We start from the raw sequence: 112566 nt of genomic DNA, 5'->3' as shown, positions 1-112566 counted from the left end.
ACCAGGAAGAACTCCCCGGGTTGCTTGTCGGCCAGGGAGGCGGCGATCCGCTCCGCATCGAGCGCGGGCCCACCCTCGCTGTCGAGTGCGCCGATCTTGATGGAGTGGCCGCGGTATCCCTTGGCACGGTGATCGGCGACGCGGCGGCGCATTTCCTCCGGTTCACCGGCGTAGATCGAGGAGATCATCGACATGGGAACACCGGTCGAACCGCCGAGGAGTTCGGCGACCGGAAGTCCGACGGACTTGCCGAAGACGTCCCAGCACGCGACGTCGAGGGCGGTCTTGGCGTGGTTGTGGCCGACGAGTGCCTCGTCCATCGCGTCGTTGATCCGGTCGACCTGACGTGGGTCCCGGCCGAGCAGGTGGGGTGCGATCTCCGCGATCCCGGCGCGAGTGCCGAGAGCATGGGAGGCGATGTAGGTGGAGCCGAACGGTGTGCTCTCGCCCCAACCCTGCTGGCCGTCATCGGTGGTGATGCGGACGATGGAGGCATCGAACGAGGTGTACGAACGGCCGCCCGAGAGTAGATAGACACCGCCCGAGTACGGCAAGTCCACCTGGAAGAGTTCGATCTGCGCGATCTTCACCTGTTCTCCTTCGTTCATCTGTTCTCGTGTGTGCCGGGCCGAGGTTCCACAGGACTATTGATGTTCATATCTTGAACACTGTGATCGAAATTTTGACATTGGCCCTCAATGGCGGTCAACACGGCCCGACGTCACGCCTTGCCGTCGCAGTTCCGCCCGCGCCCGGATCCAGTCCGCGCACGGAATACCCTGTTGAACAACACCACGACAGGTCATCTGCACGAAGAGACAGTCGCCCGACCGGTGACCCCGAAACGCTTGACAGGGTGTGATCCAGGACGCAATACTAACATCAGTTTGAACATCCCGTTCATAAATTGAACGTCAATGACCTCAGTTAGACCGGCACCCGCGCCGCGCCGCGACCCCGAATAGGAGCCACCATGCTTACCTCCACCATCGACCAGGCCCACTACCGCACCGTCATGGGACACCTGCCCACCGGCGTCGTCGCCCTCTCCGGCATCACCCCCGACGCCGAACACCCCTGCGGCCTCGTCGTCGGCACCTTCCAATCACTGTCCCTGGACCCACCCCTGGTCAGCTTCAGCGTCGCCCACACCTCCACCAGCTGGCCCAAGGTCCGCGCCGCCGGCCGACTCTGCGCCAGCATCCTCGCCGCCGGCCAGGAACCGATCTGCCGCGCCCTCTCCAGCAAACAACCCAACAAATTCGCCGACATCGACTGGACCCTGTCCCAGACCGGATCACCCCGAATCACCGGCGCCCACGCCTACGTCGACTGCGACATCACCCACGAACTCGACGGCGGCGACCACACCATCGTCATCGCCCGCATCCTGCACATGGACACCGGACACGGCGAACCCCTCGTCTTCCACCAAGGCAAACTCGGCGGAATCCGGCAACTCACCGCCGCCTGACCCACAACTGGGACACACGAAAGGATCGGGGGCGCAAATGAACGAGCCGAGGACGGCCACAGTGATCGCAGTGAATCCCAGCGAGCCGGCGGAGATTGCCAACAAGTCGGTGACCAAGGCTGTCCGTCTTCTGCGCGAACTTGCATCCCGGCCCAGGACCGGTGCGACGGTGAGCACCCTCGCCAAAGCCGTCGGCATCTCCCGTCCCACCGCATTTCGTCTGCTCCACAGCCTCGAGCGGACCGGCCTGGTGGATCGCATCGACAACAACTACATCCTCGGCTCGGAGATGTCCCGACTCGGACGGCACGCCGACCCCTATGCCGGTCTGGCCGCCCGCGCTCGGCCGTTGCTGCAGGAGCTGGCCGACACGTTCGACGAAACGGTTACCTTGTCGGTGCCGAATGCAAAGGACGAGCTCGACCTCATCGCCGAGGCGGCCGGCTCACACGTCGTGGGCACGACATCCCGGATGTCCCCTCACATGATCGGCAAGCAGTATCCCCTCCACGCCAGCTCCAGCGGCAAGGTTCTCTTGGCCGAGTGGCCGATCAAGAAGGTTCTCGGCCGCCTGCCCGAAAGACTCGAGGCATACACCGCGCACACCGTCACCGACCGCGCGGCCCTGCTGGCCGAACTCGATCGGATCCGCGAAAACGGCTTCGCTCTCATCGACAACGAGCTCGAGGAAGAGTTGATCTCCCTGTCGCGTCCCGTCAGGGATTCGTCCGGAAACCTGGTGGCGATCGTGTCCCTCAACGGTCCCCGGTACCGGTTCGGCCCCGACCGCATTCCCGAAGGCCTGCAACAGATGCAGCGGCTGGTCGAGCGTCTCGCCGATGTGTTCTGGCGGGATTCGGAATAGATCCGCACTGAACGGGAGCGTAGCGCGCCCGGAGTAGCCGGGTCTATCCGCCGACCACCGACTTCGGCCGGTGGGCACCCAGTACCGCATCCGTGTCGGCGCCGAGTACCGGCGGCGCGGACGTCAGGTGCGGGCGTTCGCCCGCGAAGCTGACCGGGAACGCGATCTGCCGCAGGCTGCCGATCGTCGGGTGGTCGACCGTTCCGATCATGCCGAGCGCAGCGGTGTGCGGGTCGGCGTAGATCTCGTCGAGGTGCCGGATCGGCGACACGGGCACGGCGTGCGCGGTGAGCGTGTCGCACCACTGCTCGACGGTGCCCGACGCGAAGGCCGTCGACAGTTCCCGCTCGAGATCGCCGCGATTCGCCACCCGGTCCCGGTTGCGCTCGAATCGCGGATCGGCCGTCAGATCGTCGCGTGCGATCGCCGAGCACAGGCTCGCCCACTGCGTGTCGTTGCCGACCGCGACGACGAAGTATCCGTCGCTCGCGGGGAACGCTTGATAGGGAGCGAGATTCGGATGACCGGAACCCAGCGCGCCGGGACGCTCCCCGGTGGCGAAATAGTTTGTCGCCCAGTTCACGTGCAGCGCGAGCTGGCACTCGAACAGCGACGTCGTCACGTACTGCCCCCGGCCGGTCCGCGACCGCTCCACGAGGGCAGCGAGCACGCCGACCAGTCCGAACAGCGCCGCCCCCAGATCGCCCATCGCGAATCCGGCCTTCATCGGCGCCCCGCCCGGTTCACCGGTCAGCGACATGAGGCCACCGGCGGCCTGCGCGATCATGTCGTAGCCGGGTTCGTCGCGCAGCGGACCTTCCTCCCCGAACGCGGAGATGTGCAGCACGACCAGATGCGGGTACCGCTCGGACAGCGTCCGGTAGTCGAAGATCCGCTGCAACCCGCTGCCGGGTTTGAAGTTCTCGACGACGACGTCGGTGTCCTCCAGGATGCGGTGGATGAGGTCCTGTCCCTCTTCGGATTTGAGGTCGACGGTCACCGATTTCTTGCCCCGGTTGATCGCGAGGTAGTACGTGGCGTCGACGCCGACGAACGGCGGCCCCCACGACCGTGTCGGGTCGCCGCCGTCGGGGTGTTCGACCTTGGTGACGTCGGCGCCGAGGTCCGCGAGCGACATGGTGGCGTACGGTCCGGCGAGGATCTTGGAGAGGTCCAGCACCCGCACCCCCGCGAGGGGTGCCGGTCCGGTGTGGGTGGTGTTCACAGGAGAACCCCTGTCGCAGAGTCGGTTCGGGGTGCGGCGGCGTGCGCGACGTCCTCGGCGACGTCGGTGCCGTCGACGACGGCCGCGAGGTTGCGGAGGGCGGCCTCGGGAATGTCTCCGGACTCGCCGGCGAGGTAGGCGTTCGCGACGAGCAGCGACCGGTAGCCCCTGCCCGACGTGACGGCGGAATCGGCGAGGTCGTAGAGCAGGGTGGCCATCGCCGCACGGGCCAGCGCGTTGGCGTAGCGCGCGCACCCGGCCTGCGCGGTGTCGTCGTCCCCGGCGACCAGCAGGTCGCCTTCCGCGACGAGGTCGTCCCACCGCCGGCGGAGAATCTCGGCGCCGCTGCCACAGTCCGGTCCGAGGCCGCCGAGGATGCCCCGCATCGTGTCCGCCAGACCACGATGCGCACCGAACTTGCGCATGCACCGCAGCACGTCCAGGGCGATGACGTTGCTCGACCCCTCCCAGATCGACCCCAGGTGGGCGTCGCGGACCAGCCGGGCGTGTGCCCATTCCTCGATGTAGCCGTTGCCCCCGCGGATCTCCATGGCCTCGCCGGTGACCACCCGGGCCCGCTTGCACACGTAATGCTTCGCGAGCGGGGTGAGGACCCGGATCAACCCACGGGCGGAGTCGTCGCCGGCGTCCGCCGACTGCAGGCACTGCGCGCTGTACGCCACCAGCGCGAGCGCCGCCTCGGCGTCGAGCGCGAGCGGCAGCAGGGTGGCGCGCATCAGGGGCTGGTCGAACAGGTTCTTGCCGAACACGACCCGCACCCGGGCGTGGTCGACGGCGTCGCGCACGGCCCGCCGCATCAGGGCGCTCGACCGCATCGCGTTCGACAGCCGCGACGTGTTCACCATCTCGGCCATCTGCCGGAACCCGCGGTCGAGTTCGCCCACCTGCAGGGCGCACGCCCCGGTCAGCGACACCTCACCGCTGGGCATCGAGCGGGTACCGAGCTTGTCCTTCAGCCGGTCGATCGTGTAGCTGTTGCGCTCGCCGTTCGCGAGAACCTTGGGGACCAAGAACATTCCGACGCCGCGGGTGGAGCCGTCGTCGCCGCCGGGGAACCGGGCGAGCGTCACGATGACGTCGGCGTCGGGATTGGACGCGAACCACTTCTTCCCGGTCAGCCGCCACGCGTCGCCGTCGCGTTCGGCCCGGGTCTCCGTGCGGGCGATGTCCGTGCCGGCCTGCGGTTCGGTCATGAACATCGCGCCGGTCATCGCGCCGTCGAAGTCCGTCGAGGTCAGCGCGTCGATCCACGGCCCGAACACCTCGGGGTCACCGAACATGCGGAGCGTGCGGGCGGCGGCGTCCGTCATCGACACGGGGCACGCCAGCCCGAACTCGGCCTGCACGAAGACGTACGACGCGAGGTACTTCACCAGGTGCGGCGGGACGGCGTCCCAGCCGTGCAGGCCGCCGCGGTGCGACAGTGCGGACAGTCCGTATTCGCTGTAGGCGGCGCGGCACAGTTCCTGGTAGGCCGGGTGGTACGAGATCCGGTCGATGCGTTCGCCGTCCCGGTCGAACTGCTGCAGCACCGGCGGATTCTTGTCCGCGGTGACAGCGAGGGCGTCGAGTCGGCCGGCGGCGTCCGCGCCCAGCCGGTCGAGCAGGGCGTTCAGCGTGTCGCGGTCCGACGGTGTGGTCCACCGGTCGACGACGGCGCGCAGGGCGGGATCGGTGTGAGCGAAATTCATGAGTGGGCAACATCTTTCCGGGTCGAGGTGTGTTCGGGACGGGGCTCGGTGTCGGCTCCGCCCGAGCGAGCTTTGCCGCGGCGGAGCAGCAGCGTCATGCAGACGAGCGAGAGCACGACGTAGCCGAGTCCGAGGGCGACCACCGGCCAGATCGAGTCGGTACGGGTGAGCAGGAACTGGCAGAGCATCGGGGCGGTTCCGGCGAAGATCGCCGTGGACAGCTGATACGACAGCGAGATTCCGGTGTAGCGGACGTTGGTCGGGAAGACCTGGGCGAGGATGCCGGCGAGCGCGGCGTAGTACATCGCGTGCGGCGCGGTGGCCAGCACCATGCCGAGCATGGCCAGGGGCACGGACCCGGTCTGGACGAGGAGGAACATCAGGGGCAGCAGGATCAGTTCGGGCAGCAGCATCCACCGGATAGCCCGCGACGGATCGATTTTCGTGGCGAGTACGGCGCCGAACGGCTGCACGAGAACCTGTGCGACGAGCGCCATGGTGATCACGAGGAGGAAGTCCCCACGGTCGAATCCGAGGTCGGCGGTGGCCCAGGCGAGTGCAAATGTCGTCTTGACGTAGGTGATGGCGACGCCCGCGACCACCGCGCCGACGCCGAGGACGAGTTCCATGGGGTGCGAACGCAGGACCTCGACGAGCGGCATCCGGGTGCGCTCCTGCGCGACGACGGCCTTCTTCATCTCCGGGGTCTCCGAGATGCGCAGCCGGATGTACAGCGCGACGACGACGAGGGCGGCGGATGCGAGGAACGGCAGACGCCAGCCCCAGGATTCGAACACACTGTCCGACAACAACGTCAGCGCGAGGAACGCCAGGGTGGCGAGCAGATTGCCGACGGGCGATCCCTGCTGCGCGAACGCGCCGTACAGCACCTTCTTGTTCGGTGGCGCGAATTCGGTGGCGATGAGGACGGCGCCACCCCACTCTCCGCCCATGGCGACGCCCTGGACCACGCGGAGCGCGACGAGGAGCACCGGCGCCCAGATCCCGATCTGCGAGTAGGTGGGGAGGCAGCCTACGCCGACCGTTCCGATCCCCATCAGGATCAGCGTGATGATGACGGCGTTCTTGCGTCCGAACTTGTCGCCGAAGTGACCGAACACGATTCCGCCGAGTGGGCGGGCCACGAACCCGATCGCGAACGTCGCGAAGGCGGCGAGAGTGCCCACCGCGGGCGAGGCGTCGGGGAAGAACAGCCGGCCCAGCACCAGCGCGGAGGCGGTGCCGTAGATGTAGAAATCGAACCACTCGATGGTGGTGCCAACGAAGGCGGTGACACCCGCCTTGCGGGCCTGCCGGGTGCTGTATTCGGGTGGTGCCGCGTCGCGGCCGGGATTCGGATTCACGGTTCTCCCTGACTTTCGTGCTCGGGGCGTCACACCGATGTGAGGTGGTGTGCATCACTATGGCCGGGATTCCGTGTAGAGTCCAAGACTTAATTCAGCTTGTTTAGGTGATCCAGACACATAATCCCCGAGGAGCGTCATGGAACTCCGTCACCTGCACGCCTTCCTCGCGGTGGCCGAAGAACTGCATTTCGGGCGTGCCGCCGAGCGTCTCCATGTCGCGCAGTCCCCGCTCAGCCAGACCGTGCGGGCTCTCGAACGGGAACTGGGCACCGACCTGTTCGTCCGCACCACCCGCTCCGTGCGCCTCACGGCCGCGGGCGAGGCGCTGGTGGGTCCGGCCCGGACCATCGAGGCGCAGATCGGGATCGTGCGGGGCATCGCGCAGGCGGCGGCCGCCGGGGAGACCGGCCGCGTAACCGTCGGGTTCGGCGGCGCGGGCGGCTACACGGTGCTGTCGGTCCTCGCCCGCTCCCTCGCCGACGCCTACCCAGGCATCGAACTCGACCTTCGCCCGCAGATGTACTCCGGCGAGGTGCTCGACGCCCTCGCCCGCGGAACCCTCGACATGGGCATCGTCGGGCTGCCGGTCCCGCGGGGTTTCGCGACGCACACTGTGCTCGAGGAGGCACTGATGGTCGCGGTCCCGGCCGGCCACCGCCTCGTCGACGCCGGCGCGGTCGCGCCCGAGGCACTGGCGGGCGAACGGTTCGTGATCTATCCCGCCGAACACGGTTCCGTGGTCCGCGACGCCACGCTCGCGCTGTGCGCGGCGGCAGGATTCGCCCCTGTCGTCGCGCACGAGGCGCCCGACCCGTACAGCCTGCTCGCGATGGTCGGCGCCGGCGTCGGGGTGGCCGTCGTGGTCGATTCGACGGCAAACCTGACGATGGCCGGGGTCGAGTACCTTCCCATCGCGGGCGAGGCCCCGACCCTCCCGATCGCGATGGCCTGGCAGGACGCGAATCCGTCGCCCGCGGTGCAGACGGTCACCCGGGTGCTGCGTGAGGTAATCGGGGTTGTCGGGTAGCACGCCAGCCGTTCTGACCGCAGAAAGCGGTGCCCCGTTGCCGGGGCACCGCTTCGTCAGGCGCTGAGAAATTCAGGGCTCTCAGTAACTCGGCACCGATGCGCCGATGGCTTCGGCCGCCGCGGACACGGTGTCGCGCTGTGAACCCGCGACCATGAGCGACACGAGGTCGAATACCACGGTAGCGGCTGCGACACAGGTGATCTCGGCGTGATCGTAGGCCGGGGCCACCTCGACGACGTCGGCGCCGACGACGTTGAGCCCGGTCAGCTGGCGCAGCATCCGGAGTAGTTCGCGGGATGTCAGGCCACCTGCCTCCGGCGTGCCGGTTCCGGGGGCGAATGCGGGGTCGAGGACGTCGATGTCGATCGACACGTACACCGGGACGTCCCCGACGCGCCGGCGGACCACGTCGACGGCCGCCTCGATGCCCATCACGTCCAGATCGCCCGCGCGGATGATCCGGAATCCCATCCGCGCGTCGTCGTTCAGGTCGGCCTGGTCGTAGATCGGACCGCGGATTCCGACGTGGATGGAGTGGTCCTCGACGAGAAGACCCTCTTCGAACGCGCGCCGGAAGATCGTCCCGTGCGTCACCGGTGCGTTGAAGTAGGTGTCCCAGGTGTCGAGGTGAGCGTCGAAGTGCACCAGGGCAATCGGTCCGTGCTTGGCGTGCAGCGCCCGTAGGTTCGGCAGGGCGATCGTGTGGTCGCCGCCGATCGAGACGATCTTGCGGTCGCCGCCGCCGAGAATCTCGGAGGCGTGTGCCTCGATCTGCCGGCAGGCCTCGCCGATGTCGTACGGCGTCACTGTCACGTCACCGGCATCGACGACCTGCACTTCTTCGAGCGGTGCGACGCCGAGTTCGACGTGATAGCCGGGGCGCAGCGCACGCGCCGCCTGCCGGACGGCCATGGGGCCGAACCGGGCGCCGGGCCGGTACGACGTGCCGCCGTCGAAGGGGACACCGAGGATCGCGATGTCGTAGTCGTCGACCTCGTGGATGTCGGCGATGCGGGCGAACGTGCCCTTGCCGGCGTAGCGGGGAACCTGGGTTGCGGGCAGTGCACCGACGAGGGATTCTCTGGGCTGGGGCATGGCTGTCTCTCCTGTACTCGGGAAGGTTCTTGTCAGGTCAGGCGCGGGTCACGGGCGCCGGGTCGGGATCGGCGGACTTCTCTACTTCTGATTCGGTTTTCGACGCGGTGTCCGACAGCGACGCGCCGCGGGTCTCCGGTGCGAGGAAAATGGAGGCGACGAGTCCGACCAGGGTGACCACCGCGCCGATCATCAACGCCCCGCTGGCTCCGAACGTCACCAGCGCCATCGGCATCAGATAGGTGCCTGCGGCAGAGCCGATGCGGCTGATCGCCGTGCCCATACCGACCGCGGTGGCCCGAACCTCGGTGGGGAACAACTCGTTCGGGTAGACCACCTCGAGGAAGCTCGAGGCACCCGAGCTGATGGCGAACACCGCGAGTGCGAGGAAGAAGATCTTCGCCGAGACGTCGGGAATCAGCGCGGGCACGGCGAGGGCGACGACGATGATCGCGAACGACCCGATCAGCAACTTCCGGCGGCCGATCTTCTCGACCAGCCACAGTCCGGGGATGCCGCCGACCACGAACAGGATCGCGATGAGGAGCGAGCCGCCGTACAGGTTGGCGTCGCCGTACAGCCCGAAGGACTCGAGAAGGTCGGGGGCGAACGTGTACACCGCGAATAACGGGATCACCTGGGCCGTCCAGAAGATCGCCACGAAGATGGTGCGTCGCAGGTAGGGCTTCTGGAAGACCCGGAAGAAGGACGTGCTGACGACGGGTTCCTCGGGAAGGTCGGCGACGCCGTACTGCTCGCCGAAGACGCGTTTGATGGACGCGTCGGCCTCCGCCATCCGCCCCTTGCTCATCAGCCAGCGGGGAGACTCCGGGGTGCCCATCCGGGCGAGCAGCGTGATGATCGCGAAGATCGCCGGGCTCGCCAGCAGGAAGCGCCACGCGTCGGGTCCGAGGCCTCTCGCGAAGAAACCGACCACGTACGCGGCCGCGGCGCCGACGGCCCACACCACGAACATGGCACCCAGCAGTCGGCCACGCTGCCGTTTCGGCAGGAACTCGGCGAGCAGCGACGTGGCGATCGGATAGTCGGCGCCGATGGCGACACCCAGCAGGAACCGCAGCAGGATGACCTGCCAGGCCTCACCGCAGAACGCGGAGAGGACGGAGAACACGGCGAGCGCGACGAGGTCGGCGATGTACATGACGTGCCGGCCGATCTTGTCCGTCACGTACCCGAACACACCGCCGCCGACGAAGATACCGACCAGACTGGCCGCGCCGATGAGACCGATCTCGGTTGCGCTGAGTTCCATGGCCGGTTCGAGGGTGATCAGCGCGACGCCGATGATCGACAACGCGAAGCCGTCGATGAACGGCCCGCCGGAGGAGAACGCTGTCAGCTTCTTGTGGAAGGAGGTCAACGGTGCATCGTCTATGAGATGACCGGTTCTAGTCATTGGGGCTCCTGGACTGGATCAAGTGCGGGTGCTGCCGGTTGTGACGTCCAACACAGACTGCCTGGCCGTTCCGGCGCAGCACGAGTAGCCAATGCGCAAAACCGGTGGTTACGCTTTATTCGATCGCACAAACGTGATTGGGCATTGACGCAGAGGAGGCTCCGTGGCTGTCACCGTCGGTGAGCTGGTGGAGATCCCGCACCTGCGCCTGGAGGTGTATTCCGGGGCGTCCGGTCTCGGTCGCGAGGTCTCCTGGACCCACACCTCCGACCTGCCCGAACCGTGGCGATGGGTCACCGGCGGCGAGTTCCTGATGACCAACGGCATGTCGTTCCCGAAGTCGGCGAAGGAGCAGGCCGACCTGGTCCGGCACCTCGCGGACGCCGGAGTAGCCGGGCTGGGCATCGGCGAGAACATGTACTGCCCGCGCCTGACGGCGGCATTCACACGCACCAGCGACGAACTGGGCTTCCCGGTCCTGTGGATCCGATACCCACTCCCCTTCGTCGCCATTTCCCGGTCGGTGGCCGAAGCCACCCTCGTCGACCAGTCGCATCGCCTCGCTCGCACCGTCCGGATCTACGACCTGATCCGCAGGCACACCGCCCGCGGCGCCGCGCCCGCCGACCTTCTGTCTGCACTCGCGCGCGAACTGGGTTGCGAGATTCAGGTGTGCGACCGCGCCACCGGGGAGCCCTGGTTTCCGGGCACGACCCCGCTGGACCCGACGATCAGCGACGCCGTGGTGGCGTTGTCCGAGGCGTCGAAGAACGTGGCGGGCGGAGCGTACGGACTTCCGGCGGTCGGCGACCGGGCGGCGATGCTCACCGACATCCCCCGCCACGCGGGCGCCGCACTCGTCACGCTGAGCGATCCACGGGTCGGCGTCGACCCGATCCAACTCCAGCACGCTGCCACCGTGGTCGCCATCGAACTGTCGCAGACACAGTTGATGCTCGAACACGAACGCCGTTACGGTTCAGGGCTTCTCACCCAGATGCTCGAAGGACGCATGGACATCGCCGGGGTCACCGCCCAGCTCGCCGATCTCGGCTTGAAACCCGAGTCCGCCGTGTTGGTGGCGGCGCGCAGCGAAGAGCCGGAACGGATGCTCGAACTGCACAATTCGCTGTGGCGGCACACCCTTCCGTATCTGTGCCTGGTGCGCATGGGTACCGCGCACGTCCTCGTGCCGGACGGCCCGGACACCGACTCCGTGCTGTCCCGCGCGCTGGGCCCGACCGCCCGCATCGGCATCAGCCGAACCCTCGGGTCCCTCGCACGTTTTCAGGATGCGGCCCGGGAGGCCCTGTGGGCACTGTCGATCGCCGAACGACGCGAGACGATCGTTTCCCGATACGGCAGCGCCGTCCCGTGGGTCGGGCTGTCGAGCGTGGCCGACGCACAAACCCTGGTGGACAGGATCCTGCGCCCGGTTCTGGACTACGACGAACAGCACAACTCGAGACTCGTCGAAACACTCGACGCGTTCCTGCAGAACCAGCGGTCGTGGCAGCAGACCGCGCAGGCGATGCACATTCACCGGCAGACCGTCATGTACCGCATCCGCAAGGTCGAGGCGCTGACGTCCCGCGACCTGGCGGACACCAATTCACTGTCCGAGCTCTGGCTCGCCGTGCGCGCTGCGGAACTGCTCTACACCCGCGACCGGGACTGGTCGGAGTCGACGGACGACAATCTCAGGCCGACACCGAGAAGACGTCGGCCAGGTGGGTGATTCGCAAGGCGCGAGCGAGTTTGGGGAGGTCGCTGCCGTCGGCGACGTTCTCGCCCTGTGCGCCGAGCTGTGCGATGACCTCGGTGGCCCAAGCCACGTCGGTGTGTTGCGGGGACAGTTCACGATTGACGGTTGCCGTGTCACCGGCACGCATGCAGAGCTTGCCGGTCATGCCCATCGTCCTGGTGACGGCCAAGGCGTCGGTGAGATCGGGTTCGCCCGTCAGGCACGGGCCGTCGATGGGACCGGAGATCCCGGCGGCGCGGCTGGCGACGACGAGTCGCCCCCGCGCGTACGCCAATGCGTCGGGGTCATCGCCCGCGCCGGTGTCCCGGCGGAAGTCGCCGGTGCCGAACGCTATTCGGGTCGTCGAGTCCGCCGAGGCGATTTCGAAGGCGAACTCCACGCCCCGCGCCGATTCGACCAGGGCGAGGATCGGCGTCTGCGGCAGCTCGGCGGCCGTGCGGTCGACGTGGTCCGCGGATTCGGTCTTGGCGAGCATCACGCCGCGCAGGCCGGGGAGCCCGCGGATCGCGTCCAGATCATCGGCCCAGTCCGCGGTGGTGACATTGTTGATGCGCACCCACCCAGCACCCCCACCGGCGAGGAAGCCGGCCACATGGTCGCGGGCCCGCGTTTTCGAGGCCGGAACGACGCCGTCCTCGAGGTCGAAGATGACTGCGTCGGCCGCCGAGTTCGTGGCTGCGGCGAACTCTTCCGGGCGCGAGCCCGCGACCAGGAGCCAGGAGCGCGCATGTGTCGCGGGGACTGCGACGGCCTGTGCCGGAGATGTGAGGGTCATCCGATTCTCGTTTCTCTCGATAGTGCGGGGTGGGATGCGTCGATCAGTGCGCGGCGACACCGGTGACGGGGTCGAGCGCGGCGAATTCGCGGTCCACGGTGGGCGCGGTGAGCAGGCCGGCGAGCCGACGGGGCGACAGGATGTCGTCGACCTGCGCCTGGGTGAGCAGACCGTCGTCGACGGCGAGGTCGCCGACGTAGGCGCCGGTCGCCAGGGCCCGCTTGGCGATGTCCGCGCTGGCGGTGTACCCGATGAACGGCGAGAGCGCGGTGACGATGCCGATCGAGCGCCGCACCCCCCTCTCGAGGTGGTCGCGGTTGGCGGTGATCCCGTCGACGCACTTCACAGCCAGGGTGTCCGCTGCCGCGGCCAGGTGCGTCGTCGAGCGCAGCAAGCTGTAGACGATCACGGGTTCGAACGCGTTGAGCTGAAGTTGCCCACCCTCGGCGGCCATCGTGACCGTCAGATCGTTCCCGATCACCTCGAACGCGACCTGGTTGACCATTTCGGGGATGACCGGGTTGACCTTGCCGGGCATGATCGACGAACCGGCCTGGGCCGGAGGCAGATTGATCTCGCCGAGCCCCGCCGTCGGCCCTGAGGACGTGAGCCGCAGATCGTTGCACGTCTTGGACAGTTTCACGGCGACACGTTTGAGGATGCCGGAGACCTGGACGAATGCTCCGCAATCCTGGGTGGCCTCGATGAGATTGCCTGCCGGGACGACCGGTTCACCGGTCAACTCACGCAAGTAGTTGCAGGCGAGCGCGGAGTACTCGGGATGGCCGTTGATCCCGGTGCCGATGGCGGTGCCACCGAGGTTGGATTCCAACAGCAGAAGCGCTCCCTCGGAGAGCCGGGCGCAGTCCTCGTTCAACATGATCGAGTAGGCCGCGAACTCCTGACCCAGGGTCATCGGTACCGCGTCCTGCAGTTGGGTCCGACCCATCTTGACGATGTCGTCGAATTCGATCGACTTGCGCTCGAACGACTCCGCGAGCAGGCCGAGCGAAGCGATCAACCGCCGGAGATGCTCGACCAGCGCCAGCTTGATCGCGGTCGGATACACGTCGTTGGTGGACTGCCCCAGGTTCACATGGGTGAGGGGGTCGAGTTCGGTGTAGGCGCCGCGTCCGAACCCCAGGATCTCGAGAGCACGATTCGCAATGACCTCGTTGGCGTTCATGTTCGACGAGGTACCCGCACCGCCCTGGATCGGGTCGATCGGAAACTGGTCGAACAGCGCCCCGCCGCGGATCTCCGCGCACGCGGCCACAATGGCATCGGCGCGCCGGTCATCGATGAGACCCAGGTCCCGGTTCGCTTGGCAGGCAGCCTGTTTCACTGTCGCCAGCGATGCAACCAGCGCCGGGTACTGACCGATCGCTGACCCGGTGATCGCGAAATTCTCCATCGCGCGGGCGGTGTGGACGCCGTAGTACGCCCGCGCCGGTACCGCCAGATCTCCAATCGAGTCGTGCTCGATCCGCACATCGCACTCGCTCAACTTTTCCACCAACACCTATTCGCCGTTCTACTCGACAGGGTCTATGACGTCGATCGCCGCTCGTCGAACAGTACACCACATCCAATATATTGGTTTAGTGACGGAAGATGTTCACGGCGTCTTCACGGCTCGGCACTCGCCCACGCGGCCCCAGGAGCGTGCGGCCTGCAGAGTTACAGTATCCAGTATGTTGCGTGATAATCCGGTGGAGCGCCCTCGCATGAGCGACGTCGCGTTCGAGCGGATCTGCGACGCGATCGTCACCGGTGAACTCGCGCCCGGATCCAAGGTCAAAGACAGCGAACTGGCTGAACATCTGGGCTTGAGCCGGACCCCGGTCCGTGAGGCGCTTGCACGGCTGATCGACACCGGACTCGTCGAGGCCAAACCCGCCGCCTTCACCCGGATCACCCCGCTGAACCGCGCCGACGTCGAATCAACGCTCGCAGTGATGGAAGTTCTGGACCAGCTGGCCGTGAAGACGGGGGTTCCCAACCTCACCGACGACATGATCGCCGTGATGCGCAGCGCCAACGACGACCTCGCGCAGGCGATCAAGGCCAACGACATCGGTGCCGCTCTCGCCGCGGACGACTCCCTTCACGGCATCATCGTCGAGGCGGCCGCCAACCCACTGCTCAAGCGGCTCATGCACCAGGTGCACCCGCAGATCCACCGGATCTACTACCGCAAGTTCTCCAGCCTCCGCGGCTGGCAGGACGCCATCGAACACCACGACAAACTGATCGCCCTGTGCGCAACCCGGGACGGCGAAGCGGCGGCCGAAGTGTCGTCGCAGCACCGGCGATTCCTGGGCGGTCTGATCGGCGAACTCTTCGACATCGACGAGTCCGCCTCCGACACGTCGTAACCAGCTACAACAGACCGGCCTCCTGTCAATACATACGTACGTATGGTCAGGCGAGCCGCACCCGCACCGGCACCGATTCCCACGACCGCAGCGTGTTGTTGAGGTGACGGCGCACCGGCCCGGCGATCTCCAGCGACTCCACCCGGGATGCCAGCGCCGTCAGCAACGCCTCCGATTCGAGGCGGGCGACATGCTGGCCGACGCACTGGTGGATGCCCATTCCGTACCCCACGTGCCCGGACGGATTCCGGTCGAGATCGAACACGTCCGGATTGTCCCACCTGCGCGGATCACGGTTCGCGGCGCCGAGGAACATCAGAATCTTCCTGCCGTCGGGGATCACCGTGCCGCCGATCTCGGTGTCACTCGTGGCCGTGCGGAAGAACGTCTGGACCGGTGACTCCCACCGCACGGCCTCGTCGAACGCCGTCCGGGCCAGCGTGCGGTTCTCCCGCAGCCTCGCCCACTGCTCCGGATGTTTTGCGAACGCGTAGAGCACGGCCGCGAGCCCGTTGACCGTGGTGTCCACGCCTGCCGTCAGCAGCGAGCGCACGGCGAGCGGCGCCTGCTCGTACGTGATGTCGCCGCGGTCCGCCGCCGCCCAGATCTGCGCACCGAAGCCGTCGCCGGTGAGCGCGTCGCGCGCGCACTGCTCGTTGACCCAGCCGGACAGTTCGGCTACCCGGGGCGCCCCCTTCTCCACCAGGCTGTTGAGCGGACCGAAACTGTTGAAGGCGTGGTCCCCGTACGGCAGCAGGTTCTCCCGTCCGGTGCCGGAGATGCCGACGGCATCCGGGAAGACCCGCAGCGGGAACGCGGCAGCGAGGTCGGTGACCACGTCGAATTCGGTTGTGTTCGAGAGCAACTGGTCGACAAGGATGTCTGCGTCCCGAATCCACGACGCCCTGAGCTTCTGCAGTGCGCGCGGACCCAGAATCTTGCTCAGCACCGCCCGCGGGGCGTCGTGGTGCGGCGGGTCGGCCTCGAGCAGGATACTCGGGGGCCGCCACGGGGTCTCGTACCGGAAGTTGCTCAACCCGACCCCGGCGGCGGAGTGGAACGACTGCCAGTCGGTCAGCGCGGCATGGACCTGCTCGTAGCGACCGAGCGCGAAGACGTCGTAGCGCCGCAGGTACACGACCGGACCCGCATCCCGCAGGTCCGCCTGGAACGGCAACGGGTCCTGCAGGACGTCGAGGGCGAACGGGTCGGCGTCGCTGACGGGCAACGCGGGGGCGGGGGCGAACATCGTCACGGGAAATCCCTTCGCTGGGTGTGTCACGTGTGGGTGTGTCAGAGGTCGAGCACGAGACGGTCGGAGCACGACCGTGAGACGCAGATGAGCATGCAGTCGCCTGCGGATCGCTCGTCGTCATCGAGGACGGAATCGCGGTGGTCGGGGGCGCCGGCAAGGACGGTCGTCTCGCAGGTCCCGCACGTGCCCTCGCGGCACGAGGACAGGACGTTGACCCCGGCCGCCTGCACCGCGTCGAGCACGCTGGCGCCGGGAGTCACCGTCACCGCGAGGCCGGAGCGCGCGAGTTCCACCTCGAACGGTACGTCGCGCAGCGGTGCGCCCCGGTCCTGCGGCACGAAACGCTCGGTCCGTAGCGAGCCCACACGCCAGTCGGCGCAACAGCTTTCGACGGCCGCGAGCAGCGGCCCGGGTCCGCACACGTAGACCTTCGCCTCGGCGGCGGCCGCGGCGGCGAGATACGCGGGCAGGTCGGGGTGGCCCTGCTCGTCCCGGGGCACGACGACCACCCGGTCGCCGTAGCCGGCGAGTTCGTCCCGGAACGCCATGGACGTCCGGGTGCGGCCGCCGTACAGGAGTTGCCAGTCGATTCCCATCAGTTCTGCCTGGCGGATCATCGGCAGCAGCGGAGTGATTCCGATACCGCCGGCGATGAACAGGTACCTCGGCGCGGGGGCGAGCGGGAAGTTGTTGCGCGGGCCGCCGACCCCGACGAGGTCACCCTCGGCCAGTTCGTCGTGGACGTACGCGGACCCGCCGCGGCCGGCGGGTTCCCGCAGCACCCCGACCCGGTAGGTGTGCGCGTCCCAACGGTCACCGCACAGCGAGTACTGGCGGGTCAGCCCGTTCGGGAGCATCAGGTCGATGTGGGCGCCGGGCGCCCAGTCCGGCAGCCGCCGGCCGTCCGGGTGCCGCAAGGTCAGCGCTACGACGCCTTCCGCGACAACCTCTTTGGCGACAACTCGCAGCGCCGCGTCCGCTGGCGCACCGGAAGAAACCGGGTTCTGTGGCATCTCGACTCCTCGATCTCGCGTTTGTTCGAGGATCTTCCGAGCAGGGGCCGAGCCGCCAGAGCATTTTCAATAGTTGAAAGTCGAGGCCGTAACCGGGGTCACTCCCCCAGGCGAATTTCCGGTGCCGTCACACGCTCGAGTCCGTCCAGAACGAGATCCAGCCCGTACTCGTACTCGTCGCCGAAGTCGTAGCCGGGAGCCATCGCGTGCTCCGTCACGAACTCGGTGAGGTGGGGGTACTCGTCGGCCCGGACACTCGCCAGGATCGCCTCCGCCACGTCGGCGAGTTCGCCGGAGGAGCCGAACGGCAGACTCGCCTCCTGCATCGCGAACCCGTAGATATAGCTGTCCAGCACCGAGAAGGCGTGCGCGGCAAGCTCGATGGAGAATCCCGCTGCCCGCAGAATCCCCAGCACCGCGTCGTGGTGGCGGAGCGTCGCGGGACCGGGCGTCGCGCGGGACTCCATCAGAACGGTGGCCCAGCGGTGCCGAGCGAGCACGTCGCGTGCGGAGATCGCCCGCCGGCGCATCGCGGTCTTCCAATCGAGCCCGGTCTGCGGCAGGTCGATCTCGCCGAAGACGACGTCGACCATGCCGTCGAGGAGGTCGGGCTTGTTCTTCACGTGGCGGTACAGCGACATCGCCTCCACCCCGAGCGCCTGCGCGATCCGGCGCATCGTGAGCGCGTCGACACCGCTGTCGTCGGCAAGGTCGACGGCGGCGCGCAGGACGCGCTCCCGGGTCAGGGGAACACGGAGTTCCGTCATCGCTCATTCTCCATCGGGACAGTTAAACGTTGTACGCATCAGGCTTACATTGTAAGCGTACGCTGTAAGCAGATGGCTGATCACTCTCCGAACGGAGCCCCGACAATGGAGTCACCGACCGAACCCGAACGCCCCACTTCCGCGTCCGAGCACCAACGCGGCACGATGAAGGCCGTCGTCCGGGACGTCTACGGGCCGCCCGAGATCCTCGAACTGCGGGACGTCGCGATACCCGTTCCTGCCGCCGAACAGGTGCTGGTCCGAGTGCACGCGGCGGGAGTCGATCGCGGCGTGGCGCACCTCGTGACCGGACTCCCGTACCCGTTGCGCCTCGCCGGGTACGGCCTCCGCAGGCCCAAGGTCGCCGTTCCCGGGATGGACCTCGCCGGGCGCGTCGAAGCGGTCGGCCCCGGCGTCACCGGATTCCGGCCCGGCGACGACGTCTTCGGCATCGGCACCGGGACGTTCGCGGAGTACGCGTGCGCGCCCGCGGCCAAACTCGCGCACAAGCCGGCCGACCTGACGTTCGAGCAGGCCGCGGCGATCGCGATCTCCGGGCTCACGGCGCTGCAGGCGGTACGCGACCACGGCAGGGTCGCGGCGGGGCAGTCGGTGCTGATCCTCGGCGCCTCCGGCGGTGTGGGCACGTTCGCCGTGCAGATCGCCAAGGCGTACGGCGCGGAGGTCACCGGCGTGTGCAGCACCGCGAAGGTCGACCTGGTCCGGTCGACCGGCGCCGATCACGTCGTCGACTACGCAACCGACGACGTCACCCGGCTCGGACGACGCTACGACGTCGTCCTCGACATCGGCGGCAACACGTCGCTGTCGCGGCTGCGCCGGGTCCTCACTCCGCGCGGGAGACTCGTCATCGTCGGCGGCGAAACGGACGGACGGTGGCTGGGCGGCACGGATCGCCAACTCCGCGCGCTGGCGCTGTCCCCCTTCTCGAGTCGGACGCTGTGCGCGTTCGTCTCGAAGGAGGACGGCACCGACCTGCGCGTGCTCCGCGACCTCGTCGAGTCGGGAGACGTCACACCGGTCGTCGAGCGGACGTACCCGCTGGGCGAGGCCACCACGGCCCTCCGTCGCCTCGTCGACGGGCAGGTGCGCGGAAAAGTCGTGCTCGCCGTGTCTGCCGACTGAGTCAGGTGGTGTGTGCCCGTCGGCTGATGTCCTTGTCGACCGCGGTGGCGATGTCGTGCACGAGCCGGGAATGCCAGTGTTTGTGGGCCTCGAGATCCGCGGTGAGGGCGTGGCAGTCCGGGCATTCCAGGGGGCTGGGTTGTGCGGTGCTTTCCATGGCGCTGCGCTTTCCGGGAGAAGTGGTTCCGATTCCACCGTGGCACGGGCGGGTCGGATAGTCCACCGCGGAGGGCCTACTTCGACGCGGTCGTCATCACCCGGGTGATGCCCTTCGCGGCCGCCTGCAGCGCGGGGATCTGCGCGTACGCCTTCTCGTCGTTTGGCACGACGACCGACAGCGCGGCGATCACCTTGCCGGTGCCGTCCCGCACCGGAACCGCGACACCCGTCGTGTCCGGGTACAGGTGACCGGCACAGAGGATGTAGCCGTGCCGGCGCACGTCCGCCAGCACACCCCGCAACTGTCGTGGGGTACGAATCGTCTTGTCGGTGAACACCTTCAACGGCTCCCCGAGGATCCGTTCCTGCAGCTCCGACGGTCCGTGCGCGAGCAGGATCAGCCCGGACGAAGAGACGTGCAGCGGCATCCGGCCGGCGATGCGCGTGTAGTTGACGACGGCTCCCGGCGCCGTGAGTCGCTCGATGAACAACACCTCGTCGCCTTCGAGGACACCGAGTTGCGTGTGCTGCCCGACGACGGCGTGTAGGTCCTCCATGAACGGCATCGCCGCTTCCCTGAGCCCGAGGGTCGGGGACGCCCGCGACGCGACCTCCCACAGGCGCACCCCGATCCGCACCTTCCGGTCCTCACGCTCGAGCCAGCCGCATCCCACCAGTTCGTCGATCAGCCGCGACGTCGTGGAGATGTGGAGACCGGACCGCCGGGCGATCTCGGACACCGTGAGCAGCGAATCGTCGGAACGGAACGATTCGACGATCCGCACCGTCCGGGCCAGGACGGACTCGCCGGTGTGCACACGTGCCATGCCTTCAGTGTGCACACCGGCCGGGGATCAGCGCAGATCGCGCCGCCGGAACGCCGCCACACCCACCACGATCAGCGCGGCCGTGATCAGCAGCAGCCACCCGATCGGCGCCCATTCGAACTGGCCGCCCGGCAGCTTCGGAGCGTGGCTGAACGGTTCGAGATTCAGTACCGCCTGCGGGAACTGCGCGATCGACCCCACCATGAAGATCAGCAGGAACGCGACGAGCACTCCCCACGCCACCGGCGTGAACCGCGGAACGACACCGAACAGCAGGACCGTCACTCCGGCCAGCATCCAGATCGCGGGAAGCTGCACGAGCGCCGCCCCGACCACGCCGGGCAGGGCCCCACCCACGTCGCCGACGGACGCGCCGTAGGTGAGCCCGCCGGCCACCCCGGCCACCACCATCGCGACCGCCGGACCCAGCAACGCGAACAGGATGTGGCTCGACGCCCACCGGACCCGGCCGACGGAACCGGCGGTCACGGGCTCGAGACGCTGAGCGTTCTCCTCCGAGTACAACCGCAACGACGCGGAGATCGCGTAGGCCGCGGCCGCGATGGCGAGCATGGTGAACGCGTAGCCGATGAACGATTCCTCCAGCGACTGCGACCCACCCATCCGCAGGATGATGTCGCGGATCGTCTGACTGTTGCCGACCTGGCCGCCGACGCCGTTCGCGGCGCTGCCGATCAGCAGTCCGTACAGTCCGAGCCCGGCGGTCCAGGCCGCGAGTGTGCCGCGGTGCATCCGCCACGCAAGCCCGAGGGTTCCGGCGAGCGCAGGCGATGCGTCGGTGGGACCGGGCCGTTCGGCGATCAGGCCGGCGCCGACATCGCGACGGCGCAGGAGAGCGTATGCCGCCCAGGTGAGTACGGCCGCCGTAACCAGGCTGGGGATAACGACCCACCAGCGTTCGTCGGCATACGGACGGATCTGCAAGGCCCAGCCGAGCGGCGAGAACCACGACAGGGTGCCGCTGCCGGCGTCACCGACCGCGCGCAACGCGAACGCGACGCCCAGCACCGTCAACGCGATGCCGCGCGCGACGCGGGCGCCGGTGCTCACCTGGGCCGCAACGGCCGCCACCGCCGTGAACACCAGACCGGAGCAGGCCAGCGACGTCCCGAAGGCCACCGAGCCGCCCACCGGGAGGTCGCGGGCGAGTAACGCTGCCGCACAGAGAATCCCGGTGATGACGGAGGCACCACCGGCGAGGATCAGCGCCGCGGTCAGACCTGAATACCGTCCGACGGCGGTGGAGTCGAGAAGCTCGGCCCGGCCGGTCTCTTCCTCGGCGCGGGTGTGCCGGATGACGGTCAGGATCACCACCAGCCCGATCAGCGTGTAGTAGATGCCGGCCTTCCAGACCCCCACCGAACCGAGGCTGGAGTTGAAGATCGGCCCGTACATGGCGATCTGCGCGGGGCTGGCCGCCGTGGTGGCCGCGAACTCCGCCAGGTCGGCCGGCGAGGTGTAGATGTCGGCGATGCTCGTGACGTACAGCGCGGGCGCGAACGCGAAGATCAGCACCCACAGGGGCAGCGCGATCCGGTCCCGGCGCAGGAACAACCGCAGAAAGTGCAGCGTCCCCGTGAAATCCGAGGAAGATACCGGCGCCGGTTCCACGGGCCGGAACCGGGGCACCGTCGCGGTAGTCATGCCCGCACCTTCTCCACCGTGTCGGACGACGCCGTCGGGCCGTCGTCGATCTCGTAGTGCCGCAGGAAGAGTTCTTCGAGGGTCGGGGGCTTGCTGACGAGGCTCCGCACCCCCGTGTCGCCGAGCACCCGGATGAGTTCGCCGAGATGCTCGCTGTCGACCTGGCAGTGCAGCGTCGTCCCGTCGAACTGGATGTCCGCCACGCCGTCGATGCGACTCAGATCGCCGGGATCACCGAGAAGTTCGGCAGTGATCGACGTTCGGCTGAGGTGCCGCATCGACGCCAGTGTCCCGGATTCGACGGTCCGCCCCGACCTGATGATGGTGACCCGCTCGCACAGCGCCTCCACCTCGGACAGGATGTGACTGGACAGCAGCACCGTCACCCCGCGGTCGCGGGCCTCGCCCACGCACTCACGGAACACCTGCTCCATCAACGGATCCAGCCCCGACGTCGGCTCGTCGAGCAGCAGCAGGCGGGCGTCGGACGAAAACGCCGACACCAGGGCCACCTTCTGCCGATTGCCCTTCGAATACGCTCGCCCCTTCTTCCGCGGGTCGAGGTCGAAACGCTCGATCAGATCCTTCTTGCGGGTCTCGTCCAGTCCGCCGCGCATCCGCGCGAGGAGGTCGATGGTCTCGCCGCCGGACAACGACGGCCACAGTGTCACGTCGCCGGGGACGTAGGCCATGTCGAGGTGCAGTGCGACGGCGTCGCGCCACGGATCGCGGCCGAACACGGTGGCCTCACCGCTGTCGGGGTGCAGGCTGCCGAGGAGGACGCGGATGGTGGTGGACTTGCCTGCCCCGTTCGGCCCGAGGAATCCATGCACTTCCCCTTCGCCGACCTCGAGGTCGAGTCCGTCCAGCGCCCGGGTTCGTCCGAACGTCTTCACCAGGTTGCGCACTTCGATGATCGCGCTCATAGCTGCTCCTAGTTCGGGGAGTCGGTATGTTCTGGGGGTGCCGCACCCGCCTGCGCGGCGCCGTCTTCGGTGGCCAGATATGCCTCGAGCATCGACGAATCCGGCAGCAGACCCTCGGTGTACATCTCGAGGGCGGGCAGCGTGACGTCGGTGGCGAGGTCGCGGATGGCGGTGGCGTAATCGAGCGGAACTTCCTTGTCGGCGCGCATCTGCAGGTAGAGCAGCATCGCGCCGACGTTGTAGAGGGTCAGGTAGCGGGCCCGCGCCGCCGGGTTGCGGCTGGGCCGGACACTTCCGGTCGCCACTCCCAGTTCGAGGTACTGCGTGGTGTCTTCCACCATGTGCTCGAAGAGGGATTCGCCGAGACCTCCGCCCGCCTGGAAACTCCGCACGATGTACGCGACGAGCGGGGCGTACTGCTCGATGTCGGCGAGAGCCTGCATGGCTCCCGCCGGTCCGGGCGTCGAGATGGCCTCCGCCTTCTGTTCCCGGATGATCCGCAGAACGTGCTCGTCGCATTCGGCGCGCAGACCGTCCTTCGAACCGAAATGATGGATGACCAGGCCGGGTGACACCCCGGCGGCAGTGGCGATCGCCCGCACTCCAGTGCCGAAACCGTGATTGCCGAACACCGTGATGGCCGCGTCGCGCACTCGGGCGCGGGTGGTCATGTCGGGTTGCGGGACCCCGGAAGCGGCACTGGTTGAACGCATGTTTAGTACGCTAAACGCACGTTCAACCGGGCGCAAGGGGTGACGGCGTCAAGATTTCGTCAAGGCGGAAACAGCCGGGCGCCCGGTGAACACGACACTCGGGCGGGGGAACCGGTTCCGGGCGCAGGCCTCGTCCAGGGCTTCGTCGACGGCCTCGCGCAGATCGACCCGATCCGCGTCCGCCAGGACCAGCTCCGTCAGGATCACCCCGTAGTCGCGCCGGACCTGTTCCATCAGCGCGATCGCGTCGTCGATGGCTTCGGAATCCGCGGCGCAGCGAAAACCGACGAGCCGCGGTTGCGGCTGTTCCGTCACTGCGCGCAGCGCATCCTCGATGCCCGGGCCGGTCGCACCGAGGACCGACAGGTCGAGCAGCGTGTTCTGGCGCGACTGCTCGTGCGCGAACAGATGGGGAAGATGAAGCGTCATCGGAACCTCCTCGATCCGTCGACGGCCGTGGGTGGGCCGACTCGGGGATTCAGTTCCAGATCTACCCCCGTCGCGCGAGGATTCGGCGGGTCTTGACGCCGATCTGACTCCGGCGACCGCAATCCTGACGCGGTGTTGGCGGGGGCCCTATGCCGTGGTGGCTTTCGCGACCGCGTCCCGAGTGAGACCGGTCAGCTTGTCGACGTTCTCGGGAGTGGCCGGATAGCCGGCCGAGGTCACCCCGACGACATATGCGCCGTCGAGCGCGCCGTACCCGATGTGCGTGTCTTCGCCCTGAGTGACGGCACCGGCTAACGCCTTGTCGCCGACGCCTGCCGGCGCGGGCAGCGCCACGAAACCCGGCACGACTTCACTCTTGCCGATCGCCTGCTCGAACGCGGCGGACGCCGCAGCGGAGCTGGCGTATTGATCCACGGAGATGGTGACCCTTCGCCCGTCGCCGCCTTCGTAGATGACCATTCGCGTCGCTTCGGGGGCACCGGCCGCCGTGGAGTTCTCACCCGTCGCGGTCTGTCGCTCGATCTCAGGGAAGTAGCTCTGCACTCCGTCCAGCGCGACGACCACGTCCTCGGGCAAGAGGTTCGCCTCGAACGTCGTCTGATCCTGCTGCGACTCGGCATCGGACCCGGAGTCCTGCTGCCCGCACCCCGCCGCGAGCACGACCCCGGCCAGGACGATCGAGAGGAAGGCGAGAGATCCGCGACCGCCGCGCGTGCGCACGCCGTGCCGCTCCGTCGATTGCACCACGCCGGATACCCCCTACTGCTCGGGACGAACCACCCGTCGAGCCTAGTATGGAAAAGATCCGAGTACCTGCAGTTTCGACGCCGCCCACCCGGTTTCGGCGTCCGGCCAACACTGTGAGGAGTCCACGTGACGAGCGAGGGAAGCATCCGGATCGGCAGCCGGACCATCACGTATCTCGAAGCCGGTGACCCGAGCGGGCCGCTCGTGCTGCACAACCACGGCGGACCGTCGAGCCGACTGGAGGCCGAACTGTTCGACTCGTACGCGAAGGCCAACGGACTGCGATTCGTCTGCGCGGATCGGCCGGGCATCGGCCGGTCCGACCTCCAGCCGGGTCGCACCTTCGAAAGCTGGACCGATGACCTCCTGCTGCTGGCCGACTCGTTCGACGCCGACCGGTTCGCGGTGACCGGCTGGTCCGAGGGCGGACCGTGGGCCCTGGCGGCGGCCGCGTATCTGGACCCGATGCGACTGGTCAGCGTCGTGTGCATCGCCGGCGGCAACTACGGAACGTTCGGCGCGAACTGGGCCGCGGATCATCTGAGCAGCGTGGACGCGCTGGGCGGTCGCCTGGCGCTGCACTTCCACCCGGGTTTCACGCTCATGTATGAGCTGCTCGGCATGAGCGCCACACATTTCGAGGAGCGTTACGGGCAGGCGATCACAAAGTCGGCGTGCGCGGCAGACCGGGAGGTACTGGCCGACGAGGAAGTCCTCACAACATTCCTGAAGGCAAGCCGGGAGTGCTTTCGTCACGGCGCAGACGGACTCGTCGTCGACGCCACGATGCTCTACGAGGCCTGGCCGTTCGACATGTCCAAAGTGAAACGCCCGGTGCACTTCTGGCAGGGCAGCGCAGACACCCTCGTACCCGAGATCATCAACAAGACGGTGGCCGACAGGACTCCGGGCGCCGTCTGGCACCCGGTCAGCGGTGGTGGTCATTTCATCGCCGTCAGCCACGCCGACGACATCCTCGCGCTGACAGCGAGCGATCTTGCGTCAGCATCCAACTGAAGGGCCCGGCCGAGAACTGCCACGCCACTGCCGCTTCCGGCATCCGGTCGGGACCGAAATTCACTGTGTAATGGTCATGTTCCGAGTTACTTTGGGTTAATGCCACCCCGCTACCACGTCACCTCGGTGTTGAATCGTGCATCCATTTCCCGATACGGGTTGGACTGGAGTCGGATGGGTGCGGCTCGCGGTATCGCAGGGAGCTACCGCCCCGAGCAGCAGGGCTGTTTCCTCGCTGCAGGCGAGCGGGAATGCGACTGGTTTGTGCGGATGAACAACACCGGTGGAGCAGTGGACGTGTGGGAAGTCCACGGCATCGACGATGCCGATCTGGTCCAGTCTCCGGAGGGCTACTTCTACTTCCCCGGTGTCATCGCAGCCTCCGAATTGCTGTTGGTGCAACGCGACCTGCCACCGGCCCGGAACTAGTGAATGCGTGTGCGTGAGAGAGACCCGACTCGCACGAGCTGTAACGAATTCTTGTCCGCCGCCGAAAGTCCAGGGGGCGAGGTACGTCTCGAGTCTCGGGGAATGAAGAAATGGGAGGGCTCATGAGCAACCAGTTGGGGCGCCGCGCATGCGCTGCGGCACTCACTGCTGTCGGGTTGGGAACCGCTGTCGTGGCAGGAGGGGGTGCGGTCGCACATGCTCAGCCCGCACCACCGACATCGACGACGATGACGTGCTCGAGCGCGAATCCGCTCGTCTGGGCGCCGCCGTTCACGTGGACCGTCAATGCTTCGTCCGGGGAGTCGCTGCGACCGGGTGGGTCGGTGTTGGAGCCGGCGATCCTGCTCAGCGGCGGGAACGAACTGCCCACGCCGCCCGGCGGTCTGATCCCGAGCATCGGAATCAACTGGTACGGCACGCGGGTGTCGGTCGACTGGCACAACACGACGACGGGCGCGACCGGCCACAGCGTCAGCGACGAGGCGGCGTGGCAGCAGAACCCGGGAATCCCGATCAACCGGACCTGGACGGGAACCGGAACGGTGTCGTTCACCGTCACCGTCCAGACCGGCGCGGGATGGTGGTTCGTCAATTCCCAGAACGCCGTCTGCCAGGGAACGATCTCCGTCGTACCGGGGCGGTAATCGGAGCCGTCGGCGGCGTGGCGCACAGTGCCCGCCGCCGACAGTCCTCGGCTGTCAGGCGGGTGGTTGCCCGTCGCTCGCCTCGGCGAGTTCGGCAAGCCGGTCCGCCGATGCCAGCAGCCAGTCGGAGGTGGTGCTGCGGGCCCGCTCTTGGCGTTTCGGGTCGTCGGTCAAGCACGACCAATCATAGGTGTGCGTGACCCGGACGCGGTTCTCGTCGAGCGGCTCGAGTTCCCAGCGCCACAGATGCCCGGGCGGTGGATGACCCTGCTCGGACGGCGTCCAGGCGATCAGCCGCCCCTCTTCGAATTCCACCACGTGGTTGTCGCGGATGCCTGCGTTGGTCAACGTCATGGTGAATACGTCACCCACGGCGTGCACCCGCTGTCCGGGCGCAGCCTCGGCCAGGTTGTCGTTGCCGTCCCAGCGCGGCTGTTGCGCCGGGTCTGCGATCAGTTCGAAGATCACCCCTGCCGGGGCAGCGATGACGCGGCTGGCGGTGACGACGGTGGGAATCCCGTTCTCCTCGGTCATGACTCGATCACACCACGGGGTGACTGCAGGTTCGACGCCGACGCTCGGTTTCCGAGGTACCGTCGGGACCATTGACCGACGGCGACCTGGAGCACCATGTCTCTTCCCACGCTCGGCAAGTCGATCGCGATCACCGGACTGGCGCTGGCCGGATTGTTCGGTGCCGCCGCCCCGGCCGCGGCGGATCAAACGCAGGACCGATGGGTGAACATTCCGGACACCGCGACGGTCGCTCACGGTATTGCCTGTGGCGGCCGGATCGGAGGTGTCACCGTTGCCACCGACGCGCTGCCCGGGCTGGTCTACGTTCGGCTGAACGCGACGTTCGTCGGTATGTCGGCGACGCCGGGAGTGCTGTGCTCGGTATTCGCGACGCTGCACTGGCGCAACCTGGATACCGGTGCCACAGGATCGTGGTCGGCCGATGTCAGCGGCGGACTGCTCGACTTCCCGGCGGAACCGTGGGCCCACCTCGAGACGGGATCCGGTCGCGTCGAGGTCACGCTGACTACCGACCGCCCGCACATCCCCAGCAGCACCGAGATCACTGTGTATTGAGTACCGGACAACCGAGGAAAGGGCACAACATGCGCAACCTTCGACGTACGGCAGTGGCGGGGGCAATGATCGCGGGACTGATGGCCGTCGGAACGGCAACGGCGTCCGCCGCGCCGTTCGGCTCCCTGGGTGACGGCCCCGATCTCGTGATCACCCAGGCAAATATCGAAGGCATCAGTGCGTGCGCCGTGCGCGTCACCAACGAGGGCGACGGCACCGCCACCGGTGTCACTGTCCACACCCCGCTCGTGTACGAGAGCACGACCCTCGGCACGCTCGCTCCCGGCGAATCGAAAATCGCCCAGTACTTCGACTGCGGATTCTCCGAGCGCATCTTCTACTTCGCCACGACTGCCGGTGAGACGAACTGGGGCGACAACTTCCTGTACATCGAACTCTGACCGCCCGTCGTTGCGGGGAACCCCCTCGTGCCGACCTCGACAATCGCGGATCCGATGACGGTCGAGAGCGCCACGCCCACTCCCCCGCCACGAGTTCCCTGTTGACGACCGGCGGCAACAACATTCGCCTATTCGCTAGGAGAAGGGCCTCACCCTTGCGCAGCTCTCGGACATCACGGGAGAGTGAAATGAAAGCCGTGATGCGTCATACCGTTCGATGAAGTGTGATGCTATGTCCCGCTTCATCGAGCCACTACCTTGCGGTGGTGGCGTTGAGTCCTGTCGGACTCTTCCCGTGGCGGTGCGACTGCGGAGCGTGCGAGCACGCCCGTCTGACATCGCTTCCATCGGGCAGCTCCCGGCGCAACTCGCCGGTGTCGACCGCCAAAGCGGCCAAATTCCGGGCCGCGTTCTCATCCCGATCAAGGACGATCCCGCAGGCCAGGCACGCGAACACCCGCTCATTCAGGGGCAGCTTGGCTTTCGCTGTCCCGCACTCCGAGCAGGTCTTGGAAGAAGCGAACCAACGGTCCGCCACAACGAGCCGGACCCCGGCCCGTTCGGTCTTGTAGGTGAGCTGACGGCGGATCTGCCCCCACGACACACCGGCGATGTGCCGGGCCAGACGCCGGTTCCGCAGCATCCCGGCCACGTGCAGGTCTTCGATCACGATCGTGTCGAACTCCCGCACCAGACGGGTAGTGAACTGGTGGGTGTCGTCGCGACGCAGGTTCGCCACGCGGGTGTGGATGCGGTCGGCGCGGGCGCGGGCCTTCTTCCACCGGTTCGACGGCGCGACACCGGTTCGGCGGTCCGGGCCCAGGCGGCGAGCGCAGGCCCGTTCGGCGCGGCGCAGGTTCCGCAACTCGGCATCGAGGCGACGCTGGTTCTGCACCTGCTCACCGGTCGAGAGGGTAGCCAGATGCGAGATACCGAGATCGACGCCGACCACCCGGCCACCGGTGCGTTCTGCGGGTTCGGTGTCGGGGAGGTCAACGGAGAACGAGACATGCCAGCGGCCACGCTGGTACGACAGGGTGGCCGACCGGATACGCGCGGTGCCTGCTTCGATCTTGCGGGCCAGCTTGCGGGTCGACTCACTGGTGCGCACCACCCCGATCACGGGCAACTGCACGTGCCGGCGGTCGCGGACCAGCCCGAATTGGCCGGTGGTGAACTTGCACGACATGCGCGCGGTCCGCTTGGACTTGAACCGGGGCATCTTCGCTCGGCCCGCCGTGCGGTTGGCGAGCGCGGCGGCGAGGTTGGCGCAGCCCGAGGCGTACGCCTCCTTGCTGTTCTGTTTCCACCACGGCGCCACCTCATTCTTGGCCGCGTTCCACGCTTTCCGCAGGCCGTAGGCGGAAGTGGCCATCCATGGGGTGAGTTGATCACCGGTCAGGCCGTAGGTCTGCTCCGCGGCACGCTGCGACCAGTTCGCCTTCACTCGCGCGAGGCACCAGTTGTAGGCGACCCGTGTGGCACCGCAGTGCGAGGCCATCGCGTCGGCTTGCGCCTCGGTCGGATCGAGGGCGAACAGATACGCCCGGATCACGTCGGCTCCCCGGGCTCGGCTTGCGCTGCGCGCACCCCTGCCGCCGCCCTCCGAGGGGCGGAGCGATGGTCATACAGGCGCGCGCACATCGTGGTCAGCATCTCGGTCATTTCGCGCACCAGGTCGTCGGCGACCCCGGAATCATCAAGGACCTCGGAATCATCGAGCACGACAATGCGTCGCCCCTGCGCGGACAACGCGGCTTCCAGGTACTCCACTCCGAAGGAAGCCAGTCGGTCGCGGTGCTCCATCACGATCGTGGTTACGGTCGGGTCGGCGAGCAGCTTCCGCAGCTTCTCGTGCCGCCCGCCCGGCCCGGACCCGATTTCGGTGATGGTGCGGTCGATCGACAGCCCACGCTCCCCTGCGCCGGTCAGGACTCGCCCGGCTTGGCGTTCGAGGTCGGGCTTCTGCTCGGGCGAGGAGACGCGGCAATATGCCACGGTCACACCGGGTTCCCGAACGGGCGGGTCGATGAGGATGGTGCCGGTCGGGAGCTGCCTGGCGGGCACGGGGAGCTTTCCGGCGTGGAACCAATTCAGCGCAGTGCGGTACGAGACCCCCTGCTCCTTGGCCCACGCGCTCAACTTCACGTGGTCATTCTGACACAGAAGGACATGTTCTTACAGGTTTACGGCCTACAACCACGCGTGGAACGTCAGACTGCCTGCCGCCGCGCGCAGCTCCTCAACGGCCCCGGGCCCCAGACCGGGCGCGGCGGCGACCCTGGGCGCGGACGATCTCGCGGCGGCATTCGACATCTTGCTCCGCCCGCACCACGCACTCGTCCCGACCGTCCTACCCGGCATGCGGGAGCGTCGCTGGGGCCGGGTTCTGGCCATCGGCTCCTCCGGAGTTGCTGCGCCCCTGCCCAATCTGGCGATGTCCAACACCGGTCGCGCGGCCCTGGCGGGGTACCTCAAGACCCTCGCAGCCGAAGTCGCCCTCGACTGCGTCACCGTCAACCTGCTGCTGCCGGGCCGGATCGCCACCGACCGGGTGGCCGAGCTGGACGCGGCCGCCGCCAAGCGCCGAGGTGTCACCGTCACCGACATCGAAATCGAATCGCGCAAGACGATCCCGGCCCGCCGCTACGGCGACCCCGACGAATTCGGCGCCGCCGCCGCGTTCCTGTGCAGCGCCCCGGCGTCGTACATCACCGGCGTCGCACTCCGCTGCGACGGCGGCCTGATCCGCAGCCTCTAGGGCAGAACACAGCCCTCCACCTCCCGAGGAGACACGATGACCACGACCGTCACCGAGCCCACCGGCTCACACATCCGGAACGACGTCCCGACCGCGCAGCACCTCGTCAACGGCGAATGGCTGGGCGGCGCCGACACCGCGCGCTGGAACCCGGCCCGCCCGAACGAGCTCGCCGCCTACTCGCCGAGTGGTGGTACCGCCGAGGTGGACGCCGCAGTCACGGCCGCCGCCGCGGCGCAGCCGGCCTGGGCCGCGCTCCCCGCACCGGCCCGGGGCGCCGTCCTCATCACGGCGGCACACCTGTTGCAGGAACGGGGTTCCGCGGTGGCCGCGGATCTCGTCCGTGAAGAAGGCAAGACCCTCGCCGAGGCCCGGGGCGAAGTCACGCGCGCCGTGGACGTACTGCGGTTCTTCGGGTCCCTCGGATGGGCGGCCACCGGCGAGGTGCTCCCCAGCGGGCTGCCCGGAACCAGCATCACCACCCGCCGCGAGCCCCTGGGCGTCTTCGGGCTCATCACGCCGTGGAACTTTCCCATCGCCATCCCGGCGTGGAAGACGGCACCCGCTCTGATCTCGGGCAACACCGTGGTGCTCAAGCCGGCCGAACTGACGCCCCTGTCGGCCACCCACCTCGCCCGCGCCCTGCACGACGCCGGTCTCCCCGCCGGGGTATTCAACGTGGTCCACGGCAAGGGACGGGTGGTCGGTGACGCCCTGGCCCGCGACCCCCGCGTCGCGGGGCTGTCCTTCACCGGCTCCACCACCGTCGGGTTGGGGCTGCAGGACATCCTGAACGCGCGCCGGGCCCGGGTACAGCTCGAGATGGGCGGCAAGAACGCGGTGCTGGTGCTCGACGACGCCCGGAACGCCGCACAGGTGGTGGCTGCGGGCGCGTTCGGGCTCACCGGGCAGGCCTGCACGGCGACGTCCCGCGTGTACGTCACCCCCGGGATCCGCGATGCGTTCGTCGATGCGCTGGTCGAGGAGGCCGCGCGGTACGTTCCGGGTGACGGCTCGGTCGACTCGACCCGCATGGGCGCGGTGGTCAGCCGCGCGCAGTTCGAGCAGAACCGGGCGGCGGTGCGCTCCGCGGTCGAACGCGGCGCGACACTGCGGCACGGCGAGGACGCCCGTGATCCGTCCGCCGGGCTCTTCTTCCCGGCCACCGTGCTCACCGATCTGCCGCTCGACGATCCGGCGGTCACGGACGAGATCTTCGGGCCGGTCGTCGCGGTGCTGGAGGTCGCCGACTACGAGGCCGGGCTCGCTGCCGTCAACGATTCCCGCTACGGACTCACCGCGGGCATCTGCACCGACAGCTTGGCGCGCTCGACGGACTTCGCCGCCCGGGCACAGGCCGGCGTCGTCAAGATCAACCGCCCGACGGCCGGGCTGGACCTGAACGTGCCGTTCGGCGGGGTGAAGGACTCGTCCACGAACACGTTCCGGGAGCAGGGCCGCAGCGCCGTGGACTTCTACACCTGGGGGAAGACCGTATACACGGGCGTCTGATCGCAGGAGTGTGATCGTGTGTGTGGCGGAAACGGTGGCTGTGCTGTACAACTAAAACAGCGAGACCGGTTTGTGACATGAACCACACCTAAACGTTACTTTTACACACGGCAATACCGATATGAACGACAGTTCCGGGGGGAACGGATCCGCGCAGGCAGATCCGTTTCGGGAACGGTAAGGACACCACATGCTGTTCCCGATGGCGCCGACCGACTCACTGTTTCTGCTCGGCGAATCCCGCGAGCATCCGATGCACGTCGGCGGCCTGGCGGTGTTCACCCCACCCGAGGGATCGTCTGCGTCCGACGTGCGAGCGATGTTCGATGCGGCGCTGATCGGCGACCAGGTGGCGGCGCCCTTCCGTAAACGGGCCCGCCGCTCGGTGACGTCACTCGGCCAGTGGGGCTGGGACACTCTTCCGCACGACGAGGTCGATCTGGAACACCACGTGCGCCGCGACGCCCTGCCCCAGCCGGGCGGAATGGCCGAACTGATGACCCTGGTGTCACGGCTGCACGGCACCCTGCTCGACCGCAGCCGCCCCCCGTGGGAGATGCACCTGATCGAGGGACTCGCCGACGGCCGCTACGCGATCTACACCAAGATCCACCACGCCCTCGCCGACGGGGCGTCCGCGATGAGGTTGCTCCGCGACAGCATGAGCGAGGACCCGCACCGCCGGAACATGCCCACCCCCTGGCAGCCCCGGACCCCGCTGGCGGCCGTGCCGGACGCGGGCACGGCCGTCACGACCGGTCCCGGCTCCGCGCTGCCCGCCATGGCGTGGGACGCGGCCCGCGCCGCGGTCGGCGAGGTGGCCGGACTGCTGCCCGCGGCGTTGGGCACCGTGGACCGCGCCCGCCGCGGCAAGGGTGGTGCGTTGTCGCTCACCGCGCCGCACACCCTCTTCAACGTGCCGATCAGCGGGGCCCGTCACGTCGCCGCCCGGTCGTTCCCCATCGAACGGATCCGGCTGCTGGCCAAGCACGCCGACGCGACCATCAACGACATCGTCCTGACGATGTGCGCGGGCACCCTGCGGGCCTACCTGCACACCCGCGACGCGTTGCCCGACAACCCGCTGATCGCGATGGTCCCCGTGTCGCTGCGCGCGCCGGAGACCGGAACCGGTGACCGCACTCCCGGAGGCAACCGGGTGGGAGTGCTCATGTGCAACCTGGCCACCCACCTTCCCGACCCCGCGCACCGCCTCGCGACGGTGCGCAACTGCATGAACGAGGGCAAGGCCGCGCTGCAGGCGATGAGCCCCGCCCAGGTGCTCGCGATGAGCGCCCTCGGCGCCGCCCCGCTCGGAGTCGAGATGTTCCTCGGCCGACGGGGGCCGCTGCGTCCGCCGTTCAACGTCGTCATCTCCAACGTCGCCGGACCGCGAACACCGTTGTACTGGAACGGCGCCCGCCTCGAATCCCTCTACCCGCTCTCGATCCCCACCACCGGGCAGGCACTCAACATCACCTGCACCAGCAGCGACGACCAGATCGTCTTCGGCCTCACCGGCTGCCGGCGCACCGTCCCGGATCTGCACCCCATGCTCGACCACCTCGACGCCGAACTCGATCTCCTCGAAACCGCTGTCGGACTGTGACGCGAATTCGCAGTGGCGGTCACCACCGCAACTGCGATCGACCACCGCGTCGGGCAGTCCGGGACCTGCGCGGCGTCCGGCCGTAGACAACGCACGGCTGACACCGCATCCACTGCGGCGACCCACTACACCATCTCGAGTAATTGGCGTAAGCGTCGAACGCCCTGGGTAACGAAGCTTGCATGGTTTTCCACCCCCAACGAATTGACACCGGGGCGACTGCCGACGCCGAGAGCGCGCGCATCGATGACCACGTATTACCACCTTCCTCCATAATCCGGTGGATATACGGAGGATATGTGAACTTTCCCCGCATATACTCTCCCGCTCATACTTTGGAAGTCGGCGCACGCCAGTCAAGCGACGGATGCGCCCTACGAACAAAGGAGCTTCGGTGACAGTAATTTCCGACAAGCTGAGGGGCGCAGATGCAGCCCCCACTGCCGACTGGGTCACGATTTCCGACTTGCATCAGGATCCGTTCCCGATCTACCGGCGCATGCGCGAGGAATCGCCCATACATTGGGTGCCGGAAGTCAACCGGTACATGGTGACTGGATATCACGCGTGTCACATCATCGAAAACGACCAAGCGACTTTCTCCGCAGATGAGACGGACTCTCTGATGAAGCGCGCGATGGGCCATTCGATGCTGCGAAAGGACGATCCCGAACACGATGTCGATCGCCGATCATATGGTGGCGTCCTCCGGCCGCGCGCAATCAAGGACACGTGGAATGCCATCTTCTTACAAAACAGCGAGAAGTACCTGAGCCAGCTGAAGGCCGCGGGACCAGGAGCCGATCTGGTGTGGGAATACTGCGCACCATACGCGGCGGAAAACCTTCGGCAAGTGATGGGTTTTTACAATGCGACCCAGGAAGACATGCAGCGATGGTCGCAGACGATGATGGATGGAACTGGCAATTATGCTAACGATTCCGACGTGTGGGCCCGCTCGGATCAGAGCTTCGATGAAGTCGACGACGCGATCGACGAGATTCTGCCCTACCTACGGAAGCATCCCGACTCCAGCTTGCTGTCGAAGATGGCCGAACTTCCGATCCCGATGGACGCAATCCGCGCGAACATGAAGATGACCATCGGCGGTGGTCTCAACGAGCCACGCGACGTACTAGGAGTGGCCGTCTGGGCATTGCTGTCGCGCCTTGATCAGTTGGCCCAGGTGCTGGCGGACCCGTCGTCGTATTCGATGGTGTTCGACGAAGCCGTACGATGGGTGGCTCCGATCGGCATGTATCCACGTGAAACCACCTGCGCGACAGTCCTCGAGGGCATCTCACTTCCGAAAGGTGCGCGTCTCGGTGTGGCCGTCGGTGCAGCGAACCGGGACCCCGCCGTCTTTGACGACCCGGAGGATTACGACATCAATCGCACCAAGCAACCCCACCTCGCATTCGGTGGAGGAAACCACTTCTGCGCGGGCGCCTGGGTGGCCCGCGCGGCGGTAGCCGGCATTGCTCTTCCACAACTATTCGAGGCACTTCCCGGACTGCGACTCGACGAGAACAACCCTGCCACAGCCGCGGGATGGGTCTTTCGCGGAATGACGTCTCTTCCGGTCCGGTGGGGAGCGTAGTTCACCCACTTCGCACTCGGGTGTTCCGCGGACTGATCACCCTTCCCGTCACCTGGGACAACTGAAAGGCATACTCGATGTCCAAGATCACGTTTCACCATCCCGGCGGACAGACCGACGTCCTCGACGTCGAACCGGGCACCTCCGTCATGCGCGCCGCCGTCACCCATGGAATCACCGGGATCGTCGGCGAATGCGGCGGACAGGCGATGTGCGCCACCTGCCACGTCTACGTACGCGAGCCCTACCTCGAGGCACTGCCCGCGATGGGTGAAGACGAGGACGAGATGCTCGACTGCACCGCCACCGACCGCGACGACACCCGCTCGCGCCTCGGCTGCCAGATCACGATCACCGACGCACTCACCGACATCGAGGTCGACCTCCCCGAGAGCCAGGTCTGAGCATGGAACACATCGTCATCGTCGGCGCAGGCCACGCCGGAACCCAACTCGCCGAATCACTTCGACATAACGACTTCACCGCCGCGATCACTCTGGTCAACGCCGAGGCAGGGCTCCCGTATCAACGGCCGCCGCTGTCCAAGGATCACCTCGCGCAGGCCGCGCCCCCCGAACCGCTGCCTCTCAAGACACACCAGTTCCTCACCGACCACGACATCACCCTCATCGAGGCCACCTCCGTACTCGACATCGACCGCACGGCCGGCACGGTGCACTTGTCGAACGGCGAGAACCTGCGCTACTCCGAGTTGGTACTGGCCACAGGGGCACGTAACCGGCTTCTGGCCGTCCCCGGAACCAACCTCAGCGGAATCCACTACCTACGCACCGCCGACGACGCCTCGCGCCTGCACGACGCCTTGGCCACCGCACGCACCGTGGCAGTCGTCGGCGCCGGGTTCATCGGGCTCGAGTTCGCCGCCGCCGCCCGGGCCCGGGGCCTCGGCGTGACGGTCATCGAGCACCACTCCCGGCCGATGGCACGCGCCGTCTCCGCCGACATGTCACAGGTCGTGGCCGACACCCACGCCGCGGATGGTATTCGCCTGGTCCTCGGCGAATCCATCACCGCATTCGACGGCGACGGCACTCAGGTGTCCGCCGTCCTCGGCCAGAACAGTCGGCGCTACCCGGCGGATCTGGTCGTCGTCGGCATCGGCGTCGAACCCGCGACCGAGGTCGCCACCACCGCAGGACTGGCCACAGAATACGGCGGCATCCTCGTCGACGCGTTCCTCCGCACCAATGACGAGCACATCTGGGCGATCGGAGACTGCGCCGAGTTCCCCTGCCCGCACGCCGGCACGCCGACTCGCCGTGAATCCGTGCAGAACGCGGTCGACCATGCCCGGACTCTGGCCCGCACACTGACAGGATCCCCCACCGAATATTCGTCACTGCCTTGGTTCTGGAGCAACCAGGGCCGGATAAAACTACAGATAGCCGGCATCGGCAACGCCGACGACCTCTGCATCCCGCACGGTGACCCGCACTCCGGGCGATTCTCCGTATACCGGTTTCGCCAGGACAAACTGACCTGCGTCGAATCACTCAACAACCCAGCTGTGCACATAGCGGCCCGCAAGGCACTGGCCAAAGGAACTACACCCACCCCCGCCGAGGTCACCGCAGACGGATTCGACCTCAAACATTTCGTCGCACGCGAACCCACGAGCTGCTAATCTATCCGCGATCTGAACGCCGGCCCGAGGACGCTCTGAATTACAGACTGTTGCAGTTATTTTCAATGAGATCATGAACCATAGACCACGGGGGTTGCGACCAATTCTTCAATGGTTCTTCCGACCCCTCCGGAAATGGGCGCCGACAGGGTCGACGCCCGTGGCACGAACAACACCGGCAATGCAGACGATAAAAGGCAACTGGGAGTGTCCAATTGAGGTTGGATCCGACCTCTGCGTCGGTTAGTTACCGTTCGGGGTGATGCGGCCTTCGAAGGTGATTGCGAACGCGTTGAGCGCTGGCTTCCACCTCATCACCCATCGCGCCTTACCCATCCCGGTGGGGTCCAGAGCCCGTGTGGCGAGATACAGACATGTCAGGGCTGCTTGCTCGGTCGGGAAGTGTCCACGAGCCCTTATCGCACGCCTGTAACGGGCGCTGACCGACTCGATTGCCTTTATCGAGCAGATGACTCGCCTGATCTCGACGTCATAGTCCAGGAACGGCCGCGTTCTCTGTCCACGCGTTCCCTCACATCCGTACGATCGCCGGATAACGCTCGCCCCACTTCGCACCGAATTCACCGAATCGTTCCTTCGCCGCAGACTCGGACGGTGCCGTGTAGACGGGTCTGAGATCACGCGCCATCTCATCCCAGTACTGCCGGGAGGCGAGCCGAACGGTGTTGTGTATCAGATGAATAATGCACGTCTGCACCACTGCGAGTTCCCACACCGCGTTGATGGCATCGGGCAATGTCGCGTTCGCCGTTGACGGTGACCCCGATCGCGACTGGGGGTCCCTCCCGCGTGCTGGGGAACAACGGCCGGTTCTACCACTCGCCCATCTCGCCGACGACCTTGTCGCTGATGCGCGAGATGGCGCCCTTCGACACGGTCGCTCCGCAAATATCCTGGAAGTGGGCAGAGACCTCGCCGGTAGCTAAACCCTGTGCTGTCAAGGGTGATACGATCTCACCGATACCGGTCAGCCGACGTTGAAACTTCTTGACGATCTGCGGGGTGAACGAGGAATCAGTGTCTTGGTGAGCTGATTCAATAGCCCGTCCGAGCCCATCAAATCCACCCCCTGCTCCTTGGCCTGGGCCATGAGTTGCTCGGCCAACTGCTTCTGATCCACCTCGGTCGCTGCCATGGGATCCAGTGTTTCGGTCATCATCGATCCTTCCCGCCAAGCAGCAGCTCGGCGTATCGAACCAATGACATTGGGCGACTGCTACTCAGAGGTCTGCCGGACTGCAATGGAACTCGCCGTCGAACGGCACCAAATCGGCGTTGCTGATTCCACGTTTACGGAGCGATCGTTTCCGGAGCCACAAGCCAGTTCAGGTCTTATCACCCATCAGTGCGGAGATCCCGATCAAACGCTGCAATGGTGGACAGCCCATAGATGCGCTCGGGAGACGTGATGCCTTGCTGAAGTCTGGCCAACTGGGATTTGGCAGCACCGCCGAGTCGCACGTGGTACTCACGGACATCGATGGCGAAGGCGGCTGCGACATTGTCGGGACCAGGTCCGCCAAGAGGCTCCCAGAGAAGCGCGAAGTCGAGAATGTCATTGTCGTTGTGCCTGTTCCACATCTATTCCTGCCTGAGTTTCTTGATCCGTCCATTCGCAGGTTGGACACGGCGCTCCTCCACGACACAGGTCGTTGACCTCCCGCGGGTTGGCTTCGATCCATCATCGAGGCCGAGGACGATTACGCAGCGAGCTCTGTCCACTGCGAGGACTACGGAAGAGCCGGCGATAGTGCCGTCGCCGTCAAGAAGCTTCTCCCACATCGCACTCCCGCATGCTCCCCGCGCAGAGGGCCTGCGACTCAGACGGCAGATGATGTTCCAGAGGCATGAGCTGGCCCTCCATCGAGAGTAGCTTCTCGGTGCAGTGCCGGCGTAGGTGCTCCTTCGATCGCGTGTCGAGAAACGTGGAGAACCGCTTCTCCACCAACACCAACACACGTTGGTAGAACGTCGCCGGCGATATTCCGAACTCCGTGAAGACATAATCGTCACCGCCACCATAGAAGCTCCACCGCAGAGCGAAGTCGAGCAGCGCCGGATCGTAGGTATCCATCGGTTCTCCGCGGGTGAAGGGATGCCCGACCCCGGCGCACTCACCCGTTTGACTGCGCGCGGGATCGGACGATGCTTGCGGCCAATCGTCCACAGATCAACCAGTATTGCGACAATTGGATTGGAGCTAGGGAGTGATCGGACTCAGCCCCGATGACCAAGTAGGGAACCCGATCGCACAATGACTTCGAAAGGCCAGCTGCCCTCAGGTTGACGCGGGCAGGTCGAGAATGTGCCGCAAACGATCCCGCTTGGCCACCAGGTAGGAAATGTTGAACCTCGTCGGCTGCGTCTGCAGCGGTATCAGTGATGAGATCACCACTCCGAGAGCAGCTAGTTGTTCAGATTTATCCGGGTTGTTGGTCATGAGCGCGACGGATTCGATTCCGAGGTCGACGATGATCGATGCGGCGGAAGCATAGTCCCGATTGTCGACCGGACAGCCGAGGGCCGTGTTGGCATCGACAGTATCGAGTTGCTGCTCCTCTTGCATCTGATACGCCTGCAATTTTCTACCGAGTCCGATTCCCCTACCCTCGTGTCCATTCATGTAGATCACGACCCCCGAACCGCGACGGCCAATGAGTGTCAATGACGCCTCTAGTTGGTCTCCACAATCGCACCGAAACGAACCAAAGAGGTCACCGGTCATGCACTCACTGTGGACCCGGACCGGCACCGCAACGCCACTGTTGACATCGCCCAGCACCAACGCAAGGTGCTCTACGTTGTTCTTCGCGCGATAGGCCACTGCCGTGAATGTTCCATAGGGAGTCGGCACAGTCGCTCTTCCAGTGCGATGCAACTTGGCTTCTGCTCGCTCGCGAGTGGCAATCAGGTCGGCAATAGTGACTACGGCGAGATTATGCTCCCGTGCGAACGCAATAGCATCGTCACCACGCAGCATCTCCCTTCTGTCCGCCGTTATGAGCTCGCAAATTAGTGCGGCCGGCTGGATTCCGGCAAGCTTGCATAGGTCGACGCCCGCCTCGGTATGCCCGGCGCGTGCCAGGACGCCGCCGCTTCTTGCCTGCAGAGGCATAACATGCCCGGGACGAGCGAGGTCCCCGGCGACCGTCAAGGGGTCTGACAGCAAGCGGATGGTGGCTGCACGGTCCGCGGCGCTGATGCCGGTGGTGATTCCTCTGGCGGCATCGACGCTGTCGAGAAATGCGGTTCGATGGCTCTCGGTGTTGTTCTCTACCATCATGGGGAGATGAAGAGAGTGCGATCGGTCCTCAGTTATTGCGGTACAGAGAAATCCAGACGTGTGTTGCAGGTAAAACGCAATGGCATCGGTATCGGCAAACTCGGCAGCCATAATCAGGTCAGCTTCGTTCTCGCGATCCTTGTCATCGAGGACCACGACCATATTCCCACGCGCGATCGCAGTGATCGCGCGTTCTGCTGTATCGACTTTCATTTTCTTCCCAGAACCTTCAGTTTCTCGAACGATGCCAGTGCGTAAACCCGAGCTACATCTTCGATTCCTTCCTGATGATGTGCGCGCGAAGATCGCGACCGTCGCTCGACACCCACCCCTTGTCTGTCGCGTAGGCGATCATCTTGTCGAACGCCGGGGAACGCGGAGCCCAGACCTCGTTGATGCGAGCTCGAAGTTCACTGATCGTGATCGCCGTACCCAGGTCATCGATTCGGCCGAGGTTGGCAGCTCTCAGTGAAGAGTCGATACTCTCCAACGTCATTTCTGGGGGTGCCTGGACGTGGAGACGAGAAAGATCATCAAATTCTCGCAAGGCGACGAATCCCAACGAAAGTTCGATGAACATCATGCGCTCTCTTCAAGTCGGGACTCGGAGATCGCATGGGTGCCGAACGTGCGGTCGTGATAGGTCAACGGACTCGAGGCACGGGTTTCCACCGCCTCGACGGATCCGGTAACTATTGTGTGATCGCCTCCAGACACGAGCTCTTCGGCGACGCAGGCAATCCACACCGGACAATCCTCGATCCTTGGCAACGCCCGGACTCGACTCCACTCGACTCCGTCGAACTTGCTCGGACCCTTCTTCGCGAACGACACGGCCAGATCGCCTTGTTCCGAATTCAACACGTTGACCGCAAATCTGCCTGTAGCACGGATCAGTTCGAGTAGATCGGAACGATCGTCAAGAGCAATCAGGACCATCGGAGGTGTCATCGACAGTGACATGAAGGCGCTGACCGTTGTTCCGTGCGGACGCTCGCCGTCGAGGGCCGTGATGACTGCGACCGGGGTGCACACGTGAGCCATCGCATCGCGGAAGATTACTTCTAGCGGATCGACTGTACGATTTGTCATGATGTCACGCTTTCTCGGCTAGTTCCTGGGCGTACTTCAGACGCATATGCTCAACGGCGTCGAGCTGGGCCTCCGCATGCCCTGTGCGGACTGCACGCGCACGATTCGCGGCATCGACAGTCGACTGATACTGCCCCTGAAAATGGGGGAAGACATCTCGAGCGAACAGCTCCGCAGAACTCTTGGTGTCTTGGGGATTCGCCCAGTCGTGGCCCAGCTGCAGCAAGCTTCCGAATCCACCGGACTGGTCCCACAGTCGCTGAACCTGGATCCGTGCCTGTTCGGCGGTTCCGATGACGGAACTTGTCAAGGGAGTTGAGTCCACCGGGTGTTAAGCGGCTGACGTTTCGGCCTCCGCAGAATCGTCGGCGGGGCGGTTGATCCAGACGGTGTCGGGCAGGTCGAGGATCTTCGGCGCTGTCGTAGTGCCGAAGCGGTACGGATGCCTGGCCCGTGCTGCCTCGAGTACCTGCCGACGTTCGGCGGCCTTCGCCGCCGCCAAACCGAAGTGGACGTCGGCGGCAGTGTGTAGCCCGATGCCGGTGTGGCGATGCTCGTGGTTGTACCACTCGGTGAACTGCATCATGAATTCCCTTGCTTCACGCAGCGATCCGAACCGTTCGGGGAACTCCGGTCCATACTTGAGGGTCTTGAACACCGCCTCCGAATACGGGTTGTCGTTCGAGACCCGCGGCCGCGAATGCGAGCGGGTGACCTCGAGATCCGACAGCAGTGACGCGACTGACTTGCTGGTCATCGACGTGCCACGGTCGGCGTGCACGACCTGCGGAATGCCGTGCACCGCGAAGATCTGCTCCATCAACTCCCGTGCCAGCACACCCGATTCGTGTGCGTGGACGTGCACACCGACGATGTACCGCGAGTAGATGTCGATCATCACGTAGGCGTCGTAGTAGCGGCCCTTGTCCGGCCCGGCGAGCTTCGTGATGTCCCACGAGTACACCTGCCGCGGGGCGGTCGCGACCAGCTCCGGGCAGGTCCTCGCCGGGTGCCGGGCGAGCCTGCGGCGTTCACTGACCTGTGCGTTCTCCCGCAGGACGCGGTACATCGTCGACACCGAACACAGGTAGACGCCCTCGTCGAGGAGTTGCGCGTACACCTCGAGCGGCGCCTGATCGACGAACCGGTCACTGTTGAGTGTGTCGAGGATGCGGCGGCGTTCGATCGGGGTGAGCTTGTTCGCCGGCGGATGCGTAGGTCGGACTGGAGCGGAAGGTGTCGGTGCGGCGGCCGCGGCGCGACGCCGGACCGCGGTCGACCGGACCACACCGGTCACTGCGCTTGCTCTTCTCGTCGACATCCCGACGTTGGTCAGTTCGGTCCATGCTGCGGTCAGCGCTTGGTTGGCTTGTCGTCCAAATCCGCTCTCTCGGAGAGCGATTCCAAGAGAGCATGCGCTTTTCCCATGATGTCCAGGGCGGCTTCGGTGGTGGCCAGTCGCTTGTTCGTGCGGTCGAGCTCCCGCTTGAGGCGAGCGATCTCGGCCTGCTCGGCGGTGAGTTTGCCGACCTTCGCGCCGGCGGGTTTGCCGTCGAGGACGCCGGCGTCGCGTTGCTTGCGCCACTCGGTGATGAGGGAGGAGTAGAGGCCCTCGCGGCGCAGGTAGGCGCCGCCTTCGTTCGTCTGGCAGGCCTGCTCGTAGGCGGCCAGGTGCGCGAGCTTGTCCGCCGGGGCGAATGAGCGTCGGCGTGGTCCGTCGGAACGTGGGTGGGAAGACTCCATGTGACCATTGTCCCCGGCTACGGCCAGGCTGGAAATTGTCATTGTCGGGTTGATCCGTATCTCGCCCTGCAGGCGGGGTTGCTGTGAACCGGTGGACTCAACTCAGCCTGACACGCAGGGTGACGCCAATGCCCGATCGGTTGATGAAGTCGATCATCTCGTTCACCTCGCTTCCGTTCACGGCCATCTGAGGGAAGGCGGCGACGTGCTGGAAGTATTCGAACCAGTGCTCGATGCCCAGGGCCCCGGCAAAGTCGCATAAACCCACTTCAGACGGACAGCAGCAGGTCGATCGGACGATTCGGGTCTCTGCCGTAGTGGCGCAGTGTCGAGGCGATGTTGAGGTGGCCAGCCAACCGGAGGATCCCGATGACCACGTTGCGGAGCGATGCCATCACCTGTGGAGCGGACCCGGTTCTGATCGTGCAACGGTCCTCATCGAAGGTGACGTCGCGGACCCAGTGCACCCGGTTCTCGATCGTCCAGTGCCCCCGGATCCAAGCGGCGACCTGCGCTGGTGCGACCTCGGTCATCGGCACCGAACAGATCAGGTACACCACCTCGACGGTTCTGCGCCCACTGCGGGTGACGGTCCGCCGAATTTGCAGGGCCTGCACTGCCCCGGGGAAACCCAGGCCGTCGGTGTGTTCGGTGGCCTTGATGGTGCGGCGTTCGAGCCGGCCGTGGCCCCGTCCGGCAATCGACGTCGACACCGGAATGTTCTTCCACGGCAGTGCCTTCAGTCGCTTCAACAGTTTCGGCTGATTCGCTTTCACGGTGAACGCGTAGTGGCCGCCCCGGCCGAGGATGTATTCGGCGGTACCCCGTTGGCAGTGCAGGGCGTCGGCGGTGACGACGGTGTCGGCGAGCGCGAGGGGGTCGAGCAGGTCGGTCAGGAGGGGAATCTCGTTGGTCTTCGCACCCACCTCCACCTGCCCGAGCACCACACCCGCATCGTGATCGACCGCGGCCAGCAGGTGCGTGAGATGACCCGAGGTGTCTTTCGCTCCGCGCAGGGTCTTTCCGTCGACGGCGATGATCCTCCTCCCGTCGACCACCGTGGTGCGCACCCACATCCACGTACCGAGCACCTGGTCGAGGGCGGTCGCGTCGACACCTGCCAGGGTGCGACGAATCGTCGATTCGCTTGGGACGACAGCAGAAACCCCGAGTCTGCCCAGCGCCTCGGCGGGTGCGTCGTGGGCCCATTCGGCGATCGCGGTGAACGAGCGGGCACCGGCGCAGGTTGCGGACAGCGCGAGCGCGAGGATCACCGGGAAACGATGCCGGACACCACGCCGGTGACGGGGATCGGGCACCGTAGTCAGCAGGTCCAGGATCCCGGTGTCGGCGACCGATGACGCGCCGAGAAACGATCCGTTCTCGCGCACGGTGACGGGCATGGGCGATGATAGGGCTGCGGGCACGGCTCGTTCCTGGTGGTGGTACTTGCGTAGGAACTTGAATCATCGCCGCAGCGACCGTGCCCGCCCTCGATTACTTGCTCATCGGCGTGTCACATCCCCAAAACCGCAGCTCAGAACTCATCTCTCATGACCTTGCCGAGACCCTGGCAAGCGCCCCGACCCGTGACCGGATCGGGGCGCTTCCGCGTCGTACTGGCGTTGCGTTGTAGTACGTAACGGCGGGTGTCCGCTGCAGCGGATTCCCTTGGTGTCTCATGCGCGGTCCGGGCATAGAAGATCCGGGGTGACGGTCCAGCCGGCTGCGGCGAGCCAACGTTGAACCGGCTTGATCAGGTCACCATTCATGGCCAGCTCGGCAAGTTGATCGGCGAGGATGGGGCCGTCGCCGCAGACGCTGCAGGCAATGTCGAATACCGGTTGCCCGGGTTCGCAGTGCCGGCAGTGGTGTCGACTGGTGACCGTTCCGCGGTGATCGGGATCGGGGTGGAGCCAGGTCACCGCGAGGTCGGCCCGTTGGTGCGCTGCTTCGGCACGAGTTGTGGGTTCGTGCCCGCATGTCGGGCAGATGCGAGGGGACCGGAGGGGTGGCATGGGTTCTGGCGGCGCTGCGTGCGGAGGCCGGCGAGCCTTCTTGTCCAGATGTCCATAGACCGTGGTGCGCGGCACTTTCAGCATGCCCGCGATCTGGGCGACGGTGTGTTCGCCCGCGTCGACACCTGCCAGGGTGCGACGAATCGTCGATTCGCTTGGGACGACAGCAGAAACCCCGAGTCTGCCCAGCGCCTCGGCGGGTGCGTCGTGGGCCCATTCGGCGATCGCGGTGAACGAGCGGGCACCGGCGCAGGTTGCGGACAGCGCGAGCGCGAGTATCACCGGGAAACGATGCCGGACACCACGCCGGTGACGGGGATCGGGCACCGTCGTCAGCAGGTCCAGGATCCCGGTGTCGGCGACCGATGACGCGCCGAGAAACGATCCGTTCTCGCGCACGGTGACGGGCATGGGAGATGATAGGGCTGCGGGCACGGCTCGTTCCTGGTGGTGGTACTTGCGTAGGAACTTGAATCATCGCCGCAGCGACCGTGCCCGCCCTCGATTACTTGCTCATCGGCGTGTCACATCCCCAAAACCGCAGCTCAGAACTCATCTCTCATGACTTTGCCGAGACCCTGGCTCGATGCCATACGCGACCTGTCGGCGTGCTTCTTCTTCGGTTTCTGCGATATGGAATGGCGAACAAAGGCTCCAGTTGCGCCGATCAACGGTTGCCGAGTTGGCGTCCGCTCGCTCTTCCACGATATCCCAGTGATGGGCAAGAGCATTGAAGCCGTCCGCCGACAGAGTTGCACCGATCGAAAGCAGCCCCAGTCCGTATCTGCCGGCGAGCCGGGCACCAGTGGGAGAGGCGACCGCGGCTACAGTGATGCCGATTCCGTCAGCAGAGAATGGCGAAAGTTGAAGCTTGGCATCGAACAGTTCATGTGTACGCGTCTTTGCGGACACGGTCTCCCCCCGCAGCAGGCGAACCACGATGTCCAAGTTCTCCTGCAGAAGTTCCCGCGTTTCCGTCGGGTCCAGACCAATCATCGCCGAATCAGTTGGGAGAGAGCCCGGTCCTACTCCAAAGATTGTCCTGCCCCGAGTGAGATGATCGAGCAGCATGATCCGATCGGCCGCCCATAGTGGATTGTGATATGACAACGAAGTCACTCCGGTTCCGAAGTGAATGCGCGGCGCGCGTTGTGCCGCCGCTGCAATCATGATCTCCGGAGATGCGATGATCTCACTGCCGGCAGAATGGTGCTCGCCGAACCACACTTCGTCGTATCCCAGCATGTCTAGGTGTTCCACGAATTGCAGATCGCGTTCGAGAGCTGCCGTGGGGTTCTGGCCCGGCGCATGGACGGGAGCGATGAAGTAACCGAAGCGGAGTTTGGCCATGATTGCCTCCTGTAGGGATTTCTCTTGGGTTCTGATGAATTTCTGCAATGTCATGACATCGATGTCCGATGTCACCGCACTGATAGTGCGGGGACTATCCGCCGTTGACCTCGATGAGGGTCTTGATTGCCTCGCCTGTTCTCAACCGACTCAGCCCAGTCTCGACCAGTGCGTCAAAAGGCACTGTCTCAACCCAGCTGCTCGTCGGAAATGCGCCTCGCGCCTGCTGTTCGATGACATTCGGGAAGTCGTCGCGGTATCCGATCGAGGTGAGAATTGTCTTCTCTGCCATGAGGAGTTGGTTGAGGTCGATCGGCACCGGTTCCAGGTGCGTGGCAACCACCATCAGCTTGCCGCCTGGAGCGAGTATGTCAATCGCTTGCGCCATCACCGGCGCAACGCCGGCGGCGTTGATGCACGCCTGAACTCCTGAGCCTGCAAGTGATGCCAGATTGTCCCGGAAGTCAGCGGATGTTGGATCGAGAGTGTCGAAGCCCATGCCTCTCACGACGCTCCTCCGACGGTGAGCTGGCTCCACGATGACGATCCGGTTGATCTTCTTCGCGCGGAGACTCAACGCTGCGGCAATGCCAATGGGCCCTCCTCCGAAGACCACCACGCTGTCGTCAACGCTGAGATCAGCCCGCTCAACCGCGCGCCAGGCGACCGCGAAGTCCGCCAAGAATCCGTTGAGCGAGAGACCGTAGAAGGCCGCGTCGAGGTTGTAGTTCGCATCGTCGCCAGGCACACGAAAAACCGGTTCGATTGCGACTCGTTGGCCCACTTCGACATCGATGTCGCCCGACCCTACTGCGTCGACGATTCCTGACGCTTCGTGCCCGAGCACGACAGGTCCTCGATGGCCGGTCGTCGGGTGCGCCGTCTCGAGTGGGGTAAACATCGGGCCATTGAATATCTCGTGCAAGTCGGACCCGCAGATGCCGTTGTATGCAATTCGCACCCTGACTTCCCCCGGACCGGGAATCGGTTCTGGCACATCCTCTATCCTTAGATCTTGATTGCCGTGATAGACCCATGCCCGCATCTCATATCCCTTCTGTTTGATCCCAGGTATCCCGAGCACATCGCCGGATTGCCGTATTTTGCGCACATCAAGTTGTTCCTCGCACCGCGGTCCGTTCAGCCGGCGCTTCATCGCCCAGGTCCGCTTGCCATACCGCCGGCGGTGGAGCAGAGTGGTTCGCATCACAACTACCAGGAGTTCGACCATGTCTTCGCCCCGTCGGCCAGTGGCGCTTCCCAGTTCTGAATACGAGCGAATCTTCGCAATACTCGAATCATGCTCACGGAGTGCCACGCTGGATTCGTTCAAATTTCAGTTGATGGAGTCACTACATCGGTACTACCGTTGCCCCAACACGACTTTCTGGACTGGGCACACCTTTAGCTCCGCGTTCTCTGATCCGAAGCCGGTGACGACTGGCCGTACCACGGGTGCTGCGCTGGACGAATACCAAGAGCGTTGGCATACCAAAGACGTCTTCGCCACTCCACAATCACAAGCACTGCTGAGACGGCACCCGGCAATCAACGCTCGCCAGCTCAGAAATTTGGATTCTGGTCCGTCTGAGTATCTCACCGGTTTCCTTTATCGCAACCACCTCCGTAGCGCATCTTTGATGCACCTTGATCTATCTCATGGCGCCCATGCTTTAGTCGGACTGTTCGATTCTGAAGAGCAGACACCTGACTCGCAGGGGATATACGCCTTGGGACTATTGGCTCGTCAACTTTCCCTGCTCGCGCGGGCGCTTCCGACCACGAGATTGCGGTCATGGAGGGAGGGTCTCACTGCTCGACAGATTGAAGTGGTCGAGCTGATTGCGGATGGGAGTACCAACGAAGAAGTAGCAGCGATACTGACATTGAGCCTCGACACCGTCAAGAAGTATGCAAGCAGAATCTTCGCGCTGCTTTCCGTCCGCAATCGTGCCGAGCTCGTAAAACTGGTACTCGCGGAAGAACTTTCACTGAATCAGCAGGAGTCTAGTCGCGAGTTCGCGCCGCTCCCGATTCCCGAGTCACGATCAGACGCCATCGAGGGCCGCCTGCTCTAAGGCCGTGTCCCAGTAGCTGTGGAGGCCCCGAATTTCGTTTCCACCATCAACGGAGATCGTCTGCCCTGTGATCCACCCGGCATCTGACGACACCAGGAAGGCGACGACTTTCGCGACGTCACGAGGCTCTCCTACACGCCCGAGTGGGGTCCTCTCCAGGAACCGTTGCCCACTCAGCCCGGTTGTCAATCCAGCCGATTCCGTGAGATTTGTCCGTACCAGTCCTGGCGCCACTGCGTTGACCCGAATCCCATACTGCCCGAGTTCTGACGCGGCGACCTTCGTAAACTGACTGACGCCGGCTTTGGCAGTGCAGTAGTGCGCCAACCCATTGGTCGCTGCTTTGTAGTTCAGCGATGATGTATTCACAACATTAGCTGGGATACCATGCTTTACCGCACGATTTGCCAATATTTTTGTGCCGAGGAAGGGTCCGGTAGTCAACACACTGAGGACCCTTGTCCAATCCTCCTCAGTCAGATGCATCAACGGCGCTATGGTTGAGAATCCGGCATTGTTGATGAGGACGTCAACAGGTCCGAATAGACCTTCGGCAGAATCGAACGCGGCGTCCAGGTCGGACGTGGATGTCACACTACCCGGACACGATGCCACTCTGCCCTTGTACTGCTTCGACAATGAGGCCGCTGCCTCGGCAGCCACGATTCCATTCAGATCGAAGATCATTACGGACGCTCCTTGCTCGAGGAGCGCCTCGACGATCGCGTAACCGATCCCTGCTGCTCCCCCAGTCACGACTGCGATGTTCCCTGTGAGGCTCATATCTGTCCTTTGCTGTGCATTCGAGGATTTGCCGATCGTGGACCGCAGCGTCAGCTGACCCGCATCGAAGACGGATCGCCTCCGGACGATCTAGGCGACAACCGTTACCTGTGTCTACGACTAAATGTAGCCAGCGCGTCGTCGGCGCTAAAGTGCACTAAAGTGGACAATTCCGCGCAAGTAGCGCATCTGTCTCAGTACGGCGGGGTGATCTGAGCCCCTGACACCGAGGAAACAGGTCGCGGATCAAACAACAGCCTCCGCGGTGCGCTGACTACTGCACGACAGCTCGTCGAAGTGCTCGATACTTCTGTGCTACAACGTATATGCCGACCATTATGACAGGCCGTGAACCGTGACTCGATGCCGACGACGCCCGACTTCCGATGGATGTTCAGTGGGACATCATCTTCTGGTCACGTCCTCGCCGACACATTCCGCGAACGCTACATCAACCTCTCGGGGCGTACCCTCAAGTCGGGCGGATGTCGTCGACGGTGGCGACACCATCGAGATCATCTGCGCCGCAAGAAGAAACTGCGAAGTCGATCATCGCTTGCGCTCGATCGCTGAGTCGTACGTCTCGAGGCCACACGACTTTTACCGAGACGGGAGACACCGCTGGCGTGATTGACTTGACCAGGAGGGGCCGGCCCTCCACCGAGACGCTGGCGACCGGCGTCTGGACGACGATCGAATATCCCATCCTCCGCCCAACGAGAGATCGGGCAAGTTCATAATCGGCGACACGGTATCGGATAGTGGGATCCACGAATGCGTCGCGAAATAGTGACAGGGTGTATTCGCTGCTTGGTGCTGAATCGAGCAGGACCAACGGGTCATCCTCGAGCTCTGCCAGCGTGACGGTCTCTTGATCAGCGAGCCGATGCAGACCGGGCAGGAGGACTTTTCCGTACGTGCGATACAGGTCTGCGGAAGACAATCCGTCGCCGAGATCGACATCGTAGACAATCGCGATGTCGAGTTCACCAGCCAACAGTCGACGTTGTACCTCGTCCTGAGTGGACTCGACAAAGACGATGTCGACGTCAGGGTGAAGCGCGCCAAAGCCTTCGAGGAGACCCGGCAGAATTCGCGGCGCGAGTGAGAAGTAGCACCCGACGACCAGTGGTCCCACGAGTTGGGTTCCACCATTTGCCGCACCCAGCTGTACCTCATCTGCGAGGTCCAGCAACTCGACAGCCCGGCTGTAAACGAAGTTTCCTGTTGGAGTGAGACTCACACCGTGAGCTTTGCGACGAACCATGAGCTGACTTTTCAAGATTCGCTCTAGTTCGGTGATCGCGGCGGACAGAGCTGTCGGAGACACGTGTAGGCGGTCCGCAGCGCCTGAGATCGATCCTGACTCGGCCACGGCTTTGAAGTAAGTCATCTGACGAAGCGTGTAGTCAGGCATCGGACGCTCTCCGATTCAGTAGTGGATACGTGGAGTATCTTTGAACTCTACTTGCGCGTGTGGCTCTTGCCATACTCGCTTATCCCGTATCGAAACTTGCGCCCAATTCGCGTCGCGGCTCGGTCAAGATCGCACCGCGTTTCAGTCCGACTTCTGGAGTGCGGATGCTCGAGCCAACGCGAGCACCGCGTTCCGGTGGTCCCGTGCGATCTCGTACCCCCCGGCCAGGAGGAACCACTCCCGCCAATCATCGGGGCGAGCGGCGACACCCGCCCGGCATCGGGCAAGATATTCACTGGTCGCGGCGGGCAGCACACGACCGGAGGGACTGCGTGCCAGCTCTGGGTATCCTCGATAGTCTTGTTGAGCAACCATCTTTGCGAGCATGATGTCGGCGGTGCGGCCGAATCGGATCTGGCTGGCTGTCAACACTCCGATGACACCGCCGAACACGGTCAGCGCCACCCCCACCGCGATGCCCGGAATCGTCCCGGTCGCGACCATCGCCACGGCCGTTGCACCCAACGCGAGCAGCCCGGCGCCGACAACAATCGCCGATCCCATCGCCACCAATCTTTTGTTCACCCTACTCACCGTCCCAGTCGATTCCGGACGAGCTGCCGAAGAACGAAAACTGTGAACCACACTATGAATACCGCCGCCACGGCGAGAACGGCTTCGAAGAAGAGTCCCAAAGACATGATGATCCACTCCTAGTGTGACGGTGCTGCCGGTACCGGACAGAACGAGGGCAGATCCCCGACCGCACCAGGACACGGGTCGAACGTGAAAATGGTCAATGTCCCGGCGACCAACATTAGTGCTGCTGCCGCCGTGACCAGTGTGTTCAGCCAGAACCGCAGCGCCGGCCGCGCCGCATAGTCGGCAATGATGACCCGCACCCCATTCGTGCCGTGCAGGACCGCCAACAGCAGGATCAGGAAATCCCACAGTTGCCAGAACGGGCTCGCCCACTTTCCTGCCACGAAAGCGAAGTCGACCTTGAACACCCCGTCGCCGGCCACCACATTGACATACACGTGCACCAGAACCAACACCAGCAGCACAGCTCCAGACAACCGCATGAACAGCCAGGCGTACTTCTCGAAACTCGAGCGTCTCGGCTCGGCGGTTATAGCAGCGATGTTCGCTGTCTCATCCATCGTTAGTTCGCCTTTCACAGATAGTGGCTCAGATGTCGAATGACGAACGGCACCATCACCAGCACCCACAACACGATCACGGTCCACAGCATCCAGCGGGACTTGTCGATGCCCTTTGCCCAGAAATCGAGAAGGACGATGCGGATCCCGTTGAACCCGTGTCCGAGGATGGCGGCGACCAGTCCGATTTCGCCGATACCCATCACCAGGGTCTTGTAGGTGCCGATCACCTCGTCGTAGGCGGCGGGCGAGACCCGCAACATCAGGTTGTCCGCCACGTGCACCAACAGGAAGACGTAAATCACCATCCCACTGACTCGTTGCGCCACCCACGCCCACATCGACAACCCGCCCCGATAGAACGTGCTGCGGGCAAGACCGGTTCGGGTCGGCGACCGGTCAACTCGCAGAACTTCGCAGGGTACAGAGTCATCCATCTTGCCTCCTCGAGACCGAACCTTCAATGTCTGACGAGCGCCACCGACGCAGTGGGGCATTCCCGGCATCCGCGTCGTGTGGGCAATTCTCAGGTGAGAGCCGCAAGTTCGGCCGATCGCCAGGTACCGTCCGGGACCGCCAGCGACAGCAGAGCCTCCGGATCACCGACGGGCGGATAGATCGCAACGGTGTTGATCGACTTCTTCACCGCCGCTCCCTCTGCGCCTGTCATCTGCACCTGTCGGTCCCACCCGGAAGCGAAGACTGCCCCGGCCGGTCCAAGAGCAAGGCACGTGACATAAGAGGCGGGAGCAAACGGCACGAGATCTTGGCCGAGCAGATCGGCGACAGCGTTGTGCCCGACGAACTTTCCCTGCGGCAACGCGTGCTGGCAGCTCTGCATCACGACGTGGCCAGGGTCGGCATGCGCGGCGGCGGTATCTCCCGCGGCGAACACGTCCGCGAGACCGGCCACCTTCAGATGCTCATCGACGGTGAGACGGCCGAGGCGATCTCGTTCTCCGGAGATGTGCGCTGTCAAGGGGCTGGCCTGCATGCCCGCCGTCCAGATCACAGTGTTCGCGGCGATCCGGTCGCCGTCGGCGAGCTCCACCCCGTGCGCGTCGATCGAGGTCACATCCACGCCGAGACGGACTTCGACCCCGAGGGTGTCGAGTGCGTCGAGGATCGCCGGACGCGGTCCCTCACCGAGCCCGGATCCGACGACGTCGCCGCGATCGAGCAAGATCACCCGGATCGGCGCATCCGCGGCGATCTCGCGGAGTCGATCGGTGAGTTCGGTGGCGATCTCGAGCCCGGTGAATCCTGCCCCGATCACGACGACCGTGTATCGGCCCTCCGAGTCCGGGCATGCGGGCAGACTACGCAGGTGTCCGTCGAGATAGGTGGCGGCACCGAGCGTGTCGATGTCGAAGAGATGTTGGGAACCGGGAATGGTGGGGGTGACGAGTTGGCTGCCCGTGGCCAGCACCAAACGGTCGTAGCTCAGCGACGTGGTATCACCGGTTCGGGTGATCCCGTGAACCTGGTTGGTGGTGGTATCGATGGATGTGATCGTGGCCGCGACCCGCTCCACTCCGATGGGGCCGAGCAGCCCATCGAGGGAGCAGCGCTTGTTCTCCGGCTCCCGCTCGTAGAGGCGGGGCCTGATGACATGGTCGTCACCAGCATCGACCAGTGTGATCGTAAGGTCGTTCCGCGGCACGCCCGCATCGCGTCGCAGCCGGGCGGCGCTCGCCGCCGCCCAGACCCCTGCGAATCCGCCTCCAATAATCAGGACATTTGACATCTAGATTCTCCTTGTGCGTGAGCCGCCCACGTAGGACGGACGATTCGGAACTACCAGCGGCGCCTGCGATCAGCCCCGGTCGTACGCCTGGCGCATTCGTTCGGCGAGTCCAGGCGCGTGTCGTTCAGCTTCTACTCGCACGTCGTCGACGCTCTGACCGGCCAACTCCCGCCGCCACGCCAGATCCGCCTTCCGCATCGCCATCGACACCGCGCACGGCATCGACAGCTGGCCGGGCGGCATGTCTGCACCGACGCCCTGGGCGCGGATCTCGGTGCACCGAAATGCCTCCTCGGCACCCTCGATAGCGGTGACGACGTCCAGGACACTGATGTGCTTGGCTGAGCGGGTCAACACGAATCCACCTGCGGCACCGGGCACGGAGGTCAAAATCCCTGCGCGCACGAGCGCCTGCAACTGTTTGTTCAGGTACGGCGCCGGTAGATCGTAGCTGCGTGCGAGCACAGCAGTCGACACCGGACGATCGTCATCCACCCATGCCAGCGACAGCACAACGTGCATCGCCCACTCGACACCTCGCGACATCCGCATAACCTAGATACTAAATATCTAGATACCAGTCGTCAAGACGCCACAACTCGGCCAGTGTGGGCCTGAGTTGGCGCCAGCTGTGGTGGAGCAGGTCGGTGACACAATCGCCACGCGTCGGTAGACGTACACCTCGTCGTCATCGGGGTCCGGCACCGATCCCCCCGACGGGAATCTCCTGCTCGGCAGCATCGAACAGCGCATTCTGCTCGACAGTCCCGCACCCGTGCTCGCGGTCGAAGGCTGACCCACCGCGGTCAGCCAGTCACTGCCTTCCGGGGCGAGGGTGCCGCGGTGAGATGCGAAGCCTCTTGGCCGGCTTGCGGTTTGCGTGCGGATCCAGTTGGGGCCGATCGAGGCCGAATCGCCGATCCGATTCGGTCATCCCTCCCCAGACGCCGTAGGGTTCGCCGACGTCGAGTGCGTGGCGTAGGCATTCGTTTCGGACCGGGCAACTCCGGCAGAGTTCCTGCGCCTGCCTCTCCCGGCGAATTCGCGTTGCTCTGCTTTCGCTGTCCGGCCCGAAGAAGACGTCCGCACGGGTGGTGCGGCACAGCGCGCGGGTCTGCCAGTCCCAGAGATCGGAGTGGGGTGTCAGCAGTCGAACGGTGAGTGTCAAAGATGGCATGGGATAGTCGTTTCCGACGCCTAGTGGTCGTCTTCGCCGATTCTGTGGACGTGGATCAGGTTGGTCGAGCCTACGGTGCCGGGCGGCGACCCCGCCACGATGACCACCAGTTCACCCTTCTGGTACCGGCCCAACCCCAGCAACGCGTTGTCGACCTGCCGCACCATCGCATCCGTACTGTCGACCGGATCGACGATGAACGTCTCCGTCCCCCACGTCAGCGACAACTGGCTGCGCACCTCCGGCAACGGGGTGAACGCCAGTAACGGCAACGGCGTGTGCAACCGCGCCAACCGCCGCACCGTGTCCCCGGACTGCGTGAACGCCACCAACGCCTTCGCATCCAGGCGCTCCCCGATGTCGCGGGCCGCGTACGAGATCACACCCCGCTTGGTCCGCGGCACGTGCGTCAGCGGCGGCACCTGGGTGGACTCGTTCTCCACCGCCTCCACGATCCGCGCCATCGTGCGCACCGTCTCCATCACGTACTTACCCACCGACGTCTCACCGGACAGCATCACCGCGTCCGCACCGTCGAGGACCGCGTTCGCGACATCCGACGCCTCCGCGCGGGTCGGCCGCGAATTCTCGATCATCGACTCCAGCATCTGCGTGGCCACGATCACCGGCTTCGCGTTCTCCCGGGCGATCTGAATGGCCCGCTTCTGCACCAGCGGCACCTGCTCGAGCGGCAACTCCACCCCCAGGTCACCGCGGGCGACCATCACCGCGTCGAACGCCAGCACGATCGCCTCGAGGTTGTCGATCGCCTCCGGCTTCTCCAGCTTCGCGATCACCGGGATCCGCCGCCCGACCCGGTCCATCACCGCGTGCACCAGCTCCACATCGGCCGGGGACCGCACGAACGACAACGCGATGAAGTCGACACCCAACCCGAGCGCGAACTCCAGGTCCGCGATGTCCTTCTCCGACAGCGCCGGAACCGACACGTTCATCCCCGGCAGCGACACACCCTTGTTGTTGCTGACCGGGCCGCCCTCGGTGACCCGGCAGATCACGTCGTTGCCCTCCACACCGGAGACGACGAGACCGACCTTGCCGTCGTCGACCAGCAGCCGATCGCCCGGCTTGGCGTCCTCCGCCAACTGCTTGTAGGTGGTCGAGACCCGGTCGTGGGTGCCCTCGCACTCGTCGACGGTGATCCGCACCTCCTCACCGTTGGCCCACGTGGTGCGACCCTCCGCGAACCGGCCCAGCCGGATCTTCGGGCCCTGCAGGTCGGCCAGGACACCGACCGCCTTGCCCGTCGCGTCCGAGGCCGCCCTCACACGTTTGTAGTTCTCCTCGTGATCGGCGTGTTCGCCGTGGCTGAAATTCAGCCGCGCCACGTCCATACCGCTTTCGACGAGCTCGCGAATACGGTCACCGGTGGCGGTAGCAGGTCCAAGTGTGCATACGATCTTCGTGCGCCGGGACGTGCTGAGCAGACCGGGCTGTGCGGTGTGTGACGCGGACCGTTCGAGATCAATGGTGGGCATGTGGCTCCTCGCGGCTGAGTTGAGAGTGGTTGTGTGACTCGACAGGTTCCTCACGACGGACTATCCGCGGTCGCCCGCGGATGCGTCGGCGTCGACGCGGGGCGGCTCCACTGACTGTCGATCAGTCCGACGACCTGAGCGGTTGCCTCCCGAAGGAGTTCGGCGGTGTTGTCGAGCAATTCGCAGAGTTCCGCCGGTCCACGGGCGATGGAGAACGCCGCCGAGATCCGGGCAGCGCGAATCTCGGCTGCGGACAAGCGAACCGTGCCGGCGATCACGACCACGGGGCACTCCGGCGGCGTCTGACGAACGACGCCCTGCACTACCTTCCCGTGCAGCGACTGCGCGTCGAACGCCCCCTCCCCCGTGATCACCAGGTCTGCGTCGGCGCACAGTGACCGCAGCCCCACCGTTTCCGAGACGAGGTCGCTCCCGGGCACCAGTTCCGCGGCGAGGATTGCGCTCAGGCAGGCCGACATGCCGCCGGCCGCTCCCGCTCCGCGCAGGGTCAGAACGTCGGCCCCGTACGCAGTGCGGAGAGCGATCGCCAACTGTCCCAGTCCGGAATCCAATTCGCGGACCTGGTCGGCCGTCGCACCCTTCTGCGGCCCGAATACCGCGGCCGCCCCGTTCTCCCCGCAGAGGGGATTGTCGACGTCGGTCGCGACGCGCCAGCGCACCGACCGTGCACGGGGGTGCAGTTGCGACTCGTCGATGACAGCGATGTCACCGAGCCCCGCACCGCCGGGTGCCACGTCGCGACCGTCTACGCCGAGGAATCGGACACCGAGTGCGCGGAGCATCCCGGTGCCCCCGTCGGTGGTTGCGCTGCCGCCGATGCATAGAAGGATCTCGTCGACACCGTCTTCCAATGCGCTGACTGCGATTTCGCCGACGCCGAAGGTATCCGCCCGCAACGGTGACGGTGGAACGTCCGCCACGTGCGGCAGACCGTTCGCTTCCGCGGCCTCGATGATCGCGACCCTGCCGTCGTTCGACAGTCCGTAGCGGGCGGTCCGTTCGCGTCCGAGGGCATCGTGCGCGTGGATCACCCGGGGCTCGGCATTGCCCGCCGAGAGGAAGGTCTGCAACGTGCCCTCGCCGCCGTCCGCGAGGGGGCATTGCACGATCCGGACGTCGGCGCCGAGCGCCACGCGGACACCGGCGGCCATCGCGGCTGCGACGTCAACGGCGGAGAGGCTCCCCTTGAACGAGTCGGGAGCGAGGACAACGGTAGGTGTGCGCTTTCGCATGAATAGAGCGTAGGTCTCCCACGTCCGGCATCATATGTTCATTCCGCACAGATTCTCACCCAATTTGGACGGCCATATATGTGCATATTGTCGGCCACTCTGGCGCGCTCGGCGGCGCTTCACGCTCCGCGGTACGGATCCTCCAGCGCCGCAGCCGCGAGGAGTGCCAGCCGCATGGCGACGGCGTGGTCGAAAGTGCGCAGGTTCAGTCCGGTCACGTGCTGGATCCGATCGAGTCGCTGGACCAGCGTGTTGCGGTGCACCTCGAGGGCAGTCGCCGTCGCCGCGATCGACAGATCGTGGTCGAGGAAGGCGCGAGCGGTCTCGCGCAGGGTCGCGGACAGCGGTGCCAGGACGCGCTCCACGGTGTCGTGGGAAATATCCCGGGACTGCTGTGCGACAGCTGTTTCGGGCACCAATGCGGAGAGTTCTATCTCCTCCCCCGCGGGCAGCAGGTGCACCCGGGGCAGGAGGAGGCCCAGCCGGGCAGCGTCCACGGACAATTCGTGAGACGAGGCAGCATGTGTGCCCGTGACGAGGCGGACGTCGCCGGTGCGCAGCCGCTGCCGGGTCGTGGCGAGCGTGCGGTCTGTCACCGAACCGCTCAGAACCCACACCGCGCCCTGCAATTCGGCCGCAACCACACCGGAGACCTCCTGGATCCGTCGAAGCAGGGCCACCGATGTGGATGAGGGAAGGGACGACGATCCGCTGCCGGAAGCGGGGACGACCGCGGTGATGTTCCACGGCGGGGTCATCGGTGAACCGATGTGGCGTAACGCTTCCAGCAGGCCGTTCTCGGTGACGGTTCCGTTCACCAGGCCGAGGAGCAGTTCACGCACGGCCGCTTCCCGCCACCGCGAACTGTCCCGGTGCTGTTCATTTCGCAGCAACAGTTCCACGGTGAGCGCGAGGACGTTGCACACCGACTCGACCTCCGCGGGGTCACCGGTGACCCCGACGGCTCCGACGATCCGCCCATCGAGCCTCAGAGGAATGTTGATCCCGGCCCTGACATCCGCCGACTGCTCGTCGGCGTCCACGAGAACTCGCCGGCCGTCCCGGATGGCCTCGAGTGCACCGGCGTGCACCGTTCCGATACGCGCCCCGTCGACCGACCCGATGATTCGGCCATTGCGGTCCATCAGATTGATGTTGTAGTCCAGCCGGGGGCTCACCTCGTCCACCACACGCTGAGCGAGTTCGCCGGTGAACACGTACGCGAATTCGTCCTCGTCGCCGTCCCGCACCGCCCACGTCATGCAGCAAGACTAGACGTCAGCGGTCGCAGCGGAGGTCGCAGCGGCGGAACAATCCCAACCCGGCCCGGCCCGTTGCCGGCACGGCCAGGTCGGTGATCCCGTGGTGCTCGACGGACGCCGATCACACCGTGACCGTGCTCGCGGCGGCCACGCGCACCTGAAACCCGAGTCGCGCGACGGCTTCCCGGGCGGAATCGAGCGCCCGATCGGCGGTGTTCCCGACCGCGCGCGCGTACGCGACCCGGGAATCGGACGATTCCAGGCCGGTGACCGCGTCGCCCGGCCGGACCAGGAGTTGGACGTCGGTGACGCCCTCGACTTTCCCGGCGTCGTCGAATCCGCTGACGTCGGTAACGACACCCGCGACGGGCACGGCGGCGAACCAGATCGCGGAACAGCGGGCCGGCCGCTCCTCGGCGAGAACGGCCCTGATCCCTGGGAGGACCTTCTCCCCGACGGTCTGCCGCACGACGCACTCGGCCAGGTCCACGCCGGTGGCGTCGAATGCCAGGGACGGAATCTCGTCGCCGCCCATCCGCACATGGGTTTCGATCACCCGGGGTCCGGCCGGAGTGAGCACGACCTCGGTGTGGGTGGCACCGAACTCCACCCCGACGGCGTCGAGCACCCTCGTGACATACGTATGGATCGATTCTTCCTGCGCCGTAGAGAGGTCGGCGGGGGCCACGTGCCCGAGCTCGACAAAGTTCGCCGGATCGGAGAACTTGCGGGTGACGGCCACGACCTGGTGTTCGCCGCATTCCGAGAAGGCCTCCACGCTGAATTGCGGGCCCTCGTGGAACTGCTCCACGAGCACCCCGCTGGTGGTCAGGCCGTCGAAATCGCCCCCGGCGCGCGCGAACGCCGCAGCCAGTGCGCCCTCCTCCCGAACCACGGCCACCCCGGCACTGCCCGCGCCACACACCGGTTTGACGACGCACGGGAGCCCGTGTTCGAACACGAAGGCGCGCAACGCATCCACGTCGGCGACGACGGCGGAGGCGGTTCCGTCGACGCCGGACTCGCGAAGCGCGGCCCGCATGGCGTTCTTGTCGTGGACCGACGCCACGGTGCGGCGCGAGTGAATGGACAGGCCGAGGGCCTCCCCGATCGCGGCGCAGCGGTCCTGGTCGCGTTCGCCGAACGTGGCGATCCGGGTGAACGGATGCTGTGCGTGCGCGGCCGCGGCCAGCGCGATCCACTCCTCGTCCGGGGCGTCGTGCCGCACGGCGATGACCCGCGCATGCTCGGTCAGACGGCGAAGCTTGGCGACGAATTCCAGTCGGCAGATCACCGAGGTCTGTGTGCCGGGCAGGGCGTCACGGACCCGGCCCGGGAGGTCGCGGCCGCTGCCGACGACGAGGACGTGTTCGGTCATTTCTTCACCTCGAGTGTCGAGAAGGGAGACAGTGCAGAAAGGTTGCCGGCCGGGAGTTCCCTCGTCCGTGCGCGTTCCGCGAGACTGCGATGCGCCGCCGTCCGGGAGAGCACCGCCGCGACCCCGAACGTCCCGGCCAGGACGGGCCAGGCCAGGAGCCCGGCCGGCAACAGGACCACGACCAGGATGGTGGGGCCGAGGACCTTCTGGCCCGTCATGCCGAGGCTGAACGCGCCGAGGTAGCGGGCGACGGCGGGCGACGGGGACAGTTCGGCGGACAGTTCCCAGGCGGCCACGGAGTGGATGTTCTCGGCGATCGAGAGTGCCACCACCGCAACGACAACGGCGGCGATCGCCAACGTGGTGGCGGCCATCTGGCCGACGGCGAGTGCACCGCAGCAGAAGGCCATCAGTGCCCCGGTCCACGTCAGGAGTCGCACCGCCGCGGCCGTACCCTCGGCGAACCGGGCAACGTAGACCTGCAGGACCACCGTCAGCACGGTGTTGACCGCCATGAGCACCGGCACCCAGGCGATCGGCACCGACGTGTACTCGATGACCCAGATCGGGAGCAGAACGATCAGCACGGTGTCGTACAGCGACAGGACGCCGTTGCCGACCGTGAAGACCATGAACCACCAGTCGCGGAACGGCGAGCGCACCGCGGTTCCGGCCGGCTCGGGACCGACGGGGAGAGCCTTGCGTTGTACGACCGTTCCTGTCCTCCGGAGCACGAGCCGGACGGCGAACGCGATGACCACGAAGGAGATTCCGTTGCCCAGGAACAGCGCCGTGAACGCGGCGGACGTGCCGGTCACGAAGACGACGCCCGCCAGCAGGAACCCCGCGGTGAGACCCACGTTCCGGATGGCGCGGATGGTGGCCATCGTCCGGGTCCGGTCTCGGCCGCCGATCACCGCCGTCACGACGGCCTGCTGGATCGGGCTGCTCGCCCGGTCTGCCGCGGTGAGCAGCACGGTAAGCACGAGGTAGCCGCTGAAGTCGGATACGAGCGCGAAGCATCCGTAGCCGAGGCCGCGCAGCAACAGGAGGGCCACGTAGAACCAGCCCGGCCCCACCCGGTCCGCCAGCCTGCCCAGCGGCACCGGGGCGAGGAGCGCGAGCGCACCCGCTGTCGTGGTGGCCAGGGCGATCTGGTTCGCGGTGAGACCGACCACGCCGATGAAGTACAGCGCGAAGGACGCGAAGAACATCCCGGTGCCCAGCGAGTCGATGCCGGCGCCGACGGCCAGCGTGCGACCGGCCGGACTGTCGGGAAGCAGGGCCTCACCCAGCCGCCGCAGGCGGGCGTTCACGGGAGTGTCCCCGGCGTCACGAATGCCTGCACGAGATCGGCCGACCGCTGCACGTGGGTGGGGGTCGCCGCCTCCGGGGCAGGCCCGCGCAGGTGGTTCCAGGCGTACCGGCGGGCCGCGTTGACGAGGAGGTCGGTGGCCGGGGACGACTCGGCTGCAGCGGACTGCGCGACCAGCGCCGCCGCGGTGAGGAGTCGGCTCATCCGGTCGACGAGCACCCACCCGGCGGCCGCGACGGTCGCGGGGTCTGCCCCCACCCATTCGTGACGTGTGGTGCTCAGGGCTCCGAGCGCGTCGTCCACCATCTGCCAGGCCGCGAGAAGTCTTCCCTCGGGGGCCACTCCGAGAAGCTCCCTGGACCGCTGGGCGGCCGCGTCGAAGTGTTCGCGAATCGTCAGCAGTTCCAACGCATGGGTGGTCAGGGCCCAGCAGTCGGCCCGGGCGGTGCCGCTCCCGTCGGCGCGGGCGGTGTCCGCGGCGAGCGAGTAGGCGATGCACCGCCGGGCCACTCTCCGGGCGCGGCCGTGCGACGGCTCCGGCAGGGCGAACCAGGCCCGGGCGGCCATCACGTCGACCACCCGGTCGGCAATCTCCTCGCGACGAGCATTCGCCCACGCGCTGCCGTCGAGCGGGTCTGCCGCGCTCGCGAATCCGGTGACGGCGCCCTCCAGGATGCCGAGGCCGTCGGCATCCCAGACCGCCGCGACCTGATCGGGTGCGGCCGAGGGCAGTGAACGTGTGCTCATGCGTACTCCAGCCAGTGACGGTAGGTGGGCTCGCGCCCGCGGACCACGTCGTGAAAGACGTCGCGCAATTGCTTGGTGATCGGGCCGCACCCGCCTGCCGCGACAGGGCGGTCGTCCACCGATGCCACGGGGACGACTTCGGCGGCCGTGCCGGTGAGAAACGCCTCGTCGGCGACGTAGAGCTCACTGCGGGTCAGACTCTGCTCCCGGACCGTGATCCCCAGGTCACGGGCGAGCGTGATCACGGTGTCGCGGGTGAGACCGGGCAGAATGTTGTCGCCGACCGGCGGGGTGATCAGCTCACCGTCGCGGACGGCGAAGATGTTCGCGGCGGACGCTTCGGCCACGTGCCCGGTGGAGGTGAGCATCAGTGCGTCGTCGTATCCGGCGCGCACCGCCCCGACCTTGGCCAGAGCCGAATTGACGTACGCACCGGTCGCTTTGGCCAGCGGGGGGACCGAGTGGACCCCATTGCGTTGCCAGCTGCTGACGACGAGACGGCAGCCCTCCTGGTCCGCGGTTTCGCCGAGGTACGAACCCCACGGCCACGCCGCGACGGCCACCCGAGCCGTGTCCAGCGCGGGCGCGACACCCATCGAGCCGTAGCCGAGGTAGACGATCGGTCGCAGATAGCCGGAGTCCAGGCCAGTGCGGCGCAGCAGTTCGAGCGAGATCTCGGTGAGTTCGTCCACCGACCACCCGGGGTCCAGCAGATATACCCGCGCCGAGTCGTGCAGCCGGCGCAGGTGGTCGCGCAGCCGGAACACGGCCGGACCGCGGTCGGTCGCGTAGGCCCGGATGCCCTCGTAGACACCCCATCCGTAGTGCAGACTCGGTGTCAGCACGTGGACCTGCGCCTGGTCCCAGGCAACGAATTCACCGTCCATCCAGACGGTACTGGTCGGGATCAGTTCCATTGTTCTGCTTTCGGTTCGGTGGCGGCGGGCCGCCGGGACGGGACGGGGACTGCCGGTGCGCCGACCAGGTCCAGCCGCCGCTCGATGCTGCGCGACTGCAGCGTCAGAGCCTCTCGATACTTGTCGGCGCCTTCTCCGCGGAAGGCGAACCAGCCCCAGCGGGGTCGTAGTCGGCAACCGCGGGCGATCTTGGCCTCGTAGGCGGCGAGGCCGTAGTGGACGCGACGGATGCCGTGCTCCACCGCCCACCGCGCCGTCTCGTGGTAGGTCAGTGTCAGGTAGCAGCCACGAACGCCTGGGGCGAATCCGGCTGTCCTGGCGAACAACGTGTCGCGGGTGCGGAGGTAGAGCACGAAGCCCACGAGCCGACCGTCGCGCTCGGCGCCCAACACCACGCAGGAATCGCCCAATTCTTCACGGACGGCGTCGAAATCGCGTCGCACCCGGTCTTCGCCGCCGGGCAGTCCGTACTTGGCCCGGTGCGCGACCTGGAGGGCGACGACCTCGTCGTCGATCGCCGTGGGACCGCAGCGGACCACTGTGCGCAGGCCGGCCTCGGTGTAGTCCGCGACCTCTTTGCGGAGCCGGCCCCGACGCCGCTTGCTCAGGCTCGCGACGTACTCCTCCCAACTGTGGCCGCTCAGGTCCTGCACACCCTCGGCGCCCAGCAGGGCCGACGTGTACCCGGCGCGGGACGCGGAACCGTCCACGTCCTCGGCCTCCGCTCCTCCGATGTACAGCAATGCCACACTGCGGCAGCCGAGTTCGTCACCAGCCTGATGGAGCAGGTCGGGCAGGGCCGCCATGACCGCGCGGTGCTGATCCTGCGTACGGCCGGGGGCGTGCGCGACCCCGTGGTGGTTTCCGAACGTGGCGAGCGCCACCGACGGGTATTGATCCTCGCGGGCGGCCGGCAGCGCTTCGGTCAGTTCGGCCCAGCGCAGCCGATCGGGGTGATCGAGCAACTCCGGTTCGGCCATCGGCCCTGCGGTTCCCGCCAGCCGGGGCGGGTCGTAGAAGAGCAGGCCCCCGGGTCGCGCCGTGAACAGCAGCGGCGCGATCGCGACGGTCCGGCCGTCCGCACGCACCTCGAGGTAACGCACCTCGTGCAGGTCGGTGCGTTCGGTGAACCGCCACCACCGCGAGTCCTCCCAGATGACGTCCGGGTCGGCAATGCCTGCGAAGTCGGCGGCGGTCGGGCGAGTGCCCCGGGGCAGGACGTGGCCGGTGAACCCGACGACCTCGGTGGCGGTCATGCCGCGTCCTCGCTTTCGATACGGTCCCAGGCGAATCCGGCACTCACCTGGTCCGCGGTGGCGATCAGTCGGTCTCCCAGTGCGGTGAAATCGGGGTCGATCACCACCCAGTAGGCGAGGAAGTCCGCCGACTTGCGCTCGTGGTACCGGGCGGGGGTCCAGTCGTCCCCGATGTGGGTGTTCAGCGTGAAGTCGTGCACGCCCGGCGGTGTGTCCGGAAGTCGCGACACCCGGCCCTGGCGCGGCGGCACGCCGTAGAACGCTGCGTGCGGGGTAGTTGCCACCCGGTCCCGGACAGCGTCCAGGTCGGTCGGCAGCCCGCATTCCACCCGCGCCCAGAGGTGCCGGGGGTCGATGCCCAGGACGTGGCGGAGCATCGTCGGTATCGGCCCGCCTGCGATCCGTGCGGCCACTTCGCAGAGCACGATGTCGCCGCCGGCGGTGACGAAGAACTCGGCGTGCACGCAGACGGTGGGCGGCGAGGCGAGTGCGTCGACGAGCCGCCAGGTCTCGTCCACGAGGCGCGCACAGACCGGGTCGGTGGTGTCGACCGACCGGGAGCCGAACGGGGCGTCGGTCCAGTGTTCGAGGCACCCTTGGCCGGTGTAGCGGGAGGCGATGGCGGCCACCGGGTCTCCGGCCACGCGGAATGCGTCCACATGGTGTACGGCGCCGTCGACGAACTCCTCGACCTCGTACGGTGTGGCCGCGACGATGTCGGCGAGTCCGGTTGCCTGCGCCGGCGAATCGAGTACGTACACGCCGGTCGAGCCGGATCCGCTGCGCGGTTTGACGACGACGCGGCCCGCGTTGCGCCCCATGAACTCGACGATGTCTGCTGGGTGGCGCACCGGCGCGAAGGCCGGGATGGCAATTCCCGCAGCCTGCGCCAATTCCTTCATCAGGATCTTGTCCCGGTAGGCGCCCGCCGTGGCGGTATCCAGACCGGGCAGACCGAGTTCGCCCCGCAGCCGGGCGGCCCGCTCCACGTCGACCTCGGCCAGGGCGAAGACCGCGGTCGGCCGGTGCCGCGCGGCGAGTTCCCGAGCGGCACCCAGCACGGCATCGTCGTCGGAGTAGTCGGCGACCGTGACGATCTCGGCGAACCCCTCACCCGGATCCGTTCCCGCGGCGCAGACCGCCACCAGCCGGTCACGCTTCTCCGGCAGCCACTGGGCGAAGGGCAGCCCGGCCGCGCGTGCGCTGATCAGTACGAGAATCATCGAGACGCTTCCTTCCTGGTGACGGAAATTCCGTCGAAAGTTGTTTCCAGCGCGGCGAAGACCTCCGCGGTCCGGGCGTCCAGCGGTATCCCCCGCACCCTCCGTTCGCGCTCGTGGGCGCGTTGTGGGTCGCCCGGTGCCACCACCGGCGTCCCGGTGGCGGGCGTTGCCCCGCGGACGGTGCCGAGCAGGTCTGCCAGCCCGGCCGCGAATTGCTCATGGCCGCTGAATGCTCCGGGGTCGAGGGCGAGGACGAAATGGCCGACTCCTCGGCTGCGACCGGGGGTTCCCTCACCGACTTGCTCGAGATGCCAGTCGGGCGGTGACCCGGTCAGCACGGCCCCCAGCAGGGTGACTGCCATCGCCAGGCCCTGCCCCTTGTATCCGCCGAGGGGCGACAGGGCGTACGCCTCGTCGGGTTCCGCGGTGGGCCGCCCGTCGCAATCGGTGGCCCAGCCGCTGTTCAGTGGTCGTCCCTCGGCCCGGCGGTGCTTGACCTCACCGAAACACACCTGGCTGGTGGCCATGTCGAGGGCGAGCCCCTCGTCCCCCGTTCCCGCGGCCACGCTGATCGGGTTGGTGCCGAACAGCGGCTCGATGCCACCGAACGGAGCGACCCGGGAGGCGGCGGACGTGACTGCGATACCGATCATCCCCTGCCCGGCCAGGTGCCGGGTGTACACCGAGGCCGCGCCGAAGTGGTTGGAATTGCGCACACCCACCGCCGCGACGCCGAAAGCCTTCGCCCGGTCGGCCGCCAGGCGGGCGGCGGCGAGTCCGGCGAGCACGCCGAGTGCGCCGTCCGCATCCAGCAGCAGTCCGGCCCCGCGGTCCCGGACCACGGTCGGGCACGCCGCGGCATTCGCGACACCGGTGGCGAGTTCGTCCAGGTATTGCGGCAGCAACCGCAACCCGTGAGTGTCGATGCCGCGCAGGGAGGTGTCGACGAGCGCGTCGGCCACCAGATCGGCGTCGTCCTCCGGCACTCCCGCCTCGACGAGTGCGATCGAGGCGAGCCAGCGGGCCTCCTGCTCGTCGAGCAGCGAGCCGGTGTCCGATTGTGTCCGGCGAATCATGAAGCACTCCAATGCATGAAGACGTGTGGGCCGATGCCCGGGATGTCGAACTCCGGACCCAGAATCCGGAAGCCCTGCTTGACGTAGAAGCCGGCGGCGGTCGTGCGGGCGTTGCACCAGACCTGGTCGGCGCCGGCCAGCGCGGCGTCGGTGAGAACGGTGCGCAGCAGTGTGGTCCCCGCACCGGTGCCGCGGACCTCCTCGAGGGTGGCCATCCCGCGGAGGCGCCAACCCCGGCCGGGGAGAAGACCGGGCACGGCGTGCCTTTCGGGTGGATCCTCGTGGTACAGCGAGGCCACGCCGACCGCGCGCCCCGCGACGAGCGTCGCGAAGTGCCGGCTGCCGACGTGCGCGTCCTCGGGGTAGGCGCAGGTCTCGGCCGGTTGACCCGGCCGGAGCACCGCGTGGCGGATCGGTCGCACGTCGGCGGCCGGCACCGGCCGCACCCGCCAGCCGTGGGCGGCCGGATCGGGGAGGTAGCCGGAACCGGGCCGATCCGGGAGGGTGACGCGGCCGGCGCCGTCGAGTGCCAGTCCGTGGCCGGTGTTCACCGCGAGAAGGTCGACGGCGTCGACATCCAGGTGGTCGGCGAGTCCGCCGAGATGGGCCGTCGCCGACACCCCGGCCGCCGACTCGGGCATGCAGCCGAGCATGGTGATCAGGCCGCGTTCACGGGCCCGGCGCAGCAGAGCGAGCGACGGGGTGATGCCCCCGGCCTTCATCGGCTTGACGTTGATGCCGTCGAACGCGTCAGTGCAGGCGTCCAGGTCCCGCGGCGACGCGATGCTCTCGTCCGCGATCACCGGGATCGGGCTGCGCTCCTTCAGGATCCGGGCGTCCCGCCACGCCGAGCGCGGAAACGGCTGCTCGATCAACTGCACACCGAGTTCCTGCAGACCGGGCAGCACGGGGAGCAGTCGGGACAACTCCCAGCCGCAGTTGCCGTCCACGTAGAACGGTGCGTTCGTATGGCAGCGCAGTTCCTTGACGACGGTGAGATCGCCCGGATCCGCGAGCTTGATCTTGTACGCCGACCATCCCGGCCGCTCGCGGAGTTTGCGGACCATCACGTCGGTCTCGTCGAGCCCGATACTGAAGCTGGAGCGCAACTCCCGCGGACATTCCAGGCCGAGAGCCCGCCACAGCGGCACACCGAGCAGCCGTGCCCGCAGATCGTGCACCGCGGTGTCGAGGGCGGCCAGGACGAACGGCGAATCGGACAGCTCCGCGGACAGCGCTCGCCAGACGGCGAACGGGTCGTCGGGACCCAGGCCGATCAGCAGCGGCGCAATTCGCCGCAGATCTGCGTGCATCCGGTCCAGGCCCGAGTTGTAGTGGTCGGTCATGAACGCGGAGGCCTCGCCGAACCCGGCGAGACCGTCCTGCTCCACCTCGACCACCAGTCCCCGCTGCACCGGAATCGCCTCTCTGGCGGAACGCCACAGATGCCGTTGCGTCAAACTGATCTCGTGCGCGGTGACCTTCACGCGTTGCCCCCGACGCCGAAGAATTCGCGGTCGCGCGGGCCGTGGGGGCGGAGGTCGTCCCACCACTGTGCGTGCTCGTCGTACTTCGCGAAGAAAGGCTTGCCGACCAGGTCCGGTCGGCGTGCCTGCAGGAACCGCAGTGCGAACGCGCGTCCGCCGTCGAGATCCACGACGCCGTCGACCACGACCTTCCCCGGCGACGCCGACATCACCGGGCCCCGCGCGGTCCGCCCGAGTCCGGAGACCCGTTGCAGCGCTTCGCGGTAGATGTCGACCGCTCGCGCCAGCGGCAGACCGAAATACGGTCGCGCACCGGTGTCCCGCTCGACGAACATGTAGTACGGCACGACCCGGTTGCGGACCTGCGCCTGCCAGAGGTCGGCCCACGCGCGCGGGTCGTCGTTGACGTGACGCACCACGGGAGCTTGTGCGCGCAGCACCGCGCCGGTCGACGCCAGCCGGGACAGCGCCTCCTGTGCGGCATCGGTCTGCAGTTCCGCGACGTGCGACAGGTGCAGCATCATCGCGACGTGCTTGCCTGCGGCGGTCAGTCGCTCGAGCAACCGCAGCAGGTCGTCGGCTTCCGGTCCGGCCAACAGCCGGTACGGCCAGAACGAGACGGCCTTCGTGCCGATCCGGATCGTGTCGACGTGTTCCCGCCCCGGTTCGAGCAGCGGCTCCAGATACGAGGCCAGCAATTCGGTCCGCATGACCAGTGGGTCACCCCCGGTCACGAGCACGTCGGTGATCCCGGGGTGCAGGTCGAGGTACCGGGTCATCGCCTCCGGCCCGGACATGGCCATCTTCAGATCCGGGGTGTCCACGAACTGGGCCCAGCGAAAGCAGTATCCGCAGTAGCTGTGGCAGGTCTGCCCCTGGCGGGGGAACACCAGCAGTGTCTCGGCGTACTTGTGCTGCATGCCCGAACCGTCGATGTCGTCGTGCCGGGGAACGTTCATGCTCAGCTGGTCCCCGGGGTGCGGGTTCAGTGCGGCCCGGACCGTGTCGACCGCCTGCCGGACGGCGCTCCGATCGCCCAGCACCACGGCCTGCTCGATCAGGTCGAAGTGCGCGGTCTCGAGCATGTCGCGGTGCGGGAAGGTCAGCCGGTAGATCGGGTCGTCCGGCGCGCAGTCCCAGTCGATCAACTCGTCGACCACGTAGCTGCTCACCTTGAACGGCAGTACCTGGGACACCACGTGGGCCTCGTGCCCCAGGATCGGGTCGCCGGTTCGCTCGGCGACGAGCTTGTGGAGCCGGGCGCCGCTGATCGATCGCGGCGCGAGGGCCGCGCGGGTATCGAGATCGAGGACGGTCATTTGTCCGTCACCGCCACACCCCAGTCGAAGTCGACGTCGCCCAGGACATTCATGTCCGACATCAGCGAATACAGACCGCGGTAGTCGCGCACGAGCCGCGAACCGGATTTCTCGGCCCGCACGTCGGCGAGCATCTTCTCCCAACCGGTGACCTTCTCGATCCGGAAGATCGCTTCCCACGTCGAGTAGTCCGTGGCGACGAACGCGTCCAGCCCGGCGACGAGCATGTCCAGGAAGAAGCGGCGCTTGTCGGGGTCCAGCACGTCGTACACCAGCTTCGCCATCTCGTCGGAAATGGATGCGTGACAGTACTCGTCCCGGTTGTGCAGCTTTGCGGTGGTGGAGTTGACCACCTGGATGTCGTGATCGTCGGCGAGCAGATCGAGATACGCGTTGATCGAGATCTCGGACACCGTGGCGAAGGCCAGCGTCGTCAGGCTGCGCTGCCAGCGTTCGGCGGCATGGGCGCGCAGCCGGCGGTGTGTCCGCGACGTGTGCGATTCGGGTAAGGCGCTGTCGGGAAACGGGTTTTCCCGTTTTCGTCTGGTCAGCGCGCTCGCGTTGATGTGCATGAGGGTGTGGTATTGCTCGTCGACCATTGCCTGGGCGAGGGCGATATCCATGTCCTGGCCGCCGAGACCGGGGAACTCCCCGTCCATGACGAGCGCGAACGCAGGGTTGGCGACGCGTTGCTCGGCGAGCACCGTGTGCCGGTTGTACGCGATCCAGGCCCAGCTCAGCAGCCGCGACCGCAGCGCGTCGGGCATCGCCCGCCACGTCGGATGGTCGTGGAACGGCACGATTTTCTCGGGGTAGTCGGCCCGGCCTGCGTCGAACAACTCGTCGAGGTCGGGCTCGTCGCGCTTCACCGTCGACCGTCGGTGCCAGTTGCCGGCGAGGCGGCTGATGACGGCGTTCTCGGCTTCGTCGGCGGGATCGAACGACGGCAGTCCGGGGAGATGGACCAGCCCCTCGGCGTCGGAGCACTGCAGGTCGTCGATGATCATGCGCGAGTCCGGTCGCCGGCCCAGAAACGGGTGAGGTGACGGGCGCGGTCGGCGTACTCCGAGCGCGCGTGCAGCATGCGCTGGTTGTCCCAGATGAGCAGCGCATTCTCGGGGATCAGCACGCGGGTGCGCAGCTCGTGGAACAGGTCGCTGACGCGATGCGCCAATCGGCGACCGGCCCGGCCGAGCGGCAGCCGCGAATCGTCGACGTCGGAGTCCCGGTGCGGGTCGTAATCGGCGGCGGTCAACAGGTTGTAACTGAACCGGAGCGCGGCGCGGCCGGTGTCGTCCGAGCCGAGCATCGTGGTGCGTACACCGCCGCCCGGGCCGGGGAACGTCAGTTCGGCATCTGTCAGCAGAGCGACCTCGGCGGGTTCCAGGGCGTCGACGAGTCGCCGGACGTCGAGCAGATCGGTGTGGCCGCCGCCGCAGCGCGCCTGCCGGTGGCAGTACAGCGCCAGGTATGCGGGGCTGGGATCCCAGCCCGGGGCCTCGGTGTGCGCCAGAATCGTGTTCGCGCTCTGCGAGTACGCCCGATGATCGTTGCCCGGGCGGTACGTTACCTCGTGCGTGAGCAGCCCGTTGTATTGCGGGACCAGATCACCAAGGGAACCAACCACTTCCAACGCCGCGAGACGACCTGGCACGTCCCGTACGACGACGTAGCCGTCCTCCTCCAGCCGGTACCGGTCGATACGGCCCTCCATCGTTTCCACACTCGGTTGCGCAAAAGCGACATGACAATTCGGCGACATCCATTCCTCCATTCCGAAGATACGACTGGGATACGTGCCCGTGATGCCGGTCGATCGAGACCGGGAGCGTCGTGATCGGTTTCAAGAATGTGGTCGTGCCGCCACCCACGCCAGTCACCCTAGGGGCGCCAAACCGTCACCCGAACAGAACTGCCGGGGTGTAACAGCCGGGCGACGCTGGTGAGACCTGTCGGTGCAGATTCGTCAGAAACAATATTGTCCGTACAGTACGTATGGGCTAGACAATATGGACACCTCGTTGTAATGTCCGTCACAGCGCTGATGAGTCCGACAGACGGGCACAGAACGAACGGCGCAGGAGCGAGGAGGAAACGACATGCGCGCAGTTGTGCTCGACGGGCAAGGGAATCACCAGTTGGTGGACACGTCCGCCCCGGTGCCCCAGGTCGGCGAGGTCGTCATCGAGCCGGCCGCGGTCGGCGTCTGCGGGACGGACCTGCACCTGGTGATCGGCGACTACCCGACCGGCCGGTTCCCGGTGGTGCCCGGTCACGAGTTCGCGGGCCGCATCGTCGAGGTCGGGCCCGGTGTGGACAACTTCGCGGTCGGTCAGCACGTGGCGGTCGATCCGAACGTGGCCTGCGGCAAGTGCCCCGACTGCCTGGCCGGCGCCCCGAACCTCTGCGACTACCTGGTGCCGATCGGCGTCACCTCGGATGGGGCGTGCGCGGAGTTGGTGAGCGTGCCCACCAAGGTGGTCTATGCGCTGCCCAACGGGATGAGCATGGCCGCCGGCGCGCTGATCGAACCGCTGTCCTGCGTGCTGCACGGCCTCGGCCGTTCCCCGTCACTGACCGACCGCCGGATCACCGTCTTCGGCGCCGGGTCGATCGGGTTGCTGGCGGTCGTCGTCGCCCGGGCCGCGGGTGCTCGCACCATCCACGTCGTCGAGCCCAGCCCGGCCCGCCGCAAGGCCGCGCTCGACGTCGGCGCCGATGCCGCGTTCGCACCGGACGAGAGCCTTCCGCCCCGCAGCGCGGACGTCGCGCTCGAGGCCAGCGGCCACCCCGCTGCCGTGTCTGCCGCGATCGACCTGCTCGACAAACGCGGAACCCTGCTGCAGATGGGTGTCGTCAGCTCCGAGAAGACGATTCCGCTGCGCCCCTACGACCTGTTCGACCGCGAGCTGACGTTCGTCGGCTCACAGTCGGTCGCGAATTCCTTCGCCGACGCCGTCACGATGATGCCGTCCATCACCGAGACCGTCGAAAAGCTTGTCACCCACACGTTCCCCCTCGCCGAATACGGCGACGCCATTGCCGCCGCGCACAGCGATTCTGCACTCAAAGTCCACATCCTGCCCCACTCCTGATCGGACATTTCGATGCAACATCAGATCTCCGAAGGCAGATTCGCCTCGTTCATCGAACGGATCGGCCTTCCCCCGACCTTGTTCCTCGGCTTCGTCGGCCTGCTGTTCTTCATGATCGGCGACGGTGTCGAATCCGGCTATATCGCACCGTATCTGGCCGATCACGGCGCCGGCAGCGACTCGCGTGCCGCGATCGTCATCAGCGTCTACGGCCTGATGGTGACGTTGGGGTCGTGGCTGTCGGGGGCGCTGTCGGAAACGTGGGGCCCGCGCCGGGTTATGTGGCTCGGTCTCGCGATCTGGGGCGTCTTCGAGGTACTGTTCCTCGCCGTCGCCCTTGGCACCGAGAACTACGTGCTGATGCTGATCTGCTACGGCATCCGCGGGCTGGGATACCCCCTGTTCGCGTACGGCTTCCTGGTGTGGGTGCTCGCCGCGAGTCCCGCCCGCCGGCTGGGCTCGGCCGTCGGCTGGTTCTACTTCGCCTTCACCGGCGGCCTGCCCACCCTCGGTTCGTTGCTCGCCAGCGGAACCGAGCCGATCATCGGCGAATACACCACGCTGTGGCTGTCTTTGGGCATCGTGATCACCGGCGGCCTGCTCGCCCTGATCGGGCTGCGCGGCGTCTCCGGCGGTGACCGGCTGGCCCCGCACTCGACCACCACCGGGCAGAGTCTGGTCGCGAGCATCGCGATCGCGTTCCAGAACCCGCGGGTCGGTCTCGGCTGCGTCATCCGGATCATCAACACCGCACCGCAATTCGGGTTCCTGGTGTTCCTGCCGACGATCTTCTCCGACGACCTCGGTTTCGGCACCAGCGGCTGGCTGCGTCTCGTGTTCATCGTCGGCGCCTCCAACATCTTCGCCAACCTGATCTTCGGCATCGTCAGCGACAAGATCGGCTGGCACCGCACCCTCCGCATCTTCGGCTGCCTCGGCTGCGCGGTCAGCAGCCTGCTGTTGTACTTCCTGCCGCAGACCTTCGGCGCCTACTGGGTGGCCGCGCTGTGCGCCGCGCTGTTCGGCATCACCCTGGCCGGGTTCACCCCCATCTCGGTGCTGATGTCGCTGATGGCCCCGGAGAAGAAGGGCAACGCGATCGCGGTGCTCAACCTCGGCGCCGGTGCCGCGACGTTCGTCGGCCCGCTGATCGTCGCGGTCTTCCTCGGCCTGATCGGCGCGGGCGGTGTCACCATCATCTTCGCCGGGTTGTACGTGGTCGCCGCGCTGTGCGTGCACTGGCTGACCCTGCCGCCCGAGTCGCAGGAGATCGTCGAGAAGGGCCTGAGCCTGAGCGACCTGGACGTCGAAACCCACCACGTGATCGACCACCACGACAACAACACCACGGTGACCGGCGACGCGAGCCGGTAACCACACCCGGTCCGCGGTCCCCCAGACAGCCGGGCCGCCTCCGCCCAGGGGGCGGCCCGGCATTCCACCCACGACATCCCACCCGTGCCGCGCAGCGGCGCACCGCAGTACTCGATTTCGAAGGAGCCGCCGCAATGAAACGGCAGATCATCAACGATTCCGGCGCCGCCGTGACGGAGGCGCTGGAGGGCATGGAACTGTCCTTCCCCGACCTGGTGTCCTACGACACCGATCGCGGCCTGATCCGCCGCGCCACCCCCGCCCGGGACAAGGTCGGACTCGTCTCCGGCGGTGGGTCCGGGCACGAACCGCTGCACGCCGGGTTCGTCGGCCGCGGCATGCTCGACGTCGCCGTCCCCGGGGCCGTGTTCGCCAGCCCCACCGCCCTGCAGGTCCACGAGGGCACGCTGGCCGCCGACAGCGGCCGTGGCGTGGTCCAGATCGTGAAGAACTACACCGGTGACGTCCTGAACTTCACCATCGCCGGCGAACTGGCCGGCGACCACGCCGTCGACACCGAGATGGTGCTGGTCGACGACGACCTCGCCACCGACACCGACACCGACGGCGACGCCGACGGACCGGGCCGCCGCGGCACCGCGGCGGTGGTCGCGGTGGAGAAGATCGCCGGAGCCCGCGCCGAACTCGGCGGATCACTGACCGAGGTGGCCGACGCCGCCCGCCGCGTCGCCCGCACGTCCCGGACGATGAGCCTGGCCCTGCAGGCGGGAACCCACCCCGGCGAGGACCGCCCGGCGTTCGACCTGGCCGCCGACGAGGTCGAACTCGGCGTGGGTATCCACGGCGAACGCGGCATCTCCCGCGCCCGGTACGCCTCCGCCGACGAACTGAGCGAAATGCTGGTCACCCCGCTGGTCCGGGATCTGGGGCTGGGGCGCGGCTCCGCCGTCCTGGCCATCGTCAACGGGCTCGGCGGCGCCTACCCGCTGGAGTTGTCGATCGCCGCCCGCGCCGTGCACCGGCTCCTGGGCGCGCAGGGCATCACCGTCGCACGCACTCTCGTCGGCACGTACGTGACCTCCCTCGACATGCACGGTTTCTCGGTCACCCTGACCCCCGTCGACGCCGACCTACTGAAACTGTGGGACGCCCCTGTACGGACCCCCGCGCTGAATTGGTAAGGAGCCCAACACATGAACTCGACGACCGCAACGGCACTGCCGACCACCTTCGCGCCCCGCTGGGTGGCCGCGATGCTGACCACGGTGCTGGGCACCTCCACCGGTGGCGGCGCGGCCACCGCCCTCGGTGAACTCGACCGCCAGGCCGGGGACGGCGACTTCGGCACCAACCTCACCTCCGCGTTCACCCGGGTCCAGGACGAGATCGCCGCGACGTCGCCGCAGACGTTCACCGCGTGGCTCACCGCCGTCTCGCGCGGGTTCCTCGGCACCGGCGGCACCAGCGGCCCGCTGTTCGGAATGTTCTTCCGGGACATCGCCCGCTGCGCGACCGGGGACACCCCGACCCTGACCGAACTCGCCGACGGACTGGCCGCGGCGGTGGCGACCGTGCAGCGGTACGGGAAGGCGCAGGTCGGGCACAAGACGATGGTCGACGCCCTGGTTCCCGCCGCACAGGCGCTGAGCGAGCAGGCGGCCGCCGACGCGGACCCGGTCGGCGCGCTGAACGTTGCCGCCGAGGCCGCGCGAGCGGGCGCCCTGACCACCCGCGACATCGTGGCCCGCCGAGGCCGCGCGTCGTACGTCGGCGAGGTCGCCCGCGGCGTGCTCGACCCCGGCGCCGTCGCCGTCGCCCTCTTGATCCAGTGCGCGGCGGCCGCGGTGGGCGGTCACGACGGACCGGTCGACGCAGCCTGGACGCACTAGCCGCTTTGTACCTGAAAACCATTCGAACGAACCCACGAAGGAAAGTGAACCGAAAATGAGCATGGAATACCGGATGCGCCGCACACTGCCGAACGACCGGGCGGCGATCATCATGCCGGTCGATCACGGACTGATCTTCGACCGCATCAAAGGCCTCGAAACCCCCTCCGCACCGTTCGCCGCCTGGGCCGACACCGACGTCACCGGATTCATGATGACCCCCGGACAGGTCAAACAAACCGAAAAATTCTTCGCCGAACACCCACACCTGAGCCGCGTACTCACCATCGACACCTACTATGACGTCACCACCCTCGACGGCGGCGGCTCCCACGAACTGATCACCACCGTCGAAGAAGCCGTCCGCATGGGCGTCGACGCCGTCAAAATGCTCTTCCCCTGGAACATCTCCCGCAGCGAACGCGCCGCCATGTGCGCCCGCGTCGGCAAGATCGTCACCGCCTGCGACGCCTGGGACATCCCCCTCGTCCTCGAACCGGTCATCATGGGCGCACCCCGCACCGACGACGTCGTCGTCGAAGAGGAGAAGGTCGCCCGCATCGCCTACGACCTCGGCGCCCACATCATCAAGATCGCCTTCCCCGGCGAGGAACGCACCGCCCGCCTCGTCAAAGAACTCCGCGTCCCCCTCGTCATCGCCGGCGGACCCCTCGCCGGCGACGTCAACGACACCGTCGACGCCATCGGGCAGACCCTGCGCGCCGGCGCCCGCGGAATCATCGTCGGCCGCAACATCTGGCAACGCGAACGCAGCGAAGGCGAACGCGTGCTCAAGGAGATCGGCACCCTGACCCGGAAGGTGAGTTTCCCCGCCTGAGCGGGTACTCCAACGGCAGACGACGAGGACAGTACAGATGACACGAGACCGCAGCGGGCGCTCACCGGTGGTGTGCGGAGTCGATATCGGGAGCACGAACACGAAGGTCGTGGCGCTCACACCTCAGGGGGCGGTCGTCGCCAGGCGTCGGCGCACCACTCCCCGAGGTGCGGTCGACCTGTCCGTCGACGCACAACATCTGCTGTTCGCGATCGAGGAGATGATCCTCGACATCTGCTCGGACACGTACCGGGTGCACGCGGTGAGCGTGGCCGGGGTCGGCGAGGACGGTGTGCTCGTCGACGACGCCCTGACCCCGCTCACCCCGGCGCTGGCCTGGTTCGACACCCGGCGCGCCGACGTGTTCGCCGATCTGGCCCCGCGCCTACGGCCCGACGCGGCGCTCTGCACCGCCGACGACGCCGCACGCACCCTCGTCGGATGGCGTTGGGCAACAGACCAACCCGGCGCCTCGCAGGCCCGGTCGTGGGTCGCGCTCACCGACTATCCGTCGAGTGTGTGGACCGGCACCCCGTTCTTCAGCGACACCCTCGCCGCCCGCACCGCCGCGTGGGACGGTCACAGCCGGCGGTGGATCGACGACCGGGTGGCCGCCGGTATCGGCACGGCCGCCCTACTGCCACCGGTGCGCCGGGCCGGTGACGTCATCGGCGGGTTCCTCTCCGACCGCCTCGTCACCGCGGGTGTCATCGACCCCGACGCCGTCGTCGTCGCCGGCGGCCACGATCACCCGATCGGCGGCTGGGGAGTGCATGCGATGGACCCCGGTGCCGTCCTCGACTCGATGGGCACCGCCGAGGTCGTCGTCGCCCAGGCTCCCGAGGCAGGCATACCCCGCAGCGACGACCTCGATGTCGCACCCGGAATCCTTTCTGCCGGAACCACTGTGCTGTCCGTGGAGGAACTCGCCCGCAACGTCGAATGGGCCTCCCAGGACGCCGCCGTCGGTGCCCGCCTGCAGGAGATGATCTCCGGCGACACCCCACCCGACGACTACCTGCACGCGCCGGTGTTCGTCCCCGGCAGCCGAGGCGGCGCGCTGCCCCGTTACACCCCCGACGCCCCCACGTCACCGCTCTCCCGTGCCTCCGCGGTTCTCGGCGCCCTCGCGCGGATCGGTGCCCGCGCACAGGACGCAGTCGCGGCATGCCTACCCGGGCAGCCTGCCGTCTACGCCGCAGGTGGTTGGTCCCGATCCCCCGGATGGGTCGAGACCAAGAAGGCGGTCACCGGCCGCGACCTTACCGTGATCCCCGAACCCCAGGTCACCGCGACCGCGGCAGCACTGCTCGCGGCGACCGCCATCGGATGGGATACCGATCCCGCCACCGCGATGGGCATGACGGCGCACCTCGACCACGTCGGCGCACACGCGTAGGCGTCGACGAAGTCCCGCTTCGTGCCTCAGTCGCGGTGCGCCGACAGCAGCCACGCCGGCAGCATGGCCCGGCCCTTGTCGTCGCGCTGCCAGTTCGCGGCCTCCTCCGGCCCGAGCAGCGCGTGAATGAAGGCCGGGCGGAGGTCGTCGATGATCCAGTATTCGGCGACAGCCTCCCGCAGTTCGTCGTCGGTCACCGGGTTCGGTCCCTGCCCCTCGGGGAAGGCGCCCTTCGCGAACACCAAGATGTAATAGGACGCGCCGGGTGCGGCCGCCCGGGCCACAGCCTGCAGGTAGTCGCGCCGCCGGTCCACGGGCAGCGAATGGAAGAGGGTGCTGTCCACGATCGTGGCGAATCGGCCGTCGAAACCCGTGAACGAGCTGATGTCCGCCACCTGGTACGTGGCCGTCGTCAGGCCACGATCGGCCGCTGCCGCCTGAGCTGCCGCGATGGCAGTCGGCGACAGGTCCAGACCGACCACTGTGTACCCCTGCGCCGCCAGCTGCAGGGACGTTTCAGCGTGTCCGCACCCCGCGTCCAGTACGTCGCTGCGGAATTTGCCTTCCGCGATCAGCGCGGCGATCTCGGGCTGCGGCTCACCGATGTTCCACGGCACCGGCCCCGAAAATTCCTTCGCATCGCCTCGGTAGATGTCGTCCCACGGCGCAACCTGGTTGTCCTCGGTCATGACCTCGACCGTACGCCCGCGGCGCCTGTCGCCACCACGCATCCGCACGCCGTTCCATCCGGTGTAACGATCCGGGCACTTCCGGACACTGTGGCAATAGCCGCAGACGCTGGGTCGGCGGGACTCAGGAGGCACTCCCGTGAAGGAATCGAAACGAACGATGGACTGTCAGGAACTCGTCGAACTCGTCACCGTCTACCTCGAGGATGCGTTCGCCGCGCAGACCAAGGCCAGGTTCGAGACGCACGTGGGCGAATGCGGCGGCTGCGCCCACTACGTCGACCAGATGAAACAGACGGTGCACACCCTCGGCGAACTGTCGATCGAAGAACTCGATCCGGCACTGCGGGACCGCATCCTCACCGACTTCCGGCGACAATGCTGAGACCTCACGGGAAACCGTTTCGTGACAGACGAATTCACCGATTCCGGGATGCGTCCTCTCGGCGGCTCACGACGGACGGCGGCATGCCGAACTCGTGACTGAACGCGTACGAGAAACATGCGAGGCGCACCCGAGGGTCGACAGCTCGAACAGCAGCAGCGCCGCGATGGCGTCGTCGCGCCGCGGCGACCACAACGTCATGCCCCGCAGCTCCTAGTCCTGCGTTCGCTCGACGACCCAGGCCGCGACCTGGGTGCGGGAGGTGAAGCCCAGCTTCGCCAGGATGTGCTCCACATGTCCTTGCGCGGTGCGGGGTGAGGTCACCAGGCGGTCGGCGATGGCCTGATTGGTCAGGCCTTCGGCGATCAGGCCGGCGACCTGGCGTTCCCTCTTCGTCAGTCGTGCCGGCGCGTCGGCCAGCTCGTCGGCGGCCCTCAGCAGCACAGCGGCCCGGTGTGAGCCTCCCCATTTAGACAACTAAATTGATCAATTGGGTTGTACGCTTCGCTCATGATCACCGAACAGGCCACCGCGCAGGTTCTTCGCGAAGCCCTACGCCCGATCTGGCGACAGCTCACCGCGGGCAGGACGATCTCCGTCGGCAAGATAGGTGTGCTCGCGTATCTGTCGAAGCACGGACGGACGTCGGCCTCGACACTCGCGTCGGCCGAGAAGATCACGCCGCAGGCGATCGCGACGGCCGTACGCGAACTCGAAGGTCTCGGCCTGGTGGCGCGCACCCCCGACGAGCAAGACCGGCGCCGGATCTGGATCGAGCTCACCGATGCCGGTCGCGAGAGGCTGGCGCAGGAGCGGTCGAAGGGCCTGGAGTGGCTGGAACACGCCATCGCGGAGCGGTTGACGGCGGAGGAGAAAGCGACTCTGGACTCTCTGGTCCCGATTCTGCGCAAGTTGGTGGACGATGCACCCACCGACTGACTCCGCGACACGTCCCCGGTTACTGCCTGCCCTCGCCTATGCCGCCCTGACCACCGCGGTCGTCAGTTCCCTCGGCATGCTGCTGGTGCCCACGATCTCCCAGGACATGCACGTCGAGGTGAGCACGGGACAGTGGATGCTCACCGTCAACCTCCTGGTCGGGGCGATCGCCACGCCGATCATGGGCCGGCTGAGCGACGGACCCCACAAGAAGCGCCTGCTCCTGTGCTCCCTGGCGACGATCCTCGTCGGCTCGATCATCGCCGCGTCGGCTCCCAACTTCACCGTCTTCCTGATCGGGCGCGCTCTGCAGGGACTCACGTACGGGATCGTTCCGGTGACGATCGCGCTCGCCCGCCGCTACCTCCCCGACAGCCAGGCCCGCGTCGGCATCTCCAGCCTGTCGGTGACGGTGACTACCGGCCTCGGGCTCGGATACCCCCTGACCGGCATCCTCGCCGACCTTCTCGGGTTCCGCTTCGCATTCTGGTTCGCCGCTCTGTTCCTGATCACCACCATCGTCGTCGTCTGGCGGGTGATTCCCGCGGGACCGGACGAGCGGGCACCTCGGTGCACTCTCGACGTCCCCGGCGCGCTGCTGGTCGGAACGGGTCTCGCGTCACTGCTCGTCGGCGTCAGCGAGGGATCGCGGTGGGGATGGGCCTCTCCGTGGACCGTCGGATTCTTCGCCGCGGCGGCGATTCTGCTGACGCTGTGGTGCGTGGTGGAACTGCGCACCGCGAATCCGCTGATCAACCTTCGGGTGCTGCGCAATGGCGACGTACTGGTCGCGAACAGCACCGCGATCGGTCTCGGCGCCACGATGTACATCGGACTCTCGATCGGCAGCCTCATCGCGCAGGCGCCCGCCTCCACCGGGTACGGCATCGCGCTGCCGCTGTTCTGGGCCGGATTCGTGATGCTTCCGCTGTCGGTGGCGAGTTTCGGCGCGAACCGACTCGTGCGCGCGCTTTCGCAGCGGGTACGCATGAGGACGCTGCTGCTCTCCGGCGCGGGCCTCGTGACGGCCTCGAGCGTGCTCCTCTGGTTCGCCCACGACGAACTGTGGGAAATCCTGATCGGCATGTTCGGGTTCGGGATGGGAATGGGCATGACGTATGCGGCGATGCCTGCCCTGATCGCCCGCAGCGTCGCGGACACCGAACTTGGCAGCGCCGCAAGCTTCAACCAGGTGCTGCGCACCGTGGGCGGTTCGTTCGGCAGCGCCGTCGCGGGCGCGGTGCTCGCCGCGAACCTGGCACCGGACCTGCACCCCACCGAGGGTGGGATCAAGACCGCTCTCGCCGTCGGCGCCATCGGGTGCGCGGTGGTCTTCGCTGCGCTACTCGTCAACAACGTGATGTCGCGTCCGCCGGCCCCGGCATCGGAGCCGGCGGACGCCCGGGTCAGTCGGAGCTAGACACCCTCGACGACGGCGGCCATTCCCTGCCCACCGCCGATGCACATGGTGACGAGCGCCTTGCCGCCGCCCCGCCGCTTCAACTCGTGCAGCGCGGTGGTCGTCATCCGAGCGCCCGTGGCGCCGATCGGGTGTCCGAGCGAGATGCCGGACCCGTTGACGTTGAGGCGGTCCCGGTCCTCGAAACCCCACTCCTTCAGGACCCCGAGCACCTGGCAGGCGAACGCCTCGTTCAGCTCGATCAGCGTGAAGTCGTCGAAACTCGCACCGGTGCGGCGGAACAGCTTCGACGCGGCCGCGACCGGGCCGAGTCCCATCAGTCCCGGTTCACAGCCGGCGGCGGCCCACCCGGTGAGGAAACCCATCGGCTCGAGCCCGAGTTCGTCGAGTTTGTCCTCGGCGACGACGAGCATCGACGACGCCGCGTCGTTCTGCTGACTCGCGTTGCCCGCGGTGACGACACCGTCCTTGACGACACTGCGCAGCCGTGCCAGCGACTCGGCGGTGGTGTCCGGGCGGATGCCCTCGTCACGCGCCACCACCGAGACGTTGCCCTTGCGGTCGGTGATCTTCACTTCGATCACCTCGTCGTCGAACTTGCCTGCCTCCCAGGCGGCGTGGGCCTTGGCGTGACTGTCGGCGGCGAACGCGTCGGATTCCTCGCGGCCGATGCCGCACCGTGCTGCGACGTTCTCGGCGGTCTCGATCATTCCGCTGATCTTCCCGAACCGCCACTCCGGCTGGGAGCGCTCCCGGCCGCGGTCGAGGCGGTCGTAGAGGTTCAGCGATCCGGCGCGGGTGCCCCAGCGGGCCCCGGTCGTGTAGTGCTCGATGTTGCTCATCGACTCGACACCGCCGGCGAGGACGACGTCCGCGGCGCCGGTCTGCACCATCATCGACGCGGTCACGAGGGCCTGCAGCCCGGTGCCGCAGCGGCGGTCGGTCTGCAGTCCGGCGACGGAGATCGGCAGTCCCGCTTCGAGTGCGGCCCACCGTCCGATGCACGGGGCCTCGGAGTTGGCGTACGACTGCCCCATCGCGACGTCCTCGATGAGTTCTGGGTCGATGCCCGACCGCGCGACGGTCTCCTTGATGACGGCCGCCGCAAGGCTCTCCGCGGGTACGTCGCGCAGTCCGCCGCCGAAGCGGCCGACGGCGGTGCGGACGGGGGCTACCAGTGCTGCTCTTCGCATGTTGTTCCTCGTTTCAGGCGACCAGGACGCGGACGGTCTCGGCGACGCACGCCGGCTTGTCCTCGCCCTTGATCTCGATGGTGTACTTGACGACGACCTGCGCGCCCTGCTTCGTGTGCTCGAACCCCGCGATCTCACCGCCGACCCGGATCGACGCTCCCACCTTCACCGGCTTCGGGAAGCGAACCTTGTTGAGTCCGTAGTTGATCACCAGCTTGGTGCCCTCGACCCGCATCAGGTCGGCCCCGAGCTTCGGCAGCAACGACAGCGTGAGGTAGCCGTGGGCGATGGGGGCGCCGAACGGACCCTCGGCGGCCCGCTCGGGGTCGACGTGGATCCACTGGTGGTCGCCGGTGGCGTCGGCGAACACGTTCACGCGGTCCTGCGTGATCTCGAACCAGTCACTGTGGCCGAGATGTTCACCGACTGCGGCTTCGACGTCGTCGATGTTCTGAAATACGCGCATGAGCTCTCTTCGGGTCGGCCCGGTACCGGGCGGGGTGGGGACGGTCAGATGTTCACGTTCTCGAATACGGCCGCGATGCCCTGGCCGCCGCCGATGCACATCGTCTCGATGCCGTAGCGGGCCTGCCGCCGGTCCAGTTCGCGGAGCAGGTTGGCCAGGATGCGGCCACCGGTGGCGCCGACGGGGTGACCGAGCGAGATGCCGGATCCGTTGACGTTGAACCGGTCCCGCATGTCGGACTCGTCGAACTTCCACTCCCGCGCGCACGCCAGCACCTGCGCCGCGAACGCCTCGTTGATCTCGAGGAGATCGATGTCGTTCAGGGTGAGCTTCGCCCGAGTGAGGGCCTTGTCGACGGCCGGGACCGGGCCGATGCCCATCCGGTTCGGCTCCACACCTGCCACGCCCCAGCTGACGAGCCGGGCGAACGGGCGCAGACCGAGCCGTTCGGCGTTCTCGGGGGTGGTGACGATCGCGGCCGCGGCGGCGTCGTTCTGACCGCACGCGTTGCCCGCGGTGACGGTCGCCTCCGGGTCGACGCGTGACCGGATGGGCCGCAGCGCCGACAGCGATTCGACGGTGACGTCGCGGCGCGGGTGCTCGTCGGCGGTGTGGACGACAGGATCCTTGCCGCGCTTGCCGGGCACCGTCACCGGGATCGTCTCGGCGTCGAACAGACCGCCGTCCTGCGCGCGGATCGCACGTGCATGGGATTCGGCGGCGTACGCGTCCTGCTCCTCGCGGCTGATCGAGTACTCGCGGCGGAGGTTCTCGGCGGTTTCGATCATGCCGCCCTCGACGGGGAAGTTCACGCCGCCGGAGTTGGTGCGGGGCTTGGCCAGCCGATCGTGGAACTCCACCGACGCGCCCTTGACGCCCCAGCGCATTCCGGTGCTGTAGAACTCGGTCTGGCTCATCGACTCGGCGCCGCCCGCGATCACCAGGTCGCTCATCCCGGTCTGCACCTGCATGGCCGCGTAGATCACGGCCTGGAGCCCGGAGCCGCACCGGCGGTCGAGCTGAATGCCGGGGACGGTGACGTCGAGACCGGCGTCGAGCGCAGCGATCCGGCCGATGGCCGCCGCCTCGCCGTTGGCGTAGCCCTGACCGAAGATGACGTCGTCGATGTCCTCGGACGTCAGCGACGTCCGTTCGATCAGGCCCTTCAGCACCGTCGACGCGAGGGTGGTGACGGGGATGTCGCGGTAGATGCCGCCGAATCCCCCGACGGGGGTGCGGACAGGTTCACAGATCACTGCGTCGTACATGGTCAGAGTGCTTTCTTGGCTTCGCGGACGAGGCCGCCGCCGATGATCAGGCGCTGGATCTCGCTGGTGCCCTCGTACAGGCGCAGAAGCCGGACCTCACGGTAGATCCGTTCCACCGGAACGTCTCTCATGTATCCGGTTCCGCCGTGGACCTGCACCGCGAGGTCGGCGACCTTGCCGACCATCTCCGTGCAGTACAGCTTCGCGACGGACGGGGAGATCCGGCGGTCCTCGCCGCTGACGTACTTCTGCGCCGCGTCCCGGACCAGCGCGCGGCCCGTGGACACGCCCACCTGCTGGTCGGCGAGCATGGCCTGCACCAGCTGGAAGTCGCCGATCGGGGTGCCGCCCTGCTTCGTCACCGCCGCGAAAGCGACGGACTCGTCGAGCGCACGCTGGGCGCTGCCCACCGCGAGCGCCGCGATGTGAACGCGGCCGCGAGCGAGAGACGTCATGGCGGCGCGGTAGCCGGCTTCCTCACTGCCGCCGACCAGCGCGGACTCGGCGACGACGACGTCGTCGAACGCCACCTCGGACGTCCAGGCACCCTCCTGGCCCATTTTCTTGTCCTTCGGCCCGACCACGACACCGGCGGTGTCGGCGGGGACGAGGAACACCGCGATGCCGGTGCCGGTCTCGTCGGCGGGACGGGTGCGCGCGAACACGACGAACAGATCGGCCAGCGGCGCGTTGGTGATGAACCGCTTGGTGCCGTTGATCGTCCACTTGCCGTCCTTCAGGACGGCGCGCGTGGTCAGGCCCGCAGGGTTCGATCCGGCCTCCGGCTCGGTCAGCGCGAACGAGGCGACCACGTCGCCGGACGCGATGCGCTCGAGCCATTCCGACTTCTGCTCGTCCGTACCGAAATTCACCAGCACCTGGCCGGCGATCCCGTTGTTGGTGCCGAACATCGACCGCAACGCCAGGCTCGTGTACCCGAACTCCATCGCCATTTCCACGTCCTGCGTGAGGTCGAGCCCGAGCCCGCCCCACTGCTGCGGGATGGCGTACCCGAACAGACCCATCTCCGCCGCCTTACGGCGAATGTCGTCCGGAATCAGATCCTTTTCCGCGATTTCATTTTCCCTGGGAATTACTTCCTTCTGAATAAAGGTCCTCGTCTGCGCGAGAATGTCCTTGAAGTCTTCGTCACTCACTTCACGTTCAGCCATGAGGTGAATATCCAGCAACCGGGCCCCGCTGTCAAGCGCGCTCTCCGAACGAGAACTCCCAGCGCAGAGGCTATTTACGACCCATAGGAAGAAGGCAACTGTCGGTTTCCTTCAGCGTCTTTGACCACGGCCGTCCGAGGTACTTGAATAGATGTCGACCGCCCGGATTTCAATTCGGGCGTATTCGCGAACAAACAAACTCCCGGCGAGATGGAATTCGATATTCGACATGGTTGGCAGACCCGAGGATGCACTCCTCTACAAGGGCTACACCGTCGATCCGCAGGAACTCGAACAGTTGCTGCTGTCACGGCGAGGCGTTCACGACGCCGTGGTGGTCGGCCGCTCCGTCCCCGGGGTCGGGGAGACGCCGGTCGCGTTCGTGGTGGCGGACGCCGCGCACCCGACCGCCGAGGAACTGATCGAGTTCGTGGCCGCCGCGGTGCCGCCGTACAAGAAGGTACGGGAAGTGGTGTTCGTCGACGAGTTGCCCCTGTCCCCGCGGGGTGCGGTCCTGCGGTCCGCGCTGCGCGACCGCCTGAACCCGCACGCCGAAGACGTTCGTACAACTGAGAAAGGAACACACACATGACACTTCTCGAGGGACGGGTCGCCGTCGTCACGGGCGCAGCCCAGGGCATCGGTTTCGAGATGGCCAGGAAGTTCGCGAGCGAGGGCGCATCGGTCGTCCTCGGCGACATGCACGCCGACAACGTGAAGGGCGCCGCCGCCAAGCTCGAGGCCGACGGCTTCCAGGCCGTCGCCGTGGCCTGTGACGTGACCGACCCGGACCAGATGCAGAACCTGGGCAAGACGGCGCTCGACAGTTTCGGCGCGATGGATGTGTGGGTCAACAACGCCGGCATCACCCGCGATGCGACGCTGCGCAAGATGTCGCTCGCCGATTTCCGCTCCGTCATCGACGTGCACCTGCAAGGCGCGTGGCTGGGCACCCAGATCGCGTCGATCGCGATGCGGGAGGCGGGCAAGGGCTCGATCGTCAACATCTCGTCGATCTCGGGCAAGGTCGGCATGGTCGGGCAGACCAACTACAGCGCCGCGAAGGCCGGCATGGTGGGCCTGACCAAGGCCGCCGCGAAGGAGGTCGCCCACCTCGGCGTGCGGGTCAACGCGATCCAGCCCGGCGTGGTGAACACCGACATGATCCGGGCCCTGCGCGCCGACATCATCGAGGCGAAGCTCAAGGAGGTCCCCATGGGCCGCGGCGCCGAGCCCGAGGAGATCGCGAACGTTGCGCTGTTCCTCGCGTCCGACCTGTCCAGCTACATGACGGGCACCGTCCTCGAAGTCACCGGCGGACGTCACATCTGACAGCCGGCGCGACTTCACGCAGTAGTCTTCACTGGTGGAGTCGCGTCACGTGGAGTACTTTCTCGCCACCGTCGACAACGACGGCCTCGCGCTCGCGGCCGAGGCCCTGGGCGTCACGAAGCCGTCGTTGTCGAAGGGGCTGCGCAATCTCGAGCGCGACCTCGGTGTCGACCTGTTCCACCGCGTGGGCCGCGGCCTCGTGCTGAGCGCGGCGGGAAAGGCGTTCGTCGGTCCTGCACGGCAGATCGTGCGAGACCTGGTGGCCGCCGAGAGCTCATTGGTCGACGTCTCGGGGCTGCCGCGCGGCCGCCTCGACATCTGCGCGTCGGCGCACGTCGCGGAAGGCCCTGTCACGGAACTTATCGGGTCCTTCCGTAAGCAGTATCCGGGTGTCGTCGTCCGGCTCGCCGACCTGCGTCCGGTCGACGTCGTCTCGTCGCTGATCCGGGACGGGCACTGCGAGATCGCCTTCAGTCATTTTCCTTTTTCCGCACCGGGATTGACGACCCGCGTCCTCGGAACCCACGAATACTGGCTGGTGGTTCCGCACGACGCCGAGATCACCTGGCGGGATCCGTTCCCGCTCGACGACCTTCCGGACATTCCCGTGGTGGGGCTGCCCAAGGAATCGTCTTCGCGCACCGTCATCGAGAAGGCGCTGCAGGCCGCGGGGCGGCGGACCACCCTGTCGGCCGTCGTCGAGCAGCGGGAAGCAGTCGGCGCGTTCGTCGTCGAGGGTGTCGGAATGTCGTTCATGGAACGCACCCTTGCGGAGCGGGCCGCCGGCGGCGGAGCACGAATCTGCCCACTCGACCCGCCGATCACCGCCCCGTACGGGGTGATCTACGACGAGGCCAGGCTGTCGCCCGCCGGCCGCGCGTTCCTCGGCACGCTCGCGCCGTGAGTCTCGTCGAGCGCAGTGATGAACGCCGCCGCTGCGGGCGGAAGCGGATCCGGCCGGTGGACGATCCCGACGGTGCGCACCTCGGGCGGCGCGAGCGAGCGGACCACGACGCCCGGTAGTTCCTGCTCGGCGACGCGCCGCGGGAGCAGGGTCGCCCCCGCCCCCTGGACCACCAGTTCCCACATCGACTGGCGATGCGCACATTCGACGGCGATGTTGTTCACCGGCAGTCGTGGGCGCGACCCGATCTCGACGATCATCGGAATGTCGGCGAGCAGGCCGACGGGCACCGGATCGGGGAGTTCGATCGCCAGATCGGCGTGCAGTGCGAGCACGATCTCCTGGTCCCCCACCGTCCGGAACTCGAGGCCCTGCTGGTCGACGAGCAGTTCGGTGAGCCCGAGGTCGCACTCCCCCGACCGGACCGCGCGGCCGACGCCGTCGGGACCGTCCGCCGACACCGTGGACAGGACCACACTCGGAAACTGTCGGTGGAATCGGCCGACGAGACGCGGAAGCGGATCGGCAGCAAGCGAATTGAGAACGGCGATCGTGAGCGTGCCCGACCGCAGTTCGGCGACATCGTGCACGACGGCCCGCGCCCGCTCGACATCCGCGAGGACCTGCCGCGCCGCGTGCGCGAACGACGCGCCCGCCGGGGTGATCCGCAGCTTCCGTCCCCCGCGATCGAACAGTTCGACACCCAGATCGCGTTCGAGAGTGCGGATCGCCTGCGACAGCGACGGCTGCGCGATGAACAGCGCCCGCGCAGCCTCGGTGACGCTGCCGTGATCGGCCACGGCGACCAGGTATTCGGCGTCCCGGATGTCCATCACCCGAGTCTAGCGACCACGCGGTCCGGGACCTAGACGACCTGCCGCCCGTTGGCGCGGAGGCGGTTCCAGTCGTCGATGTCGTGGTTGACCACCACGGTCGTGTTGGGCTGACTGCGAAGCAGTTTGAGCTTCTTCAGCGATTCGATCGCGCCGACGGTGTCGGAGTCGGCAGGCATGCCGACGCAACAGCTGATGTTGTCCTGGATATGCGCGACGTCGCCGGACAGGACCAGCGTGCTGCCGTCCGGCAGGCGGAGTTTCAGCCCGAGCGAACCCGGCGTGTGCCCGGGCAGCGACAGCACGACGACGCTACCGTCGCCGAACACGTCGTGGTCGTATCCGGCAGGCACTTCGCACCAGTCGATCCGATCGGCCGCGTCGAGGTCTTCCTGCCGGAAGAAGCCCTTGACGTGGTTGTCGGGTGTGCGCGCGTACCGCAGCTCTCCGGATCCGATGTATCCCTGCGCCCCGGCGAAATGCTCCAGGCCGCCGGTGTGATCGAAATGCAGATGCGAGATCACCACTCGCTCGACGTCGGCCGTGGAGAATCCGAGCGACTCCAGCTGGCGGTCGAGGGCACGCTCGGCGGGGAATTCGATCGCGAACAGTTCGGCGAGCGGGCCGTAGGTGGACGCGGGATCGCCTGCCCCGGCGAGGCCGGTGTCGAAAATGAGCAGTCCGTGCTCCGCGTGCTCGATCAGGAACGAAGGCGAGGGCAGCGACACCAGTTCACCACCTGCGCCCAGGATCATGATGCTTTTGTCGACTTTCAGCATGGGTGCGTCGAGCGCCCACAAATGTTTGATGGTGCCGGAACTGGCCACGTCGTGCCTCCTCGAGCCCGGAAGGGAAGTCGCGGCACCGCGTGAGCCGCGTCACGCATGATATACAAAGCACCGTGCATCACAACTGGTTTTATATATTCTGTACTATGCACCATAGGGCAGGAACCAGTCGGAGGTAGCAGATGACATCGACCACGGGTGCGCAGGCACTGAAAGAACTCATCGAGCCGGAACGACTCCTGATCGACGGTTCCTGGGTGCCCGCGGCCGAGGGCGCGTCGTTTCCCGCGATCGATCCCGGCACCGGAGAACAGGTGGCCCGGGTCGCCGAAGGCACCGAAGCCGACGTCGACGCCGCGGTGGCCGCCGCGCGCCGCTCCTTCGACAACGGGCGCTGGCTGCGGCTGTCGGGCCAGCAACGGTCGCTGATCCTGTGGCGCATCGCCGACCTGCTGGAGAAACGGGCCGACGACCTCGCCGCACTGGAGAGCATGGACGCGGGCATGCCGGTCTCCCAGGCGCGCCTCATGGTCGGCGAGGCGGTCAATCAGTTCCGGTACTTCGCCGGCTGGGCGGACAAGGTCGAGGGCAAGAGCGTCGAGATCGGCCCTGCGGAAATGCGATTCCAGGGATACACCCGCAAGGAAGCGGTCGGCGTGGCCGCGCTGATCGTGCCGTGGAACGCACCCGTCGTCGCGACCGCGCAGAAGCTGGCACCGGCGCTCGCAGCCGGATGCTCGTGCGTGCTCAAGCCCTCCGAGGAGGCGTCCCTCAGCGCGCTCGCCGTAGGCCGACTGCTCCTCGACGCCGGGTTGCCGCCCGGCGTCGTCAACGTCGTCACCGGATTCGGGCCGCGGGTCGGTGCTCCGCTCGCCGCGCACCCCGGCGTCGACAAGGTGAGTTTCACCGGGTCGACCCACGTCGGCAGGCAGATCGTGCACGCCGCCGCGGGCAACCTCAAGAAGGTCTCGCTCGAACTCGGCGGCAAGTCGGCGATGATCGTGCTGCCGGACGCGGATCTGGACACCGTGATCCCGGGCGTCGCCACCGGAATCTTCTGGAACTCCGGACAGATCTGCACCTCCGGCTCCCGGCTGTTCGTCCACCGGGACATCGCCGACGAGGTGGCCGACGGGGTCGCCGGGTTCGGTCGCAACCTGAAGGTCGGCTACGGCACCGACCCGGACGCCGACCTCGGGCCCCTCATCTCACAACGGCACCTCGACCGGGTGCACGGATACGTCGAGAGCGGCGTCGCGGCCGGGGCGCGGGTTGTCGCCGGCGGCAACCGAATCGGCGACACCGGCTACTTCTACGAACCGACCGTGGTGGTCGACGCCGACCCGTCGATGGCGATGATCCGCGAAGAGATCTTCGGCCCGGTGCTGGGTGTCGTGACGTTCACCGACCTCGACGACGCCGTCGCCGCCGCCAACGACACCGAGTACGGCCTCGCGGGCAGCGTCTGGACGCGCGACGTCGCCCGCGCCCACTCGATCGCTCATCGGCTGCGGGCGAGCCGAATCGGCATCAACGTCCACCGCGCGGGTGGGGTGCAGATGCCGGTCGGCGGATACAAGCAGTCCGGCTGGGGCCGCGAAAACGGGGCCGAGGCGCTCGCCGAGTACCTCGAGACGAAGTCCGTGGTCACCCGGCTCGCCGACTGACACGAGCACATCCCATTCACCAACCCCAAGGAGAAGCATGAGAACTCGCGGCGCAGTCATCCGGCAGGTCCCCGGCGAACTCGAGGTGATCGACCTCGAGCTGGAAGATCCCCGCGACGACGAGGTCCAGGTCAAACTCGTCGCGAGCGGCATGTGCCACTCCGACGACCATCACGTCACCGGGGACATCCCCGTCGGCATGTACCCGTTCGCGCTCGGCCACGAGGGCGCAGGCATCGTGACGAAAGCGTCCCCCAACTACAAGGGAATCGAGGTCGGCGACCACGTCGTCTTCTCCGCGATCCCGTCCTGCGGCCACTGCCGCTGGTGTTCCAGCAACCTGCAGAGCCTCTGCAATCTCGCCGCCGGCATCCTCGCAGGCCCGCGCTGGACGGACGGGACGTTCCGGGTGCGGACGACCGACGGAACCCCGGTCGGGCAGATGTGCGGCATCTCCACGTTCCTCGAGACGACGACGGTCTCCATCAACTCGGTCGTCAAGATCGACAAGGACATTCCGCTCGACAAGGCCTGCCTCGTCGGCTGCGGCGTGAGCACCGGCTGGGGATCGGCCGTGAACCTCGGCAACGTCGAACCCGGGCACACCGTCATCGTGATGGGCATCGGCGGACTCGGCTCCGCCGCGCTGCAGGGCGCCCGGCACGCCGGCGCGTCGCACGTCATCGCCGTCGACCCCGTCGCCTTCAAACGGGACAGCGCCAAGACGTTCGGTGCCACCCACGCCGTCGCGACCATCGAGGAGGGAGCCGAACTCGCCAAGCAATACACCAACGGTCAGGGCGCGGACGCCCTCGTCATCACCGTCGGCGTGCTCGAGCCCGAGCACGTCGCCCAGGCGCTCGCCTCGGTCCGCAAGGCGGGCACCGTCGTCGTCACCGCCGTCGGCGAGCATTCCCGCGTCGGTCTTCCGATCCCGGTCGCCGACCTCACCCTCTCCCAGAAGCGCTTGCAGGGATGCGTCTTCGGCTCCACCAACGGCACCTGGGACGTCAACCGGCTGCTGAACATGTACAAGGCCGGACAGCTCAACCTCGACGACATGATCACGCGCACCTACCGGCTCGACGAGATCAATCAGGGATACCGGGACCTGAAGGACGGCAAGAACATCCGCGGCGTCATCCTGTTCGACTGACCACTCGCACACACGAAGGGCCGCTCGGGATCTCCCGAGCGGCACTGCTTTGTCCGGTGCCTACTCGGTGGTGGCGAGCGCCGGGGCCGTCCGGCTCGGCTCGCTGCCGACCTGGTCTCGCGTGATGCGGGTGAGAGCGATCGCCGCGACGGCCGCGAGCACGAGAGGCACGATGACGGCGAGGTACATCGCGCGCGGTGTCATGACGCTGAGCGCGTACCCCGCGACGATCGGCGACAGAATGGCACCCGCGCGGGCAACGCCCATCATTGCTCCATAGCCCTTGGCGCGCGCGAGCACGGGGTACGCCGCCGTCGACGTGGAGGTGAACCCGGACATGGCCGCGAAGGTGCCTGCGCCGAGAAGTCCGGCCATGGCCAGTGCAAACGGCCCCTGCAGTGTGAGTGCGAACCCGGCGATCGCCGCGGCGGACACGGCCGAGGTGATCACCGCGATCCGCGCGCCGGGGAACCGCAACCCGAATGCGCCGAACAGGCAACCTCCGACCACCGCACCGAAGCTGATCATGATGCCGGCCAGCGCACCGCTCCCCGCGTCGCCACTGGCGTCCTTGATCAGTTGCGGCGTCCACGTGCCGACGAAGTAGTACCCGGCGGTGAGCATCGAGTATCCGAACGTCAGGAGGAGTGTGCGCGACCGCAGTTCCCGGCCGAGCAGACGAACCTCGCTCTGCGGCGCAGAGATCGCCTGGTCGGGTTCCGTCTTCGTTCCCTTGCGGGCCAGGAAGTCGTCCGATTCGCGGAGGAAGGCGGCGGTCACCACGAACGACAGGACCCCCATCGCGGCGCCGATCCAGAACATGCCCTGCCACGCCCCGCCTGCCAGTGCCACGAGTCCGGCGCCCGCGAAGCCCGCGAGCGTCGTGCCGAGCGGATAGCCGACCATGACCAGGCCGAGCGCCACACTTCGCCGATTGGGCGGGACGACCTCCTGGCAGAGGACGATGATGACGACGCTGATGGTCCCGATCGCGATGCCGGTGACGAAGCGGGTCACCAGGAGCATCGCGAAACCGTTCGACAGCGCCGACGCGGTCAGACCCAGGGTGTTGGCGGCGAGGCCGACCAGCAGGATGCGCCGCCTGCCGATGACGTCCGCGAAGCGGGCGAGGCCGATCGCGCCGACCGCCATCCCGGCGAGGGCGGCACTGATCAGGTAGCCCTTCTCCGGATTGGTCGCGAAGCCCTCCGGCAGGTGCGGCATCGCGAAACCCATCACGAGGACGTCGTATCCGTCCAGCATGTTCAGGAACATGCAGAAGACCACGGATGCAATCTGATACGGGCGCATCCCCACGCGCGACGCCCAATCCTTCGTTGTGCTCATCAGGTCCCTCTCGCTCGTAGCACCGACAGCCGGTGCGACACAGATCACACTCGAGACAATATATGATGCGTCGTGGATTATGTCGACTCCGAATTGTGGCCGACCCGACTGCGAGGAATTCGCGCGAGGGCACGCGCGCTCCCGCGCCCTGACGATCGGGTAGTTCCGGCACGGCTCCGGGCTGCGGTCGGCCACGCGGGCGCGGATGGTACATTATGTCGAGTCTTTCGAATCCGGGAAGGTGCGACCGACGATGCCCCTGAATGACAGGTCAAGACGACAGCAACTGCCCGAGGAAGTTGCCACGTACGTCCGCGAGATGATCATCTCCGGCGAGGTGCGTGCCGGCGACTTCCTCCGCATCGAGCGGATCGCCGAAGCCGTCGGAGTCAGCACCACACCCGTCCGCGAGGGACTCCTCGCCCTGCGGAGCGAAGGCTTCGTGGAGATGGTCCCCCGGCGCGGCTTCGTCGTGGCCCCGTTCACGAAGCAGGACGTGCGGGATCTGTTCTGGGCCCAGGCGCAGCTGGCCGCCGAACTGGCCGCACGGGCCGCGAAGAACATCACGCCGCAGCAGATCGCCGAACTCGAGGGGATCCTGCAGCAGCACGATGACGCCATCGCACAGGGCGACACCGAGCGCATTTCGTCCCTCGGGCACGCGTTCCACCGAAAGATCAACCTGATCGCGGACTCACCGCGTCTCGCCCGCCTCCTCGGTTCCGTCGTCACGAATCTTCCGAACCGCTTCTACGCCACCATCGAGGGTCATGTCACCACGACCCAGAAGGAACATCCCCTCCTGCTCGATGCATTGAAGAAGCACGCGGGCAAGAGGGCGAAGACAATCATGGAGTCGCACATCCTGGACGGCGCGGATCACCTGATCGACGAACTCGAGCAGCGCGGGCTGTGGGATACCGACGCCGAGGCCAACGCGGGCTGATCGCCCACCCCCTCGCCGGTCAGCTGTCCACTCCCTGCTGACGCACCCGGCCGACGAGAAAGTCCTGCAGGTGAGCGGTGAAGACGTCGTTGTCATCGCCGGCGACCATGTGACCGGCACCCACCTCGACCACCTCCGCCGTCGGCACCAGGTCGCGGATCTCGGCGGCCGCCTCGGCGGTGACCATGTCCGACTTCTTCCCGCGGACGAGCAGGGTGGGCACGGTGACGTTACGGGCCGCCCGTGACAGCCTGTCGACGTCGACGTTCGCACCGTCCGTCGTGAACTCGAGAAACCGCGGATCCCAGTGCCAGTACCAGCGGCCGTCCGCCCGCTGCCGGAGATTCTTCCTCAGCCCGTCCAGGTTCCGGCGTCGTCGCGGCGCGGACCGGTAGGCGTCGACCGCGGCGGCGACGTCCTCGAGCGTGGCGAACCCGTCCGGCGCGCCGGCCATGAAGCCCTTCACCCGCTCACGCCCGTCCGGGTCCACCCGGTGCGCGATGTCCACCAGCACCAGACCCGACACCGATCCGGGCCGCTCACCCACGGCCGCGAGCGCCGTCCGCCCACCCAGGGATGCCCCGACGACGACCGGAGCGGTGCCGATCTGCGCGATCGTCGCATGGAGGTCGGCGACGAAGAAGTCCAGCGTGTAGCCGGTCGCCGACCATGCGCTGTCGCCGTGCCCGCGGGCATCCACCGTGATCGCCTGCCACCCCGCGCCGGCGAGGCGTCGCGCGGTGCGCTCCCAGGAGTGCCGCGTCTGACCGCCGCCGTGCAACAGCAGCACCGTTCCCCGATTCCGGCGAGGGGACATCCATCGGTCGCCGATCAGCTTGTCGCCGTGGGCGCCCCGGAACTCCAGAGCCTCCCGCCGGACGGATTCCGCCACGGTCATGCCGCCTCCCGCCGCAGTGTGAAACATTATATATAACGATCTCACCGTACACGCGCCGGACGAACCGGCACGCGGAGCCCCGGCTCAGCGGCGTGAGCGCAGCACGGTCTCCGAGGGAAGGAATCCGAACCGGGTCCGATACTGCTGAGCGAAGCGGCCGGGGTGGTAGAAACCCCAGCGCGCGGCGATATCCGTGACGGAGCCCGAAGAGCCACAAGCGAGATCGAGGTGCACCCGATCGAGTCGGACACCCCGGAGATAGGCGGTCGGCGACATCCCGACCACCTCACGAAAGCCCACCTGCAGGGCGCGTTCGCTCACGCCGGCCATCGACGCGAGATCGGCCGTGGTGATGTCGTCTTCCGGATGCCGGTCGACGTAGTCCACGATCTCGCGGATCTTGGACCGCCGGGTGTGAGGCGGTTGTCCGTGCAACTCCGGGGTGAGCTGACTCGGCACCGTCATGAGCAGTTGAGTCATGAGGGCCGATTCGAGTTCGTGGCAGGCAGCGGGCATCGTGGAGATGCCGTCCGGCCGGGAGAGCTCTGCGTACAGGAACCCGGCGGTCGCGACGAGCGCCTGCGCGGCGCTGGACCTCAGATCGAACGTCAGATCGAAGCGGATCCCCTCCCCGATCGGGCGGCCCGTCAGCTTCGCCGCGTGCGCCTCGAGCGGATCTTTCGGCAACTTGATGTGGTACTGCCACGAATCCGCACTCCACTGCACCAGCACGGGCGCCTGCGGCCCGAACGCCACCCCCGCCTCCCCGGCGACGAAGCTTCGGCGCACACCGCCCTGCTCGACCGTGCTCGCACCGGTGACGGGCAGATTCACGTGGTAGCAGAGACGCATCGGCGGCCCGTGCAGGGTCACCGCCGCCCCGTACGACATCCGGCCGATCGTCAAGCGCGGGGCCGGCGCGAGATCCAGTCGGAAGTCCACTCCCCGATCGTCCGGCACGTGCACGTCGTGACCCGCGAACGCCTTCGTGACCTGGGCGTGCGCGGCATCGAGATCCGCCGTGCGGAAGTTCAGCTGTCGGTCGCTCACGCGCCGCCACCTCCTGAGACCCGGCGTGGCCGGATTTCACCCACACCGTCGTAGTGCCGGTGAGAATAATACATCATATTGGGAAGAACCTGCAGGTGGCCGCGGATGAGCACCGCCCGCGGCGTTCGGAAAGTGGATGCCGGCCTTCGCCAGAAGGATTGTGACGCAGATCCCACCCCCATAGCGTCGTGACGACCAGCGCACCTGCGCTCCCGTCTCCGAGAGCACCTGGAGTTGTGCCCACCATGTCCGAAGAACACAACAGCCCACCCACCCCGGTTCTCGAACGAACCCCCGTCGACGGCCACTGCCCGCGATGCGGCGCCGAGGAACTCCGCCGCTACCCCGTGGTATCCGAAGGCGGCTGGTTCCAGGTCGTCAAATGCCAGCAGTGCCTGCTGTCCCTGGACCGCTCCCCGTGGTCCCGGCTCGGGCCCATCCAACTTCTCACCGACCTGCTCTGACGAAGGATTCCACGATGATTGCAGTCGATGTCGGCGGAACATTCACCGACGTAGTCGCCCTGCGCGACGGCAAGATCCAGACCGCCAAGGTCACCACCGACTACACCGAGGTGTTCGGGCCCGTCCTCGAGGGCGCCGCGGCGCTGGGCGTCGAGGACGCGAGCGTGTTCAACCACGCGAGCACGCACGGCCTGAACGCGGTGATCACGCGGCGGTTGCCCAAGATCGGTTTTCTCACGACCGAGGGTCATCGCGACATCCTCGACATGGGACGGGTGTGGCGCCCGGAGCACGCCATCCTGGACTCGCGCTGGCGTCGCAGCTTCGGTGACGCCTCCCGGCCGCTCGTCCAGCGGTACCTGCGGCGCGGCATCCACGAGCGGATCACGGCCGACGGCGGCGTGCTCTTCGAACTGGACGAAACGCAGGCCCGCGCCGAACTGGACGTGCTCCGGCGCTGCGGCGTCACCGGTGTCGCGATCTGTCTGATCAACGCGTACGTGAACCCGGCGCACGAGGTCCGGCTGCGCGAACTGGTCCGCGAGGTCCTCGGCGACGTGCCCTGCTCGATCTCCAGTGACGTCTCCCCGCTCGCCAAGGAGTACGCACGGGCCTCGACCACGGTGATCGACACGCTGATGAAGATCATCTACACCGACTACACCGCCAAACTGGAGAAGGGACTCGCGGACCTCGGCTTCAGCGGGGAACTCAACTTCGCCGACTGCGCCGCCACCCTCGTCCCGTCCGGACGTGCGATGGAACTGCCCTTCCGCATCGTCTTCTCCGGGCCCGCCGCCGGCACAGTCGGATGTGCACACTTCGGCGGGCTGATCGGCGAGAACAACCTGCTCTGCGCGGACGTCGGCGGCACGTCCATCGACATCAGCGTCGTGACGGCGGGCGAACCGTTCGTCAACACCAGCTTCGAACTCGAGCACGACCTCGTCGTCAACGCCCTGGCGAACGACATCTCCAGCATCGGCGCCGGCGGCGGCAGCATCGTCGCGATCGGCCCCGCAGGCGAGATCCAGGTGGGCCCGGACAGCGCGGGATCCTCCCCCGGACCGGCCTGCTACGGGCGCGGCGGCACCCAGCCGACCACCACCGACACGTGCCTGATGATCGGCATCATCGATCCCAGCCGGTTCGCCGGTGGCGCGGTGGACCTCGATCCGGCGCTGTCCCGGCAGGCGTTCGAGGACCTCGATTCGGAGTTCACGCTGGCGCAGAAGGTTCGCTACGCCTATGAAATGGCCGTCAACAACATGGCGGAGGGCGTGTTCAACGTCGCGATCAAGAACGGTGTGGACCCGCGCGACTACAGCCTCGTCGCGTTCGGCGCCGCCGGGCCGATGCTGTTGCCCGCGGTGCTCGACACGGTGCACTGCAAGCAGGTGATCGTGCCACCGTATCCCGGCCTGTTCTCCGCACTGGGTCTGCTGTCCGCGGACCAGGTGTTCACCGCCAACCGCAGCGCGTACATGATCCTCACCCCCGATGCGGCACCGACCATCGACGCGCTGTTCGGCGAGATGGAATCGCAACTGCGCGAGGGCCTCGACGAGGGCACCGGCGTGACGTTCCATCGCAGCATGGACGCCCACCTCGCCGGGCAGAGCTGGGAGACACCGTTCGTGCCGGTTCCCGACGGCACCATCGACGCCGACGCGATCACCACCATCGTCCAGTCGTTCCACGACACGTACGAGAACCGTTCGGGCAACCGATTCGAGGCGATGCCCGTCGAGGGCGTGACGTTCCGGGTGCGGGCGGTCCTGGACACCCCGAAGGTCGACTACCCCGAAGCTCCGCAGCGCGGCGACGAACCCCTCGCACCGGTCCGGACGACGGTACTGCGCTACCTCGGCGACATCGACGCCGACGGCGAGGGCGCACAGCAGGCCGGCGTCTACGACCGCGAAACCCTGTGCGCCGGAGATATTCTAGAAGGTCCCGCCATCGTCGACGAAGGACTCTCGACGACGCACATCGGAGCCGGGCAGCGCGCCACCGTCGGCCGCTACGGCGAACTGATCATCCGGAGGAAGTGAATCCCATGACCACTCTCGAAGCAACACCCGCCTCTGCGGGCGCCGAAACGACTCGACTGCGCGACATCTCCGACTCCACGTTCACCGACGCCTACGGCTGCGACCGCTTCACCGCGGCCGTGATCCTCAACCGGCTGCGGTACACCGTGGAGCACATGTCCACCGGTTTCATGCGCGAGGCGTTCTCGCCGATCATCCGCGACTGGTACGACTTCGCGTGCACCATCAGCGGTCCACCCGATCACAACTATCCGATGGCCGTGGTCAGCAACAGCCTCGTGGTCTTCCTCGGCACACTCGGCGACGCCGTACGGAACGTCGTCGAAGAGTTCGGGCCCGAAAACCTCTCCCCCGGTGACGTGCTCATCTGCAACGACCCGTACCGCGGCGGAACCCACGTCAACGACGTGTGCTTCATCCGCCCGGTCTTCGTCGACGGCAGGATCGTCTCGTTCGTGAACATGCGCGCCCACCAACTCGACATGGGCGGCACCGTGCCCGGCGGATTCTCGGCCACGAAGGCGAACGTGTACGAGAACGGTCTCGTCATTCCGCCGATGCTGTTGTGGTCCAAGGACGAACCGGTGCGCTCGACGTTCAGCCTGATCTTCGACAACACCCGGTGGGGCGGGATGCTGCTGCCCGACTTCAAGAGCATCTACCAGCAACTCGCACTCGGCGAGCGACTCGTGCTCGAGAACATCGAACGCTACGGTCTGGACGCCTATCTGGGGACGTTGACGTACGCCTGCGACACGTCCGCCGAGCGCATGCGCGACGCCATCGCACTCGTGCCGGACGGCGAGTACACCGGCTCTTCGCTGATCGACGCGGACGGCCTCGACGACAGCGTCGACTACACGGTGCAGGTGACGCTGCGCAAGCACGGCCAGGACATCGAGGTCGACCTGTCCGGCACCTCGCCGCAGGCTCGCACGTGCATCAACTGTGGGGTGCTCGACGCCAAAACCGCTGTCGGCGTGGCGTTGACGATGCTGCTGGACCCGGAGGTGCCGTTCACCTCGGGCACCTGGCGCAACATCGACCTCGCCACCCCGCCGGGCACGCTGGTGTCGTCCCTGCCGCCCGACGGCGGGATCATGATGTTCTGGGAAGCGTCGGGCGCCGTCGTCTCCGCCGTCTTCGACGCGCTCAACCCGGCCCTCGGCGAGAAGGGTGTCGCGGGCGACTACGGTTCCACGAACACCCACAACGCGTCCGGCGTGACCGCCGACGGAACCCCGTGGACGAGCGCCACCCAGTGCGGCGGCGAGCACGGGCCGTGGGGGGCCACGAAGGAAGGCGACGGCGACAGCTACACCGTCCTGTTCTTCCTCAACAACCTCGACCCCGCCACCGAGACGATCGAGCACGACTCCCCGGTCGTCATGCTGCGCAAGGAACACGCGATCGACACCGGCGGTCCCGGCACGTTCCGCGGTGGTGCCGCGAACCTCAAGGACACGCTCTGGCTGAGCGAGGGCAGCCACTACCTGTCGCCGTTCCGCACCAAGGTCCCGAGTGGAGTCGGCGCGAACGGCGGTGAACCCGGACCCAACGGCGCCATCTGGATCTTCCCGCCGCGTGACGGCGCGGACGGCCCGGGCATGCTGGGCACCACACCCGACGTCTACGCGGACAGCGTCCCCGTCGCCGGAGTGCTCGACCCCGAGACGAAGGCACTGGACCCGGTCGACGGCGAGTACCACTATTTCGCCAGTCGGCAAGTGTGGCAGACGAAGACCGGCTCGATCCTGCGGTGCCTGACCAACGGCGGCGGCGGCTGGGGCGACCCGTTCGCCCGCGACCCCGAACGCGTGCTCGCCGACGTGCGCAACGAATACGTCAGCGTGGCAGGTGCCGCCCGCGACTACGGCGTCGTCGTGATCGGCGACCCGAAGTCCGATCCCGAAGGGCTGCGCGTCGACGTGCAGGCCACCGCAGCGCTCCGCAACGAGGAAGAAGGTCGATGATGCAGGGAATCACTTTTCCGGGGGACGGCAGTGTCGTCCTCAAGGAGTTCCCGGCTCCGCAACCGGGGCCGGGAGAAGTGGTCGTCCGGATGCGAGCGTCCGGAATGTGCGGCAGCGACCTCCATTTCTACCGGGGTGCGGTGTCCTTCGGCGGGAGCGCCGACACCATTCAGGGGCACGAGCCCTGCGGTGACGTACACGCTGTCGGAGAGGGGGTGTCGCCCGACACGGCGTCCGTCGGCGACCGCGTGATGATCCACCACTACTGGGGTTGCGACGTGTGCGAGCAGTGTCGCTCCGGATGGCCGCAGATGTGCGACCGTGGGAACGCCCAGACGATGAGCATCACCACCCACGGCGGTCATGCACCGTACGCAGTCGTGCCCGCCCGGACACTGCTGCCGCTTCCCGACGGCCTCAGCTACAAGGCGGGCGCCGCGATCGGCTGCGGCACCGGGACGGCGTGGGGAGGTCTCATGCGGCTCGGCGACGTCGGCGGGAAAACGCTGGTCGTGTTCGGGCAGGGCCCGGTCGGGCTGTCCGGGACCATGCTCGCCTCGGCGCTCGGCGCCCGGGTCATCGCTGTGGACGTCAACGATTCGCGGCTGGAACGCGCACGGAAGTTCGGCGCGAGCGCGGTCGTGAACTCGGCCGACGTGGACCTGTCCGCGACGATCGCCGATCTCGCCGGCCGCAAGGGCGTGGAGATGATCCTGGAAACATCCGGGGTGGCGGGCGCCGACGCCCTGAGCGTCCTCGGCAAGTGGGGACGGGCGTGCTTCATCGGACTCCCCGGCGAGGTGCACTTCCGGACGGAGGAGCAGTACAAGAACCAGTGGACGATCATGACGTCCTGGACGATGTCCACGATCCAGCAGCGGCGCTGCGCCGAATTCATCGTCGAGCAAGGGCTTCCCATCGACGACCTGTACACCCACAGCTGGTCGCTGGACCAGGCCGTCGAGGCGTACCAGTGGTTCGACAAGCAATCCGACGGCAAGGGAGTCTTCGAATTCTGACACCCGAACAGGTCACCGCATCGACGAAGCCCGCGGCCGGACCGGCCGACCACGACTGTTTCGGCCTGCTGCCGAGACGGGAGGAGGAGAACGAGTTGCTCACCCAAGACGAAACATCGCTCACCGTCCCCGCTTTCATCCAGGGATCGAAGAAGAATCTGATCGGCGGCAAGTGGGTCGACGCCACTTCCGGCCGGCAGATCGACACCGTCAATCCGGCGACGGGGCAGGTACTCTGCCGCATCGCCGGCGGCGACGCCACGGACATCGACCTCGCCGTCTCGGCCGCTCGCCGAGCGTTCGAGGGCGAATGGAGTCGGTGGACACCGCATCAGCGCCGCAAGCTGATCCTGAAGATCCACGACGTCATCCTCGACAATTTCGACGAACTGGCGATGATCGAGACGCTGGACATGGGGGCTCCGCTGAAGCGGACCACCGGACTCGCCGAGTGGACCTCGCAGGTGCTGCAGTTCTTCGCTTCCCAATGCGACGCCGCGACCGTCGCGACACCCCCGAATTCGCTGCCCGGGGATTTCCTCACCCTCAAGTCCCTCGCCCCCGTCGGAGTGGTCGGCGGCATCATCCCGTGGAACGGGCCCCTGATCGGCCTGTGGTGGATCTTCGGCCCGGCACTCGCCACCGGATGCACCGCCGTCCTCAAGCCCGCCGAGGACGCCTCCCTGTCGGTGCTGCGGGTGGCCGAACTGATGATGGAAGCCGGTGTCCCCGAGGGCGTCATCAACGTCGTGACCGGGTACGGCGCCGACGCGGGCCAGGCCCTGGCCGAACACCGGGACGTCGACCGGATCGCGTTCACCGGATCGATCGGCACCGCGCAGACCATCGTCCGCGCATCGGCCGTCAACCTCAAACGCCTGCAACTGGAGTTGGGTGGCAAATCGCCCGACATCGTCTTCGCCGACGCCGATCTGGACAAGGCCGTGCCCGGCGCCGCGATGGGCGTGTTCACCAACAGCGGCCAGGTCTGCGTCGCCGGCACACGGATCTTCGTGCAGCGTTCGATCCACGACGAGTTCGTCGAACGGATGCAGGAGTTCACCAAGACCATCCGCGTGGGAGACGGTCTCGACCCGAATACCCAGTTGGGTTTGCTGATTTCGGAACGGCAGCTCGATCGGGTCATGCACTACATCGACGTCGGCGGCGGCGAAGGCGCGCACCTGGCGAGCGGCGGCAAACGCCTCGGCGGCGAACTGGCATCGGGCTTCTTCGTCGAGCCGACCGTGTTCTCCGGCGCGTCGAACGACATGACGATCGCCAGGGAAGAGATCTTCGGACCCGTCGCGTCGGTCATCCCGTTCGACGACATGGACGACGCACTGCGGCTCGCGAACGACACCCCATTCGGCCTGGCGGGCGGGGTGTGGACCCGCAGCCTGTCCACGGCACACAAGGTCTCGCAGAACATCAAGGCCGGAACGATCTGGGTCAACTGCTACGGCGTCCTCGACCCGGCCATCGGATTCGGCGGCACCAAGATGAGCGGGTACGGCTGGAAGGGAGCGAAAGAACACGTGGAAGGCTACCTGTACCCGAAGGCCGTCTACATCAACCTCGACTAGCCCCCGAGAGCACTCACGACACGCTCGACACCGAGGAGGACCGATGCCCGCGCGCGGTGAATCGATGATCGAACGGGTCGTGCAGGTGCTCGAGTCGTTCAAGGGAGCGGGCGGTTCACTGACGGCGTCGGAGATCGCGCGGAGGACCGCGATCCCGATGCCGTCGGCGCATCGGATCGTGGCCGAACTCGTCGACGTGGGTTTCCTCGAACGCGACCCCGACCGCAGGCTGCGGATCGGCACACGCCTGTGGGAGGTGGTGGCCCGGTCGTCGAGCGCCCTCACGCTCCGGGAGGTCGCCCTGCCGTACATGGAGGACCTGCGGTCGGCGGTGCAGGCCCCCACCCTGCTGTCGGTACTCGACCGCAACGACGTCCTCAACCTGGAAACGCTGTCGACACGGCAACCGAGTGTCACCAACGTGACCCAGCCGGGTGTGAGGCTTCCCGCGCTGGCGTCGTCCCCGGGCATCGTTCTGGTCGCGTTCTCTCCGCCGGAAGTGCGGGAGCACATCCTGGCGACCGGCAAGATCACCCGATTCACCGAGCACACCGTCGTCGACCGGGCCGAACTGCTGCGGATCGTGAACGAGACCCGGCGCACCGGTTACGTCGTCGCCCGCCGCTGGATCTCCCCCGACTCGACGGCGGTCGCCGTGCCGATTCTCGCCGACGACGGCACCGCGATCGGCGCACTGTCGGTCACGACCGCGTTCGGCGCCGACGCGCCGTCGACCCTGCTGCCCGCGCTGCACGCCACCGCTCTCGGTATCTCCCGCGCGACGCGCACCGCCGACGGCCCACGGTTGACGCTGCTGAAGCAGCAGATCCGGCACGCGACGGAAGTGCCCTGACCGGACTCGTCTTCTCGGTAGGCGAGAATCCCCCTATCCCCGAGCCGGGACATGCGCGACCTTCTGACATGAACCGGGACGCCGACTTACGTTGCCGGCAGCGACATCTCGACGCGGAAGAGGGACGACATGACGAAGTTCGCGATCCAGAACTCGGAAGATCCGATGAGCACCCTGTGCCGGATGGCGGTGCAGACCGACTACGACGATCTCCCCGCCGAGGTCGTCCGGCATGCCAAGCACACCCTGCTGGACTGCATGGCCGTGATGATCGGCGGCTCCGGGATGGACGGGATCCCGGCGATCGTGGATCTGGTCAAGGACAAGGGCGGCGCACCGCAGTCGGTGCTGCCGTTCTACGGTGGCCGCGTTCCCGCGGCCGAGGCGGCACTGGCGATCGGCCCGATGCCCCGGGCGATGGACTGCGGCGATCTTCACGAGGAAGCAGGGCACATCAGCGAATACATCGTGGCCAGTCTGCTGGCGGCCACCGGGCTGCGGCCGGACGTCACGGGGAAGGAATTCCTGACGGCGCTGGTCGTCGGCCAGGAGACGCTCATCCGCGTGGGCTCGGCCTACAAGGTCATCAGTACCGCCGTGAAGTCCCACGATTGCGGCGGCCACTACATCTTCGGCGCTGTCGCCGCCATCGGCAAACTCCTCGGCTTCTCCCAGGAACTACTGGAGAATGCCCAGGGCATCGCCCGCACGATGACCCAGCCTCACACGATGGCGATCTACGCACCGGCCACCCTGATGGTCCGGGTGCACCACGGCCTCGTCTGCCAATCGGCGATCACCGCCTGCCTCCTCGCGGAGAAGGGCATCACCGGCCCCCGCCGGGAGGTGCTGACGGGACCCAACGGATACCTGCGCACCGCTCGCTGGGAGACGGACGCGGAGCCACTCACCCGGGATCTGGGCGAACGCTGGGAGTCGACGAACATCACGACCAAGGGGTACAGCGCCTGCTACTTCTCGCACTCCTCCATCGACGGCATCCTGGATCAGATGCGCACGCACGGCTTCGGCCCCGACGACATCGCCACCGTCCACATCGACGTCTCCACCTCCGGCTGGCGCGCCGTGTGCGAGCCGACCGACGTGAAGTGGCACCCCCGGACGGTCCCCGAATGTCAGTTCAGCCTCCCGTACGCCGTCGCGACCGCCGCGATCGACAAGAGTGTCTTCGTGCAGTCCTACACCGACGAAGCACGGCAACGTCAGGACGTCCGAGAGCTGATGTCGAGGATCTCCGCCGCCGAGGACCCGTCCGTGTCGGACTGGGGTGCACGGCTGACCACCACGCTGCGTGACGGCCGCACGATCACCACCGAACACGTCTACGTCAAGGGGCACCCGAACAACCCGTTCAGCGAGCAGGACTTCGTCGACAAGTTCCGCAAGTGTGTGCCGTACTCGGTGCATCCGCTGGACGAGCAGGTAGTCGACACGATGATTCACGACGTGCTGTATCTGGACAAGGTGGACGACGTCGTCGCCTCCCTGCTCCTGCCGCTGACACCGGGCAACTGACCCTTCCCGGCGACCGGGCCTTGTTCCTAGTATGGATCCATGGACATCGCCAAGGACGTCAGAGAGTTCTTGATGACCCGGAGGGCGAAGATCACTCCCGAGCAGGTAGGCCTGCCGCCAGGCCGGCGACGTCGGGTGCCGGGCCTGCGGCGTGAAGAGGTCGCGCAGTTGGCCGGTGTCAGCATCGAGTACTACACCCAGATCGAACGCGGGAACGTCGCCGGAGTCTCCGACGACGTTCTCCACGCCGTCGCCCGGGCACTGCGGCTCACCGAGGAAGAAACGGCGCACCTGTTCGACCTGGTGCGGGCCGCCGGCACCTCGACGGGCGCGGGGCGGTCTCCGCGGCGGGCCGACCGGAAGATCCCCGACGACGTGTTCCCGGAGTGGAACACCGCGGCCGACGACGCCGTGGCCCTGCTGCGGGCGGAGGCCGCACACTCGCCCCACTCCACCGTCGTCACCGGGCTCGTCGGCGAACTCGCCGCTCGGAGCGAGGAATTCCGCACCCGATGGGCCGCCCACAACCTGAAGGCGCATCGGCACGGCGTCAAACAGTTCCGGCATCCGGACGTCGGCGACCTGTCGCTGACCTACAACGTCTTCGACATCACCGGCGCGGACGGACTGTCCCTCGTCGGGTACACGGCGGAACCGCAGTCACCGTCCGAGCAGGCTCTGCAACTGCTCGCGATCATGACCGCAACCGATACACCCTCCACGGCAACCGAATAGAGTGCTACCGGTCCTGCCAGGTCACGGCCTCGTCGAGCGACGCGCGTGCCGTCCGGTAGCTGTTCGCCGGGTGGTCGAGGTCGGCGTAGCCGAAGGAGATCCCCACCAGAATCTTGCGGTCGTCCGCGATACCGAAATGCTCACGGATGAAGGGAGACTGGCTCGCCAGGGCGGCCTGCGGGATCGTGGCGATCCCCAGGCTCCGCGCCGCGAGCAGGAGGGTGCCGAGGTAGAGCCCGGAATCCACCGCGCCGTACACGCCCTGCTCGGCATCGGTCGTGATGATCGCGACGTGCGGGGCGCCGAACAGGCGGAAGTTCTCGAACGACTGGCGTGCGGACGCGGCACGGTCACCGCGTTCGACTCCCACGGCCTGATACAGCTGCCACCCGCTCGCCCGGCGCCGGTCGCGGTAGACCCCGCGGTACTCCGCAGGCGGATCGAATTCGAAGGCGGCACCGTGCCCACTCGCGTACTCCGCGAGACCGTCCCGGAATCGCTCGGTTCCCGCACCGCTGGTCACGATGACCTGCCAGGGCTGCGTGTTGCACCACGACGCGGACCTCTGCGCCAGCGTGAACATGCGCTCGATGAGCGGGCGCGGAACCTCGCGCGGCTCGAACGCGCGGCAACTCCACCGTGTCGCCAGCAGGTTCTCCAGCACGGCGGACTCATCGTCGACGGGACCCACCGCGATCCCGTCGGTCGATACATCGGCAGTCATCGATCACTCACCCATCGTTGTTCGAATACGGAATATGCGCGTCCCGGGTCGGGGCACCGGTCGGCTCAGGGTTCGACGAACAGAACGTCCGCCTGCACCAGGTCGTCGATCTGCTCGGCGGAGTACACCTCCGAGGCGACGTCGCGGCTGTCGGCGCCGACCCGCGGCGCGGTGCCCGCCCGATCGGGGCGTTCGCCCGCGAACCGCCACGGCGGCCGGATGAGCGCCAGCCCGTCCTGCTGCCGTTCGACCAGTTCGAGCCATTCCACCTGCTCGTGCTCGACGAATCCGGTCATCGACAACACTGGGGCGAACGGCACGTCCGCAGCGGAGAGGGCATCCTCCCAGTGCTGCAGCGACTGCTGCTCGAACTCGGCTTCGACGATCTTGGCCAGCTCGTGGTAGTTCGACTCCCGGGGGCGGTACTCGGCGAAGCGGGGATCCTCGGTGAGATCCATCCGGTTCATCGCCGTGCACAGCGAGCGCCAGAATTTCTGCGAGGACGACAGGTGGACCGCCAGATACTCGCCGGTGGCGGTCTTGACGCAGAAGTTCTGCGCCTGCGGATGCCTGCTCTGCCTGCTCGGGTCGTATCCCAGTTCGAAGGACTGCGTGATCCCGTCAGTCGCCAGAACGCTGACGGCCTCCATGATCGACGTCTCCATGTGTTGCGGCGCGCCGGTGCGCAGCCGTCCGACGAGCGCCGCGAGGACGCCGGTGGCCGTACTCAGTCCGGTGATCAGGTCCGCACTGAGCCCGCCGGCCAGCTGGGGCCGGGCGTCGTCGCCGAACAGGGAGTAGAGACCGCCGAACGCATGCCCGATCGTGTCGTAGGCGGGGCGGCTCGCCAGCGGACCACCCGAGCCGAACCCGGTCACCGACCCGTAGACGAGGTCGGATCGCAGCGCGCGGCACTCGTCGGGTCCGAGGCCCAGCGCCGCCAACTTGCCCGGCCGCAGGTTCTCGAGGACCACGTCGAAGTGCGGCACGAGGGCCTTGACCAGCGCGATGCCTTCGGGATGCTTCAGGTCGATCGACAGGCTCCGCTTTCCGGTGTTGTACTGGCGGAAGTAGGGGCTGCCGTCGTTCTGGTGGCGACGGAAGTCCTCCCCGACGACGGGCTTCTCCACCTTCACGACCTCTGCGCCGAGAGCGCACAGGATCGACGTGGCGAACGGAAGGGCGATGTAACCCCCGATCTCCAGGATGCGGATCCCGTCGAGCGGCTTGTGCTGCATGGGTACGCCTCCGTGAGTTCAAGTGACAATATAATACATTATCTGTGGATCGGGGTCTGTCAAGGCCGGACCCACCTCACCCTGCCGGCCGCCGCAGTCTCGTGGGAGACCCTGGCTACAGGGGTACCCACAGCCTCTCCTTCCCGCGCCGCAACCGCCTTAACCTCTGATCACGGATCGCCGACATCAGGAGATGACGACATGGCATGGCACAGCGAGCAACTCGACGCGATCGGCCACACCGAGGAACTGCACATCAGCAGCTATCGGCGCGACGGCTCCCTGCGCCGCTGGATACCGATCTGTGTCGTGCGCGTCGCCGACGACCTCTACGTCCGGTCCGCGTTCGGCCCGGACGGCGGCTGGTACCGCAACGCGATGCGGAACAACACCGCGCCAAGTACCGCAGCCGGCCCGCCGCGCTGGAACCGATGGTCGCCGACACCGCCGCCGAAACGACCTTTCGCCTCGACGCCGCCGGATAGGATTCGGGCGCCGAGGAGGAATCCATGATGGCCAGGAACGCGCGCAGCACCCACCGTGAGGTCTCGCCGCTCGAGCTGTTCTTCGACCTGGTGTTCGTGTTGGCGATCGGTCAGCTCACGCACCATCTCGTCGACCACCTGACCTGGTACGGCGCCGCCGAAGCCCTCGTGGCACTCGTTGCGGTGTGCGGGGTCTGGGCGTTCACCACGTTCGAGGTCACGCTCCTCGACATCGAACGCACGGCCACCCGGGCCGTGACGGTCACGGTGATGGGACTCGGCCTGTTCATGAACGCGGGCATCGGGCACGCATTCGACGAAAGCCCTTGGCTCTTCGTCGTTCCCATGCTACTGGCGCTGATCGGCCCCACCATCTACGCGGCGGCCACCGCCCCGACGCCCAGCCTCCGCCTGCACTTCCTGCACGTGCTGATCTGGTTCGCGGTCTCGGCGCCGTTCTGGGTGGCCGGCGCCGCACTCGACCCGGAATGGCGCCTGTGGCTGTGGGCGGTGGCCGCGCTCGTCGATCTCGTCGGCACCTGGAGCGCTCACCCGCTGCCGGGCGGACGCACGCAGACGCAGCAACTTCCGTTCGACGCGGAGCACATGCTCGAGCGGATGCGACTGTTCCTCATCATCCTGCTGGGCGAGACGGTCCTGACCCTGGGACGTGTGATTGCCGCCCATCATTCCGACGCACTGACGCTTGCGCTGGCGGCGGGGTGCTTCGTCGCGCTCGTCTGCCTGTGGGCCGTCTACTTCGGGCGCGCCGAACAGCTCGTGGAAAGTCATATCGCCGCCACCGGGAACCCCATCCGATCCGTGCACATCGGGATCAACGTGATCTACGGCGTGGTCACCGGACTCGTCATGTTCGCCGCGGGCAGCGAGTTGGTGCTCGCCCATGCCGGCGACGACCGGGCGGGGTCGGCGGCGTGCTGATGCTCGCGGGTCCGGCGATCTACCTGCTCTCGCACGCAATCTACTTCCGGCTCACCACCCACACCGGCTGGGTTCTGCGCGCCGTCGGCGCCGCCGTGCTCGGATCGGCCTCCGCCGCGGCGTACTGGCTGCCGTCCTACGCCGTCGTCCTCGCACTGGTCCTCATACTCCTCGCGGTGGCCGTGACCCTCACCAGGGACGCGTCGCCGAGCGAATCCTGAACTCGCCGTTGCCGTCCTTCACGAATGTCATGAATGCTGATGTGCCGAGCTTTCGGTGGCGATCCAACTGGACAGCAGGCGGAGAGCCTCCTCGGAGGAGGAACCCGGCGCCGCGGTGAATCCGTACAGGGTGAGGCCGGCCGCGCTGGCCACCTCGAGCGCCTCGAAACGCAGCGTCAGGTCGCCGACGACCGGATGATGGAACCGCTTCGTTCCGCGCCGGTGCGCCTTGATGTCGTGAACCGCCCAGCGAGTGCGGAACTCGTCGCTACGGGTGGCGAGCTCGCCGACGAGACCGGTGACCGCCGCCGAATACGGCGACCGCGCCGCCTCCACCCGCAGCATCGCGACGGCGTCGTCGGCCGCGTTGTTCCAGTCGGGGAACGTTTCGTCGGCGCGGCGGTCGAGGAAGATGAACCGGGCCAGATTGGGCGCGCCGTCCACGCGGTCGTACACGTCGGCGTACAGCGCGCGACCGAGCGCATTGGCGCCGACGATATCGAGGTGACCGTTCTGCACGACGGCGGGGGCGGTGATCATCGCATCGACGAGCGCCTGGACCGGCTCCGGCATCTCGACGCGCGCGCGGGCGGGCTTACGCTTGCGGGGCTTCGTGGCCGCGGCGCGGGCGAGGGTGAACAGGTGCTTCGTCTCCTCGTCGTCGAGTCGCAGCGCGGTCGCGATGGCGTCCAGCACCTCGTCGGACACGCCCGACACGCCGCCGCGTTCGATCTGTACGTAGTATTCCGCGCTCACTCCGGCGAGCAGTGCGACCTCTTCGCGACGTAGCCCGGCGACCCGACGCCGGCCACCGGCGGGCAGGCCCACCTGGTCGGGCGTGATGCGTGCGCGACGGGTCGTCAGGAAGTCCTTGATCTCCTTGGCGATCTCCATACCTGCAGCCTAGGGACCTCCGACGGCCCGTGGGAGAGGCTGCCGGTACCCCCGATAACCGGCCTCTGGTACGGCCCCGCGGATCGCAGCAGAGTGGTGATTGCGGGTCGAGGAAATCATCCATGACGCAGTGACATTCAGAACGCAGTGAGATTCAGACCGTCGGGCTCCGGCGGACGACGAAGGGAAATCAGTTCATGACCACGGAGAGGATCGAGACCGTCAGCGTCACGACCCCGTACTGGGACATCGCGGCGGACATCTACTTCCCGCCAGGATTCGACAACACGAACAAATACCCGGCCATCATCAGCGCACACCCCATCGGCAGCTGCAAGGAGCAGACGTCCGGCAACGTGTACGGCACCGCCCTCGCCGACGCCGGCTACGTCGTCATCGCATTCGACGCCAGCTACCAGGGCGCCAGCGGCGGCGAACCCCGATTCATCGAAGACCCGGCGCAACGAGTCGAGGACTTCGGCTACGTCGTCGACCACCTCGTCACCCTCCCCTACGTCGACGCCGACCGCATCGGCGTACTCGGCATCTGCGGCGGCGGCGGATACTCCGTCAGCGCCGCGAAGACCGACCGCCGCATCAAGGTCGTCGGCAGCGTCGTCGGCGTCAACTTCGGCCACCTGCTGCACGAGGCCTTCAGTGCCTACGACCCGATCGCCACATTGGACGCGATCGCCGCGCAGCGCACCGCCGAGGCCCGCGGCGCCGA

Annotated in this window: 110 protein-coding genes and 5 pseudogenes (2 of these 115 running past the window's edge); 44 read left to right on the top strand and 71 right to left on the bottom strand. The window is 66.9% G+C overall.

Features of this window, described 5'->3' with window-relative positions:
• On the bottom strand, positions 1 to 608 hold the 5' portion of the coding sequence (locus tag BLV94_RS31660) for a mandelate racemase/muconate lactonizing enzyme family protein (RefSeq protein ID WP_244163714.1). It extends 535 nt beyond the left edge of the window; 608 of the gene's 1143 nt are visible here — the first part of the coding sequence; it begins with the start codon at positions 606 to 608; its stop codon lies off the left edge, out of view.
• 365 nt (positions 609 to 973) lie between these two features.
• Here BLV94_RS31660 and BLV94_RS31655 point away from each other — a divergent pair, with 365 nt between their 5' ends.
• Together BLV94_RS31655 and BLV94_RS31650 are read left to right on the top strand one after the other, a co-directional pair.
• The gene (locus BLV94_RS31655; protein WP_072936881.1) at positions 974 to 1474 is read left to right on the top strand and encodes a flavin reductase family protein; all 501 of its coding nucleotides are present in this window, start codon (positions 974 to 976) and stop codon (positions 1472 to 1474) included.
• Between the two features lie 37 nt (positions 1475 to 1511).
• The gene (locus BLV94_RS31650; RefSeq protein ID WP_072936880.1) at positions 1512 to 2339 is read left to right on the top strand and encodes an IclR family transcriptional regulator; all 828 of its coding nucleotides are present in this window, start codon (positions 1512 to 1514) and stop codon (positions 2337 to 2339) included.
• A gap of 43 nt (positions 2340 to 2382) precedes the next feature.
• Here the strand turns inward: BLV94_RS31650 and BLV94_RS31645 are convergent, their stop codons facing one another.
• The 3 genes from BLV94_RS31645 to BLV94_RS31635 are packed head-to-tail and all read right to left on the bottom strand — an operon-like array spanning position 2383 to position 6640.
• Positions 2383 to 3564: a CaiB/BaiF CoA transferase family protein gene (locus tag BLV94_RS31645; protein WP_072936879.1), complete on the bottom strand. Its 1182-nt coding sequence runs from the start codon at positions 3562 to 3564 to the stop codon at positions 2383 to 2385.
• Positions 3561 to 5276 carry an acyl-CoA dehydrogenase family protein gene (locus BLV94_RS31640; RefSeq protein WP_072936878.1) on the bottom strand — a complete coding sequence of 572 codons (1716 nt, stop codon included), beginning with the start codon at positions 5274 to 5276 and terminating at the stop codon, positions 3561 to 3563. Before BLV94_RS31640 ends, BLV94_RS31645 begins: the two co-directional genes overlap by 4 nt.
• Entirely contained in the window at positions 5273 to 6640 is a 1368-nt protein-coding gene (locus BLV94_RS31635; protein WP_072936877.1) for an MFS transporter, read from the bottom strand. The genes BLV94_RS31640 and BLV94_RS31635 overlap by 4 nt, the downstream gene beginning before the upstream one ends.
• A 139-nt stretch (positions 6641 to 6779) precedes the next feature.
• On the opposite strand from BLV94_RS31635, the gene BLV94_RS31630 reads away from it, so the two are divergent.
• A complete protein-coding gene (locus tag BLV94_RS31630) occupies positions 6780 to 7670 on the top strand; it encodes a LysR substrate-binding domain-containing protein (RefSeq protein ID WP_072936876.1) in 891 nt (296 codons plus the stop codon).
• A gap of 81 nt (positions 7671 to 7751) precedes the next feature.
• On the opposite strand, the gene speB is transcribed toward BLV94_RS31630, so the two are convergent.
• Positions 7752 to 8768, bottom strand: coding sequence for an agmatinase (speB, locus tag BLV94_RS31625; RefSeq protein WP_072936875.1), 1017 nt, complete (start codon positions 8766 to 8768; stop codon positions 7752 to 7754).
• 37 nt (positions 8769 to 8805) lie between these two features.
• Positions 8806 to 10185, bottom strand: coding sequence for an MFS transporter (locus tag BLV94_RS31620; RefSeq protein WP_072936874.1), 1380 nt, complete (start codon positions 10183 to 10185; stop codon positions 8806 to 8808).
• Positions 10186 to 10348: 163 nt separating this feature from the next.
• Here BLV94_RS31620 and BLV94_RS31615 point away from each other — a divergent pair, with 163 nt between their 5' ends.
• Complete coding sequence (locus BLV94_RS31615; protein WP_072936873.1) at positions 10349 to 11923, top strand: PucR family transcriptional regulator; 1575 nt, start codon at positions 10349 to 10351, stop codon at positions 11921 to 11923.
• On the opposite strand, the gene BLV94_RS31610 is transcribed toward BLV94_RS31615, so the two are convergent.
• Both BLV94_RS31610 and BLV94_RS31605 read right to left on the bottom strand, forming a co-directional pair.
• Positions 11886 to 12725 carry an HpcH/HpaI aldolase/citrate lyase family protein gene (locus BLV94_RS31610; RefSeq protein WP_074933869.1) on the bottom strand — a complete coding sequence of 280 codons (840 nt, stop codon included), beginning with the start codon at positions 12723 to 12725 and terminating at the stop codon, positions 11886 to 11888. The two genes, BLV94_RS31615 and BLV94_RS31610, sit on opposite strands and share 38 nt — an antisense overlap.
• A 43-nt stretch (positions 12726 to 12768) precedes the next feature.
• Entirely contained in the window at positions 12769 to 14217 is a 1449-nt protein-coding gene (locus tag BLV94_RS31605) for an aspartate ammonia-lyase (RefSeq protein WP_072936868.1), read from the bottom strand.
• 235 nt (positions 14218 to 14452) lie between these two features.
• On the opposite strand from BLV94_RS31605, the gene BLV94_RS31600 reads away from it, so the two are divergent.
• Positions 14453 to 15103: a GntR family transcriptional regulator gene (locus BLV94_RS31600; protein ID WP_083395738.1), complete on the top strand. Its 651-nt coding sequence runs from the start codon at positions 14453 to 14455 to the stop codon at positions 15101 to 15103.
• Positions 15104 to 15149: 46 nt separating this feature from the next.
• Here BLV94_RS31600 and BLV94_RS31595 read toward each other — a convergent pair whose 3' ends face one another.
• From BLV94_RS31595 to BLV94_RS31585, 3 genes are all read right to left on the bottom strand, one after another.
• Positions 15150 to 16352, bottom strand: a complete 1203-nt coding sequence (locus tag BLV94_RS31595) for a cytochrome P450 (RefSeq protein WP_072936872.1) — start codon at positions 16350 to 16352, stop codon at positions 15150 to 15152.
• Between the two features lie 44 nt (positions 16353 to 16396).
• Complete coding sequence (locus BLV94_RS31590; RefSeq protein WP_072936866.1) at positions 16397 to 17371, bottom strand: PDR/VanB family oxidoreductase; 975 nt, start codon at positions 17369 to 17371, stop codon at positions 16397 to 16399.
• Positions 17372 to 17469: 98 nt separating this feature from the next.
• The gene (locus BLV94_RS31585) at positions 17470 to 18138 is read right to left on the bottom strand and encodes a TetR/AcrR family transcriptional regulator (protein WP_072936865.1); all 669 of its coding nucleotides are present in this window, start codon (positions 18136 to 18138) and stop codon (positions 17470 to 17472) included.
• 105 nt (positions 18139 to 18243) lie between these two features.
• On the opposite strand from BLV94_RS31585, the gene BLV94_RS31580 reads away from it, so the two are divergent.
• Positions 18244 to 19284 carry an NAD(P)-dependent alcohol dehydrogenase gene (locus BLV94_RS31580; protein WP_244163712.1) on the top strand — a complete coding sequence of 347 codons (1041 nt, stop codon included), beginning with the start codon at positions 18244 to 18246 and terminating at the stop codon, positions 19282 to 19284.
• A 1-nt stretch (position 19285) separates the two neighbouring features.
• On the opposite strand, the gene BLV94_RS49695 is transcribed toward BLV94_RS31580, so the two are convergent.
• The 7 genes from BLV94_RS49695 to BLV94_RS31550 all read right to left on the bottom strand — a co-directional run bounded on the left by BLV94_RS49695 (position 19286) and on the right by BLV94_RS31550 (position 24771).
• Positions 19286 to 19441: a hypothetical protein gene (locus BLV94_RS49695; protein ID WP_167372198.1), complete on the bottom strand. Its 156-nt coding sequence runs from the start codon at positions 19439 to 19441 to the stop codon at positions 19286 to 19288.
• A gap of 76 nt (positions 19442 to 19517) precedes the next feature.
• Positions 19518 to 20270: an IclR family transcriptional regulator gene (locus BLV94_RS31575; protein ID WP_072936864.1), complete on the bottom strand. Its 753-nt coding sequence runs from the start codon at positions 20268 to 20270 to the stop codon at positions 19518 to 19520.
• A gap of 27 nt (positions 20271 to 20297) precedes the next feature.
• Entirely contained in the window at positions 20298 to 21935 is a 1638-nt protein-coding gene (locus tag BLV94_RS31570) for an ABC transporter permease (RefSeq protein ID WP_072936863.1), read from the bottom strand.
• Positions 21932 to 22861: an ABC transporter ATP-binding protein gene (locus BLV94_RS31565; protein ID WP_072936862.1), complete on the bottom strand. Its 930-nt coding sequence runs from the start codon at positions 22859 to 22861 to the stop codon at positions 21932 to 21934. Before BLV94_RS31565 ends, BLV94_RS31570 begins: the two co-directional genes overlap by 4 nt.
• Positions 22862 to 22869: 8 nt before the next feature.
• On the bottom strand, positions 22870 to 23574 hold the full coding sequence (locus BLV94_RS31560; protein WP_072936861.1) for a TetR/AcrR family transcriptional regulator: 705 nt from the start codon (positions 23572 to 23574) through the stop codon (positions 22870 to 22872).
• 48 nt (positions 23575 to 23622) lie between these two features.
• On the bottom strand, positions 23623 to 24003 hold the full coding sequence (locus BLV94_RS31555) for a decarboxylase (protein ID WP_072936860.1): 381 nt from the start codon (positions 24001 to 24003) through the stop codon (positions 23623 to 23625).
• 147 nt (positions 24004 to 24150) lie between these two features.
• Positions 24151 to 24771 (bottom strand): hypothetical protein, encoded by a 621-nt coding sequence (locus BLV94_RS31550; protein WP_072936859.1) that lies wholly within the window; start codon positions 24769 to 24771, stop codon positions 24151 to 24153.
• A gap of 126 nt (positions 24772 to 24897) precedes the next feature.
• Here BLV94_RS31550 and BLV94_RS31545 point away from each other — a divergent pair, with 126 nt between their 5' ends.
• Positions 24898 to 25788, top strand: a complete 891-nt coding sequence (locus BLV94_RS31545; protein WP_072936858.1) for an alpha/beta fold hydrolase — start codon at positions 24898 to 24900, stop codon at positions 25786 to 25788.
• A 174-nt stretch (positions 25789 to 25962) separates the two neighbouring features.
• Complete coding sequence (locus BLV94_RS31540) at positions 25963 to 26217, top strand: hypothetical protein (protein ID WP_083395736.1); 255 nt, start codon at positions 25963 to 25965, stop codon at positions 26215 to 26217.
• A gap of 220 nt (positions 26218 to 26437) precedes the next feature.
• Here the strand turns inward: BLV94_RS31540 and BLV94_RS52210 are convergent, their stop codons facing one another.
• Together BLV94_RS52210 and BLV94_RS31530 are read right to left on the bottom strand one after the other, a co-directional pair.
• Complete coding sequence (locus BLV94_RS52210) at positions 26438 to 26908, bottom strand: hypothetical protein (RefSeq protein ID WP_174705435.1); 471 nt, start codon at positions 26906 to 26908, stop codon at positions 26438 to 26440.
• A gap of 28 nt (positions 26909 to 26936) precedes the next feature.
• A complete protein-coding gene (locus tag BLV94_RS31530) occupies positions 26937 to 27416 on the bottom strand; it encodes an SRPBCC family protein (RefSeq protein WP_072936855.1) in 480 nt (159 codons plus the stop codon).
• A 96-nt stretch (positions 27417 to 27512) separates the two neighbouring features.
• On the opposite strand from BLV94_RS31530, the gene BLV94_RS31525 reads away from it, so the two are divergent.
• Together BLV94_RS31525 and BLV94_RS31520 are read left to right on the top strand one after the other, a co-directional pair.
• Complete coding sequence (locus BLV94_RS31525) at positions 27513 to 27974, top strand: hypothetical protein (RefSeq protein ID WP_072936854.1); 462 nt, start codon at positions 27513 to 27515, stop codon at positions 27972 to 27974.
• Positions 27975 to 28003: 29 nt separating this feature from the next.
• Entirely contained in the window at positions 28004 to 28375 is a 372-nt protein-coding gene (locus tag BLV94_RS31520; RefSeq protein ID WP_072936853.1) for a hypothetical protein, read from the top strand.
• Between the two features lie 253 nt (positions 28376 to 28628).
• Here BLV94_RS31520 and tnpB read toward each other — a convergent pair whose 3' ends face one another.
• Entirely contained in the window at positions 28629 to 29930 is a 1302-nt protein-coding gene (gene tnpB / locus BLV94_RS31515; protein WP_072936852.1) for an IS607 family element RNA-guided endonuclease TnpB, read from the bottom strand.
• The gene (locus BLV94_RS31510) at positions 29927 to 30523 is read right to left on the bottom strand and encodes an IS607 family transposase (protein WP_072936851.1); all 597 of its coding nucleotides are present in this window, start codon (positions 30521 to 30523) and stop codon (positions 29927 to 29929) included. Before BLV94_RS31510 ends, tnpB begins: the two co-directional genes overlap by 4 nt.
• Positions 30524 to 30593: 70 nt before the next feature.
• Between BLV94_RS31510 and BLV94_RS31505 the strand changes: the two genes are divergently transcribed.
• The 6 genes from BLV94_RS31505 to BLV94_RS31480 all read left to right on the top strand — a co-directional run bounded on the left by BLV94_RS31505 (position 30594) and on the right by BLV94_RS31480 (position 37502).
• Positions 30594 to 31136 carry an SDR family oxidoreductase gene (locus BLV94_RS31505; RefSeq protein ID WP_371851525.1) on the top strand — a complete coding sequence of 181 codons (543 nt, stop codon included), beginning with the start codon at positions 30594 to 30596 and terminating at the stop codon, positions 31134 to 31136.
• Between the two features lie 36 nt (positions 31137 to 31172).
• Positions 31173 to 32648: an aldehyde dehydrogenase family protein gene (locus tag BLV94_RS31500; protein ID WP_072936850.1), complete on the top strand. Its 1476-nt coding sequence runs from the start codon at positions 31173 to 31175 to the stop codon at positions 32646 to 32648.
• A 190-nt stretch (positions 32649 to 32838) separates the two neighbouring features.
• Entirely contained in the window at positions 32839 to 34257 is a 1419-nt protein-coding gene (locus BLV94_RS31495) for a WS/DGAT/MGAT family O-acyltransferase (protein ID WP_072936849.1), read from the top strand.
• Between the two features lie 394 nt (positions 34258 to 34651).
• Positions 34652 to 35857 (top strand): cytochrome P450, encoded by a 1206-nt coding sequence (locus BLV94_RS31490; RefSeq protein ID WP_244163711.1) that lies wholly within the window; start codon positions 34652 to 34654, stop codon positions 35855 to 35857.
• A 77-nt stretch (positions 35858 to 35934) separates the two neighbouring features.
• Positions 35935 to 36261, top strand: coding sequence for a 2Fe-2S iron-sulfur cluster-binding protein (locus BLV94_RS31485; RefSeq protein ID WP_072936848.1), 327 nt, complete (start codon positions 35935 to 35937; stop codon positions 36259 to 36261).
• Between the two features lie 2 nt (positions 36262 to 36263).
• Positions 36264 to 37502, top strand: coding sequence for an NAD(P)/FAD-dependent oxidoreductase (locus tag BLV94_RS31480; protein WP_083395734.1), 1239 nt, complete (start codon positions 36264 to 36266; stop codon positions 37500 to 37502).
• A gap of 243 nt (positions 37503 to 37745) precedes the next feature.
• On the opposite strand, the pseudogene BLV94_RS31475 reads toward BLV94_RS31480, so the two are convergent.
• From BLV94_RS31475 to BLV94_RS31415, 13 genes and pseudogenes are all read right to left on the bottom strand, one after another.
• Positions 37746 to 38679: pseudogene (locus BLV94_RS31475) on the bottom strand (transposase).
• A 179-nt stretch (positions 38680 to 38858) separates the two neighbouring features.
• Positions 38859 to 39104: a hypothetical protein gene (locus BLV94_RS31470; protein ID WP_072936846.1), complete on the bottom strand. Its 246-nt coding sequence runs from the start codon at positions 39102 to 39104 to the stop codon at positions 38859 to 38861.
• Positions 39105 to 39285: 181 nt separating this feature from the next.
• Positions 39286 to 39597 (bottom strand): hypothetical protein, encoded by a 312-nt coding sequence (locus BLV94_RS31465; protein ID WP_072936845.1) that lies wholly within the window; start codon positions 39595 to 39597, stop codon positions 39286 to 39288.
• Between the two features lie 204 nt (positions 39598 to 39801).
• Positions 39802 to 41019, bottom strand: coding sequence for a 3,4-dihydroxy-2-butanone-4-phosphate synthase (ribB, locus tag BLV94_RS31460; protein ID WP_072936844.1), 1218 nt, complete (start codon positions 41017 to 41019; stop codon positions 39802 to 39804).
• 52 nt (positions 41020 to 41071) lie between these two features.
• Positions 41072 to 41389: a hypothetical protein gene (locus tag BLV94_RS31455; RefSeq protein ID WP_074933867.1), complete on the bottom strand. Its 318-nt coding sequence runs from the start codon at positions 41387 to 41389 to the stop codon at positions 41072 to 41074.
• Complete coding sequence (locus BLV94_RS31450) at positions 41386 to 41898, bottom strand: flavin reductase family protein (protein ID WP_072936842.1); 513 nt, start codon at positions 41896 to 41898, stop codon at positions 41386 to 41388. Before BLV94_RS31450 ends, BLV94_RS31455 begins: the two co-directional genes overlap by 4 nt.
• A gap of 4 nt (positions 41899 to 41902) precedes the next feature.
• Positions 41903 to 42196: pseudogene (locus tag BLV94_RS31445) on the bottom strand (LLM class flavin-dependent oxidoreductase); the annotation flags it as partial.
• 33 nt (positions 42197 to 42229) lie between these two features.
• A protein-coding gene (locus tag BLV94_RS31440) for an IS3 family transposase (protein WP_244163452.1) occupies positions 42230 to 43683 on the bottom strand; the annotation gives its coding sequence in 2 pieces (ribosomal slippage) (positions 42230 to 43311 and positions 43311 to 43683; 1455 coding nt in all).
• Positions 43684 to 43762: 79 nt separating this feature from the next.
• Positions 43763 to 43879, bottom strand: a pseudogene (locus tag BLV94_RS51110) (LLM class flavin-dependent oxidoreductase); the annotation flags it as partial.
• 31 nt (positions 43880 to 43910) lie between these two features.
• The gene (locus tag BLV94_RS31430) at positions 43911 to 45044 is read right to left on the bottom strand and encodes an ISAs1 family transposase (RefSeq protein WP_072951359.1); all 1134 of its coding nucleotides are present in this window, start codon (positions 45042 to 45044) and stop codon (positions 43911 to 43913) included.
• Positions 45045 to 45320: 276 nt separating this feature from the next.
• Positions 45321 to 46070, bottom strand: a complete 750-nt coding sequence (locus tag BLV94_RS31425) for a transposase family protein (RefSeq protein WP_083395733.1) — start codon at positions 46068 to 46070, stop codon at positions 45321 to 45323.
• A gap of 159 nt (positions 46071 to 46229) precedes the next feature.
• A pseudogene (locus BLV94_RS31420) lies at positions 46230 to 47009 on the bottom strand (LLM class flavin-dependent oxidoreductase); the annotation flags it as partial.
• Between the two features lie 94 nt (positions 47010 to 47103).
• Entirely contained in the window at positions 47104 to 48240 is a 1137-nt protein-coding gene (locus BLV94_RS31415) for a zinc-binding dehydrogenase (protein WP_072951362.1), read from the bottom strand.
• On the opposite strand from BLV94_RS31415, the gene BLV94_RS48045 reads away from it, so the two are divergent.
• Positions 48239 to 49087, top strand: a complete 849-nt coding sequence (locus BLV94_RS48045) for a helix-turn-helix transcriptional regulator (RefSeq protein ID WP_083395732.1) — start codon at positions 48239 to 48241, stop codon at positions 49085 to 49087. The two genes, BLV94_RS31415 and BLV94_RS48045, sit on opposite strands and share 2 nt — an antisense overlap.
• Here the strand turns inward: BLV94_RS48045 and BLV94_RS31405 are convergent.
• The 22 genes from BLV94_RS31405 to BLV94_RS31300 all read right to left on the bottom strand — a co-directional run bounded on the left by BLV94_RS31405 (position 49058) and on the right by BLV94_RS31300 (position 71820).
• Positions 49058 to 49870, bottom strand: coding sequence for an SDR family NAD(P)-dependent oxidoreductase (locus BLV94_RS31405; RefSeq protein ID WP_072951366.1), 813 nt, complete (start codon positions 49868 to 49870; stop codon positions 49058 to 49060). The genes BLV94_RS48045 and BLV94_RS31405 overlap by 30 nt on opposite strands.
• 472 nt (positions 49871 to 50342) lie before the next feature.
• Positions 50343 to 51287: a LysR family transcriptional regulator gene (locus tag BLV94_RS31400; protein WP_072951368.1), complete on the bottom strand. Its 945-nt coding sequence runs from the start codon at positions 51285 to 51287 to the stop codon at positions 50343 to 50345.
• A 141-nt stretch (positions 51288 to 51428) separates the two neighbouring features.
• Positions 51429 to 51872, bottom strand: coding sequence for a hypothetical protein (locus tag BLV94_RS31395; protein ID WP_095861835.1), 444 nt, complete (start codon positions 51870 to 51872; stop codon positions 51429 to 51431).
• A 128-nt stretch (positions 51873 to 52000) separates the two neighbouring features.
• Positions 52001 to 52468, bottom strand: a complete 468-nt coding sequence (locus BLV94_RS31390; RefSeq protein ID WP_244163709.1) for a succinate dehydrogenase/fumarate reductase transmembrane subunit — start codon at positions 52466 to 52468, stop codon at positions 52001 to 52003.
• A complete protein-coding gene (gene sdhC, locus BLV94_RS31385; RefSeq protein ID WP_083395731.1) occupies positions 52465 to 52887 on the bottom strand; it encodes a succinate dehydrogenase, cytochrome b556 subunit in 423 nt (140 codons plus the stop codon). The genes BLV94_RS31390 and sdhC overlap by 4 nt, the downstream gene beginning before the upstream one ends.
• Positions 52888 to 52976: 89 nt before the next feature.
• Positions 52977 to 54197 (bottom strand): NAD(P)/FAD-dependent oxidoreductase, encoded by a 1221-nt coding sequence (locus BLV94_RS31380; protein WP_072951375.1) that lies wholly within the window; start codon positions 54195 to 54197, stop codon positions 52977 to 52979.
• 69 nt (positions 54198 to 54266) lie between these two features.
• Positions 54267 to 54749: an RrF2 family transcriptional regulator gene (locus BLV94_RS31375; protein WP_072951377.1), complete on the bottom strand. Its 483-nt coding sequence runs from the start codon at positions 54747 to 54749 to the stop codon at positions 54267 to 54269.
• A 262-nt stretch (positions 54750 to 55011) separates the two neighbouring features.
• Positions 55012 to 55374 (bottom strand): WhiB family transcriptional regulator, encoded by a 363-nt coding sequence (locus tag BLV94_RS31370; RefSeq protein WP_072951380.1) that lies wholly within the window; start codon positions 55372 to 55374, stop codon positions 55012 to 55014.
• A gap of 20 nt (positions 55375 to 55394) precedes the next feature.
• On the bottom strand, positions 55395 to 56873 hold the full coding sequence (pyk, locus tag BLV94_RS31365; protein ID WP_244163708.1) for a pyruvate kinase: 1479 nt from the start codon (positions 56871 to 56873) through the stop codon (positions 55395 to 55397).
• 50 nt (positions 56874 to 56923) lie between these two features.
• Positions 56924 to 58126 carry a glycerate kinase gene (locus BLV94_RS31360; protein WP_072944610.1) on the bottom strand — a complete coding sequence of 401 codons (1203 nt, stop codon included), beginning with the start codon at positions 58124 to 58126 and terminating at the stop codon, positions 56924 to 56926.
• 119 nt (positions 58127 to 58245) lie between these two features.
• Positions 58246 to 59388, bottom strand: a complete 1143-nt coding sequence (locus tag BLV94_RS31355; RefSeq protein WP_083395730.1) for a CdaR family transcriptional regulator — start codon at positions 59386 to 59388, stop codon at positions 58246 to 58248.
• Positions 59389 to 59509: 121 nt separating this feature from the next.
• The gene (locus tag BLV94_RS31350; RefSeq protein WP_072944608.1) at positions 59510 to 60766 is read right to left on the bottom strand and encodes an ATP-grasp domain-containing protein; all 1257 of its coding nucleotides are present in this window, start codon (positions 60764 to 60766) and stop codon (positions 59510 to 59512) included.
• The gene (locus BLV94_RS31345) at positions 60763 to 62082 is read right to left on the bottom strand and encodes an MFS transporter (RefSeq protein WP_072944606.1); all 1320 of its coding nucleotides are present in this window, start codon (positions 62080 to 62082) and stop codon (positions 60763 to 60765) included. Before BLV94_RS31345 ends, BLV94_RS31350 begins: the two co-directional genes overlap by 4 nt.
• Positions 62079 to 62828, bottom strand: a complete 750-nt coding sequence (locus BLV94_RS31340; RefSeq protein WP_072944604.1) for a hypothetical protein — start codon at positions 62826 to 62828, stop codon at positions 62079 to 62081. The genes BLV94_RS31345 and BLV94_RS31340 overlap by 4 nt, the downstream gene beginning before the upstream one ends.
• Positions 62825 to 63745 (bottom strand): branched-chain amino acid transaminase, encoded by a 921-nt coding sequence (locus BLV94_RS31335; protein ID WP_072944602.1) that lies wholly within the window; start codon positions 63743 to 63745, stop codon positions 62825 to 62827. The genes BLV94_RS31340 and BLV94_RS31335 overlap by 4 nt, the downstream gene beginning before the upstream one ends.
• A complete protein-coding gene (locus tag BLV94_RS31330) occupies positions 63736 to 65001 on the bottom strand; it encodes a GNAT family N-acetyltransferase (protein ID WP_072944600.1) in 1266 nt (421 codons plus the stop codon). The genes BLV94_RS31335 and BLV94_RS31330 overlap by 10 nt, the downstream gene beginning before the upstream one ends.
• Positions 64998 to 66224, bottom strand: a complete 1227-nt coding sequence (locus BLV94_RS31325) for an ATP-grasp domain-containing protein (protein ID WP_072944598.1) — start codon at positions 66222 to 66224, stop codon at positions 64998 to 65000. The genes BLV94_RS31330 and BLV94_RS31325 overlap by 4 nt, the downstream gene beginning before the upstream one ends.
• The gene (locus BLV94_RS31320; RefSeq protein WP_072944597.1) at positions 66221 to 67300 is read right to left on the bottom strand and encodes an Ldh family oxidoreductase; all 1080 of its coding nucleotides are present in this window, start codon (positions 67298 to 67300) and stop codon (positions 66221 to 66223) included. The genes BLV94_RS31325 and BLV94_RS31320 overlap by 4 nt, the downstream gene beginning before the upstream one ends.
• Positions 67297 to 68787 carry a GNAT family N-acetyltransferase gene (locus BLV94_RS31315; protein ID WP_072944595.1) on the bottom strand — a complete coding sequence of 497 codons (1491 nt, stop codon included), beginning with the start codon at positions 68785 to 68787 and terminating at the stop codon, positions 67297 to 67299. The genes BLV94_RS31320 and BLV94_RS31315 overlap by 4 nt, the downstream gene beginning before the upstream one ends.
• On the bottom strand, positions 68784 to 70106 hold the full coding sequence (locus BLV94_RS31310; RefSeq protein WP_072944593.1) for a KamA family radical SAM protein: 1323 nt from the start codon (positions 70104 to 70106) through the stop codon (positions 68784 to 68786). Before BLV94_RS31310 ends, BLV94_RS31315 begins: the two co-directional genes overlap by 4 nt.
• The gene (locus tag BLV94_RS31305; protein WP_072944591.1) at positions 70103 to 71113 is read right to left on the bottom strand and encodes an AurF N-oxygenase family protein; all 1011 of its coding nucleotides are present in this window, start codon (positions 71111 to 71113) and stop codon (positions 70103 to 70105) included. The genes BLV94_RS31310 and BLV94_RS31305 overlap by 4 nt, the downstream gene beginning before the upstream one ends.
• The gene (locus BLV94_RS31300) at positions 71110 to 71820 is read right to left on the bottom strand and encodes a TauD/TfdA family dioxygenase (RefSeq protein ID WP_244163706.1); all 711 of its coding nucleotides are present in this window, start codon (positions 71818 to 71820) and stop codon (positions 71110 to 71112) included. Before BLV94_RS31300 ends, BLV94_RS31305 begins: the two co-directional genes overlap by 4 nt.
• Positions 71821 to 72205: 385 nt before the next feature.
• Between BLV94_RS31300 and BLV94_RS31295 the strand changes: the two genes are divergently transcribed.
• From BLV94_RS31295 to BLV94_RS31270, 6 genes are all read left to right on the top strand, one after another.
• Positions 72206 to 73201, top strand: a complete 996-nt coding sequence (locus tag BLV94_RS31295; RefSeq protein ID WP_072944590.1) for an alcohol dehydrogenase catalytic domain-containing protein — start codon at positions 72206 to 72208, stop codon at positions 73199 to 73201.
• Between the two features lie 12 nt (positions 73202 to 73213).
• Positions 73214 to 74575 carry an MFS transporter gene (locus tag BLV94_RS31290; RefSeq protein WP_083395729.1) on the top strand — a complete coding sequence of 454 codons (1362 nt, stop codon included), beginning with the start codon at positions 73214 to 73216 and terminating at the stop codon, positions 74573 to 74575.
• Between the two features lie 134 nt (positions 74576 to 74709).
• The gene (locus tag BLV94_RS31285) at positions 74710 to 75717 is read left to right on the top strand and encodes a dihydroxyacetone kinase subunit DhaK (protein WP_072944588.1); all 1008 of its coding nucleotides are present in this window, start codon (positions 74710 to 74712) and stop codon (positions 75715 to 75717) included.
• Between the two features lie 12 nt (positions 75718 to 75729).
• Complete coding sequence (gene dhaL, locus BLV94_RS31280; protein ID WP_208613719.1) at positions 75730 to 76425, top strand: dihydroxyacetone kinase subunit DhaL; 696 nt, start codon at positions 75730 to 75732, stop codon at positions 76423 to 76425.
• 55 nt (positions 76426 to 76480) lie between these two features.
• Positions 76481 to 77263, top strand: coding sequence for a class I fructose-bisphosphate aldolase (locus tag BLV94_RS31275; RefSeq protein WP_072944586.1), 783 nt, complete (start codon positions 76481 to 76483; stop codon positions 77261 to 77263).
• A 37-nt stretch (positions 77264 to 77300) separates the two neighbouring features.
• Positions 77301 to 78662 (top strand): FGGY-family carbohydrate kinase, encoded by a 1362-nt coding sequence (locus tag BLV94_RS31270; RefSeq protein WP_083395728.1) that lies wholly within the window; start codon positions 77301 to 77303, stop codon positions 78660 to 78662.
• Between the two features lie 26 nt (positions 78663 to 78688).
• Here the strand turns inward: BLV94_RS31270 and BLV94_RS31265 are convergent, their stop codons facing one another.
• Positions 78689 to 79351 carry a class I SAM-dependent methyltransferase gene (locus BLV94_RS31265; protein WP_072944622.1) on the bottom strand — a complete coding sequence of 221 codons (663 nt, stop codon included), beginning with the start codon at positions 79349 to 79351 and terminating at the stop codon, positions 78689 to 78691.
• A gap of 160 nt (positions 79352 to 79511) precedes the next feature.
• On the opposite strand from BLV94_RS31265, the gene BLV94_RS31260 reads away from it, so the two are divergent.
• On the top strand, positions 79512 to 79736 hold the full coding sequence (locus BLV94_RS31260) for an anti-sigma factor family protein (protein WP_072944583.1): 225 nt from the start codon (positions 79512 to 79514) through the stop codon (positions 79734 to 79736).
• Between the two features lie 213 nt (positions 79737 to 79949).
• On the opposite strand, the pseudogene BLV94_RS31255 reads toward BLV94_RS31260, so the two are convergent.
• Positions 79950 to 80150: pseudogene (locus tag BLV94_RS31255) on the bottom strand (response regulator transcription factor); the annotation flags it as partial.
• Between the two features lie 96 nt (positions 80151 to 80246).
• Between BLV94_RS31255 and BLV94_RS31250 the strand changes: the two are divergent.
• Entirely contained in the window at positions 80247 to 80675 is a 429-nt protein-coding gene (locus BLV94_RS31250; RefSeq protein WP_072944581.1) for a MarR family winged helix-turn-helix transcriptional regulator, read from the top strand.
• Positions 80659 to 82095: an MFS transporter gene (locus tag BLV94_RS31245; protein ID WP_072944579.1), complete on the top strand. Its 1437-nt coding sequence runs from the start codon at positions 80659 to 80661 to the stop codon at positions 82093 to 82095. Before BLV94_RS31250 ends, BLV94_RS31245 begins: the two co-directional genes overlap by 17 nt.
• Here the strand turns inward: BLV94_RS31245 and BLV94_RS31240 are convergent.
• Genes BLV94_RS31240 through BLV94_RS31225 form a run of 4 tightly spaced genes read right to left on the bottom strand, consistent with a single transcriptional unit; the run spans position 82092 to position 86194 of the window.
• Positions 82092 to 83288: an acetyl-CoA C-acetyltransferase gene (locus tag BLV94_RS31240; RefSeq protein ID WP_072944577.1), complete on the bottom strand. Its 1197-nt coding sequence runs from the start codon at positions 83286 to 83288 to the stop codon at positions 82092 to 82094. The genes BLV94_RS31245 and BLV94_RS31240 overlap by 4 nt on opposite strands.
• A 13-nt stretch (positions 83289 to 83301) precedes the next feature.
• Positions 83302 to 83754 (bottom strand): MaoC family dehydratase, encoded by a 453-nt coding sequence (locus BLV94_RS31235; RefSeq protein WP_072944575.1) that lies wholly within the window; start codon positions 83752 to 83754, stop codon positions 83302 to 83304.
• 44 nt (positions 83755 to 83798) lie between these two features.
• Positions 83799 to 85022, bottom strand: coding sequence for an acetyl-CoA C-acetyltransferase (locus BLV94_RS31230; RefSeq protein ID WP_072944573.1), 1224 nt, complete (start codon positions 85020 to 85022; stop codon positions 83799 to 83801).
• A 2-nt stretch (positions 85023 to 85024) separates the two neighbouring features.
• Complete coding sequence (locus tag BLV94_RS31225; RefSeq protein WP_072944572.1) at positions 85025 to 86194, bottom strand: acyl-CoA dehydrogenase family protein; 1170 nt, start codon at positions 86192 to 86194, stop codon at positions 85025 to 85027.
• A 229-nt stretch (positions 86195 to 86423) separates the two neighbouring features.
• Between BLV94_RS31225 and BLV94_RS31220 the strand changes: the two genes are divergently transcribed.
• From BLV94_RS31220 to BLV94_RS31210, 3 genes are read left to right on the top strand one after another with little or no spacing between them, the layout of a single operon-like run.
• Positions 86424 to 86786 (top strand): AMP-binding enzyme, encoded by a 363-nt coding sequence (locus BLV94_RS31220; RefSeq protein WP_072944570.1) that lies wholly within the window; start codon positions 86424 to 86426, stop codon positions 86784 to 86786.
• Positions 86783 to 87526, top strand: coding sequence for a 3-oxoacyl-ACP reductase FabG (gene fabG, locus BLV94_RS31215; RefSeq protein ID WP_072944568.1), 744 nt, complete (start codon positions 86783 to 86785; stop codon positions 87524 to 87526). Before BLV94_RS31220 ends, fabG begins: the two co-directional genes overlap by 4 nt.
• A gap of 34 nt (positions 87527 to 87560) precedes the next feature.
• Entirely contained in the window at positions 87561 to 88430 is an 870-nt protein-coding gene (locus BLV94_RS31210) for a LysR family transcriptional regulator (protein ID WP_072944565.1), read from the top strand.
• On the opposite strand, the gene BLV94_RS31205 is transcribed toward BLV94_RS31210, so the two are convergent.
• Positions 88370 to 89263, bottom strand: coding sequence for a LysR family transcriptional regulator (locus tag BLV94_RS31205; RefSeq protein ID WP_072944563.1), 894 nt, complete (start codon positions 89261 to 89263; stop codon positions 88370 to 88372). The genes BLV94_RS31210 and BLV94_RS31205 overlap by 61 nt on opposite strands.
• A gap of 32 nt (positions 89264 to 89295) precedes the next feature.
• Complete coding sequence (locus BLV94_RS31200) at positions 89296 to 90090, bottom strand: N-acyl homoserine lactonase family protein (protein WP_072944561.1); 795 nt, start codon at positions 90088 to 90090, stop codon at positions 89296 to 89298.
• 143 nt (positions 90091 to 90233) lie between these two features.
• On the opposite strand from BLV94_RS31200, the gene BLV94_RS31195 reads away from it, so the two are divergent.
• Positions 90234 to 91718, top strand: coding sequence for an aldehyde dehydrogenase family protein (locus tag BLV94_RS31195; RefSeq protein ID WP_072944559.1), 1485 nt, complete (start codon positions 90234 to 90236; stop codon positions 91716 to 91718).
• A 37-nt stretch (positions 91719 to 91755) separates the two neighbouring features.
• Positions 91756 to 92874, top strand: coding sequence for an NDMA-dependent alcohol dehydrogenase (locus BLV94_RS31190; RefSeq protein WP_072944558.1), 1119 nt, complete (start codon positions 91756 to 91758; stop codon positions 92872 to 92874).
• Positions 92875 to 92934: 60 nt separating this feature from the next.
• Here BLV94_RS31190 and BLV94_RS31185 read toward each other — a convergent pair whose 3' ends face one another.
• Positions 92935 to 94221 carry an MFS transporter gene (locus BLV94_RS31185; protein WP_072944556.1) on the bottom strand — a complete coding sequence of 429 codons (1287 nt, stop codon included), beginning with the start codon at positions 94219 to 94221 and terminating at the stop codon, positions 92935 to 92937.
• Positions 94222 to 94474: 253 nt separating this feature from the next.
• On the opposite strand from BLV94_RS31185, the gene BLV94_RS31180 reads away from it, so the two are divergent.
• Entirely contained in the window at positions 94475 to 95167 is a 693-nt protein-coding gene (locus tag BLV94_RS31180; protein ID WP_072944554.1) for a GntR family transcriptional regulator, read from the top strand.
• 19 nt (positions 95168 to 95186) lie between these two features.
• Here the strand turns inward: BLV94_RS31180 and BLV94_RS31175 are convergent, their stop codons facing one another.
• Complete coding sequence (locus BLV94_RS31175; RefSeq protein WP_072944553.1) at positions 95187 to 96065, bottom strand: alpha/beta fold hydrolase; 879 nt, start codon at positions 96063 to 96065, stop codon at positions 95187 to 95189.
• 84 nt (positions 96066 to 96149) lie between these two features.
• Positions 96150 to 97115: an AraC family transcriptional regulator gene (locus BLV94_RS31170; protein WP_072944551.1), complete on the bottom strand. Its 966-nt coding sequence runs from the start codon at positions 97113 to 97115 to the stop codon at positions 96150 to 96152.
• A 245-nt stretch (positions 97116 to 97360) separates the two neighbouring features.
• Here BLV94_RS31170 and BLV94_RS31165 point away from each other — a divergent pair, with 245 nt between their 5' ends.
• The 8 genes from BLV94_RS31165 (at position 97361) to BLV94_RS31130 (ending at position 107335) form a co-directional block, all read left to right on the top strand.
• On the top strand, positions 97361 to 97579 hold the full coding sequence (locus BLV94_RS31165) for a hypothetical protein (protein ID WP_072944549.1): 219 nt from the start codon (positions 97361 to 97363) through the stop codon (positions 97577 to 97579).
• Positions 97580 to 97593: 14 nt separating this feature from the next.
• A complete protein-coding gene (locus tag BLV94_RS31160; protein WP_072944547.1) occupies positions 97594 to 99633 on the top strand; it encodes a hydantoinase/oxoprolinase family protein in 2040 nt (679 codons plus the stop codon).
• Positions 99634 to 99638: 5 nt separating this feature from the next.
• Complete coding sequence (locus tag BLV94_RS31155; RefSeq protein ID WP_072944545.1) at positions 99639 to 101606, top strand: hydantoinase B/oxoprolinase family protein; 1968 nt, start codon at positions 99639 to 99641, stop codon at positions 101604 to 101606.
• Positions 101603 to 102625 carry a zinc-dependent alcohol dehydrogenase family protein gene (locus BLV94_RS31150; protein ID WP_307718321.1) on the top strand — a complete coding sequence of 341 codons (1023 nt, stop codon included), beginning with the start codon at positions 101603 to 101605 and terminating at the stop codon, positions 102623 to 102625. The genes BLV94_RS31155 and BLV94_RS31150 overlap by 4 nt, the downstream gene beginning before the upstream one ends.
• Positions 102580 to 104211, top strand: a complete 1632-nt coding sequence (locus tag BLV94_RS31145; protein WP_244163704.1) for an aldehyde dehydrogenase family protein — start codon at positions 102580 to 102582, stop codon at positions 104209 to 104211. Before BLV94_RS31150 ends, BLV94_RS31145 begins: the two co-directional genes overlap by 46 nt.
• A 43-nt stretch (positions 104212 to 104254) precedes the next feature.
• A complete protein-coding gene (locus BLV94_RS31140) occupies positions 104255 to 105064 on the top strand; it encodes an IclR family transcriptional regulator (RefSeq protein WP_244163703.1) in 810 nt (269 codons plus the stop codon).
• Between the two features lie 129 nt (positions 105065 to 105193).
• Positions 105194 to 106600, top strand: coding sequence for an MmgE/PrpD family protein (locus BLV94_RS31135; protein WP_072944542.1), 1407 nt, complete (start codon positions 105194 to 105196; stop codon positions 106598 to 106600).
• A 39-nt stretch (positions 106601 to 106639) separates the two neighbouring features.
• Positions 106640 to 107335 carry a helix-turn-helix transcriptional regulator gene (locus BLV94_RS31130; RefSeq protein WP_072944541.1) on the top strand — a complete coding sequence of 232 codons (696 nt, stop codon included), beginning with the start codon at positions 106640 to 106642 and terminating at the stop codon, positions 107333 to 107335.
• A gap of 4 nt (positions 107336 to 107339) precedes the next feature.
• Here the strand turns inward: BLV94_RS31130 and BLV94_RS31125 are convergent, their stop codons facing one another.
• A complete protein-coding gene (locus tag BLV94_RS31125; RefSeq protein ID WP_072944539.1) occupies positions 107340 to 108059 on the bottom strand; it encodes a nitroreductase in 720 nt (239 codons plus the stop codon).
• A 65-nt stretch (positions 108060 to 108124) separates the two neighbouring features.
• Positions 108125 to 109297, bottom strand: coding sequence for a CaiB/BaiF CoA transferase family protein (locus BLV94_RS31120; RefSeq protein ID WP_072944537.1), 1173 nt, complete (start codon positions 109295 to 109297; stop codon positions 108125 to 108127).
• Between the two features lie 201 nt (positions 109298 to 109498).
• On the opposite strand from BLV94_RS31120, the gene BLV94_RS31115 reads away from it, so the two are divergent.
• From BLV94_RS31115 to BLV94_RS51100, 3 genes are read left to right on the top strand one after another with little or no spacing between them, the layout of a single operon-like run.
• On the top strand, positions 109499 to 109810 hold the full coding sequence (locus BLV94_RS31115) for a DUF2255 family protein (RefSeq protein ID WP_072944535.1): 312 nt from the start codon (positions 109499 to 109501) through the stop codon (positions 109808 to 109810).
• Positions 109807 to 110724, top strand: a complete 918-nt coding sequence (locus BLV94_RS31110; RefSeq protein WP_244163702.1) for a low temperature requirement protein A — start codon at positions 109807 to 109809, stop codon at positions 110722 to 110724. The genes BLV94_RS31115 and BLV94_RS31110 overlap by 4 nt, the downstream gene beginning before the upstream one ends.
• Positions 110718 to 110945: a low temperature requirement protein A gene (locus tag BLV94_RS51100; protein WP_244163701.1), complete on the top strand. Its 228-nt coding sequence runs from the start codon at positions 110718 to 110720 to the stop codon at positions 110943 to 110945. The genes BLV94_RS31110 and BLV94_RS51100 overlap by 7 nt, the downstream gene beginning before the upstream one ends.
• A gap of 27 nt (positions 110946 to 110972) precedes the next feature.
• On the opposite strand, the gene BLV94_RS31105 is transcribed toward BLV94_RS51100, so the two are convergent.
• Entirely contained in the window at positions 110973 to 111839 is an 867-nt protein-coding gene (locus BLV94_RS31105) for a helix-turn-helix domain-containing protein (protein WP_072944533.1), read from the bottom strand.
• Between the two features lie 197 nt (positions 111840 to 112036).
• Here BLV94_RS31105 and BLV94_RS31100 point away from each other — a divergent pair, with 197 nt between their 5' ends.
• Positions 112037 to 112566: the 5' portion of an alpha/beta hydrolase gene (locus tag BLV94_RS31100; RefSeq protein ID WP_143051442.1), read on the top strand. It continues 397 nt past the right edge of the window; 530 of the gene's 927 nt are visible here — the first part of the coding sequence; it begins with the start codon at positions 112037 to 112039; the stop codon falls past the right edge of the window.

This window comes from Rhodococcus koreensis (assembly GCF_900105905.1).
Classification (GTDB): domain Bacteria; phylum Actinomycetota; class Actinomycetes; order Mycobacteriales; family Mycobacteriaceae; genus Rhodococcus_F; species Rhodococcus_F koreensis.
The sequence above is the reverse complement of the archived record's forward strand: the minus strand, read 5'-3'. Positions and strand labels throughout refer to the sequence as shown.

What these genes read in the sequence shown, in the direction of transcription:
- BLV94_RS31295 (WP_072944590.1), top strand. Translation starts at nt 72,206, where the DNA reads ATGCGCGCAGTTGTGCTCGACGGGCAAGGGAATCACCAGTTGGTGGAC.
- BLV94_RS31300 (WP_244163706.1), bottom strand. Translation starts at nt 71,820, where the DNA reads ATGGAGGGCCGTATCGACCGGTACCGGCTGGAGGAGGACGGCTACGTC.
- BLV94_RS31250 (WP_072944581.1), top strand. Translation starts at nt 80,247, where the DNA reads ATGATCACCGAACAGGCCACCGCGCAGGTTCTTCGCGAAGCCCTACGC.
- BLV94_RS31400 (WP_072951368.1), bottom strand. Translation starts at nt 51,287, where the DNA reads ATGCCTGACTACACGCTTCGTCAGATGACTTACTTCAAAGCCGTGGCC.
- BLV94_RS31245 (WP_072944579.1), top strand. Translation starts at nt 80,659, where the DNA reads ATGCACCCACCGACTGACTCCGCGACACGTCCCCGGTTACTGCCTGCC.
- BLV94_RS31310 (WP_072944593.1), bottom strand. Translation starts at nt 70,106, where the DNA reads ATGACCGTCCTCGATCTCGATACCCGCGCGGCCCTCGCGCCGCGATCG.
- BLV94_RS31150 (WP_307718321.1), top strand. Translation starts at nt 101,603, where the DNA reads ATGATGCAGGGAATCACTTTTCCGGGGGACGGCAGTGTCGTCCTCAAG.
- BLV94_RS31235 (WP_072944575.1), bottom strand. Translation starts at nt 83,754, where the DNA reads ATGCGCGTATTTCAGAACATCGACGACGTCGAAGCCGCAGTCGGTGAA.
- BLV94_RS31380 (WP_072951375.1), bottom strand. Translation starts at nt 54,197, where the DNA reads ATGTCAAATGTCCTGATTATTGGAGGCGGATTCGCAGGGGTCTGGGCG.
- BLV94_RS31620 (WP_072936874.1), bottom strand. Translation starts at nt 10,185, where the DNA reads ATGACTAGAACCGGTCATCTCATAGACGATGCACCGTTGACCTCCTTC.
- BLV94_RS31320 (WP_072944597.1), bottom strand. Translation starts at nt 67,300, where the DNA reads ATGATTCGCCGGACACAATCGGACACCGGCTCGCTGCTCGACGAGCAG.
- sdhC (WP_083395731.1), bottom strand. Translation starts at nt 52,887, where the DNA reads ATGGATGACTCTGTACCCTGCGAAGTTCTGCGAGTTGACCGGTCGCCG.
- BLV94_RS31655 (WP_072936881.1), top strand. Translation starts at nt 974, where the DNA reads ATGCTTACCTCCACCATCGACCAGGCCCACTACCGCACCGTCATGGGA.
- BLV94_RS31495 (WP_072936849.1), top strand. Translation starts at nt 32,839, where the DNA reads ATGCTGTTCCCGATGGCGCCGACCGACTCACTGTTTCTGCTCGGCGAA.
- ribB (WP_072936844.1), bottom strand. Translation starts at nt 41,019, where the DNA reads ATGAAAGTCGATACAGCAGAACGCGCGATCACTGCGATCGCGCGTGGG.
- BLV94_RS31335 (WP_072944602.1), bottom strand. Translation starts at nt 63,745, where the DNA reads ATGGAACTGATCCCGACCAGTACCGTCTGGATGGACGGTGAATTCGTT.
- BLV94_RS31480 (WP_083395734.1), top strand. Translation starts at nt 36,264, where the DNA reads ATGGAACACATCGTCATCGTCGGCGCAGGCCACGCCGGAACCCAACTC.
- BLV94_RS31580 (WP_244163712.1), top strand. Translation starts at nt 18,244, where the DNA reads ATGGAGTCACCGACCGAACCCGAACGCCCCACTTCCGCGTCCGAGCAC.
- BLV94_RS31265 (WP_072944622.1), bottom strand. Translation starts at nt 79,351, where the DNA reads ATGACCGAGGACAACCAGGTTGCGCCGTGGGACGACATCTACCGAGGC.
- BLV94_RS31325 (WP_072944598.1), bottom strand. Translation starts at nt 66,224, where the DNA reads ATGATTCTCGTACTGATCAGCGCACGCGCGGCCGGGCTGCCCTTCGCC.
- BLV94_RS31120 (WP_072944537.1), bottom strand. Translation starts at nt 109,297, where the DNA reads ATGCAGCACAAGCCGCTCGACGGGATCCGCATCCTGGAGATCGGGGGT.
- BLV94_RS31585 (WP_072936865.1), bottom strand. Translation starts at nt 18,138, where the DNA reads ATGACGGAACTCCGTGTTCCCCTGACCCGGGAGCGCGTCCTGCGCGCC.
- BLV94_RS31350 (WP_072944608.1), bottom strand. Translation starts at nt 60,766, where the DNA reads ATGACCGAACACGTCCTCGTCGTCGGCAGCGGCCGCGACCTCCCGGGC.
- BLV94_RS31630 (WP_072936876.1), top strand. Translation starts at nt 6,780, where the DNA reads ATGGAACTCCGTCACCTGCACGCCTTCCTCGCGGTGGCCGAAGAACTG.
- BLV94_RS31455 (WP_074933867.1), bottom strand. Translation starts at nt 41,389, where the DNA reads ATGATGTTCATCGAACTTTCGTTGGGATTCGTCGCCTTGCGAGAATTT.
- BLV94_RS31155 (WP_072944545.1), top strand. Translation starts at nt 99,639, where the DNA reads ATGACCACTCTCGAAGCAACACCCGCCTCTGCGGGCGCCGAAACGACT.
- BLV94_RS31260 (WP_072944583.1), top strand. Translation starts at nt 79,512, where the DNA reads ATGGACTGTCAGGAACTCGTCGAACTCGTCACCGTCTACCTCGAGGAT.
- BLV94_RS31405 (WP_072951366.1), bottom strand. Translation starts at nt 49,870, where the DNA reads ATGAGCCTCACAGGGAACATCGCAGTCGTGACTGGGGGAGCAGCAGGG.
- BLV94_RS31135 (WP_072944542.1), top strand. Translation starts at nt 105,194, where the DNA reads ATGACGAAGTTCGCGATCCAGAACTCGGAAGATCCGATGAGCACCCTG.
- BLV94_RS31465 (WP_072936845.1), bottom strand. Translation starts at nt 39,597, where the DNA reads ATGGATACCTACGATCCGGCGCTGCTCGACTTCGCTCTGCGGTGGAGC.
- BLV94_RS31565 (WP_072936862.1), bottom strand. Translation starts at nt 22,861, where the DNA reads ATGAGCGCGATCATCGAAGTGCGCAACCTGGTGAAGACGTTCGGACGA.
- BLV94_RS31425 (WP_083395733.1), bottom strand. Translation starts at nt 46,070, where the DNA reads ATGCCCGTCACCGTGCGCGAGAACGGATCGTTTCTCGGCGCGTCATCG.
- BLV94_RS31285 (WP_072944588.1), top strand. Translation starts at nt 74,710, where the DNA reads ATGAAACGGCAGATCATCAACGATTCCGGCGCCGCCGTGACGGAGGCG.
- BLV94_RS31180 (WP_072944554.1), top strand. Translation starts at nt 94,475, where the DNA reads ATGCCCCTGAATGACAGGTCAAGACGACAGCAACTGCCCGAGGAAGTT.
- BLV94_RS31590 (WP_072936866.1), bottom strand. Translation starts at nt 17,371, where the DNA reads ATGCCACAGAACCCGGTTTCTTCCGGTGCGCCAGCGGACGCGGCGCTG.
- BLV94_RS31240 (WP_072944577.1), bottom strand. Translation starts at nt 83,288, where the DNA reads ATGCGAAGAGCAGCACTGGTAGCCCCCGTCCGCACCGCCGTCGGCCGC.
- dhaL (WP_208613719.1), top strand. Translation starts at nt 75,730, where the DNA reads ATGAACTCGACGACCGCAACGGCACTGCCGACCACCTTCGCGCCCCGC.
- BLV94_RS31130 (WP_072944541.1), top strand. Translation starts at nt 106,640, where the DNA reads ATGGACATCGCCAAGGACGTCAGAGAGTTCTTGATGACCCGGAGGGCG.
- BLV94_RS31195 (WP_072944559.1), top strand. Translation starts at nt 90,234, where the DNA reads ATGACATCGACCACGGGTGCGCAGGCACTGAAAGAACTCATCGAGCCG.
- BLV94_RS31370 (WP_072951380.1), bottom strand. Translation starts at nt 55,374, where the DNA reads ATGCCATCTTTGACACTCACCGTTCGACTGCTGACACCCCACTCCGAT.
- BLV94_RS31305 (WP_072944591.1), bottom strand. Translation starts at nt 71,113, where the DNA reads ATGATCATCGACGACCTGCAGTGCTCCGACGCCGAGGGGCTGGTCCAT.
- pyk (WP_244163708.1), bottom strand. Translation starts at nt 56,873, where the DNA reads ATGCCCACCATTGATCTCGAACGGTCCGCGTCACACACCGCACAGCCC.
- BLV94_RS31165 (WP_072944549.1), top strand. Translation starts at nt 97,361, where the DNA reads ATGTCCGAAGAACACAACAGCCCACCCACCCCGGTTCTCGAACGAACC.
- BLV94_RS31595 (WP_072936872.1), bottom strand. Translation starts at nt 16,352, where the DNA reads ATGTTCGCCCCCGCCCCCGCGTTGCCCGTCAGCGACGCCGACCCGTTC.
- BLV94_RS31600 (WP_083395738.1), top strand. Translation starts at nt 14,453, where the DNA reads ATGAGCGACGTCGCGTTCGAGCGGATCTGCGACGCGATCGTCACCGGT.
- BLV94_RS31485 (WP_072936848.1), top strand. Translation starts at nt 35,935, where the DNA reads ATGTCCAAGATCACGTTTCACCATCCCGGCGGACAGACCGACGTCCTC.
- BLV94_RS31205 (WP_072944563.1), bottom strand. Translation starts at nt 89,263, where the DNA reads ATGGACATCCGGGACGCCGAATACCTGGTCGCCGTGGCCGATCACGGC.
- BLV94_RS31140 (WP_244163703.1), top strand. Translation starts at nt 104,255, where the DNA reads ATGCCCGCGCGCGGTGAATCGATGATCGAACGGGTCGTGCAGGTGCTC.
- BLV94_RS31610 (WP_074933869.1), bottom strand. Translation starts at nt 12,725, where the DNA reads ATGACCCTCACATCTCCGGCACAGGCCGTCGCAGTCCCCGCGACACAT.
- BLV94_RS31230 (WP_072944573.1), bottom strand. Translation starts at nt 85,022, where the DNA reads ATGTACGACGCAGTGATCTGTGAACCTGTCCGCACCCCCGTCGGGGGA.
- BLV94_RS31555 (WP_072936860.1), bottom strand. Translation starts at nt 24,003, where the DNA reads ATGACGCTTCATCTTCCCCATCTGTTCGCGCACGAGCAGTCGCGCCAG.
- BLV94_RS31225 (WP_072944572.1), bottom strand. Translation starts at nt 86,194, where the DNA reads ATGGCTGAACGTGAAGTGAGTGACGAAGACTTCAAGGACATTCTCGCG.
- BLV94_RS31430 (WP_072951359.1), bottom strand. Translation starts at nt 45,044, where the DNA reads ATGCCCGTCACCGTGCGCGAGAACGGATCGTTTCTCGGCGCGTCATCG.
- BLV94_RS31330 (WP_072944600.1), bottom strand. Translation starts at nt 65,001, where the DNA reads ATGACCGCCACCGAGGTCGTCGGGTTCACCGGCCACGTCCTGCCCCGG.
- BLV94_RS31125 (WP_072944539.1), bottom strand. Translation starts at nt 108,059, where the DNA reads ATGACTGCCGATGTATCGACCGACGGGATCGCGGTGGGTCCCGTCGAC.
- BLV94_RS31570 (WP_072936863.1), bottom strand. Translation starts at nt 21,935, where the DNA reads ATGACTACCGCGACGGTGCCCCGGTTCCGGCCCGTGGAACCGGCGCCG.
- BLV94_RS31290 (WP_083395729.1), top strand. Translation starts at nt 73,214, where the DNA reads ATGCAACATCAGATCTCCGAAGGCAGATTCGCCTCGTTCATCGAACGG.
- BLV94_RS31340 (WP_072944604.1), bottom strand. Translation starts at nt 62,828, where the DNA reads ATGAGCACACGTTCACTGCCCTCGGCCGCACCCGATCAGGTCGCGGCG.
- BLV94_RS49695 (WP_167372198.1), bottom strand. Translation starts at nt 19,441, where the DNA reads ATGGAAAGCACCGCACAACCCAGCCCCCTGGAATGCCCGGACTGCCAC.
- BLV94_RS31185 (WP_072944556.1), bottom strand. Translation starts at nt 94,221, where the DNA reads ATGAGCACAACGAAGGATTGGGCGTCGCGCGTGGGGATGCGCCCGTAT.
- BLV94_RS31575 (WP_072936864.1), bottom strand. Translation starts at nt 20,270, where the DNA reads ATGGCACGTGTGCACACCGGCGAGTCCGTCCTGGCCCGGACGGTGCGG.
- BLV94_RS31415 (WP_072951362.1), bottom strand. Translation starts at nt 48,240, where the DNA reads ATGGTCGAACTCCTGGTAGTTGTGATGCGAACCACTCTGCTCCACCGC.
- BLV94_RS31525 (WP_072936854.1), top strand. Translation starts at nt 27,513, where the DNA reads ATGTCTCTTCCCACGCTCGGCAAGTCGATCGCGATCACCGGACTGGCG.
- BLV94_RS31275 (WP_072944586.1), top strand. Translation starts at nt 76,481, where the DNA reads ATGAGCATGGAATACCGGATGCGCCGCACACTGCCGAACGACCGGGCG.
- BLV94_RS31160 (WP_072944547.1), top strand. Translation starts at nt 97,594, where the DNA reads ATGATTGCAGTCGATGTCGGCGGAACATTCACCGACGTAGTCGCCCTG.
- BLV94_RS31360 (WP_072944610.1), bottom strand. Translation starts at nt 58,126, where the DNA reads ATGCGAAAGCGCACACCTACCGTTGTCCTCGCTCCCGACTCGTTCAAG.
- BLV94_RS31640 (WP_072936878.1), bottom strand. Translation starts at nt 5,276, where the DNA reads ATGAATTTCGCTCACACCGATCCCGCCCTGCGCGCCGTCGTCGACCGG.
- BLV94_RS31560 (WP_072936861.1), bottom strand. Translation starts at nt 23,574, where the DNA reads ATGCGTTCAACCAGTGCCGCTTCCGGGGTCCCGCAACCCGACATGACC.
- BLV94_RS31375 (WP_072951377.1), bottom strand. Translation starts at nt 54,749, where the DNA reads ATGCGGATGTCGCGAGGTGTCGAGTGGGCGATGCACGTTGTGCTGTCG.
- BLV94_RS31470 (WP_072936846.1), bottom strand. Translation starts at nt 39,104, where the DNA reads ATGTGGAACAGGCACAACGACAATGACATTCTCGACTTCGCGCTTCTC.
- BLV94_RS31650 (WP_072936880.1), top strand. Translation starts at nt 1,512, where the DNA reads ATGAACGAGCCGAGGACGGCCACAGTGATCGCAGTGAATCCCAGCGAG.
- BLV94_RS31190 (WP_072944558.1), top strand. Translation starts at nt 91,756, where the DNA reads ATGAGAACTCGCGGCGCAGTCATCCGGCAGGTCCCCGGCGAACTCGAG.
- BLV94_RS31355 (WP_083395730.1), bottom strand. Translation starts at nt 59,388, where the DNA reads ATGACGTGGGCGGTGCGGGACGGCGACGAGGACGAATTCGCGTACGTG.
- BLV94_RS31500 (WP_072936850.1), top strand. Translation starts at nt 31,173, where the DNA reads ATGACCACGACCGTCACCGAGCCCACCGGCTCACACATCCGGAACGAC.
- speB (WP_072936875.1), bottom strand. Translation starts at nt 8,768, where the DNA reads ATGCCCCAGCCCAGAGAATCCCTCGTCGGTGCACTGCCCGCAACCCAG.
- BLV94_RS31115 (WP_072944535.1), top strand. Translation starts at nt 109,499, where the DNA reads ATGGCATGGCACAGCGAGCAACTCGACGCGATCGGCCACACCGAGGAA.
- BLV94_RS31540 (WP_083395736.1), top strand. Translation starts at nt 25,963, where the DNA reads ATGGGTGCGGCTCGCGGTATCGCAGGGAGCTACCGCCCCGAGCAGCAG.
- BLV94_RS31530 (WP_072936855.1), bottom strand. Translation starts at nt 27,416, where the DNA reads ATGACCGAGGAGAACGGGATTCCCACCGTCGTCACCGCCAGCCGCGTC.
- fabG (WP_072944568.1), top strand. Translation starts at nt 86,783, where the DNA reads ATGACACTTCTCGAGGGACGGGTCGCCGTCGTCACGGGCGCAGCCCAG.
- BLV94_RS31110 (WP_244163702.1), top strand. Translation starts at nt 109,807, where the DNA reads ATGATGGCCAGGAACGCGCGCAGCACCCACCGTGAGGTCTCGCCGCTC.
- BLV94_RS31105 (WP_072944533.1), bottom strand. Translation starts at nt 111,839, where the DNA reads ATGGAGATCGCCAAGGAGATCAAGGACTTCCTGACGACCCGTCGCGCA.
- BLV94_RS31520 (WP_072936853.1), top strand. Translation starts at nt 28,004, where the DNA reads ATGCGCAACCTTCGACGTACGGCAGTGGCGGGGGCAATGATCGCGGGA.
- BLV94_RS31450 (WP_072936842.1), bottom strand. Translation starts at nt 41,898, where the DNA reads ATGACAAATCGTACAGTCGATCCGCTAGAAGTAATCTTCCGCGATGCG.
- BLV94_RS31270 (WP_083395728.1), top strand. Translation starts at nt 77,301, where the DNA reads ATGACACGAGACCGCAGCGGGCGCTCACCGGTGGTGTGCGGAGTCGAT.
- BLV94_RS48045 (WP_083395732.1), top strand. Translation starts at nt 48,239, where the DNA reads ATGTCTTCGCCCCGTCGGCCAGTGGCGCTTCCCAGTTCTGAATACGAG.
- BLV94_RS31220 (WP_072944570.1), top strand. Translation starts at nt 86,424, where the DNA reads ATGGTTGGCAGACCCGAGGATGCACTCCTCTACAAGGGCTACACCGTC.
- BLV94_RS31175 (WP_072944553.1), bottom strand. Translation starts at nt 96,065, where the DNA reads ATGACCGTGGCGGAATCCGTCCGGCGGGAGGCTCTGGAGTTCCGGGGC.